The sequence below is a fragment of the Achromobacter sp. JD-1 genome, from assembly GCF_038594925.1.
GTDB lineage: Bacteria > Pseudomonadota > Gammaproteobacteria > Burkholderiales > Burkholderiaceae_B > Achromobacter > Achromobacter spanius_C.
This window is the reverse complement of the sequence record NZ_JBCGCS010000022.1, coordinates 1-106943: the sequence shown is the minus strand read 5'-3', so window position 1 is coordinate 106943 and position 106943 is coordinate 1. Positions and strand designations below refer to the sequence as shown.

The window sequence follows — 106943 nt, the reverse complement described above, 5'->3', positions numbered from 1 at the left end:
CCGGTGCAATTCATGCCCCGGCTAACCCTTGCTCCGATCGTCTATCAACCGATGTCTACTTGACAGGGGTGCTTACGGTTGGAATTTCATCCGTCAATAAAAGCGAACTTTGACATAAATATCTGCGATCCGAAGACGTTGCGTCCGGGAAAGGCGAACTTCTAACTCGCAACAAATCGACCTCCCTCCTACGATCGAACAGGCAAACTTTATCCCTGCTACTCATACCCTGAGGGATAGTCACCTAGGAAGCGATGGAAAGAGCGTGGGAACGCTGTTTATTAGAGGAAAGCCTGAGAGGGAAAGGTGATGCTCAAAAAGAAAATTCTGATGACATACATGTTATTGATTGGCGTCTGTTCGCCCTTGAGCGCAAATGCGTTTGCATCGAATTCAGACGGCACAATAACGCCGGATTGGCAGGTATTTAAAAATACCGTGAGCCACTACAGGATCGCAATTGGCAACAAGGAGAGCATTGAAAATGCAAGAGAAGCTGAGAGCAAGGGAAAGAAAGCCTTTCTGGAAGGGCGACTTGATAAAGCAGATTATCAAGGTTACGGCGACGCAATAGCTTGGCTTCCCAAGCCTGAGTACTTCTTTATCGTTGGAGATATTGCTCTCCGCAATAAATTGTCGCTCCACAGTGACTCACCATACGCCACGCAGGAATACAAGTCTTGCTGGGATAAATATCTTTTCGCTCTTGATGTGAAAGGATCTATTGAATCTAATTTTGAAAGAGGTTTTGGTTTGGTCGAAGAGTTGAATTTGACCGCTACTAGAACCTCAAGAATCTACAAGCAAGCCATGACTAACGCATCGTGCTTTGCGCGATTGACGAGTAAGTATTCAGAAGGAGTAGGTCCGCAGTGCGTGCCTATTGAAGAAGTAAAAACATGCCTCGGAAGTCCGCTCCTCTTCCTGTACCACTAAGGAGAGAATGACGCGCCACCAATGCTTCCACATGCTTGCCCTTGATCGAGCCTGTGCTCATCCGCCGAAACCCCGCTTCACTCAGTTATTGAGCGACCCGGGTCAGCCCGCGCATCCGGTCGGCCTGGGTCGTGTGGCTGCCGTCTTTGTTGCGCCGCCAAGGCGAGACTCCCGAAGGACAAGGGCATGGTGCTCAGAACACCGGTTTTCCTCATATGAGGCGTCCGCCATGCCTGGCAAGCCCACGGCAAGACGCCTCCCCGGCGTCCGCCGCTTCAGCCTGGCCTCAATCGATGACGATGTTCTCCCGCTTTACCACAAGAGAAAGCTGATCGACCTCACGCCCGATACGCGTGGACAACTCCTTCGGATTGCTCATGACGACGCTACCCTGCGCACTCAGTGTGGTATTGGCTGCGGGCTGCTCCATCGCGCGCTTGGACTGCTCGTACAAGGTGTCTACGATCTGGGCAGGCGTACCTGCCGGGGCGAACAGGCCCAGCCAGAAAGTGACATCGATGTTCGGATAGCCTGCCTCGGCCATCGTGGGGATATCCGGCATTTGGGAAATTCGTTGCTTCTGCGTGACCGCCAGGGCTTTCAACTTGCCGGCCGCCACTTGCGGTGCGCTGGCCAGCGTATCGAAAGACGTGTTCACCTCGCCCGCCATGACCGCCATGCTTGCTTGCGCGGCCGACTTGTAAGGGATATGGGTTGCCTTGAACTGGGTGTCATTGCTCAGTCGCGCAAACGCCAGATGGGCCAGGTTGCCTTGGCCTCCCGACCCATAGGTGAGCTCGCCCGGATTCTTCCTGGCGTACGCAACCAGATCCTTGACCGACTCGATGGCGTGCTTCTTGGCCCATTCGGGGTTGACGTTCAGAATGAACGGCGCGTCCAGTACCAGGGCGATGGGCGCGAAATCCTTGGTCTTGTACTGGGAGTTCTTGTAGATCAAGGGGTTGACCGTGATGCTGCTGCTGTTGGTGGCCAGCAGCGTGTAGCCATCCGGCGCCGAACGGGCTACCTCGGCCGCCCCGATCGATCCATTGGCGCCGCCCTTGTTCTCGACGATGACGGGCTGCTTGAGCGTCTTGGACAAAGAATCCGACAGCAGGCGAGCCATCGTGTCCGTGATCGAACCGGCCGGGAACGGCACGATGATCTTGATGGCTTTAGTGGGCCATGCGTTGTCCTGCGCGAACGCGGCAGGTGACCCCAACCCCAATGCCGACGCCACGGCGACATGAGCGGAAGTGATGAGGAAGTTACGGCGGGAATTGGATGTAGTCATTGTTTGTCTCCACGAAAGTTAGATCTTGTGTATTGCATCTTGCTTGCGCGGCTTGTCAGGCCGCCTTCCTGGTTGCGGTATTTCCTATGATTCCGTCTCGTTCCAGTGTCTGTTGCTGATCCACGCTCATGCCCAGCACGCGCGAAAACACATCGCTGTTGTGCTGCCCGAGCGTAGGCGCCGGACGCACCGCCGCGACCGTAGCGGCCGGCTCCCTGAACCAGGGCGTGGTCGCCAGAAATTCGCCGATATAAGGGCGGGACGTTGCCTTGAAAAACTCACGGGCCCTGAGATGCGGGTCATCGAGCACCGTCCAGATCGGCTTGACCTCTCCTGCGCTGATACCGGCCTGCTGCAGTTCGGCCATTGCGCTTTGCGCGGAGCGCGCGCGGGCCCATGCGTTGATCCTGCGGTCTATCTCTGCCTGCCGGGTCCGTCGGCCTGCCGCCGTCTCCAGAGCAGGGTCCAGGGCAAGATCCGCCGCCTGCATGACCGTCAGCAATGCCTGCCATTGCGCATCGCTCGTGATGCTTACCACCACCCAGGCGTCATCGCCCGCGCACTGATAAATCCCCTGCGGGGCATGTAGAGGATGCGCATTGCCGTTGCGGGGCGTGGTCGTGCCGTGCACGGACTGCTCAATGAGGAACGGCGCTGTCATGGGCAGCATGCATTCCACCTGAGACAGGTTGACGTGGCGCCCCTTGCCCAAGCGTTGCTGCACGAACAGCGCCAGCAACGCCGCCGCCCCCCCGTTGAAGCCACCCACCGGATCACCATAAGCGTAGGAGGTCAGCGCCGGTGGGTCCTGCGGGAAACCGGTGTGTTGCGGCAGGCCGCTGGCCTGCTCCAGCGTGCCGCCATAGGCCCTGATCGTGCTCCACTCATTGCCCGACCCGAATGCCGGCATGGATACCATGACCAAGCGCGGATTGACCTGGGACAGCACGGCATAGTCCAGCCCGAGTTTGGGCAACACCTCGGTCGAGTAGTTCTCGATGACGATATCGGCCTTGGCCACCAGATCGAACAGGACCGCACGTCCTTCAGCACGGGTCAGATCAAGCGTGATGCCCAACTTGTTGCGGTTCATCAGCGCAAAGTTCGAGTTCTTTTCGTACAGCTTTTCCTGATAGAACTCATCGGTGTAATGCGTGCCCCGCCACCAGTCCGGATAGCCCGTGCTTTCAACCTTGATGACTTCCGCGCCAAAGTCCGCCAGCGTCCTTGCGGCCAATGGCCCGGCCCATCCCATCGTCAGATCTACCACGCGGATTTTTCGTAAGGGCAGCGCACCCGGCGCAGCCCTGGCCAAGCCGACGGCCGGCGTCAGACTCTGCGCTTCACGGTAGCGGGAGCCATCAGCGTCCAGGAGCGCTGCCCTACCGCCCGGCAAAGGCCCCGCATCGCCCATGGGCAGCGGAACGACCGGCCCCTCGAATTCGGCCGCCCCAACCTTGACGGGAACAAACGCGCCGCGTTCGCGATGCACGCCTTGTTGAAGCAGTTCTGCCATGGTCGGCACGATGACAGCGGGAAATTTCTGTTTGCGCAGCACATCGAACCATTCCTCGGCTGTCCTGGCGCGCAGGCTGGGAATCAGGAACGCATCGATTTCGTCCGCATGGATCATACGGGTCGGCCCGCTGGCAAAACGCGGATCCGCAGCCAGGTCCGGGTGGCCGATGGCGGCGCACAGCGCTGCCCACTGCGGGCCGGTATGGGCGAACAGCCCAATCCAGCCGTGCTTTGTCTCGTAGATGCCGGCGGGATGCGCTGTGCAGAACCGGTTGACACCCAGCCGGGCCAAGGGATGCCGGCCATCCTGCACCATGCCGGCTTCCATCTCCACCAGCGAAAACGCAATCTCATGGATGCTCAGCAGATAACGCCGGCTGCCGTCGGATCGTCCCAGCAAGGCGGCGGTCGCGCTTGAGAATGCCGCGACACCGGCGGCAATGGCGGTCTGAATGTCGTGCGGCAGATGGGGCGGGCCCTGCTTCGCGCCACTGCAATACACCGCGCCGGCCAGGGCGCGGCACACAGCCTCGGTGCCCGCGAAACCACTGTAGGGTCCGGACTCGCCGAACCAGGTCAGACATACCTCGATGGGCGCATTGCCCTGGCCGTCATTCCCATCGCCCGCGTACACGGGGCGCTTCAGAACCTCCAAGCCTTCGTCCAGGGCCCGGGCGTCAAGAATCACATCGCATGTCCGCGCAAGCCCTGACAGCCACGCGGGTTCCGCGCCTGTATTTCCACGAAGGGCCACGCTGCGCTTGTTGGTATTAAGCCAGGCATGCAAGGCGCTTGCGGGCTCGCCATCGGCCTCGTTCAACAGGGGCGGCAGGCGGCGCAGCGTGTCGCCGTCGGGGTCCTCCAGCTTGATGACCTCGGCGCCAAAATCCGCAAAGAGCTTGCCGGCATAAGCCACTGCCGCTCCGCAGCCGATTTCCAGCACGCGCAACCCGGAGAAGGCGAGCCGGCTTTCAGATGTTTGCATAGTCGCAACCTGTTCCAACAGACTTCACCTTGATTACCAGGTATCGACAAAGGCGCGGCGGGCACGGCCGGCACGCACAGATGCCGACGCGATGCCTTGGCGTATCCATGTGCGGGTCTGCGCGGGATCGATGACTGCGTCAATCTCCGTCGTGGACGCGACATTGATGGCGTGCCCGCGCTCGTAAGCGCGAGCCACCAACTGGTCGTAAAGCGCCTGGCGCTCCGGCCCCTCCGGGACGTTCTCGAGTTCCTTCTTGAAGCCCAGCCGGATGGACCCCTCCAGGCCCATGGGGCCGAATTCGCCCGTTGGCCACGACACCGCGCAACTGGCCGAGCGAAAGCCCCCGCCGGCCATGGCCATGGCTCCCAGGCCGTAGCCCTTGCGCAAGGCAATGGCCAAGATAGCGACCCGCAGCTTGGCCGCGACCACGAACATGCGCGACACATGCCGGACTTGCGCCTTGGCCTCTTGCTCCGGCCCGACCATGAATCCCGGTGTATCGATCAACGAAATGATGGGCAGACCGTGGATATCGCAAAGATTCATGAAGCGTGCCGCCTTGTCGGCCGCATCGGCATCGATAGCGCCTCCCAGGTGATGCGGATTGTTGGCGATGATGCCTACAGGCTGCCCTTCCACGCGAGCCAGGGCGGTGTGCATTCCCAGCCCGAACCCCGAGCGCAGCATCAATACACTGCCTACGTCGGCAATGCCTTCGATGACCTTGCGGCTGTCGTAGACACGCAAGCGATTTTCCGGCACCACATGGCGCAGGTGGCGCGGGTCGGGCGCCACCCAGTCCTTGGTGCGGCCCTGGAACATGGACAGATAGTGCTTCGCCGCCACGACGGCCTGCGCCTCGTTGTCGACCAGGATGTCGATGACGCCATTGGCGAACTGCACCGGCGCGGGGCCGACGTCCTCTGGCCGGAAGATGCCCAGGCCTCCGCCTTCGATCATCGCCGGGCCGGCCATGCCGATGTTGGCGCTCTTGTCCGCGATGATGACATCGCAGACCCCCAGAAAGGCGGCGTTGCCCGCGAAACAGCGTCCCGAAACAATGCCCAGCAAAGGCACTTCGCCACTGAGTTCGGCAAGCGCGGCGAACGACGGCTGATACAGCCCGGATACGAACGGAAAATCCACATCGCCCGGCCGACCGCCGCCGCCTTCGGCGAACAACACCATCGGCATTTCGTCGCGGCGGGCACGTTCCACCAACCTGTCGGTCTTGATGTGGTTGCGTTTGCCCTGCGTGCCCGCCAGCACCGTCGCGTCATAGGCCATCACAGCGGTCAGCGACCCGTCGTAGCCGAATGCGTCGCCGTTGACGTTACCGATGCCGGTGACAATGCCGTCCGCGGGCGTGTTGGCGATCAGGTCTTCCTTGCTGCGGCGGCTGGCCTGCGCGGCAATGACCAGTGCGCCAAATTCCACGAACGAGCCTTCATCGCACAGATCGTCCACGTTCTCCCGTGCGGTGCGCTGCCCTCGCGAACGGCGCTTTGCCACGGCCTGCGGGCGCGCGTCATCGTAAAGCGACGCATGGCGGTCGAGCACGGCTTGCAGGTCAGGGCGCACGGCATCCAGATCGATCGCGTCTGTCACGACCTCGTTGTCGACCCCGCTTGATTCCTGTTCCAGCAAGACCAGGATCTCGCCTTCGAGCACATTGCCGCCACTGGCGGCCGGCACCTCGACGACCCTGCCATTGAAATCGGCGACGACGCTGTACTCCATTTTCATCGCTTCGATCACGGCGATGGGTTGGCCCTTGAGCACGAGAGCGCCAGCGCTTACGGACACCTCGACCAGGCGGCCGCTCAACGGCGCGCGCGATGCCGAGAGCCCTTCCGGCACCGCGGCCTGCGGCAGCCTGGCCGCCGACGCGCTGCGCCCCCCCGAATCCCCGATCAGGCTGTCCTTGGCCTGCTGCGCTTGCGCGTACTGCTCGGCCGCTGCAAGCAGTTCCCCAAGGATGGACTCGATGTAGCGCGTATGGTTGCGCTGCGACAGGAAGTCCTCCCGAGCCACAAGCGCCTGCAAAAGATGGATATTCGTGGCTACGCCAGCAATCCGGAACTCGGCCAGGCAGCGGCGCAACCGCCGCACCACGCCCGAGAAATCGTCACTGCCGCTGAACACGATCAGCTTGGCCAGCAGCGTGTCGAACGCTGGGGCGGGCGAGTACCCGCCGTAGGCATGGGTGTCGACGCGCACTTCGGGGCCAGCGGGCGGCTCGAAACGCGCCAGCCTGCCGTGTGCCGGGCGCGCCATGCCCGTGGCATCGGTCGATTCTGCATTGATGCGGACCTGAATGGCATAACCGTTCAGCCCCGGCGGGTTGTTCGGGTCCACGCCCAGTTCGGCCAGGCGCTTTCCCTGCGCGACGCCGATCTGCAAGGTCACCAAATCCACGCCCGTGACCTGCTCGGTAATCGTATGTTCAACCTGCAGCCGGGGATTGGCTTCGATGAATACAAAGTCCGTCTGCACGCCCTGTTCGTTTTCTTCGACCAGAAATTCAAAGGTTCCCAGGCTGCGGTACTCCACCCTGGCCGCCATTTTCTTTGCCGCGGCAAGAATGGCGGCGCGCAGCGTGGCGCTCAGCACCGGGCTGGGCGCGATCTCGACCACTTTCTGAAAGCGGCGCTGCAGCGTGCAATCCCGATCGCCAAGCGCGACCACCGACGCCCCATCGCCGGCAATCTGCACTTCGATATGACGTGCGCGATTGACCAGACGCTCGGCGTACAGCGCGTCCACACCAAAGGCCGACATGGCTTCCGACCGGCAGCGGGCATAGAGCTCGGCGATATCGGCTTTGGACTTGACGACGCGCATCCCGCGTCCGCCGCCTCCGCCAACCGCCTTGATGACGATCCCCACCCCGCCCTGCTCGTCGAAGAACTGTTCGACGTCTGCAAGTGATGCACCGCCCGGCGTGGCGGGCATGACGGGCACGCCGCATTCGCGGGCCAGTTGCAACGCGCGGCCTTTGTCTCCGAACAGAGCCAGGTGATCGGCGTTCGGGCCGATGAACGTGATTCCCGCCGCATCGCAAGCCAGGGCGAAGTCCGCCCTTTCACTCAAGAAGCCATACCCCGGATGGATGGCATCGCAATGCTCGGCCGTGGCTGCGGCCATGATGGCGTCGATATCGATATAAGCCGCCGGACCAGAGCCGGCCAGCGCAACCGAGGTATCCGCAAGAATTCGATGCCTTGAGTTTGAATCGTCCTGGGAATACACCGCGACACTTTCCAAGCCCAGGTCGCGCACGGCGCGTATGACTCGCACGGCGATTTCGCCACGATTGGCAACCAACACTCTCTTCATGGTGATCCTATGTCTCTGCTCTGACTCTTATGCTCAAGTTCTTAAGCTGCTGCCCGTAGTCATTGCATGTTCCTGCCAGACGAGGCGCGCCTGCGGGCAGGCGCCGAAAAGCACTAACATGCAAACGGATACGCGCAATCGCAGCCCAGCTTGATCTGGCGGTTGTCGTTAACTTGGTGAGGATGGTAGGAGTCGTGCCACAGCCGCACAATTCACATTTTTCTCTGACCCCTATAGCCGTTTGGCATGTGTCTCGATAAAAGCAGGCGGAAATGGAACTCAGGCAGTTAAGAACGGTGTTGGCGATCGCGGAAACCGGCAGTCTCACCAAGGCGGCGGAACTGCTGCACGTTGTGCAGCCCGCCCTGTCCCGACAGCTGAAACAGCTGGAAGACGAACTGGGCACTCCGCTTTTCGAGCGCAACCGGCTCGGGATGGTGCTGACCGTGCCAGGCCGCCGGTTTGTCGATCAGGTGCGGGTTTCCCTTAAGGGGCTCAATGAAGCCCGGGCCGACATCGGCGCCGCAAAATCGGAGCTGCTTGGCACGGTGTCCATCGGCATGCTGCCCAGCCTTGCGGCCGCCCTTGCCGGCCCGCTCGTCATCGCGCTGCAGCAGCAGTATCCCAATCTGCGCGTGCGCATCGCCACCGGCTTCTCGGATTTCCTGCAAGAGGGCCTGGAGGCTGGCAAGCTTGATATCTGCCTCATGGGCGACTATCTGCAATCCGAACTTCTGCAGACCTCGCCCGCTTATTCCGAACCCATCTACGTGTTCGGCATGCCGGGATCCGGATTGTCCGAAGACACCCCGATGACGCTCGAGGCCGTCTCCAGAATGCCCATGGTGGTTCCGGAAGCGCGCAGCTTGCGCAACGTGATAGACCGGGCCTGCACCATCCTCGGCGTCAACCTGAATCTGGTTGCCGAGTCGGACAGCACTACGGTCATTCTCGATCTGGTGTTACGCGGCGTCGGCTACACCATCCTGCCAGCCATGCCCATCATGACGATGCTGGCCGAAAAGCGCATCGAAGGCGCTCCCATCATCAGCCCCACGCTGCAACGCACCGTGATCATCGGCACCGCCGTGCTGAACCGCAACCCCCGCCTCGTCAATGTCCTGCATGCCGAGCTGATCCGCCTGCTCGAGCCCTACATCAAACAGTTCGAGAACGTCGGCGTACGCTGGCTGGCTGATTGAGTTCATCTCTCTGCGCGCACCCTCCGCGCGCGAACCCGGCACGCAACGGGCCACGTCCCAGCTATGCTCAATCGCTATGACCCTCGTCAAAATTAGTTAATTGTCCCGAGACGACCCGCCCCCTAACATCATTTCAGCGTCGTGGCATCGCCAGCAGACAAGCCATGCACCCAACGGGTGTGTGTCCCGTCCGCCTGCCGGCCGGCCGCGGCCAACGAATCTTGGGAGGCGAATGTGCAGAATTCCTCTAACAGCACACACACAGCGGGCGACGCGGCAGTCGGCCCGGAGCAGTACTTCCAGCGCATGCTCGAACAAGGGCAGTTCATGATTCAGCGCTGCGAAACAACCGGCCGCGCCGTTTTCTATCCTCGAGCCATCTCCCCTTATGGCGGGGGAAGCTTGCGCTGGGAAGCCGCCAGTGGCGACGGCACTATCTATTCAACCACCGTCGTGCGCCAACGCCCCGAACGGGGTGGGAACTATTGCGTCGTCCTGGTCGACCTTGCAGAAGGACCGCGCCTGATGAGCACCGTTGTCGACATCGATCCGCTTGCGGTGACGATCGGCATGCGAGTCCGTGCAGAAGTGCGCCGCCAATCCTCTGGCGTGCCGCGCGTGGTGTTTGTGCGCGCGGACTGAGCGCGCCTGATGATTGCGCGCGCGGACTATCGCGCGACGCATGCTAATTGGAATGATTTGATGGCTACTAGTACAAGAGGGGCCTCGGCGATTGTCGGGGTCGGCACCACGCCTGGCTGGAACAGCCCCGGGTTCTCGGCGTTGGATCAACTTGGCATCGCCGTTCAGGCGGCGGCGGCCGATGCGGGCATCGGCGTGGACCAGATCGACGGCTTGTTCACGTCCACCCTGACGCATTTCATGCCCGCCCTGTCCGTGGCGGAGTATCTCGGCATCCATCCGACCTACATGGATGGCACCAACATCGGCGGATCCTCATTTCTGGCCCACCTGTTGTCAGCCACGCTTGCCCTGCAAGCCGGGCTGTGCAAAGTGGCCTGCATTTGCTATGGATCGAACCAACTGTCGGCGGGCGGCAAGCTGACCACCCTGACCGAACCCGCCCCCTGGGAGGCGATGTATTCACCCCGCAACCCCATCAGTGGCTACGCCTTGGCTACCGCGCGCCACATGCACCAGTACGGAACCACGCGCGAACAGTTGGCCAGCGTCGCGGTTGCCGCGCGCCAGTGGGCGCAGCGCAATCCTGCCGCGCACGAGCGCGGCCCCCTGAGCATCGCCGAGGTTCTGGATTCCCGGCCCATCTCCGATCCGCTCACGCTGCGGGACTGCTGCCTGGTGACCGACGGCGGCGGAGCGATGATTCTCGTCGCCGCCGAGCGCGTGCCGGAATTTGCCAACACGCCGGCCTATGTTCTGGGTGTCGGCGAGGCCACCACGCATCGCCAGATTTCAAGCATGGAAGACCTCACGGTCACCGGTGCCGTGCAATCCGGCCAACGCGCCTTCGAGATGGCGCGCGTCGCGCCACAAGAGATCGACGTCTTGCAGCTTTATGACGCATTCACCATCAACCCGATTCTGTTTCTTGAGGACCTGGGTTACTGCGCCAAGGGCGAAGGTGGCGCGTTCGTGGCGTCAGGCGTGACCGCGCCCGGTGGCGCACTGCCGGTCAACACCAACGGCGGCGGCCTGTCCTGCAATCACCCTGGCATGTATGGCATTTTCGCGGCCATCGAGGCGGTGCATCAGATCCGCCGCACCGCGGGCGCCAGACAGGTTGACGGCGTCGATCTGGCCCTGGCCCACGGCAATGGCGGCCAGTTGGCCAGCCAAGTCACGGCGATCCTCGGATCGCGCGCCACCCTGTAAACGCTACAACCGCGGACACCATCATGAGCAGCACCACCAGCACGCCAGTCGTCACCTACCATCCCTTCGTGGCCGAGCCTCAATTGCACAAGCTACCGTTTGCGGCCAAGGCCAGGTCCGTCAGCCGGGCGGCGGTGATAGGCGCCGGCACGATGGGCGGCGGCATTGCAATGTGCTTCGCCAACGCCGGCATACCCGTGGTGCTGCTGGAGAAAGACGCCGAGCGCCTCAGCCAGGGCATGGCGCGCATCGAAGAAAACTACGCCAATTCCGCGCGGCGCGGCCGACTCAGCGCAGGCGACGTCGCGCAGCGTCTCGCATGCATACAGGGCAGCACACACTTCGAGGATCTGGCCGACGTGGATCTGGTCATTGAAGCGGTGTTCGAGGAAATCGGGCTCAAACACGAGATATTCAAGACGCTTGATCGGGTCTGCAAGCCCGGCGCCATCCTGGCCTCAAACACCTCTTTCCTGGACATCGACACTATCGCGAGCGCCACCGGGCGGCCCCAGGACGTGGTGGGGATGCACTTTTTCAGTCCTGCCAACGTCATGCAGTTGCTGGAGAACGTGCGCGGCTCCGCCACCTCTGACGACGTGTGCGCCACCGTCATGGAAGTGGGCCGCCGCCTGGGCAAGGTCGCCGTGCTGGTGCGGTCCTGCGACGGATTCGTCGGCAACCGCATGCTGGCGAAGCGCACGCGCGAAAGTCATTTCCTGCTTCAGGAAGGCGCCTCGCCCTTTCAGATCGACCGTGTCCTGCGCGACTTCGGCCTGCCGATGGGGCCGTTCGCCATGGCGGATCTGGCAGGTTTGGACGTGGGCTGGCGCAATCGCCAGAGCCGCCTGCCGAACCTGACGCCGCGCGAGCGCGAGTGCGACATGCTGGACCGCATGGTCGCCGCGGGCCGGCTGGGCCAGAAGACCCAGGGCGGCTTCTACGACTATGACAGTGAGCGCAAGGCCACCCCGTCACCGGCTGCCGAAGCACTGGTCGCCGCACACCGCGCGGCCTCCGGCCGACAAGCGCGGCAGATCTCCGACCAGGAAATTCTGGAGCGCTGCCTGTACTCCATGATCAACGAAGCCGCCTATATCCTGGAAGAGAACATCGTCGAACGCGCCTCCGACATCGACGTCGTCTGGCTCAAAGGTTACGGCTTTCCCGCCTATCGGGGCGGCCCGCTGTGCTACGCGGACCAGGTCGGCCTGCCTGCCATCCTGGCGGGGCTGCGCAAGTACGAAGCCGAGCACGGTTCCCAATACTGGAAGCCGGCCAATCTCATCGTCAAGCTCGCTCAGGAGGGGCGAGGTTTTCTAGATGGACCTGCCTGAAGCCGCGCACACGCAATAAGAGGCAGCGGAGCTAGCAAATACAGAGGTTTTGATAACTACAAAAAACTGGAGACAAGCGTGTCTGACAAGCAACTGCATCGCATCCCCTTGGGCCGCAATCTGGCCGCCATCATCATCTGCGGCAGCAGCGCCCTGCTCGCGCCTGGCGTCGCGGCTGCCGCCGATTGGCCCGACGGCAAACCCATCACCATCGTCGTCCCGTTTTCGCCTGGCGGTTTCACGGACCTGGTTGCGCGCCGCTACGCTCAGGACCTGGGCAATGCGTTGAAGACGACCATCGTGGTTCAGAACAAGCCCGGCGCCAGCGGCCAGATCGGCACAGCGCTCGTCGCGCGCGAGAAGCCGGACGGCTACAACCTGCTTGTCACGGCCACGCAGCACGTGATCTATCCCGGCCTGCAGCCCAACTTGCCCTATGACCCGAAGAAGAGCTTCTCCAACGTGGCCATTCTGGCTTACGCGCCCAACGTCCTGCTGGTTCCCGCCAAATCTCCCCTCTCCAACGCCAAGGAATTCACGGCCTACGCCAACCAACAAGCTGGCGGTCTGGCTTTCGGCTCCAGCAGCGTGGGCGGCTCGGCGCACATGTCCGGCGAACTCTACAAAATGGTCGCCAGCGCCAATCTGCGCCATATCCCCTACAAGGGCGCCGCGCCTGCCGTCACCGACCTGATAGGCGCGCAGATCCCGGCGGCATTCCTGGACGCAACATCGGCAGCCGCGTTCATCCGCTCGGGCGACGTCAAAGCCCTGGCCGTCACCTCAAAAGACCGCCTGCCCAGCTTGCCCGATGTTCCCACCGTCGCCGAATCCGGCTATCCCAGCTATGAGTCGCAGGCCTGGATAGGCCTCTTCGGCCCCGCCGGCATGCCGACATCCATCGTGCAGAAGCTGAACCAGATCGCCATCGACAGCGCCAACACCGAAGCCAACATCAAATGGATCAACGACAACAATGCCACGACGGCCAAGCTTTCGCCGGCACAGGTCACGGGCTTCGTCGACGCCGAGCTCGACAAATGGAAAACCGTCATCGACCAGGCGCACGTCAAGGTCCAATAGCACGGTGAGGCGCTCGCAAACGCGCACCGTCCCGAAACCATCACGGCTCCGGAATATTCTCCCGGAAGATGACCTGTAGCCGCGGCAGATAACTAGGTTCGGGCGCGCCCTTCACGGCCGCCACCAGCAGCTTGACGATCTCGCGCGCCTCGACGCGCGGGTTCTGGTCGATCACGGCGTCCATGGTGCGATCAAGCAACAGGCGGCGCGTGGCTTCGGTGAGGTCGTGGCCCACGAAGACAATGCGATGGGCGGACGCTGCCTTACTTGAGCTAGCCTCGTCTGCCCACGCCTCAGCCGGCCGCGCCTCTTTCAGCGCTCGCGCGATGCCCTGATTGCCGGCGCCGATGTTGTAAATCGCGTGCGGCGGATCTTTACGCAGCAGATCCTGCGTGACGGCAAAGGCGCGGTCGCGGTCGTCGCCGATCTCAAGAATGTGTGCAATGCGCAGGTGCGGAAACTCTTCGCTCAGCAGCGAGCGAAAGCCCATCTCGCGCTCTTCGTGGCCGCGATACGCCAGAGACCCCACGAACACCGCAACCTTGCGCTCGGTGTGCTGTGGCAGAAACCGGCCTAGCAACAGCGCGGCCAGGCGGCCCGCGGCGCGGTTGTCGATGCCCACGTACCCCAGGCGCGCCGAGATCGGAATGTCCGACACCAGGGTGCTTACATGCACGCCGCTGTCGCGCAGCGCCATGATGGCGTCGCGCACTTGGGGATGGTCCAGCCCGACCAGGCCAACGGCCTGCGTCTGCTCGCGCAGCTCGTAGAGCTTTTGCGCGAGCTTGTTGGCGTCGAACCCCTCGATCAGATGCAGGCGGGCCCGCACATCGGGGCGGGTGGCGGCTTCTTCCAGCAAGTGCCGGCCCAACGCGGTCATGAAGCTGTTGGTGCCGGCGGGCAACACGAAATCGACCCGCACATCCTGGCTGGCGGCATCGGCGCCCTGGACGAAGTAGCCAAGGCGATTGGCGATTGCCAGCACGCGGTCGCGCGTCTTGCCGCGCACGCCGTCGCGGTCGTTCAGCACCCGGTCCACGGTGGCGGTGGACATGCCGGCTTCACGGGCAATGAGGGAAATGGTGGGGCGCATGCGGGACCAGCCTCTCAAGACACCATCAGGACGATGGTAGCGAGGCGATCATAACCCATCATTTGCAATCATTCTGGATCAAAAAGGTAAGGTTGCTGCCCTATAAGCGCCATCCACCTTTACCCCTGATTGTTTTGATGTGATTATCGCGGCTCGATAACATCAAACACCGCACGGCAGGATGCCAGGCAGTTGGCAGCGCATACCGAGCCGGCAGGAGGAGCACATGTCGCACCCTACCCTGGTGCCCGACCCGCCCGTTCGGGAACGGCGCTTTCGCATCGGCTGCATCGGCGCCGGCATGATCATGGCCGAGTGCCATCTGGCGGCCTACCAACAGGCCGGCTTCACGGTGGCGGCTATCGCGTCGCGTACGCGCAGCAAAGCGGCCCAGGTCGCCGAACGCTACGGCATCCCGCTAGTGCATGAGAACCCCCTGGCCCTGATCGCCGATCCGCAAATCGAGATCGTGGACATCGCGTATCCGCCCGACCAGCAGCCCGCGCTGATACGCGCCGCCCTGCGCGCCCCGCACGTGCGCGGCGTGCTGGCACAGAAGCCCCTGGCCCTGTCGCTGGACGAAGCCCGCGCCTTGCGCGACGAGGCGCGGGCCACCGGCAAGATCCTGTCGGTAAACCAGAACATGCGCTACGACCAATCGATGCGCACGCTCAAACAACTGCTGGACCAGGGCGTGCTGGGCACGCCGGTGTTCGCGCAGATCGACATGCACGCGATCCCGCACTGGCAGGATTTCTTGCGCGGCTATGACCGGCTGACGCTCTCGAACATGAGCGTGCATCACCTTGATGCCCTGCGTTATCTGTTTGGCGAGCCCACCGAGATCACCAGCATCACCCGCCCCGATCCGCGCACCGAGTTCGCGCACCAGGATGGGCTGGTGAGCACCACGCTGCGCTTTGGCAACGGCCTGCTTGCGCTGTCGCTTGAAGATGTGTGGTCGGGGCCACGGGCCGAGGGATACCCCGATGACCAGCACATCCGCTGGCGCGTGGAAGGCACCGAGGGCGTCGCGCGCGGCACCATCGGCTGGCCCACCGGCGAACCGTCGACCCTTAGCTACGCCTCGCGCGCGGCCCAGGGCCATACCGACGGGCGCTGGGTAACCCCCACGTGGGACACGATGTGGTTTCCGCATGCCTTCATCGGCGTGATGGAGCAGTTGCAGTACGCGCTGGCCAGCGGCACCGAGCCTGCGTTGAGCGTGACCGACAACGTACGCACGATGGCGCTGGTCGAGGCCGCGTATACGTCCATCGCCGAAGGCCGCACAGTACGGCTGCCGGCTGTTGAATAACCAGTCATAAAAACAGACGGAGACAAACATCATGATCCAGACCGGAATCTTCTCGGGCTACTTTCCCTATGAGCTGGAGCGCACCGCCAAGGTGATCCGCTCGCACGGCTTCAACACCGTGCAGCTGGACCTGCATTTCAAGGACATGGAGCTCGGCCCGGGGCAGTTGACCGCGCAGAAATGCACCCAGATCCGCGACACCTTCCGCAACTACAACCTGCCGGTGTCCTGCATCTCGGCCTATACCAATATCGTTCACCCGGATCCCGCCGAACGCCAACGCCGCAACGGTTATCTCAAAGAGATCCTGACGCACGCGCGCCAGCTGGGTTCGCCTTACGTGATCTCGGAAACCGGCACCTTCGCCACCGACAGCGACTGGGTGCATCACCCCAAGAACAAGACCGAGGAAGGCTGGGACCAGTGCCGCGCGGTAATCGCGGAGCTGTCGCAGCATGCCTATGACCATGGCGCAGTGTTCCTGCTTGAGACCTATGTGAACAACGTGGTCGGATCCGTCGAGGAAACGCTGCGCATGTTCGCCGAGGTGGATCACCCCGGCCTTGGCCTCTTGATGGATCCCACGAACTACTTCGAAGCGCACAACATCGACCAGATGGACCGCACGCTCAATCAAGTGTTCGACGCGCTGTCCGACAAAATCTGCATCGCGCATGCCAAGGACGTGAAGCGTTCGGGCGATGACAAGTCGGAAAAGCACAGCGACATTGGTGACGAGGGCGCGGCCGAGAGCCATACCTTCCGTGGCGTGGGCGAGATCGAGCTGCCGGCGCCGGGCCTGGGCGCGCTGAATTACGACCTGTACTTGCAGCGCCTGGCGAAGAAGCACCCCAACATTCCCATCATCATCGAGCACTTGACCGAAGACGACGTGCCGCGCGCCAAGACCTTCCTGGACGAGCGGCTGCGCGCGAACGGCCTGTAGGCCGCCTGCCGCAACACAGGCGCACCGCGAGGCACCCTTCCATCAGGCCCGCGGCGCGCCTGCGAACACGATTCTGAACACCGACACCGGCAAACGCGCACCCGCGCCTTTGCCAGGGAGAACTCATGCCTGACATTTACGGAACCTGGATGACGCGCCGCGACGTGGAGGCGCGCACCGGGCAGCTTGCGCAGTTTGCCGGCGTACGCCTGATGACGCTGGACGACGGGCTGGAGCGCGGTATCCGCATGCTGGAGTTCCGCAGCGGCACGGGCCTGCGTTTTACGGTGCTGGTGGATCGCGCGATGGACGTCGCCGATTGCGAATACCGAGGCTTGGCCATGGGATGGCAGTCGCCGTCGGGCTATCGCCATCCCGGCCTGCATGACTATGAAGGCGAAGGCGGACTGGGCTGGATGCGATCGTTCTCGGGCCTCATGATCACCTGCGGACTGGACCACATTCTGTTCATGTACGACGCACCGGCCGACAACTATGTGTACGGCCCGCGCAAGACCGCCAAGCAGTCCATCCATGGCCGCGTGGGCACCATTCCGGCGCGCCTGACCGGCTACGGCGAACGCTGGGACGGCGATCGCTGCGTGCTGTGGGCCGAGGGAATCGTCAGCCAGGGCACCGTGTTTGGCGAACACCTGGAGCTGCACCGCCGCATCGAGATCGAGGTGGGCACCAACGACATCAAGCTGTCGGATCGCGTGGTGAATCGCGGCTTCTACCGCACGCCGCACATGCTCTGCTATCACATCAACCTGGGCTATCCGGTGCTGGACGCCGACTCGCGCTATCTGGCGCCGATCCGCGATGTGGTGTGGGCCGCGCACGAGCAAACCTACCGCGAGCAGGGCGTGGGCTACCGCCGCATGCCGGCGCCGCAGTTGGGCTTTCATGAGCAGGTGTGGCAGCACGAGATGGCCGCCGCCGACGACGGCAGCGTCCCGGTGGCCCTGGTCAACGACAAGCTGGGCCTGGGCATGCAGGTCAGCACTTTCAAGCATCAATTCCCTTGCCAGTATCAATGGCAGAACCTGCAAGCTGGCCAGTATGCGATGGGCATCGAGCCCTCAACCAACCATGTGCTGGGCCAGGGCGCGGCGCGTGAACGCAACGAGCTCATCTGGCTTGAGCATAGGGAAGAGCGCCGCTACGACACCACGTTCAGCGTGCTGGGCTCGGCCGCCGATATCGCGGCATGCGAAGCACGCATCCGCGCGATCGCGGTGCAGCCCGAGGCCGATTATCCGCCGTTGTCGGGGCGCTTTGCGCCCATCGCGGGGCGCACATGAGCGCGCGCTTCTCTTTGCAAGGCCGCCGCGTGCTTTACACGGGCGCGGCGGGCGGCTTCGGTGTGGACACCACGCTTGCACTGCTGGAAGCAGGCGCCCGCGTCATCGCGCTCGACAACCACGCCGGGCATATCGATCGCTTGCGCAGCACCGTGCCGGCGCGGTTTTGCGACCAGCTTCACGTCCTGCAGGCCGACCTTGCCGACGCCAGCGCGTTGCAGTCGCACCTGGAGCAGTTGACCGCCGAGGGTCCGATTGATGTGGTCATCAACAACGCGGCGATCTACCCCTCGCGCCCGTTCGAGGAATACAGCGACGCAGAACTGGCGCGCGTGCACCGCGTGAACGTGGAGGCGGCGATTCAGATCATCCGCGCGGCGTTGCCCGGCATGCGCGAGCAGCAATGGGGCCGCGTGATCAATATCTCGTCGATCACGCTGTCCGGCGGCTGGGAAAACCTGCTGCCCTACGTGCAATCCAAGGGCGCGATGGTGGGCGCCACGCGCGCCTTCGCCCGCGAATTCGGCAAGTGGGGCATCACCGTCAACGCCATCTCGCCGGGCGCGTTTCCCACCGACGCCGAGAAGATCCATCCCGACCCCGAGGGCTACAACCGCATGGTGCTTGAACGCCAGTCGGTGAAGCGCCGTGGGCACGCAGGCGACATCGCCGCGGCCATCGTTTTCCTTGCCTCGGACGAGGCGGGTTTCATTTCCGGACAGACGCTGGCAGTTGACGGCGGCTGGGTCATGCATTGACGCGCATCGGCGCACGCAGAGGGTAGAAGCATGAGTATTCTTTCTGGCTACAAGGTTCTGGACTGCTCCATCGCCATGGCAGGGCCTTTCGCGGCGCAGCGCCTGGGCGACCTGGGCGCCGACGTGATCAAGATCGAGCCGCCCACCGGCGAATGGCAGCGGCACGCGCCCGCTGGCGGCATCACGGGCAACAAGATCAACGTGTCCTTTCTCTCGCTGAACCGCAACAAGCGCTCGCTCGCGATCGATCTGAAGAGCGCCGGCGGCAAAGAGATCATTCAGAAGCTCGCGGCGCAGGCCGATGTGTTTATCCAGAACTACCGTCCGGGTGTCGCCGGCCGTCTGGGTGTGGACTACGAGACCCTGTCGGCGCTGAACCCGCGCCTGATCTATGTATCGATGTCGGGCTTCGGCGAAGACGGCCCCTATGCCACGCGCCCCGGTCAGGACCTGCTGTTGCAGGCGATGTCGGGCGCCATGCTGTCGTCGGGCCGTGCGGGCGAAGCGCCACGCGCGGCGGGCCAGTATGTGGTCGACGCCGTCACCGCGTATTGCGCCTTCGAAGGCGTGCTGGCCGCGCTGCTGCACCGCGAGCGTACCGGCGAAGGCCAGAAGGTCGAGGTCAACATGCTGGATGCGATCACCACGATCCAGATGCAGGAGCTCTCGGTCTACACCGTGGGGCACAAGCCGCAGGTGCGCAGCGCCGAGCCGCATGCCCACGTGTACATCCGCGCCCCCTATGGCACCTTCGCGACGACCGACGGCTATCTGGCGCTTGCCATGCCCGACATGAAAGTGCTGGCGCGCGTGACCGAAGAGCCGCGCCTGGCGGAGTACACCGACGAGCGCGACGGTTGGGAAAAGCGCGACGAGATCTATGCGCTGGTGCGCGACACCCTCGCAAAGGCCTCGACCGCCGACTGGTTCGCCAAGCTTGATGCCGCCGGCATCTGGTGCAGCCCCGTCTACGGATACGCCGATCTGGTCGACGATCCGCAGATCGCGCACAACGGCACCTTCGTCGAGTATGAACATCCGACCGAAGGCAAGATCAAGACACCGGGCTTTCCGATCCGCTTTTCCAAGACGCCAAGCCAGGTGCTGCGCGGCGCACCGCTTACCGGCCAACACACCGACGAAGTGCTGCGCGATTTTGGCTTCAGCGCCGACGAGATCGCCGCGCATGCGGCCTCGGGCGCGGTGCTGCGTGGAACCTCGGAATGAGCGAACGCGCCCTGCCCTATCGTGGCCTGACCTGGGACCACCCGCGCGGCTTCAATGCCCTGCACGCCGCCACCGCGCACAGGCCGCTGGTGCACTGGGACAAGCAGTCGCTCGAAGGCTTCGAATCGGCGCCCATCGCCGAACTGTGCGCCCGCTATGACCTGGTGGTGCTGGATCACCCGCATCTGGGCGAGGCCCTGGCGCACGATTGCCTGCAAGCGCTAGACACCGTGTTCGCGCCCGACGAGCTGGCGCGGATCGCGCGGGACAGCATCGGGCTGTCGTACGACAGCTATCGCATGGCCGATCGCCAATGGGCGCTGCCGCTGGACGCCGCCACGCAGGTGATGGCCACGCGCGCCGATCGGCTCGACGGCCCCGTGCCGCGCACCTGGCGCGATGTGCTGACGCTGTCGCAACGCAGCGGCGCGGTCGCGCTCAGTTGGGGCGGTCCGCACCCGTTCCTGTCGCTGCTGTCGATCGCGGCCGCCATCGCGCCCGATACCGACCTGCGCCCGCACGGCGCCTGGCACGACGAGGCGACGCTTGCCGACGCGTGCGATGTGCTTAGCGAATTGGCGCGGCGCACGCCCGCGCACGCCCTGGCTTACAACCCGATCGCGCTGCTTGGCCACATGAGCTCGCGCGATGACATCGCGCTATGCCCGCTGGTCTATGGCTATGTGAACTACGCCACCGTAGCGGTGGCGAAACCGCTTACGTTCCGCGACGCGCCCGAGGCCGACGCGGGCAGGCCCGGCTCGATCCTCGGCGGCACCGGCATTGCGATATCCCGACGCTGCATCATGGGGCCGGAGTTGCGCGCGCATCTATTGTGGTTGCTCGCGGCCGATACCCAAAGCCGCTTCATCCCGCAGCATGAAGGACAGCCCAGCCATCGCGGCAGTTGGGCCGATGCGAACGTGAATGCGGCCAGCGGCAACTTCTATGCCAACACGGCCCGCACGCTCGAAGCCGCTTCGATCCGACCGCGACACGATGGCTACATCGCTTTCCAGAGCGAGGCCTCGCAGTTCCTGCGTGACGGCGTCGCCGCCCGCGCGCCCTCTCACTCATTGGCGCGCGGCCTGACTCAGCGCTTCCAGGCCAGCCTGGCCGCCGCCCCCAAGCACACCGCAACCTAAGGATGTCGACGTGAGCGCACTCGTCAATCTCAGTATCGATGGCCATGTCGCCATCATCGAACTCAATCGTCCCGAGAAGCTGAACGCAATGACGCCCGAGATGGCCGACCTGCTGATCGCGGCAGTGGAGCAATGCAACACCGACCCGCAGGTGCGCGCGGTGATTCTGACCGGCGCGGGCCCCAAGGCCTTCTGCGCCGGCTCGGACATTACCGAGCTTGACCGCTACGCCACGCCCTGGGATTTTCGCAATCGGCTCGACTACTGCGACTGCGTGCGCATGTTGAAGAAGCCCACGGTGGCGGCGATCAACGGCTATACCTTCGGCGGTGGCCTCGAGATGGCGTTGGCCTGCGATATCCGCATCGCCTCCGACAACGCGCGCCTGGGCGCACCCGAGATCAAGCTGGGCTGGATCGGCGGCGGCGGCATGACGGCGCAGCTTGTCCATGCGGTCGGCCCAAGCAACGCCGCACTGATGGTGCTGACCGGCGACCCCATCCGCGCCGAGCAGGCGCTGGCCTGGGGCCTGGTAAGCGAGGTGGTGCCGCAGGAGCAGTTGCGCGAACGCGCACAAGCGCTTGCCGCCACCATCGCTTCGCGCGCGCCTATCGCGGCCGAGACGGCACGCGTCAACCTGCGCGCCGCGCTGTCGATGCCGCTAGAGAAGGCCGTGGAATACGAGCGCGATCTGCAAGCGATCTGCTTCGCCACCGCCGACGCCAAGGAAGGCCGGAAGGCATTTGAAGAAAAGCGCGCGCCGAAGTTCGAGCGGCGCTGACGGGTGGGGGGACGCCCCAACAATTGCGCGACGAGTCGGGAGGCAGACCCTTGGCTGCCACCCGACCCTACTTCACCAGCGCGTTCTTGACCAACACGCCATCCTTGATGATCAGCAGAAATTTACGCTCGGCATCGCCGATCAGCGATAAGTCCTGCAACGGGTTGCCGTCGACCAAAATCAGGTCTGCCAGTGCACCTTCTCGAACCTCGCCCAGGTCGCCGCGATACGGATTGCGTGCGCCAGACAATTTAAGCAGTTGCGCATTGCCGCTAGTAGCCATCGTGAGCACTTGTGCGGGCGTGTACCAGCGCCCAAGGCTCGCCAGTATTTTCCCCTGTTGCTCAGCCAACTGGCTTGAAAACAGAATGTCGGTACCAAACGCGGTCTTCAACTGATGCTTGATCGCCAGCTTGTAGGTGCGGTCCGTGCCCGCGAATACCTCCAGTGCTTTTTCCCGCTCGTCGGAACCAGGAGGAAACACATCAGCGAGCGCATCGGGAAACGGCTGCGTGCTTAGCCAAGCGCCCGAGCGGGCGAGCATGGCAGCGGTTTCGTCGTCCATCAAACTGCCGTGCTCGATGCTAAGAACGCCCGCTTTGAGCGCGCGCTGTATCGCCGCCGGCGTGTACGCGTGTACCGATACATAAGTGCCCCAGTCCGTTGCAGCGGCAACTGCCGCGCTTAACTCGGCTTCCGTGAACGTCACCACATCGAGCGGACTGTGTGGCGACGACACGCCTCCCCCTCCGGTCAGCTTGATTTGCGTGGCGCCGCGCATCAACTGTTCGCGGGTACGCAGGCGCACTTCGTCTGGACTGTCGGCAATAGAGCTGTCGCCTACGATGTCATGACGCGACGCAGGCGCCCCCAACGTACGCGGCAGATCGTTCGTACTGCGAAAATCGCCATGGCCGCTGGTGACACTGATCATCGCGCCTGAGGGGTAGATACGCGGCCCCGGAATGACGCCTTGATCAATCGCGGCTTTTAGACCGAACACTGCGCCGCCTAAGTCACGCACGGTCGTGAACCCACGCATCAGCGTCTTTTCAGCTTCAACACCCGCCACCAAGTTCAAGTACCCGGTGTCTTGCGTCAGTGCCACCGCTACCGGCACACCGACGAACATGCTATGCCAGTGCGCATCGATCAACCCAGGCATCAACGTCCGTCCGCCGGCGTCGATGACCTGAGCACCGTCCACGTCAATTTTTTGGCGTGATATCTGCGCAATGACGGAGCCGCGCAGCAGCACATTGCTGGGTTCGGACAGATCCGGCGATATGCCATCAAAGATGCGCGCGTTTTCGATCAGAACCGGGGGGGCGTTCTGACGGGGCGAGGCCAGTGCCGCGGGGGGCGCCGCGGCATTCTCGTGGGACAGCGCGACATGATGGGACGCGAAAAACAGCGTCGCGGCGCACAGCAGAACTGCGGGTTTAACGTCCATAAGAGCTCCTTAGGGGCAGCGAACATGACGGAAACAACGCGGAAACAAGAGCGACGCTGATCTTTCAGACAGATATTCCAGAGTGGCGGATTGGCTGTTGGTGCTCAAGGTAGCGATCCTGCGGATAGTTGACTTTGGTCAATTGGCGCACGCTCTCAAGCACTAAGCTGCCAGAACTTCCCAATGCCATGCGGTACTGGTTGTGGACGTACACGCCATCGGCGCCGCTTTCGTGGAGACCAGTATGACTGCCAAGATGAGAGCCGCCGTATTCGCGGGCCAGGACCGTGTCGAGATACGTGAAAAGCCCATTCCTGACGTGGGGCCCAATGACGCGTTGATGCGGATTACCACCACCACGATCTGCGGAACCGATATTCACATCGTCAAGGGTGAATACCCGGTGAAAGAAGGCCTGACGATCGGTCACGAACCCGTCGGAACCATAGAAAAGCTTGGAACCGCGGTACGAGGCTACACCGAAGGCCAACGCGTGATTGCCGGCGCGATCTGTCCCAGTTTCAACTCCTATGCAGCCCAAGACGGCGCGCCGTCTCAGGACGGCACCTATCTGCTCGCCACGGGCATGTGCGGATGCCACGGGTACCGCGCCACTGCGGGATGGCGATTTGGCAACATGATAGATGGCGCCCAGGCGGAGTACCTGTTGGTGCCGGATGCCGAGGCCAATCTTGCGCCCGTGCCGGATGCGCTGAGCGACGAGCAGGTGCTCATGTGTCCGGACATCATGTCCACGGGTTTTAAAGGCGCCGAGAACGCCAATATTCGAATCGGCGATACGGTGGCGGTGTTTGCGCAGGGGCCGATCGGACTCTGCGCCACGGCCGGCGCCAGGTTGTTGGGCGCCACCACCATCATTGGGGTGGATGGAAACGCGCAGCGGCTGGCGATGGCGCAAGCCTGGGGCGCCGATGTCGTTCTGAATTTTCACGAGTGCGATGTCGTTGAGGAGATCTTGCGACTGACGGGTGGCAAGGGCGTCGACTCCGCGATTGAAGCCCTGGGGCAGCAGAGCACATTCGAATCGGCGTTGCGCGTCCTGAAACCTGGGGGCACCTTGTCCAGCCTGGGCGTCTATTCCAGTGACCTGACGATACCGGTTTCGGCTTTCGCGGCGGGCCTGGGCGATCACAGGATAAATACCGCCCTATGCCCTGGCGGCAAGGAGCGGATGCGACGCCTGATGAATGTTCTGCAATCGGGACGGCTGGATCTGACGAAGATGGTCACGCACCGCTACAGCCTGGACGACATCGCTCAGGCCTACGACTTATTCGCGAATCAGCGAGACAACGTATTGAAAGTGGCCATCCGGCCGTTCTGACAAGTCGGGTGCCTGCCATGCTGTGCTCCAGTGCTTTTGCGCCCGGCGTTGCGGTTCTTTCCGGACGTCGGCGCAAACATCGCGCCATCTTCATGATGGCCTGGCTTTGCCTTGCTGCCTTGGCGCATGGCCAGGGGGCAATGCAACCGGCCGACGTCGCCTCCGCGTATAGCCGGGAGGTTTCCCCAAGACTAGTGTTGCCGGATGCCGAACGTGCTCGTTACGGAGACCTCGCCACCCATGCGCTGGTATCCGCCGGCATCTCCTTATTGGCGCCTCAGTATGTTGTCATCGCCGACCGAAACATCTACGTGCAGGCGGTGTTCGTATATTGGTTGCACCCTGTCGCGCCACCCATGTATATCGACGCATCGCCCGCCTCTACCGGGCGGGTCGGCACGTTCGACCATTTCGAGACGCCGACCGGCGTGTTTCCGCATACCTTGGGTAACCCGGACTACCGCGCCCAAGGTGAAAAAAATGCAAACGGAATCCTCGGCTATGGCCTGAAGGGCATGCGTGTCTACGACTTCGGTTGGCAGGACGCCCGCCAAGGCTGGGGTGAGGAACGCATCGCCACGATGCGTTTGCAAATGCACGCGACCGACCCCTATTCGCTCGAGGCCAAGCTAGGTACGCCACAGTCCAAGGGCTGCATTCGTATCCCGGCCACGCTAAACGAATTTATTGACCGCCTAGGCCTGCTGGATGCCGAGTACGAACTCGCCGCGGCTTTAGGCACCCAGCCCTGGGTATTGCGCGCTAAAAGAACGCCGGCATACGGCGCGGGGCGCTATCTGATTGTCGTCGACACGGACCGTCGCGACCGCCCAGACTGGTCGCCTCGCCCTGTGATCAATCTGAAAAATCCATGACATCCCTGCTACGGCATGACGAGCTGGATCGAAGGCCGGTTTCTTCCACATCATGCGCGTGATGACGGCGCCCCGGCTGGCAGACGCCAGAACGTTGCGTTTTGTCAATTCGTCGCAGGCGGATAAGCCTACGCTTGTTCTACAAGCCTGGTACAGACCAGCGTCAGCGTAGCTTTAATTCTGGAGGTATCCCGTCATGCAGCCCGTCTACGAGCCCTATACGGCACTGTACAAATACGGCCTTGATGTCGCGCTATCGGCGGCATCAAACTATTTTGAATACGTAAAGGAGCTGAGAACCTTGCAGTTGAAGGTCGACAAGGAGATGGTGACCTGGATGCAACAAGCACATACCGAGATCGACGCTGAGCCCTCGATCGCAGGCATATGCGCCCTGCAACAGAAGCACATGACTGATCTGATCGATCGTGAACTGAAGTACTTCAAGGAACTGGAAAGAATCTTCCGGGAGGCTTCGGCATCGACCTCGCAAGCAATACGGAATAGCCGCAATCCTTGGCAGGACCGCTTTTCCCAAATTGCTGAAGACGTTGCCCAGGTTGTCGCTCATGGCAGCACGGCGGAAAAAATCAAAGCCTGATGTGGTCGCACTGCGGCCCAAACCCACCACACCGGCGTGATCATGCCAAAAACCCGTTCGAAGCGGGCTGCCGAGGAGGCATCCGACAATATTTTCAACGCGCTGAACTACAGCAAAGAAGCCCTGCTGGCGAGGCTGACCGGCGGTATTTCACCGGCCGCCACCACGCTTGCCATGCTGGACTGGTGGATCCATCTCCATGCGGCGCCCGGAACGCGGCTAAAGCTCGCCATGCTCTACGCCGATTCGATGGCAAAATTAGGCCAGCATGCGGCGCTATGCGCGACAGGCGGCACATACCCCAGCGCTGATATGCCCGACTCTCCGCGTAGCGCGGCACAGGCGTGGCGGCGTGAACCGTATCAATTCTGGATGCACGCTTTTTCCCTGACACGCCAATGGTGGGAACAGGCGACAAAGCAGGTGCCTGGCGTGGACGCGCACCACGTCGAACTGGTTTCCTTCTGTGCCAGGCAGTGGTGCGATCTCTTCTCGCCGGCGAATTTCCTGCTGTCCAATCCTGAAGCCCTGCAACGCACCGCGGACCAAGGTGGGGCAAATCTTGTCGCCGGATTCAGGAACTTCGTGGCCGACCTGCAAGGGATGACCGGCAACCCCGTCGATAGCGGGGCAGACCGCTTTCAAGTGGGCAAGACCATCGCCATAACACCTGGGGCCGTCGTATTCCGCAACCATCTTCTTGAACTTATCCAGTATGCGCCCACGACGGCCACGGTCCGGCCCGAGCCCATTTTCATTACGCCGGCCTGGATCATGAAGTACTACGTGCTGGACCTGTCTCCTCATAATTCGCTTATCCGTTACCTGGTCGCGCAGGGCTATACCGTCTTCTGCATTTCCTGGCGCAATGTCGGCGCCAAAGATCGCAACCTGTCTTTGGAGGACTACCGCGAATCCGGGTTCATGGCGGCGCTTGATGCTGTCACGCGGGTGGTCCCGGATCAGCGCGTTCATGCTGTTGGCTACTGCCTGGGAGGCACGCTGCTGTCCATCGCCGCGGCCGCCATGGCCGGACAAGGTGACGATCGGCTCGCAACGTTGACCCTGCTGGCGGCGCAAACGGACTTCACCGAGCCTGGCGGCCTGGGCTTATTCATCGGCGAAAGCGAGGTCAATTTTCTGGAAAGCATGATGTGGGCGCAAGGCTACCTGTCCGCGCAGCAGATGGCCGCTGCATTCCAAGCATTGCGGCCGATGGACGAGGCCTGCGGGCGGGCAACCCGCGCTTATTTGTTCGGTGAACGGTCGGCTCCCAATGACTTGGTCGCCTGGAATGCCGATTCCACGCACATGCCATATCGGATGCACTCGGAATACTTGCGAAAACTATTCCTGAACAACGAGCTCGCGGCGGGCCGCTGTCAAGCCGGCGGTCGGGTCATTGCGCTTCGCAATATCAGAACGCCAATATTCTTGCTGGGCACGGACGCCGACCGCATATCCCCCTGGCGCTCCGTCTACAAGGTGCACTATCAGACAGATGCCGACGTCCGCTTCGTACTGACCAGCGGCGGGCACAATGCCGGCGTGGTCAGCGAACCGGGACACATTGGACGCTGGTACAGAACCCGCGACACGCCGGCGAACGGCTTTCGGTGCGGGCCCGACGAATGGCTGCAAGACAGCGCGCTGCACCAGGGTTCATGGTGGCCCGAGTGGAGCGAATGGCTGGCGCAGCGTTCAGGTGCGCCAAGGCCTGCAAAACAAGAACTTGGCGTTGCGGGGAGCGATCAGTCGGCGCTCACGCTTGCGCCCGGGCGATATGTTTTTCAAAGGTAGTCGCCTTACCTGACCCAGGCGCGGGAAGATGCGTGTCGCGAGCCTTGGGCACGCGCATCATTCGATTTTTAGCGTCTTGTTCTGGTTCCCGGCGAGCTTGGGAAGCGTCAGCGTCAGCACGCCGTTATCACACACGGCTTTGGCGGCGGCTTGATCGATGGGACTGGCGAGCGACACGGTACGTTGAACGCGCCCCCAGTATCGTTCCTGTCGGATCACGTTGCCTCCTTCTTTGACTTCATTGTTCTGTTCCTTGTTAGCTGAAATCATTACTGTGTTCCCGTCGATTTCCACCGATATGTCCTTTTTATCGATGCCAGGGATTTCAGCCTTCAACACGTACTTGTCACCGGCCTCGGTAATGTCAATGTCCAGCCTGGGGGATCGTTCATCTGCCTGCGAACGAATCGGTCGCAGGAAGGCCTGGAACACATCAGCAACCGGGTCTGATGAAAACGGACTGTATTGTGTCAAACGGGTCATGTTCGTCTCCATTGCTTCAAGTGGTGAGCGGCTACCCACCCAGATGTCATGATGATCCGAGCGACGGGTTCAATGTTGATCAATGTCAATTGCAAAGCGGGGAGTTTCCATGTTCGATCACATCGGTTTCGGCGTCAGCGACATCAATCAAAGTCGCGACTTTTTCCTGCAAGCGTTAGCACCGCTTGGCGTCGGCCTGGCGATGGAAGGCCCCAATAGCATCGGGCTGGGCAAGAACGGGAAGCCGTCTTTATGGCTATACGCGACCGGTTCCGCCGCGGCGCCATTGCACATTGCCATTGCGGCGGCTACGCGGGCGGACGTGGACGCCTTCTATCAGGCGGCGCTGGCGGCCGGCGGCCGGGACAACGGCGCCCCGGGAATTCGGCCGCATTACCACCCCAACTATTACGCCGCCTTTGTATTCAGCCCAGATGGTCACAACGTGGAAGCCGTCTGTCATCGTTGAGCGGGTTTGAGCGGGTTCGACCTGTTTCTTAAAAGCGGCGTCGAACATGGCGCACTTCCGCTTGGCGCGGTCATATTTTTGTATGATGGGATCACTCTTTCAGCAATCTTCAATACGACAACGCAATGACGACCGAGACCATCGATTTGAATCCTGGCCCCATGACGGACACGCCATCGACGCCGCTGCGGCGTCAAGCCGAAGACGCTCTGCGCAAGACCATTCTCTCTGGCCGTTTCAAGCCCGGTGATCGCCTTAAAGAACGCGAATTGGTTGAACTGCTGAACGTAAGCCGCACGTTGGTTCGTGAAGCGCTACGACAGGTCGAGGCCGAAGGCCTGATCGAGATCGCGCCCAACCGCGGACCGGTGGTGGCGGTGCTGACTTATGAAGAAGCCGAGGATATCTACGAAGTCCGAGGCGTCCTGGAAGCGCAGATCTGCACTGGCTTCGCGCTGCGCGCGCGCAACGAGCACATGCAAGCGCTGGCGGCTACCTTCGACGAACTCGCCAGCGCCGCGCGCGAAGGCGACATTCTGCGCACGGTAGCGCTCAGCGACACCTTCTATGACATCATCGCCGCGGGCTGCGGCAATCGTCTGCTGGGCAGCATGCTGCAGCAACTGCATAACCGCATTGTGCTGCTGCGTCGCACGTCGTTGTCCGAGCCAAGCCGCCTACCCGAGACGTTGCACGAATTGACCCAGATCTTCGAGGCGCTAAAAGCACGCGACGAAGTGGCCGCTGGCAAGGCAGCGCTGCACCACGTACGTCAGGCGTCACGGACGGCATTGCAAGTCCTTCGACGCCGCCAACCCTAGGTACATGCCCTAAATTGTAGTACCGAATCCTCAATACATATATTTTTTGTAGTATTCTTTTTCCGCCAAGCACGTATTTTGGCGGTCTGCGAATACTTCCGCATGCCGCCGCCCTTCCAAGGAGCATTGCGGTCATGAATCGAAGATTGTTCAACTCAGGGCTGTTAGGCCTGCTGGCGGGAAGCACCCTTACACGGACCAGGCTCGCCATGGCGCAGAGCGGCCCGTTGCCTGCCTTGATCACCCTGGTAGTGCCGTTTGCTCCCGGCGGCGGCGCCGACCAGCTGGCCCGCGAATTCGCGCACTTTGCCCAATCGCGCGCACCCGGCACGACCTTCGTCGTCGAAAACAAACCCGGCGCCAACGGCGCCATCGCCGCCCGCCATGTCGCGCGCCAAAAGGCAGACGGCAGCACCCTGTTGCTGGGCACATCCAGCACCCACGTGCTGGGTCCGCTCATCGCCAAGGCGGCTCCGGACCAGATCATCAAAGAGTTCAGCCCGGCCACCCTGCTGGCCACCACGGCCAATGCACTGGCCGTCGCCAGCACCTCGCGTTGGAAGACACTTGATGATTTTCTGAATGACGCCCGTCAGCAGGCGTTGACCTACGGCACCTTTGGCACCGGTTCTTCGGCGCACTTGTACGGCGTGCTGCTGGCGCAATCAACCGGAGCCAAGCTGTCCCATGTGCCCTACAAAGGTTCCGGTCAAGCCGTCACCGACCTCATGGGCGACCATATCAACGCGGTATTCCTCACCAGCAGTGCGCTGGAAGGCTTGGTCCGAGAAGGCAAGATCCGGGTGCTGGGGGTCACCGGCAATGCGCGAACGCACGTGTTCCCCGACATCAAGACTTTTGAGGAACAACAGGTGAAGCAGTTGGCCTTCAGCGGCTGGTTCGGACTGTTTTCACCCGCAGGCACGCCGACGCCCGTTTGTGAAGCGGTTGCCGCGCTTGCGGCCGATCTGGGCAAAGACTCGGCGGTTCGTCAACGCATGGTCGGACAAGGGTATGACTGGGTTGGATCCACGCCGCAAGCGCTACAGGACGCGTTGCGAAGCACCATCGCGGTTTACCAAAAAGTCCTGGCGACCAAACCCGCCGACCTGGGCGCTTAAGGCGGCGCCCAACCTGGCACGACAGGTTGGGCCGCCTACCATCGGGCTACATCATCGTGGCCCGACGCTCAGGACATGCTGCCTCGGCGGTCAGCGGGTCGGCTCAGCCTTAAGAAAGCCACACACAGCCTGAGCGAAAAGCTCGGGTTGGTCATCGTGGATGTAATGCCCGGCATCAGGAATCTCGATCGCGGTGACGCGCGGATTCAGGCCGCACATATGCTGCGCCATCTCAGGTTGCAGGTAGTCCGACCGGCCCCCTCTTACCACCAATGTTTCACAGGCAATTGCCTGTATGCATGCGTCTAGATCCACGCGTCGCGCGGGGTCCGGATTCAAACGCGTGGCGGCGATACCCGCATGATCGTAGCGCCAGGTATAGCCGCCGTCGGCAGTGGCTTTGAGCATGCTCTTCAGGCGCTGATCGCGCGCCGCTTCAGTAACCGTGGGACGCAAGGCGCGCATGAAGGCTGCGGCCTCATCCCAGGAAGCGAAGCAATCCGGAGTGGTGGAAAGCTCCTTGCGGATCCGGGCCGCGCCGGCGCTGGCCTCGAAGGCGCCAGGGCCGGCGTCCTCAACGATCAGCCTGCGCACACGCGCCGGATGCCGCGCCGCAAATATGATTGCGTTGATACCGCCCATCGAGTGGCCCAAGAGGTCGAACTGATGCAGGTCCATTTGGTTCGTGATTGCCTCCAGATCCTTTACATAGGCATCGGCGTAGTAGTTCCGCTCGGGATCCCAATCGGAGCTGCCGCGTCCGCGTTGATCGAAAGCAATCACGCGCACGCCCGGTTGCAAGGCTGCCGCCAGCCGCGAGAAGGTCTCGGCGTAGCCTCGGATGCCATGAAGCATGACGACAGGCCACGCGGTACTGCTACCCCACTCGGTTACGTGAAAGCCCAAGCCGGAAGCGGTCAGCGTATAGTCGCGTCGATCCATTTGCATCCTCCTTCGTGGTGTCAGTAAAGGCCGTTCTGGCCTTGCACATCGGCGGCCAGCAAGCCTCCCAGGCGCGCGTTCAGCCGCCCCCGCGTGGCAAACGCCCAGATCAGTATGACCTCGTCGCGGTTCGGGCCGTCGTTGAACGTGGCCGTAACGGTGTCATAGTGCGATCGCACATATAGCGCATTTTTGTGCGCCAGCGGAATGTCGATGGCTGTGCCAGGCACACCACGCTTACCGGTGGAAGGTACCCACGATTTGGCGCCACCCAACGCTTCGCGCACCGGGTTGGCCGCCGGGTTGGTCAGAAGCGCATTGCCATGCTCGTACTCGCCATCCATGCCCACCAGACATGCCTTGCCATAGCTCTCGATGGCACGGCCCTGCGCGGCCTCGCGAATACGGCGACCAAACTCCTGGCCTAGCTCTGGAGACGGATCAATCCAGGCAGACAAATCTTGAACGTACTTGCCCGCAAAGGGGTTGTAGAGGCAGGCGGCGATGACGAACTTCAGCAATGGCTCGCCATCGGCCGGAGCGCCGGCTTCACCCGCCAGGGCTTCCTCGGTTTGCAGATACCACTTGCGAATGTGAAAAGCGCTGAAATTGGGAGTTTTCATAGGTACGACTTATTCATGGAGAGAGGGAACCTGCACCCTGGATTGCGGATGCGCCTTGATCGGCGCCACGAATGGCGTCCACGCGATTGAGGTGATTTCACTGAATTCGCGCCATTCTTTGAACCAGTTGCGGCCGCCGTCCATAGACCGGAACAGATGGCCATACTTGGTGCCGGCGAACACGAGCGACGGATCAGCGGCATGCATGCCGAAGGCCCAGAAGGTTGAGTTGGGCGGCGTGTGCAAAACCGCCGGCTCCCAATGACGCCCCCGGTCTTCAGACCGGTAGATTTGCGTTCGCTTGCCGGGCGTGCCATCACCGACAGCCACCAGCAGGACGTCTTCTTCGCCTGCCAATGGCTGGATGGTGCGGGTGTAGTACAGGCCCTCGAAGCGATCCGCTGAACTGGCGCCATGCCAGGCGCCCTCGCCGTGGAGAACATTGGTGTAGACCGAATTGACCGTGCAGACCAGGTGTGTGTGCGGTTCCTGGCCAAGCGCCGGCAGGATGCTGATGGCATGAATGTCGCCACTGCTGATTCCATTGCCCGCATTGTCGATGCGCTGCCAGGTTTCGCCGCGGTCGCCGCTCCGCCAAGCACCACCTTCCTCTACGCCGAACCACACCTCGCTGGTGACCGGGTCCACCACGATGGACAGGATTCGCGGCCGGTTGACGCCGGCGCAGAACTCCGGAAGTTCCACCGGCAATGGGACCCACGTTTCACCCCCATCCGCCGAGCGAAAAATGCGCGCGCGTGATGGCGCTCCGGTTCCGGCATAGATCAGCTTGGGGTCGCGCGGGTCGAGCGCCAACGCCCACACGGTCAGTCCATTGGCAGGAGAGTCCAGCCGCCTGAAATGCGCGCCGCCATCGGTGCTCAGGCAAATGCCGGCATCCGCACCAGCGAAAACGCGTGCGGGATCTGAAGGATCCACCTGCAGGCAACGCACAACGCCATCGAATTCAATTGCCTCTCTCAAGCCCAGCCGATGCCAGCTCGCCCCGGCATCCGCACTGCGCAGAATGCCTTGTCCCGCAGTCCCCACCAAGATGGTGCCTTGCATGATGTCCTCCCCTTGCTTTGATCAGAACCCATCCGAACGAGCGTTTCCCCTAGTTGGAAATAAACGCTCCCCACGCCAGAATTGTATGACGATAATTATGTTTATTCCAGTTTTGTATTATCGTTTTTAAGAAAAGACAGTACCTGGCATACGTTTCGTGCATGGACATCGCTGCGGTGACGCTCACGGACACACCAGGCTCCCCCATAAGAGAGGCTGACAATGAAGTTCTATCATGAGGTCCGAGGCTGCTCGCTGGCCGTCGATATCGTGGCTCGCGAACTCGGAATCGCGCTCGACCTGCAATGGGTCGACATGCGTACAAAACAGTTGGGCGACGGCAGCGATTACCTGCTCGTCAATTCGAAAGGCACGGTGCCCACCTTGCAATTGCCGGATGGCCAGTACCTCAGTGAAGGCGCCGTCATCATGCAGTACCTGGCCGACCAACGCGGCGATACCAAGCTATTCGCACCGCCGGGGTCGCTGGCTCGATATCGCATCATGGAGTGGATGAGTTTCATCGCCGCGGACCTGCACAAAGGTGGCTTCATGCCCTTGTTCAAAGCCGTCACGCCACCGGCATACAAGCAGATCGCCCGCCAATACCTGCAAGGCCGTCTGCAATGGGTCAACGACCAGTTGGCTGATCGCGACTTCCTTACGGGGCCTGACTTCACGATTGCGGACGCGCACTGCTACACGATCGCGATGTGGACCCGAGCGCACCAGATCGACACCTCAACATGGCCGCATCTGGAGGCCTATCTGCTTCGCGTAGGCAGTCGCCCGAGCGTACTCGCCGCCGAACAAGCCGCTCGCCAGCAAGGTGAGCGAGAACGAGCTGTTCAACAGGAATGCGGGGCCGCGACCAGCCCCCACTGCCTCATCCTGACTGGAGAATTGACATGAGTATGCTGACTCGATGTGTTTTGCTGTGTGTGGGCGCGCTATGCGCCGTATCAGCCAGTGCCGCTGGCTTTCCCTCTGGACCGGTACATCTGGTCGTCGGGTTCCCGTCTGGCGGTGGCACAGACGGCGCCGCCAGGATCATTGCCGAAAAACTCCCCGCACAACTGGGCCAGCCCACGATTGTTGACAACCGGGCAGGCGCCGGCGGCACGCTGGGTGCGCAGAATGTGGCTCGCGCCGCGGCAGATGGCACGACGCTGTTCTTCGGCACTGGCGCCGAACTGATCATCAATCCGGTCACCCGCAAGACGGCTCCCTACGATGTGCTCAAGAATTTCACGCCCATCGGGGAAGTCGGAAGTGTCAGCTTCGTGCTGGTTGTACCGGCCAGTTCTCCCATCAAGGACGTACCGTCTCTCATTGAGCGTGCGAAAGCCCAGCCGAACCGCTTGAATTTCTCATCGTTCGGCATGGGTTCCACCAATCATATGATTGGTGAACTGTTCCTCTCGCGCACCGGCACGAAGGCCACACACATCCCGTATCAAGGGAGCGCGCCAGCAATGACGGCACTGCTGGCAAACGAGGTCGATTTCACGTTCGAGACGGCAGCTGTCGCCTTACCCCACATCAAATCGGGAAAGTTGCGGGCATTGGCTACGCCGTCGCCCGAGCGCCTACGCGACTTGCCGGATACGCCCACGCTGCGGGAGTTGGGCTACCAAGAGTTGATAGCAGAAGGCTGGATGGGACTGCTCGGCCCCGCCAGTGTGCCTTCGGACGTCGTCGAGCGCCTTAATGCCGCTCTGGTCCACGTCCTGGAGTTGCCGGACGTCCGTGAGCGGCTTACCGCCCGAGGCGTGGAAGTCTCGCCCGGTTCAGCGCGGCAATTCCGTGATCGGCTCGCGGCCGAGCAAAGCAAGTGGCGCCAGGTCGCTCAAAACTCGGGAATATCTCTCGACTGAACGTCCGCGCGGGGCCGACGCGGCGGCAGCGTTCGCCCCTATCGACTGCTGGCCAGGCGGTCAACGTTCACGCCCAGGGCATGGGTCGGCACAGGCCAGCATGGCCGCGCCGATGGTGGTCTTGCCCTTGGCAACCAGCGCCTGACCCGCGGATTCAATATCACGCTTGTCCTTGTTCTGGCTCAGCTTGAGCTTGCCGACGACGCGCGTGATCTCCACTTGAATGCCTACGATGGCCTTCAGCATCGCATCAATGTATTCCGGGGCGCTGTCGGTCATCTTCCACGGTTTCTCCTGCGACGCCTCGTGCGTGCGCGTCAGGCGGGCGACAACGCCACGCACATAGCGTTCGTCGTCCTTGATGGTGACGCGGCCATGCACGTGCACGACCTGGTAGTTCCACGTGGGCACCTGCTTGTGCTGCTCGTGCTTGCTGGGATACCAGTTTGGCGAGATGTAGGCATCCCCGGCCCGGAACACGACCAGCACTTCGCTGCCGTCGGCGACCTCGCGCCACACCGGGTTGTTGCGGGCCACGTGGCCGTGCAAGACGGCGCGCTCGCCCACCTCTAGCTCGAAGGGAAGATGATTGGCGTCCAGGCCCTCCGGGCCCTGGGTCACCAGCATCCCCAGCGGCTGGGCCCGAATCAGGCCGTAGAGGGATTCGGAATCAGAAACGGCAAAGTGCTCGGGTACGTACATGGCGAATGGCCTCTGGGGGTCAAAGATCGAGTAATTGCCACGCATCATGCCCCCAATCTGGCCTAGCAGTAAGATCCAGTTTGCCCGCTTTTCTTTAGACCACTATTGTGCGCACCCCCAAGAGCATCGAACTGCCCGTCCTGTTTCCACTCGACCGCAAGGCAGGCCAGCTCAGCCAGCAACTGGCGCAGCAGTTGCGGCAGTTGATCCGTGCGGGCACGCTGCGCCCGGGCGAGCCGGTGCCCGCCACCCGCCAGTTGGCCGCCGCGCTACAGATCGCGCGCGGCACCGTCGTCGAGGCCTTCGAGCAATTGGTGGCCGAGGGATATCTGGAGTCCAAGGCGGGAAGCAGCACCACCGTATCCGTCACGCTGACCGAGCGGAACCCAAGCCCCGCCGCAAGCCAGCCCGCAGAAGCGGACACCGCGTTTGCGCGCCCCCTGCCAGCCACGGCCGCGCGCTATGCCGGAATTGCGGCCGCCATGGTTCCGCTGCCGGCCGCGCCTTTCGCCATTTCGGTGCCTGCCGGACCGGTCGCGCCGGATGACACCTGGCGCAAGCTGGGCAACCGCATACGCGCCACCCGCGCCGGCGGCCCGTCCGGTTACGCCGACCCTCAGGGCCTGCTTTCCCTGCGCAAGGCCATTGCGGATCACGTCCGAAAATCCCGCTCGGTGGTCTGCACCCCGGACCAGGTCATCGTCACGTCCGGCACGCAGCAAGGGCTGTATCTTGCGTGCCAGGTCTTGCTGGAGGACAGCGATCAGGCCTGGGTGGAAGACCCCGCCTACCTGGGTATCACGTCCATTCTGGAAAGCACGGGGCGACCCGATCGCATTGTCAGGCTGCCGGTGGACGAACAGGGGCTGAAAGTGGAAGACGGCCTGCGCAAGGCGCCGAACGCGCGCGTAGCCTTCGTGACGCCTTCGCACCAATATCCGCTTGGCATGCCGATGAGCATGGCTCGGCGCGAAGCCCTGCTGGCTTGGGCCGCGGCCACAAATGCCTGGGTGGTTGAAGACGACTACGACAGCGAACTTCGCTATGCAGGGCATCCCTTTCCTGCCCTGCAGGGGCTGGATGGCCGCCGGGTCATCTACCTGGGCACCTTCAGCAAGATCCTTTTTCCTTCTCTCAGGCTGGGCTACCTGATTGCGCCATCCGACCTGGTCGCCGCGTTTTGCGGCGCCAGGATTGTGATGGACCGGCACCCGGCCACCGCCGACCAGCATGTGCTTGCCGCCTTCATTGCCGAAGGGCACCTGGACCGGCATATCCGGCGCATCCGGTCCATCTACGCGGACAGCCGGTCGGCGCTTGTCCAGATCCTGCAGGCCCACTTGCCCGCGCGCCTGGCCCGGGTGCAGCCGATTGAACAAGGCGTGCATCTGCTGGTCTGGCTGGACGATGGTCTGGACGATATGGCCATTGCCCGCCTGGCCGCTGAACAAGGCGTTGCCGTGCGCGCCTTGTCTCCCACCTATTCGGATCGCAGCCCCGACAAGCGGCAGGGGCTGATCCTGGGCTTTGGGGGCTACCCGCAAGACAAGATGATTGCCGCCGCCAGCAAGCTTGCCCAGATCATTGAGCAATGCGCTTAGACAGCATGCTGCCGGCCTGGCCGTCAAGCCTTGATCGTGCGTGTTGATCGTGCGTGTTGTTCGCGCGCGCCATGCCGATCGCGGCCCCTCCCAGAGACGCAAATGCATATTAGAATCAATAACTTTTTGTTATTTGCCCAAGCGCTACCTCATGTCTCACCCTCCCAAGGCCAGGAAAGACTGGCTCGCCCATTACGCGGAGATGATCGGCAAATGGCGCGGGCGGGGGCACGAGGATGGCGAAGACGCCATGCACGACACCGTGCTTGGCATGCTGGAAGGCGACGTCGCGGCTATCTATGACCCGCGCGCGTATATGTCCCGCGGCACCTCCAACCGCCTGGTCAGCCGGCATCGTCACGTCAACACGCTGGACATCACGCCGCTGGACGAGGTGCCGGGCGGCGACCATCCCGCCACGCCCCCGGCCGATGATGGCGTGCGGTTTCAGCAACTGGCCGATGAGCTCACCCGTGCGCTGGAAGACCTGCCGCCCAAGTGCCGGCAGGTTTATCTGTGGTGCCGTCTGGAAGGATGGACGCACACCGAAATCGCCCAGGAAATGGGCATCTCGCGCAGCATGGTGGAAAAATACATGACTCGCTCCGTGCGTCACATCAACGATCGGCTGCAACACCATGCCCCTTTCTGACTCCCGCCCCCCTGCCTTGCGCCCTGGCGACGACGCGCTGGAACACCCGCGCGACGCGGCGCATTGGTTTTCGCGCATGCATTCCGGCGAGACCACGGAAGCAGACCAACAGGCATTTGCCGCCTGGTGCAGCGCTGACCCGGCCCACGAACGCGACTATCGCAGGCTGACCGCGCAATGGGATGCGGTGTTGTCCCTGCCTGAAACGCGGCTGCGCGGCCTGATGCAAGCCACGCGGGCTGCGCCCCCACCACCCGCGATGTCGCGGCGGCGCTTCGGCTTGAGAATGGTGGCGGCCTGTGCGCTGCCCGTTGCGGCGGGCCTGCTGGCAGCGCCCTACCTATTCAACTCCGACGAAACGCGGCTGAACTACGCCACCCGCAAGGGCGAACGGCGCCAGGTCACGCTGCCTGACGGTTCCATCCTGCACCTGAACGGCGACACCCGCCTGGCCGCCCGCTTCGGCGCCAACGAACGCCGGGTGGAACTGTCACAGGGCGAGGCCTTCTTTGAAGTGCGGCACGATAGGTCCCGCCCTTTTGTGGTGGAGGGCGGCTTGGGGCAGGTCACCGTGACAGGCACCCGCTTCAACGTGCGGCGTGACAGCGACAGCTTGCAAGTCAGCGTCGAATCCGGTTCCGTGCGGCTGGAATCCGGACCCTGGTGGCGCCACAGTGAACACCGCCTGGGCGCGGGCCAACAGGCCATTGCCTACGCGGACAGCCCGTTAGGCGACGTCACCCAGGTCAATGTCGACAACCTGAGCGCTTGGCAGCGCGGCAAGATCATCTTCAACAACGTGCCGCTGGCCAAGGTCATCAGTGAAATGAACCGCTACCTGATGCAGCCCGCCAGCCTGAACGCGCCCGCGCTAGGGGCCTACCGCATCTCGGGCGTCTTCAGCGTGGACGATCCGCTGGCCATGATCGACGCTCTGCCCGCCATTGCGCCGGTATCGCTGGACCGCTTGCCGGACGGTCGGGTCCGTGTCCTGGCGCGCTGACGATTTGTAACAACTCTATTACAAAATAATAGCGATTCCCATTCCGGTTTCAAGCCAGCTCATGCGTCTAGAGAGGAAGGGGCGGACATATCCACGCCGCCCGCCTACCCCCTTTAGAACCGGCGCGCCCCCAATGGCGTGCCTCTCACCGAGCTACCGATCTTGAATACCGTCTCTGCCCGACCTGCTCTGCGCGTCCCGCCGCGCGTGGTTCTTAGCGCGCTTGCCTTTTCACTGTCGCTTGTCTTTGGCATGGCGCCCGCCGTCCAGGCCCAGGAAGCGCCCGTCAGCGTCAACATTCCCGCGCAGCCTTTGGGCGATGCGTTGTTGCAGCTGGGTTCGCAAACGTCCTTGCAGATCTTTTATTCGCAGGATGTGCTGGCCGGCCAGACCGCGCGCGCCATCTCCGGCAACCTGTCGCCTGAAGATGCCCTGCGTCAACTGCTGCAAGGCACGGGCATCACGTACACCCGCAATGGCAACAACGTGACCTTGTCGCGCACCGAGCCCGTAGGCGGCACGGTGCAACTGGAAGCCGTGACGGTCACCGCCGGCATTCTGGGCGAGCTTGCCCCGCCCTACACGGGCGGGCAGCTTGCCACGGGCGGCAGCCTGGGCCTGTTGGGTTCCGAAGACGTGATGGACTCGCCGTTCAGCACGGTCAACTACACCTCTGAACTGCTGTATGACCAGCAGGCCCGCACCCTGGCCGACGTGGTCGTCAACGACGCCTCGGTCCGCACGCTGACATCGGCGGGCGGCTTTGGGGAAGACTTCCAGATCCGCGGCTTTGCCGTGGGCAGCGGCGACGTCAGCGTCAACGGCCTGTATGGCCTGGTGTCGTCCAGCCGCGTGCCGGTACAGATTCTTGAGCGGGTGGAAGTGCTGAAGGGCCCCGGCGCCTTCATGCGCGGCATTCCGCCCAACGGCAGCATCGGCGGCGCCATCAACGTGGTGACCAAGCGCGCCGACGACGAACCGCTGGCGCGCGCCACGCTGGGCTATGCCAGCAAGGCCAACTTCACCGGCCAGCTTGACCTGGGCCGCCGCTTTGGCGAAGACAATGCCTGGGGCCTGCGCTTCAATGGCGTCAAGCGCGGCGGGGAAGCCACGTTGAAGGACGGCAAGCAGGGCCTGGACATGGGCGCCTTGGGTATCGACTATCGCGGCGCGCGCCTGCGCTGGTCGGCCGACGCCATCCACCAGGAAGACGTGATCGAGAACTTCCGCTCGCAGATCGGCTGGCAGCCCAACGTGACGGAACTGCCCTCGCCGCCGGATGGCGACATCAACTTCTACCCCGGCACCCGCCTGTCGCAACGCGACGGCACCATCATGTCGCGCCTGGAATATGACTTCACCGACAACCTCACCGGCCACATCGCGGCGGGGTATCGCGACGGCAAGGTGCGGCAGATCTTCCCGGTGACCGTCAACACGGCGGGCGCGCGTCAGTCGGTGGACCAGGACGGCAACTTCAACGTCATGACGACGTACTACGACTCGTATTCGAAGACGAGCAGCGGCGACGCCGGCCTGACGGCCCGCTTCAGCACCGGCGGCATCAAGCACCGCCTGGCGCTGGGCGCCACCTACCTGAAGCAAGAGGCGGGTAACGCCTATTCGACCGGATCGGCCATTGTGGCCTCGAATATCTATGATCCGGTGGACATCCCCGACGGCCCCGCCGTGCGCCTCACTCCGCAAAAGGCGTCGGACACCACGCTGACCAGCTTCGCCATTGTCGACACGCTGTCTTTTATCGACGATCGCATTCTGCTGACGGCGGGCGTGCGCCACCAACGGGTTGAAGTCGATAGCTACAACACCACCACGGGCGCGCGCACCAGCGGCTACCGTTCCAGCGCCAACTCGCCCATCGGCGGCATTGTCGTCAAGCCGCTGCAGAACGTATCGGTCTACGCCAACCTGGCCCAAGGCCTGACGCGCGGCACGATCGTGGGCGACACCTACGAAAACCGGGGCGCCGTGCTGGCGCCGTACAAGTCCAAGCAGTACGAAACCGGCGTCAAGGTGGATTGGGATGGCAACATCACCACCACGCTTGCGCTGTTCCAGATTGCGCGCCCGTCCGGCCAGGCCGACGACAACAACGTCTACGGCTACTTTGGCGAACAGCGCAACCGTGGCCTGGAACTGACCGGCTACGGCGAGCTGGTCCCCGGCCTGCGCCTGATGGCAAGCGCGGCGTTCATCAACAGCGAACTCACCAAAACCCCGGGCGGCGTCAATCAGGGCAACCGGCCGGCGGGCGTGCCGGCCAGCACCTACAACCTGGGCCTGGACTGGGACACGCCGTGGGTGCAGGGCCTGAGCTTGAACGGACGCGCCATTCGCACGTCGTCCGTCTATCTCAACAACACCAATACGCTGCGCCTGCCGGGCTACACCCGCTTTGACCTGGGCGCCCGCTACGCCACCACCATCGCCGGCAAGGACGTGGTGTTCCGCGCCAACGTCGAGAACGTGGCGGACAAGAAGTACTGGCTGGCATCCGGCTCGTTCGTGACGAACGCGGCGGGACGTACGTATATGTTGTCGGCCTCGATCAACTATTGATCCCCGGGGGGAGAGGCTGGAAGGGAACAGCCAGGGCGGGAAATCCTAGAGGGAAACCCCTGCGGGAATACCTGATTCAAGGGATGGCCGGCCACGCGCCGCGCCATCACAATCTAGAATCGGGCGATCCTGCCCTCCCTTGCCGCACTTCCCCTTCCCCCTATGCCCTCCTCCACCCTTGCCCCCGAACTCACGCTGCCCGCCCCCGTGCTGCTGGTGGAGGACGAACCGCTGGTGTGCCGGCGGATCGAAGGCCTGTTGCTGCAACTGGGCTATCAGCCCGACGCCTTGGTCTACGCGGGATCACTGGCCGAAGCGCGCGCCTGCCTGGCCATTCAGCCGGTTGCGCTGGCGCTGGTGGACCTGGGCTTGCCCGACGGCAGCGGCATCGACCTGATTGCCGAGATGCACGCCGCCGACCCCGGCCTGGCCATCCTGGTGATCTCGGCCTGGTGCACCGAGGACGCGATCCTGGCGGCCTTGCGCGCCGGCGCCACGGGCTATGTGCTGAAAGAACGCGACGACATCGAAATTGCGCTGTCGTTACGCAGCGTGCTGCGAGGCGGCGCGCCGATTGACCCTTTCGTGGCACGACGCATCATCGACGAGTTGCGGCCCCGGCCCACGGAACAGACCGGCACGGCAAGCGGTGCGATACTTAGCCCCCGCGAAAGCCAGATCCTGCGTCTGGTGGCCGAAGGCCTGGCCAACCGCGAAATCGCCGAACAACTGTTCTTGTCGCGCTACACCGTTGAATGCCATATCAAGCACATCTACCGCAAGCTGGCCGTTTCATCGCGCACGCGGGCGGTACACGCCGCGCGCTCGCGTGGCTTGCTGGACTGAGATGGCTGCTGGCCTGCTGGTGGGTCTTGTGCGCGGCGCCCGCCGTTGCCGGGGATGCTGGCCTGGCCCCGACGCCCAAGACGACCACGGCGTGCGCGGTGCAACTGATGTCCATCACGGCGGCGCGGGCCGCCGCCGACGGCAGCCGGCCTGACGGCGCCGACTGGGTGCCGGTCACGCTGCCCGACGACTGGAACCAGCGTTGGCCCGGCTACAGCGGATCCGTCTGGTATCGCATCGACTGGCAGCGGCCCTGCCCCGGCCCCGTAGCCTTGATGGTGGAGTCCGTGGTGATGGCCGGCGAGTTCTACGTCAACGACGAACTGATCTGGAGCGACCCGCAACTGAGCGAACCGCTATCGCGCAGTTGGAACATGCCGCGCACCTGGCGCCTGCCCGAAGCCATCGTGCACGACGGCGTGAACACGCTATGGGTGCGCGTGGCAGGCGTGGCGCAGCAGACGCCCGGGCTGGGCACGTTGCAATTGGGCGCGCCGCAAGCCATGCAAGCCGCGCAAGAAGCAAGATGGTGGCGCAACCGCTCGCTGTACACGGTGAACCTGGTGGTATCCGCCGTGCTGGGTGGCCTGTTCTTCTGCATCTGGGTGGTGCGGCGTGAGCAGACCCCCTACGGCTGGTATGCCTTGATGTCGCTGTTCTGGGTGCTGTTCATCAGCAATGTGCTGCTGACCAGCCCCTGGCCGCTGCCCGACACCTTGTCGCTGGCGCGCGCCAACGCCATGGCGCTGGTGCTGTACGTCACCTGCTTCTGCCTGTTCACCTGGCGCTTTGGCGAACAATCGCTGCCGCGCATCGAACGCGCGCTGTGGCTACTGAGCGCCGCGCTGCTGGCCATGCTGGCCTTTACGCCCGACAACGCGCTGGCCACGGCGCATGCCATCGGCATGCTGATTCCCGCCGCCATCTTCATCATCAATTGCTTGCAGTTTCCGGTACACGCCTGGCGCACGCGCCGCCCAGAGCACCTGATGCTGGCCGCCTGCCTGCTGGTATTTTTCGTGGTCATCTTGCACGACCTGCTGCTGATGATGAAGGTCATCTCACCCGGCCAGTCCTACACGCCCTACTCCAGCGTGGTGATCACGCTGTGCCTGTCCGCCATTCTGGGCCTGCGCCACGCGCGCAACGTGCGGCAGATAGAGCGCTTCAACCAGGAATTGGCGGACGGCATATTCCAGGCGCGCAGCGAACTGGCCACCACGCTGGAACGCGAACACAGCCTGGCGGTGGCCAATACCCGCCTGCACGAACGCCTGCAGATTGCGCACGACCTGCACGACGGACTCGGTGGTTCGCTGGTGCGGATGATGGCCATGGTGGAACAGGCCGACAAGCCGTTGCAGAGCCAGCAGTTTCTGTCCATGTTGAAGCTGCTGCGCGACGACTTGCGCCAGACCATCGACAGCGGCTCGAGCAGCGGGGTCACGGTCCCGGCCACCCCGCAGGAATGGGCCGCGCCGCTGCGTCATCGCTACGTGCAGGTGTTCGACGAGCTGGGCCTGGATTCCCACTGGCAGTTTCCGCCGCAATGGCGCACGCCGCCCTCTTCCCTGGAATGCCTGGCGCTGACGCGCCTGCTGGAAGAAGCGTTGACCAATGTGGTCAAGCACAGCCGCGCCCGCCGCGTGCAGGTGCAGCTGTTGCAGCCCGATGCCGACCGGCTGGAACTGCGCATTGAAGACGATGGCGTGGGCTTCGATGTGGCGACGGTACGGCAAGCCGGCGTCAGCGTGGGTATGCGCAGCATGCATGCCCGCATCGCGCGAGTGCACGGCGTCTTGGACATCGTGTCCGAGCCCGGCCGCACCGTGCTGACTGCCGTGCTGCCGCGGCGCGCGTCCTAGGCGCAACTGGCTTAGCTTGTTTGGCAGCGGCGCTAAACGCGCGCAATGAGCGTAGCCATGGCTCAGGCATGGAAGTTGCTGCAAGCGGGGCGCAGCTGCGCACTCCGCGCGGCGTCAACCAGCAAGGGTCGCCCACCATGAACGAATCCAAGCCCGCTCCCGCCCCGAATCCGCCGCCCTCCCCGCACGTGGACCGTGCCGAAGTCGGCGCCACCGGACAGCCCGTGGCCGATGGCCCGCCGCAAGGGGACGTGAACCCCGATCCCGCCACCAACTCGGGGTATCCGGCTGGCGGTGAGCAAGCGCCGAAAGGCCGGGACGCTTTCGGCCGGACGCAAAAGCAAGTGCAAGAGCAGGTGAACGAAGCCGCAAAGGCCCGCCCGCCCAATCCGCCTGGCAAACCTGGCCGCTGAAACCCGCCTGGTGCGAATGGGCGCGTCCGGATTCCAAGGCTTCTGGCGAGGAATCTTGAACATTCAAGCTGGACTGGGACGCCTTGCAGCACGTCACATACTCGCGACGCGCTGCCCTCTCGACACGCTTTTTCCGGCTGTATCATCCTAGGCAACGCAGCCCGTCGCCCCAGCCAAGATTCCCATGTCCAACACTCCCTTCGTGCCCGACAACAAACCGGGTGTCGCCATCAGTGATTTGCACTTTCCCGTTGTGGGGCTGGGCGCCTCGGCGGGTGGTATCGAAGCGTTGCGGGAATTCTTTTCAACGCTTCCCGACAACCCGCAGATGGCCTTCGTGGTCATCGTGCATTTATCGCCCGACCACGACAGCGTGCTGGACAAGATTTTGCAGGCCGCCACGCGCATGCCGGTGGTGCAGGTGACCCGCCCGCAGCGCGTTCTGTGCAACCACGTGTACGTGATTCCGCCCGCCGCGATGCTGACCATGAACGACGGCTATCTAAGCGTGAAGGAAGCGCAACCTTCGCAAGGCCAGCGCGCGACCATCGACGAATTCTTCCGCACGCTGGCCGATGTGCACACGACCCGCGCGGTCGGCATCGTGCTGACGGGTGGCGGGTCCGATGGCTCGCTGGGGCTGGCGCGCATCAAGGAGCAAGGCGGGGTCACCTTCGCCCAGCAGCCCGAAGACGCCGCGCACGACGCCATGCCGCGCAGCGCCATCGCCACGGGCATGGTCGACATCATCCTGCCGGTGGCGGCCATGCCCCAGCGGCTCAAGCAGATTGCCGACAATATGTTCGCCATGCACCTTCCGCGCCTGGGCAAGGATGCGGCGCAAGCGGCTGGCGAACCCGTCCACGACACCACCCCTGACAAAGACGACCGCGTGGCCCTGCGCGACATCCTGACGGTGCTGCGCGCCCGCACGGCACACGACTTCCGCCATTACAAGACCGCGACGGTCTTGCGGCGCATTGAACGCCGCATGCAGGTCACGGGTGTGTCCACGCTTCGGGCGTACTGGAAGCTGCTGCAGGACCGGGTGGACGAAACGCCGCTGCTGCTGTCCGACATGCTGATCGGCGTGACCCAGTTCTTTCGCGACAAGGAAGCCTTTTCGTCGCTGGAAAATTTTGTGTTGGCCAAGCTGTTCGAGCGGCATCTGAAGAACCCGGCGAGCCCCATGCGCGCCTGGGTGGCGGGCTGCTCCACGGGCGAAGAAGCGTATTCGCTGGCGGTGCTGCTGAGCGCGCGCGCCGATGCGCTGAAGGTGAATCAGAAGATCCAGGTGTTTGCCACGGACATCGACGAAGCGGCCCTGGCCGTGGGCCGCGTCGGCAGCTACCCAATGGCCATCGACACCGATGTGCCGCGCTCGCTGCTGGAAGGCTATTTCTCACGGCAAGAACACGAATACCGCATCAAGAAGGAAGTGCGCGAGCGCGTGCTGTTCGCGGTGCACAACATCCTGCGCGACCCGCCCTTTTCGAAGCTGGACCTGGTCAGTTGCCGCAACCTGTTGATCTACCTGGATCGCGAGGTGCAGCAAGATGTGCTGAAGATGTTCCACTTTGCGCTCAAACCCGGCGGCTACCTGTTTCTGGGCAGTTCGGAATCGGCCGACGCCTGCCCGCGCCTGTTCCAGGTGGTGGACAAGCGCAACCGCATCTATGTGGCCAAGGAAACGCCGACCCAGCTTCGCAACGCGCCCGCGCTGCCGGCCGCCCATGCCTTCGAACGCCCCAGCGCCGCGCCGGCCAGCACGCCGCGCAACCGGCACAACAAGATTTCTTACGCCGACGTGCATCAGCGCGCGCTGGAGATGTACGCGCCGCCCAGCGTCATCGTGGATTCGGAAAGCGACATCGTGCACATGTCCGAACGCGCGGGCCGCTTCCTGCGCCACGCGGGCGGCGAGCCCTCGCGCAACCTGCCGTCGCTGGTGTACCCCGAACTGCGCATGGAACTGCGCACCGCGATGTTCCAGGCGCTGCATACCCGGAAAAGCGTCGAGGCGCGCCGCGTGAAGATGAAGATCGGCGAACGCCACACCTACGTCAACATGGTGGTGCGGCCGTTCCGCCACGAGGAAACGTCCAACGACTACATGCTGGTGCTGTTCGACGAAGTGGAAGACGTGATGAGCCCCGAAGGCGTGGCGCCCACGGCCGGCGCCACCGCCGTGCTGACCCAGTTGGAAGCCGAATTGCAGGGCACGAAAGACCAGTTGCAGACGACCATCGAACAGTCGGAAACGTCCACCGAAGAATTGAAGGCGTCCAACGAAGAACTGCAGGCCATCAATGAAGAACTGCGCTCGGCCACCGAAGAACTGGAAACGGGCAAGGAAGAATTGCAGTCGGTGAATGAAGAACTGATCACGGTGAATGCGGAACTCAAGGCCAAGGTGGACGAAACCGCCAAGATCAACGACGACCTGCAAAACCTGATTGCGTCCACCGACATCGCCACGCTGTTTGTCGACCGCAAGATGCACATCCAGTGGTTCACGCCGCGCGCGACCGACGTGTTCAACGTCATCACCAGCGACGCCGGCCGGTCCCTGCTGGACATCACGCATCGGCTTGACTACCCGGACATGGCGCGCGATGCGGCCGGCGTGTTTGAATCGCTGCGCGCGGTGGAACGGGAAGTGCGCAGCGACGCCGACCGCTGGTACCTGGCCCGGCTGCTGCCCTACCGCAGCGCCGAACATCGCATCGAAGGCGCGGTGCTGACTTTCATTGACATCACCGACCGGCGCAAGGCGGAAGACCGCGTGCGCCTGGGCGAAGCGCACCTGAAGCTGATGACGGAAAGCGCGCGCGACTTCGGCATCCTGACGCTGGACCACGACGGCGTGATCACCAACTGGAACATCGGCGCCGAGACCATGTTCGGCTACACGCGCGCCGAAGCCGTCGGCAAGTCGTTCGCCATCATCTTCACCGACGCCGACATTCAGGCCGGCCGACCGCAGCTGGAACTGGAACGCGCCAGGCAGATCGGCTATGCGCCCGACGAACGCTGGCATCGGCGCAAGGACGGCGGCCTGATCTTCTGCACGGGCGGCGTCAACCGCATGGACGACCCGACCATACGCGGCTTTGCAAAAATCGTGCGCGACGTCACCGACCTGAAGCTGCGCGATGCCGAACAAGAGTCGCGCCTGGACCGCGCCCGCGCCGACAACGTGCTGAAAGACGAGTTCTTCGCCATGGTGTCGCATGAGCTCAAGCATCCGCTCAACCTGATCCAGCTGAATGCCGAACTGCTGGCGCGCACCCCGGCCGTGCGCAATTCGCCCGCCGCCGCGCGCTCCGCTGATCTGATCCAGCGATCGGTCAAGGGCCAGGCGCGCATCATCGACGACCTGCTGGACCTGTCGCGCGTGCGTACCGGAAAGCTGGCCTTGAACCAGTCTATTTTTGACATCACCGCCATCGCCTCCAATATCCTGGACGTGCTGCGCCCCGTGGCCAGCGCCGCCGGCCTGACGCTGCACAGCGAGTTTGACGCCGGCCAGGCCATCCACCTGAACGCCGATCCGCTGCGGGTCGAGCAGATCATCTGGAACCTGCTGAACAACGGCATCAAGTTCACGCCGCCCGGCGGCACGGTCACGCTGAAACTGGGCGTGGAAGACGCGCGCATGCGGCTGGACGTGATCGACACCGGCCATGGCATTGACCCCAAGTTCCTGGGCAAGGTGTTCGACATGTTCAGCCAGGCGGACGTGCGCCAGCGCAACCTGGCCAGCCCCGGGCTGGGCATCGGCCTGGCGGTCGCCAGCGAACTGGTCAAGGCCCACGGCGGCACCATCCAGGCGCATTCCGATGGCCAGGGCCATGGCGCGCGCTTTACCGTGCGCATGGCGCTGGCACACGCGCAGCAGCAGGAGCAGCAACTGGCCCTGCCCGGCGACAGCCCGCTGAAGGGACTGCGGGTGCTGATCGTGGACGACTCCGAAGACATTCTTCACATCATGCGTGAGCTGCTCGACATGGAAGAGGCCTGCGTGACCGCGGTGGGCAGCGGCCAGGAAGCGCTGGCCGCGATGCAAGCCGCGTCGTTTGACCTGCTGCTGTCCGACATCGGCATGCCCGGCATGGATGGCTATGCGCTGATTCGCGCCATACGCGAAAACCATCCCGACCTGGTCCTGCCCGCCATCGCCCTGACGGGCTTTGGTTCCAAGGACGACATGAACCAGGCGCTGCAAGCGGGCTATACCGCGCACATCAGCAAACCGGTGTCGCTGGACAACCTGTTGGACATCGTGCGGCGGCTGCGCGGCCAGGCGTGACGGCCGGGGGTTCCGCCACGCTATCCCCCCTAGTATTGACACACTATTGCACACGGCCCGCGCTGCGCTCATACTTTTTGCTCACGCCAATCGGGGGAAGCCGAGATGAAAAATGACATCCAGGATCAGGGTGCGCAGGCCGCCCGGAACGGATGGAGCCTGTTTGATTGCCCCTATCTGCGGGCCCACCAGATGCCGGGCCATACCGGCGAACCCATCGCGCAGTGGCGCGCCAAGGTGGCCGCTTGGGAAGCGGGATGGAAAGCCGAAGTGGAAAGCTGGCTGGGCCGCTCGCGCCCGCCCGTCGTCGAGCGCGACAACAGCCACATGGTCCACTGAGGCTTCTGCCTCAACAGGGTCCATTGAGGCTTCTGCCTCAAGCCAGCGCTGCCGCGACCGCCGCGCCAGGCTCACGCCCCCCGGATAGCGCCGCTTTCGATTCAGGCGCGGAAATTGCTGCCACCGCCCCCAAGTGCGGGGCGGGCGCAGGTTCGCCCCCTTCGGAACCTTGAAGGGAGATCTGATCATGGCTGGCAATACCAACTTGCAGGATCAGCAGGCTGCCATTGCGAGTGATCTTGGCGTTCAACCGGATTTTGATTCCGCGGTTGAACTTGAAAGCCGAGTGGCTTTCCTGGAGAAGTATTTATTGGAAACGGGCAAGTCCGGCTACGTGCTGGGCATCAGCGGCGGCGTGGATTCCACGGTGGCGGCACGAATGGCGCAGTTGGCCGCCGAGCGGCTGCGCCTGACAGGGCGGCGTGCGTTTTTCGTGGCGGTGCGCCTGCCCTATGGGCACCAGCATGACGAAGAAGATGCCCGCCGCGCGCTGGACTTCATTCGCGCGGACCATGTGATGGAAGTGGATATCAAGCCCACCGTGGACGCCCAGCGTGAGGCGCTGACGGCGTCGGGCCTGGTCTTCAGCGACAAGGGCGCCGAGGACTTCGTGGCGGGCAACATCAAGGCGCGACAGCGCATGGTGACGCAATACGCGATTGCGGGCGCGATGGACTGTCTGGTGATCGGCACCGACCAGGCAGCGGAAGCCTTGATGGGTTTTTTTACCAAGCATGGCGACGGCGCAGCCGACCTGCTGCCGTTGCGCGGCTTGACCAAGCGCCGGGTGCGCGCGCTGGGCGTGGTGCTGGGCGTGCCCGCCAAACTGATCACCAAGGCACCCACCGCTGACCTGGAATCGCTGCGCCCCGGCCTGCCTGACGAGGTGGCGCTGGGCGTGAACTATGACGAGATCGACGACTTTCTTGAAGGGCGCCCCGTGCGCGAGGACGCGCTGCGAACGGTGCTGGACCAATACCATGCCACCGCGCACAAGCGCCAAGCGCCCGCGGCGCCGAATGGGACGGGGGGCTTGAGGGGGCCCGCAGCGGATTGAGGCTTATTTCATGCCGTGATACTTGCGCCCCATTTCCATCGTGGCGCGGTAAAAGCCTTCCTTGCTGCCGCAGTCATAGCGCACGCCGTCGTACTCGTAGCCGAACACCTTCCGGCCTTGCAGCAGCGAGGCAATGGCGTCGGTCAACTGGATTTCACCGCCCACGCCCGGCTGCGTAGCCTCCAGCGCGTGGAAAATCTGGGGTTCAAGAATGTAGCGGCCCACCACGGCCAGGTCGCTGGGGGCGTCGGCCGGGTCTGGCTTTTCAACAATGCCCGACACCTTCAACACCCCTTGCGAAGCATGCGCGCCGGACACAATGCCGTACTGATTGGTCTGGCTACGCGGCACTTGCTGCACGGCCAGCACGCTACCGTCGAACTCACGCGCCACCGTCATCATCTCGCCGATGACGGGGCTGTCCGCGTCGATCATGTCGTCGGCCAGGAGTACGGCAAACGGCTCGTCGCCCACGATGGCGGCCGCGCACAAGACGGCGTGGCCCAAGCCCAAGGCAGCGGGCTGGCGGGTGTACACGCATTTCACCGTGTCGGGAATCACGTTGCGCACGCTGTCCAGCAACGCGCCCTTGTTCTTCAATTCCAGGTCGCGCTCCAGTTCCGGCACCCGGTCGAAATGGTCTTCGATGGCGCGCTTGTTGCGCCCGGTGACGAAGATCAGTTCCGTGATGCCCGCCGCCACGGCTTCTTCGACGGCATATTGGATCAGTGGCCGGTCCACGATGGGAAGCATTTCTTTCGGCATGGCCTTGGTGGCCGGAAGAAAACGGGTGCCCAGGCCGGCAACAGGAAATACCGCTTTGCGTATGGGATGCATGGTGTGGCTCTTAGAGTGAAGACAACCCGGGACGGATGTCGTGCGTGGCTAGGAGCAAGACACGTGCCCGCCACGACCTGGGTTCTCTATACGCAACGGCTTGGGAACACGAATTGCTTGCGAACTGCGCCAACGAATCCCTATCGCCAACGCTGCCAGGAGGCTTCCATGCCGCAACATCCAAGCGCCGGTTCCCGCAAGTCCCTTCCCGGCCAACCCGAAGTGAATGCGGGCGCGCCTTCGCCCAAGGAGGCCCAGGAATGATCATCGAAGCGTTCGAGCGCCCCGACGGCCTTTGGAGCTTTCGCCGCATTGCAATGCTGGGCGTGCAACAAGATGCCCGCACCTATCCCACGTGCGAGGCGGCGGTCAAGGCGGCCAACGCGCAATACCCACACGAAAGCGTCTCGATCATCAGTTGTCAATCGCAGGAGCAGGAAGGCATCAAACAGGCCGATGCGCGTGACGCCTAGATCCCAATGACCGCCGCTTCCGCAAGCGCCGTCCTATGGGCGGGCTTGTTGCCTGGCTTCGCCATGGCCGGCTAACCGGTATCCGTGTCCGCCAAGGGGCTATCCGTCATTGCGGCCAGGGCGCGCAGTTGCTGGTAGGCCGCCTCCCATTGGCCCACGGCGGCCCGCAGCCGCCCGGTGGCCTCGGCCGACGCGCCGCCCGTCGCGATTTCCTCGCCCGCCAGAATGATGCGTTCGCGCAGCAGGCGCGCGGCGGACCACAGGGCCTCGTCCACCCCGGCCGCGTGCGCGGCATGCAAGGACCGCGACGAGAACGCATGCCCGGTATGGCAGCGGTAGCGCACCGGCAACCCCGTGTCCACCCGCCACACCACGCCCCCGCATTCGGGACAGGTCAGTCCGGCCTGGTGCCCCAGGCGTTCCAGCACGGACGCGGACGACTGGCCGGTTTCCGTCATGCGGGATTCGGCGCGCAGAACTTCCGGTAAGGCGGATGGGGCAGGCGCACGTGGAGCGCTCGTGGTCTTCACCGCGTTCGCCATCGCTTCGCCAATCTGCTGCAAGGGCAGCACCAGCGCCGACGGCACCGCGGCGATGGCGTTGGTGGGCATGTCCTGGGCCACGCTGTCGGCCGGATCTTGCACGATGGCGAACCCGCCGCAAGCGTTCACGGCCTTCAGGCCCGCCGCCCCGTCGTCCAGGTGGCCGGTCAGAACGACACCGACGACGCGCTGCCCGTAATGTTCCGCGGCGGAACGAAACAGCGGGTCCGCGGCGGGCCGCGTGAAGTTCTCTTTTGGCCCACGCGTGAGCACCGTCGCGTCATGCTGCAAGATCAAATGCCTGTCCGGCGGCGCCACGTAGACGACGCCATGCACAAAGGGTTCACCATCAATGGCATGCTGCACGCGCCAACGCGTGCGGCGTTGCAGCAGCGTGGGCAACACGCTGCGGTAGCCGTCCACATGCATGGCCACGAACACGGACGCCGGCAAGGACGGATCCAGATCACCCAGCAGCACTTCCAGGGCGGCCAGGCCACCCGTGGACACGGCCACGACCACCACGTCTCGGTTTTGCATCCCTTACTCCCGTGCGCGGTTACCGTCCGAATTCATTCGTCTTGTGCCCGCCCGAGCCGGCTTTGCCACCAGGGATGCGGCCATCGGGCGCTGGATTGGCGGAAGAACCTTTGACGGTGCCCTGGCCCTGCACCGGCTGCGAGGGCTTGTCGCCCGGGGCCGCTTGCGGGATGGTGGGCGGCGGCCCCGAAGGGTCGCCCCGGGATGGAGCGGGCGCACCGCTATCGGGCGCCGGCCCCTTGGGCGCGGGGGTGCCGGCAGGCGGAAGGCCGCCCTGCCCGGCGGGCCCGGCGGGGCCACCCGCCGCTTGCGCGTAGCTCGCGCTGCTGCAGGCCAGGCCAGCCGCCAATGTCACGGCCCGCAGGAAACCCGCCAAGCCAGGCGATGCATGCCGAGGGTGTCTCATGTTTTTCTCCCAACAACAAGGGGGCGTGCCGCCGAAGCGGCACCGGTGCATGGGGACTCATGCCCCGCTGTGGGCGGCCAAGAGCGCGCCGGCCCAAGAGCGTTCAACTCACGGTTTGCTGCGCGAACCCGCGCCGCGATTGCGCTGGCTTTGCTGATCCTGGCCGCTGCCTATCTGCGTGACGTGACCTTCCTTTTTGGTGCGGTTCTGCTTGTCGCCATGGCTGGTCTGGGCCTCGCGCGGCGTGTCGTCGGAAGCGGGGTTGGGTTTACTGTCTTTGGGCTTCATCGCAATGCTCCCTGGAATGGCTTGAATTGCGGGGTGGGACCGCGAGCTTGAGTTTCCAGCCTGGTCCCGCTTTGTTGCCTTGCCCTTGCAGCAAGCGGCATTCCCGGGGAAAGCGTCACAGCAGGGCCGCGCCATCGACGCAGACGCCGCACGGCAGAAGACAAGGCGCAAACCGGGGACACCGCGGCCCCGGCGCCGGGCCCGCCGCTTACAGGCCGCGCGTGCTGCGCAGCCATTCCTGGTCGGCCGCGTTCGCGTCGCCCAGGCGGTCGATACCGGGGGTTTGCTGGGGGTCCACGCCGGGCATCGGGTTGGGCAACGCATCCGGCGGCCAGCGACCGTTCCGGTCGCGTTCCTGCCCCGGCGCGCGGCGGTCGGGGTTTTCGGCGGGTGATTGCTCGGTCTGGCCAGGGGCGCGCACCGGGGATGAATGATCCTGCTGCTTTTTTGTAGGGGTGCTCATCGCAAACTCCTGATGGGTGATGGTGTGTGACGGAATAGGCGGATACGGCATGAGGAGCAACTGGCGTGCCCGCGCGACCGGCAGGCACGCCAGTTGCTCCGCGCGTCTGACCACCCAGCAGGAGCGCGGCGATGAACGCTATCGAACGAGTTGCGGCTTTCATGCATGAAAACGAACTGACCCTGGTTACCGCGGAGTCATGCACCGCGGGCCTGATCGCGGCCACCCTGGCCGATATACCCGGCGCGGGCAAACTGCTGGATTGCGCCTTCGTGGTGTATTCGGTGCAAGCCAAGCAGCGCTGCCTGGGCGTGCCCCAATCGACTCTGGCCGCGCACAACCTCACCAGCGAGGCGGTCGCGCGCGACATGGCGCTGGGGGCGGCCCGCAAGAGCCCCGCCAACGTTGCCGTGGCCAACACGGGCGTCACGGACGCCACCGACGACCGCATCCCCAGCGGCACGCAGTGCTACGCCTGGGTATTCAAGATCGGCAAGGCCGACGCCCGCCCGATGGTCTACACGGCCACCCGGCGCTTCTCCGGCGACCGCAACCGCATCCGCCAGGCCAGCGCCGAATTCGCGCTGAAAGGCATCATGGAACACTTCCTGGCGCTGCGCGACGCAAGCGGCAGGCCCCGTTGACGGCGCCACGCCATCCGGCCCCAAGATGATTTTGTTCAAAGCAGCTTGATAACGTACAAGCGCCACCGCATAGGCAGCGCTACGCTCAGGGTTTGGCGGCACCGGGGCTACGCCCAAGTCAGCGCCTGTTCCGGCGCCCGCCCCACCTGTGGCACCACCCGGAGTCAACACTCATGAGCACCATCACCACTTCTGACGGCGTGCAGATTTTCTTCAAGGACTGGGGTCCCAAAACCGCCCAGCCCCTGATGTTCCACCACGGCTGGCCCCTGTCCAGCGACGACTGGGACACGCAGATGCTGTACTTCGTCAACAAGGGCTTCCGCGTCATTGCGCACGACCGCCGCGGCCATGGCCGCTCCAGCCAGGTCAGCGAAGGCCACGACATGGACCACTACGCCGCCGACGCCTCGGCCGTGGCGGTACACCTGGACTTGCGCAACGCCGTGCACATTGGCCACTCCACCGGTGGCGGCGAAGTCGCGCGCTACGTGGCCAAGTTCGGCCAGCCGCAGGGCCGCGTCGCCAAGGCCGTGCTGGTCAGCGCCGTGCCGCCGCTGATGGTCAAGACCGAAGGCAACCCGGGTGGCCTGCCCATTGAAGTGTTCGACGGCTTTCGCGACGCGCTGGCCGCCAACCGCACGCAGTTCTTCCTGGATGTCGCCGCTGGCCCCTTTTACGGATTCAACCGTTCGGGCGCAAAGGTGTCGCAAGGCGTGATCAACAACTGGTGGCGCCAAGGCATGGCGGGCAGCGCGCTGGCGCATTACCAGGGCATCAAGGCCTTTTCGGAAACGGATCAGACCGAAGACCTGAAGGCCATCACCGTGCCCACGCTGCTGATGCATGGCGACGACGACCAGATCGTGCCCATTGATGATGCATCGCGCCTGGCCGTGAAGCTGCTGAAGAACGGCACGCTGAAGGTATACGAAGGCTTTCCGCACGGCATGCTGACGACACACGCGGAGGTCATCAATCCCGACCTGCTGGCGTTCATCAAGGGCTGATATCGCCGCCAGAAGACAAGGGGCGAGGCCTAATCGCCCCTTTTTCGGAATATTCCGATACTACGACCCGGCTTTGGCCTATATACTCGCCTATTGCCGACAGCAGATTGGGCGCCAAACGCGCAAAACCTGCACGCTTCGACGCTTGAATCAGCCCCATAGGGCACTCTCCGGGGATCCGGAACCGGCTTTGATGCTGGTCAGCCACCCAGGTGGCGCACCTCCCCGACACGATTCGCCCCATACGCTTCGTTGCGGCACCGCTTGACCCTTCTCTTCCCAAAGCGCTGTCATCTCCTCCATTGCCTCGTCCGCCCAGCCCGAAAGGCCTGCGCCTGGCGAGGCCTTTCGTCCAAGAAGAACCGACATGAACGCCGTGCCGCAAGACAAACTGATTACCGCCCTGGACCACGCCCGCCTGCTGGGCATGATCACGCGCCCCGCCACCGCCGCCACCTTGCCGCGCGATGCCGTGGACGCCGCGCAAGAACTGCTGGATTCGGCGCCCATCATCGCTATCGAGGAAGTTACCCCGGACATCATCACGATGCGCTCGCGGGTGCGCTTGCTGAACGACAAGGGCGATGAAATGGTCGTCACGCTGTGCTATCCGGCCGACGCCAACCTGGCCCAAGGCCAGGTATCGGTGATGTCGCCGCTGGGCTTGAGCCTGATTGGCTCGCGCACGGGCCAGCTTGTCACCTGGACCGCGCCCAACCAGACCGAGCACTCCGCCCGCATCGAAGAAATTCTGTATCAGCCCGAAGCGGCGGGCGACACCACGGCCTGACGCGCCGGGCTGAAGCCCCAGGCTGACGTACCGGCCTGAACCATCCGCTTGACGCCTCGGGCGCCCCGTGCAAACGCACGCGGCGCCCGAGGTTCGTAGCGCGCTAGCGCTAGACGCTACAGATCAAAGAACACGGTTTCGTAGGGCCCCTGCATGTGCACATCAAAGCGGTAGATCACGTCGCCGCCGCGCACGGTCCTGCGCGCCACCAGCGAGTGGCGCCTTGCCGCGGGCACGGAATTCATTACCGCGTCGGCCGCGTTCGCCTCGCCTTCATCGTCGAAGTACACCCGCGTGTAAACATGCAGCAATAGCCCACGCATGGTCACGATCATGTCAATGTGCGGCGCTTCGCCCGGCGCTTGCGGCCCGGGCTTGACCGTATCGAACGTATAGCGGCAGCCGGGGTCCGTGCCGGTGCCGCAGCGGCCAAATCCCAGAAACCCCATGGCCGATGCCTCGTACACATTGCGCGGGCAACGCCCCTGGCCGTCCACCTGCGATATCTCGACCAATGCGTCAGGAATCGGCACGCCGTCGCCGTCCAGCACGCGGCCTTGCAAGCGGATGCGCTGACCGCGCGCCTCGTCGCCCGCCAGCACGGTATCAAACGGCTGATCGAAGTCGTAGCCATATTGCGCTGCCGTCAGGCCAAACGCGAAATACGGCCCCACCGTTTGCGACGGCGTCTGTCCGAAGTTGTCTTGCAGACCCTGCATCATGGTGTCTGTCCTATGAGTGGTGTTCGAAGGGCGTCTGGACCGCGCCGCGTAACACGATGTCGAACTGATATCCCAGCGCGATACCCGCTTGCGTCAGGTCCAGGCTGAAATCCGCCACCAGGCGGCTGCGCGCCTCGGCGGGCGTGCCCAGGTAGACCGGGTCATAGGCAAGCAGCGGGTCGCCCGGAAAGTACATCTGCGTCACCAGCCGGCTGGCAAAGTGGCGGCCGAACAGCGACAGATGAATGTGCTGGGGCCGCCATGCGTTGGGGTGGTTGCCCCAGGGATAGGCGCCAGGCTTGATGGTCACGAATCGGTAGCGGCCGTCGGCATCCGTCAGGCACCGGCCCGCGCCCAGGAAGTTGGGATCCAGCGGCGCGTTGTGCCGGTCTGCCTTGTGCACATAGCGGCCAGCGGCATTGGCCTGCCAGATTTCAATCAGCGTGTGCGGCACGGGTCGGCCCTGATCATCCAGCACGCGCCCGGCCAGCACCATGCGTTCGCCGATGGGTTCGCCATTGCGGCGCGCGTTGCGTGTCAGGTCGTGGTCGCGCTTGCCGACGCACTCGTGGCCATAGACGGGCTGGCGCATTTCGCCCAGCGCCGCCTTCAGGGGCACCAAAGGCAGCATGGGGCTGCGCCGCGCGGTCGATTGATAGGCTTCGCAGCGGTAAGGCGGGTGACTCTGCCAATCGCGCGTGGACAGGATCGCGACGGAATCTTCGGTATTTGCCATGGTCATGTCCCATCCAATTGGTGCGCCCGCCGCTGGCCCGGAAAGTGGCGGCGCACCGACAGCAGGGCAATCAAGGCAAACACCATGACCGTACCCAACAGCGTCAGGTAGCCTTGCGCGCCCCACAGCGTAATGACCAAGGCCCCCACGAAAGCGCTGAGGATGGCGCCCAGGCGGCCGAAAGCCAGCGCGCCCGCCGTGCCGGTGGCACGCACGCCGGTGGAATACACGTAGGCGCACAGCGCATACATGGTGGACTGCACGGCGTTGACGAACAGCCCATGCACGCCAAAGCCGAACACCAGCAACGAGGCACTCTTCCTCACATCCACCAACAGCATCAGGAAGGCGCTACCCAGCGCGCCCACGCAGCAGATGGCAAGCGGCACGCGTGAGCCCCAGCGCGTCATGGCGACCGCGCACACCAAGGCGCCGACCACGCCCCCCAGGTTGTAGGCGGTCAGGCCCGCCCCCGCCACCGACAGCGGCAAGCCTTCCGAACTGAGCATGGTGGGCAGCCAACTGAATGCGCTGTACACCGCCGTCAGGCACATGAAGAACGCCACCCAGATGGCAATGGTGTCGAAACGATAGTTGTTGGCGAACAAGGCCCGCACGCCGCCCTGCTGTTTTGACGTCTGTTTTTCCACGGCCTGCTCGACCGCGTCCGTATAGCGCACGCCTTCCGGCATGGGACGCCCCATGCGACCCAGCAGCTTGCTCAGCTCCTTCCAGCGCTCGGGTCGGCGCGCCAGGAAACGCGGTGATTCCGGCAGTGCGGCCATCAACGCAAACCCCAGCAAGATGGCCAAGGCGCCGCCGATGAAGAACGACGCGCGCCAGCCATACAGCGGCAAAACATGGCCCGAGAAGAAGCCCGCCAGCATGCCGCCCAGGGGCACGCACACGATGGTGGCGGTCACCGCCAGCGTACGTCGGCGCGCCGGTGTGAATTCAGCGGTCATGGTGGTGGAACTGGGCAGCGCGCCGCCGATGCCCAGGCCCGCAATGAAGCGCAACACGGCCACGCTCAGCGCGTCGGGGGCCAGCCCGATCGCGCAGGTGGCCGTGCCGAACACGAAGACGCTGACAATTACCGCCATGCGCCGTCCGTAGCGGTCGGCGAAGAGGCCGGCCGAGGCGCTGCCGATGGCCATTCCGATCAGGCCTGACGCCACCGCGGGCGCGAACGCTTCGCGCGTGATGCCCCATTCCTGGATCATCATGGGAATGGCGAAGCCGATCAATTGACCATCAAAGCCATCCACGACGATCGACAGGGCCGCCAGCATCACCACCCATTTCTGCATGCTCGTGAAGGGGCCGTCGTCCAGCAAGGCGCCCACATCGGCGCTGCCGCGCTGGGATGCCGCTGTGGGTGCCGACGCCGCGTTGTTCGGGGAAGTCCAGGTCATGTCATTTATCTCCGGTAACTTTCGCGCTTCAATCCCAGAGCGGCCCCTCGGGCAGCCCCACATAGTTCTCCGCCAGCGCGGTGCAAGCCGCGCGCGAACGGATCAGGTAATCGAGTTCGGCGTCCTGCAGCTTGCGGGCAAAGGCATCGGCGCCTGGCGCGCGGTGCAGCAACGAGGTCATCCACCATGAAAACCGCTGTGCCCGCCAAACGCGGCGCAGCGCCGTGGCGCTGTAGGTGCAAAGCAGGTCTTCGCCGCCTTGTCGGTAGAACCGCGCGAAGGCGCGCGACAGCAGGCGCGCATCGGACATCGCCAGGTTCAGGCCCTTGGCGCCCGTGGGTGGCACCACATGGGCCGCGTCGCCCGCCAGGAACAGCCGGCCGTGCCGCATCGGTTCGGTCACGCGGCTGCGCATGCCGATCACGGTCTTGTCGAAGATGGCGCCCTCTTTCGGCAGCCAGCCGTCACGGGTGGCCAACCGGGCACGCAGCGTGGACCAGATGCGGTCGTCGGACCAGTCGCCGGCTTGGTCCTGGGGTCGCATTGCAGGTACATGCGCTGCACCTCGCGCGACCGCGTGCTGACCAGCGCAAAACCATCGTCGCCCAAGGCGTAGATCAATTCGTTGGAGGATGGCGGAGCCTTGCACAGCATGCCCAGCCATCCGTAGGGGTAGCGGCGTTCAGCCGTTTGCAGCGCCTGCGGGGCGATGGCGGCGCGGCTGACGCCGTGCGTGCCGTCGCAACCCACGATGAAATCCGCCTGCACGGTTTGGCGCTCGCCGACGGCGCCATTCTGATCGCCGTATCGCACGGTGGGCCGCAACGAGGCCAGGTCGTGCAGGCTGACGTTGGCAACGTCAAAGCGCAAATCGCCGCCCGTGGCCAGCCGCGCATCCACCAGATCCTTGATGACTTCGTGTTGCGCATAGACCATCACGGCGCGGCCGCCAGTCAGTTCAACAAAGTCAATGCGCCGGTCGAGGCCGCCCACGCGCAGCACGGTCCCTTCGTGCCGGAACCCCTCTCGGCGCATCCGGTCGCCCAGGCCAGCTTCGCACATCAGGTCGACCGTGCCCTGCTCCAGCACTCCCGCGCGGATGGTGGCGCAGATGGCGTCGCGGCTGCGGCGTTCCAGCACCACGGATTCAATGCCCTGCAAGTGCAGCAAATGCGACAACATCAGCCCAGCTGGGCCGGCCCCTATGATTGCAACCTGAGTGCGCATGCGCGGCCTCTACTCTTGAAAGCTGCTGGGCGTCGTCCCGTCAGAACGGATAGTCGCGCGCAGTGGTCTGCACCGTGATCCAGCCTTGAGCACCCCGGTATTGCCGCGGCCAGCGGCTTTCCGTTGATCAATAGCGATACCTGCATGGCAGACACGGGCATGATGAGGGTTCCTTGGAATTGCGGCGCGCCGCATGCTCAGGCCACCCGCACTTCAACCAGATTGGGGCTGCCGCTGGCCAAGGCTTCGGCCAGCACCCCACCCAGGCGTGAAGCGTCGGAGACACGCACGCCGGGGCATCCCAGCCCCGTGGCGAGCGCGACGAAGTCGATGCCCGGCAAGTCGGTTCCCATGACCTTGTCTTGCGGGCCAAAACCGAATGCCGGAGCGAAGTCCTGCAGGGCGGCGTAGCGGCGGTTGTTCAAGATGACGAAGGTGATGGGCAGCTTGTGCTGGCTGGCGCTCCAGAGCGCCTGGATCGAATACAGGCTGGAGCCATCGCCAAACAGGCCGATGACACGCCGGCCGGGCTTGGCCAGCGCCACGCCCACGGCCGCGGGCATGCCGTAGCCCAGCCCGCCGCTGTCCATGGTGTAGAAGGTTTCGCTGCGAACGTGGGGCAGATAATCCTGCATGACCGGCCGGGCGCTGGGGGCTTCTTCAACCACGATGTCGGCGGGGTCGCGCAAGATGGCCAGGGTCTGCATCACGAACGCCACCGACATGGGCGACGAGGCCTCGACCGGCGCGCACGATTCGCGCCGCGCCGGCAAAGGCCGCATGCACGGCGCCGGCCGCGCCAGCAGGTCTTGCAGGCAAAGCCGGATGCTGCCTACCGCCGCCAGGCCCGCGGGCGCCCAGGCGGCGGTGTCCGGGTCGTCCGTCAACAGGCAAAGTTCGGCGCCGTCCGGCACATGCGGCCCGGCCCCGTCCACGTGATACGTAAATGCCGGCGCCCCCACAACCAGAATCAGGTCATGGCCCGCCAACCGGCTGACGATGCCTTCCCGCTCGGCGGGCAGGAACCCTGCGAACAGGCGGTGGCGTTCCGGGAAGCTGCAGCGGCCCGACATGGGCGCGGCCCAGACGCGCGCGCCGTGCGATTCGGCCAGCGCCACGATCTCGATCCAGGCGCCATCGCGGTCCACTGCGGGGCCCACCACCAGCACGGGCCGTCGGCAGGCGTCCAGCAAGGCGCCGATACGCCCGATGGCTTCGGGTTGTGGGCGCAGCGCGGTGCTGACGCAGCGCCGGGCAAGCGGTGGCGACAGCGCGTCCCAATCATCGACCGGCACCGATACCAGCACGGGGCCGCGCGGCGGCATCATCGCCAGGTAATAGGCGCGCGCAATGGCCAAGGGCACGTCTTCGGCGCGCGCGGGTTCGGCGCTCCATTTGACGTAAGGCCTGGGCAGATCGGCCGCATGGCTGGATGACAAAAAGGGATCAAACGGCAGAATGCCACGCGCCTGCTGTCCCGCCACCACAACCATGGGCGTGCGGTTCTTGTAGGCCGTGAACAGGTTGCCCATGGCATTGCCCACGCCCGCCGCCGAATGCAGGTTGACCAGGGACGCGTTGCGCGTGGCCTGCGCATAGCCGTCCGCCATGCCCACCACACTGGCTTCCTGCAGGCCCAGCACGTAGCGGAAGTCGTCGGGAAAGCCACGGAACATGGGCAGTTCGGTGGATCCGGGGTTGGCGAACACCGACGTCATGCCAACGCGGCGCATCAGGTCGTAGACGGCGTCTCGGACAGTCAGCGCGGGCGCGGGCAGCGACGCGGCGGCGAGGCCGTCGGCCGCATCAAGCGGGTCCAATAAACCAAAGGCGGATCCGGTCATGGCTCAGGTCCTTGCGGTGGAGTTGTCGGGATGTTGCGGTGAATCGGCAGGGGAGCCGCCGTGTCGTTGCGATGTGCTTGGAATGGGGTTGCGAGGGAGTTGCGACGGGTTTGCGATGTAGGTGCTATGTAGTTGCTGTGTAGTTGCTATTTATTCGATAAGTAGTTGCCGCGCCGCGGACAAAGAGGACGGCAGAGTGTCGCCCCCCCTGGCAGACTTGAGAATTGAAATATCGAGACAAAGTCATTACGCTTTGGCATGCCATTCGATCTTCACCAATTGGCGGCATTCAACGCAGTCGTTGCGGCCGGCAGTCTTGGCCGTGCCGCCGACACCATGCACGTCACGCAGTCCGCGCTAAGCCGCATCGTCCGCCGGCTTGAAATCCACGTTGGCGCGCCCTTGTTCGAACGGCATTCCAAAGGCATGCAACTGACCGACATCGGTCTGGCGCTGTTGCCGCACGCCACCGCGCTGCTGCGCGACGCCGAAGGCGCCAAAGAAGAAATCCGCGCACTGCTGGGCCTGGCCAAGGGCACGATCCGCGTAGGCGCGGTGGGCAGCATCGCCTGCCAGATCCTGCCCACCGCGCTGACCCAGACCTGCCGGCGCTGGCCGATGCTGCAGGTGGAAGTGGTGGAAGGGGTATGGGACCGGCTGGCCAGCGCCTTGCTGTCGCGCGAGATCGATCTGGCGCTGGGCGCCCACACCGACGACAGCGACGAAATCATCTCGGTGCCGGATTGCTGTTGGGAAGACACCAGCTACGTGGTGGCGGCCACCGGCCATCCGCTGCGCGCGCGCCAAGCGCTCAAGCTGGCCGATACCTTGGCGCACAAGTGGGCCATGATGCCGCGCGGCACCGGGCCGTTCGAACACATGAAGGCGCTGTTCACGCGGCATCGGCTGCCCGCGCCCGAAGTCACGGTGGAAACGCGGTCCATCACGGTGCTGAAGAACCTGATCGCGCATTCGGATTTTCTGGGTTGGATGCCCGAACCCATGTACTACGCCGAGCAGCGCGCAGGCCTGCTTGACCGCTTGCCCATTCCGGGCGCGTGCGACACACGCATGCTGACGGCGTTTCGGCGCAGCCACGGCTTGCTGCCGCTGCCGGCCGCCAAGTTGCTGAACGAACTGCGCCGCCTGGCCACCCACCGATCCCAGTGAATGGCCCCCTAGGCTGCCGCGCGCTGCGCCTCCTGCAACTGGCGCCACAGGATCTTTCCCGTGCTGGACTTGGGCAGCGCATCCACGAACTCCACGATGCGCGGCGCCTTGTAGGCCGCCATGCGCGCACGCGCCCACTGGATCACCTCGTCTTCGCGGGTGCGGTCGCGCGCCTCGGGCCGCAGCACCAGCAACGCCTTCACCGTTTCGCCACGGCAGGCGTCCGGCACTCCCACCACGCATGCCTCGTGCACGGCGGGATGTTCATACAGGGCGTTTTCCACTTCCGCTGGCCAGACCTTGTAGCCCGACGCATTGATCATGCGCTTGAGCCGATCCGTGATGAAGAAATAGCCGTCTTCGTCCATCCGCCCCAGGTCGCCGGTACGAAAGTAGCGTTCGCCGTCCAGCATGAAGAACGCGTCCTCGTCGGCGGCCGGGTTGTTCCAATAGCCCAGCATGAGCTGGGCCCCGCGGGTTGCCAGTTCGCCCACTTCACCGGGCGGCAGCGCCTGCAAGGTGGCCGGGTCCACCACTCGGGTGTCGACACCGAAAGTCGGCACGCCGATGCACTGGCGCTTGTTGCGGTGCATGGGGTTGCAGTGCAGGAACGAGGCGGTTTCGGTCAGGCCGTAGGCCTCGTTGAAGATGATGCCGTAGCGCTCGGCCAGCATTGCCGCCACCGCCTCGGGCATGGGCGCGCCGCCCCCGCACAACAAGGCCAGGCGCGACAGGTCGAACGCTTCAAGCTCCGCTTGCGCGAAAAAGTCGACCACCATCGCGGGCGGCGCGGCCCAGACGCTGACGTGATGCCGCGCCATCAACTGCGCGGCCACCTGGCGGTCCCAGCGCGGCAGCAGCACGACCGTGGCGCCCAGCAGTATGGGCAGGTTCATGCAGTTCTGCATGCCCAGCAAATGGAACAGCGGCGCCACGCCCATGATGACCGCCTCAGAGGTCAGGCCGCGCCATAGTTGCGACCCCGTCACCGCCGCGCCCAGCGTGCCGTGCGTATGGCGGCACCCCTTGGGGCGGCCCGTGGTGCCTGACGTGTAGGGCAACAGGCACAGGTCCTGGGCGCGGCTTTGGTGCGGCGCGGGCGTGGCATTGACGGCCAGCGCGCCGTACCACGGTACCGAACCGGCCACAGCGCCCGACGCAGCGGCGTTGTGGCGCGGCGCGGCGACCCAATCTGGCGGCGTCACGCGGCAATTTCCATCCCCCGCGCCCAGATAGTCGGAATAGGTGTGGACGATGATGCGGTCCAGGCGCCCGTCCTCGGCAAAGCCCGCCAGCCGTGGCGCCAGCTCCTGGGCGGCAAAGGCCAGTCGCGCGCCGCTGTCTTGCAGGTAATGCGCCAGCTCGTCTTCCGTGCTCATCGCGTTCACCGGCACCACCACCGCGTCGGCGCGCAGCACCGCGTAGTAGGCAATGATGAATTGCGGACAGTTCTGGCTCAGCAGCAGCACGCGGTCGCCTGCCTTGACGCCCGCGCCATGCTGCAAGTAGCCGGCCATGGCGTCGACCTCGCGCTTCAGGCGCGCGTAGTCCAGCACCATGTCGTAGAACACGATGGCGGGCTTGTCGGGATAGCGCGTGGCCGCGGCCTCCAGGTTGAAATACAGGCTGGACCGAGGCTGGCTGATATGCGTGGGCAGCCCCTTCGGCCAAAACTGCAAATGCGCTTGCTGCATCCCTGTCTCCGGTTCCCGCCGGGTGCCGCCCGCCCTAGGCGGTCATGCCCCGCGCGATGATTTCTTTCATGATTTCGTTTGACCCGCCATAGATCTTTCCCACGCGCGCATCCGCATACATGCGCGCGATGGGCGTTTCCAGCATGTAGCCGTAGCCGCCGTGCAATTGCAGGCATTCATCGATGACCTGGCAATTCATCTGCGTGGTCCACCACTTGGCCATGGCGGCGGTGGAGAGGTCCAGCGTGCCCTGCAACTGCCGCGCAATGCAGTCGTCGACAAAGCGCGCCGCGATGGTGGCCACCGTTTCGCATTCGGCCAGCTTGAAGCGCGTGTTCTGCAGCTGGATCAACGGCTGGCCGAAGACCTGGCGCGTGGTCGTGTAGGCCAGCGTGTCGTCGATGGCGCGGCGCATCGTGGCCACCGCGCCCACCGCGATCAGCAAGCGTTCACGCGGCAGTTGCTGCATCAGTTGCGCAAAGCCGCGCCCTGGCTCTTCGCCCAGCAGGTTGCCGACAGGCACGCGCACGTCGTCGAAAAACAGTTCGGTGGTGTCCAGGCTTTTCTGGCCCAGCTTTTCAAGCAGCTTGCCGCGCCGAAAGCCCGGCAGGTCCTGCGTTTCCACCATGATCAGCGAGACCCCGCGCGACCCGGCCGCGGGGTCCGTCTTGGCCACCACGCAGATCAGGTCGGCATGCAAGCCGTTCGTGATGAAGGTCTTGGATCCGTTGATGACGTAGGCGTCGCCGTCGCGCACGGCCGTGGTGCGCACGCTTTTCAGGTCGGACCCCGCGCCAGGCTCGCTCATGGCGATGGCGCCGACCCGTTCGCCCGTGGCCATCTTGGGCAGCCAACGCTGCTTTTGCCGCTCGGTGCCGTAGTTAAGGATGTAGTGCGCCAGGATGGCGCTATGCACGTTGTTGCTGAAGCCGTAGACCATGGCGCGCGCCTGCTCGGCGGCCACGATGGCCTCGTGCGCGAAGCTGCCGCCCGCGCCGCCATAGGCCTCGGGCATGCTGACGCATAGCAGCCCCAGGCGGCCCGCCTTGTGCCAGACCTCGCGATCAGCGTGTTGCTGCTTGCGCCACTTTTCCTCGTCGGGCGCGAATTCGTTTTCGAACAGGCGGCGGGTGGAGTCCTGGAACAGCGTCAGGTCGGCATCCATCCAACCCGGGCTGGGCGTGTTGATCGGGGTATCCATCGGGGCTTTCATCTTCGGGGTCAAGGACGGCCGCCGCCCACGACCAGCACCTGTCCGCTGACGTAGTTGGATTCGGGCAGGCAGAACAGGTACACGGCGCCCGCCGCTTCGGCGGGCGTGCCCGCGCGGCCAAGCGGAATCAGGCTTTCCGCGTTCTTCAGCACCTGCGGGTTCACGCCCACCTTGATCTGCCGCCCTTCGATGTCCAGCATGGCGTCGCCATCGGCGGCCGCTTCGGTCAGGCGCGTCTTGATCAGGCCGAACGCGACGCTGTTCACGTTGACTTTGTAGCGCCCCCATTCCTTGGCCATGGCGCGCGTCAAGCCATTGATGCCGGCCTTGGCAGCCGCGTAGTTGGCCTGCCCCGCGTTGCCCACCACGCCGGAGGTGGACGATATGTTCACTACCTTGCGGAATACTTCGCGCCCTGCGGCGGCTTCGGCCTTGGCCGCTTCGCGGATGAAACCAGACGCGGCGCGCAAAATGCGGAATGGGGCCGACAGATGCACGGCCAGGATCTCGTCCCATTGCTCGTCGGTCATTTTCTGGATGACGTTGTCCCAGGTGTAGCCGGCGTTGTTCACAATGATGTCCAGCCCACCATAGGTGTCGATGGCCGTGCCCACGAAGCGCTCGGCAAAACCGGAGGCGGTGACGCTGCCTACGCACGCCTGCGCCAGCCCGCCCGCCTGACGGATCAGGTTGACCGTCTCGTTGGCGGGTTCAGGATCCAGGTCATTGACCACGACTTTTGCGCCTTCGCGCGCCAGCTTCAACGCGATTTCCTGCCCAATACCGCGCCCGGACCCAGACACCAGCGCGACCTTGCCATTTAACGTACCCATCGTTTTTGTCTCCTGTTTCATGCGGCCTGGTAGAGCGTGACGACGCAAGCGCCGCCCAGCCCCAGGTTGTGCTGCAAGGCCAGCCGCGCGCCTTCCACCTGCCGCAAGTCGGCCTGGCCGCGCAATTGCCAGACCAGCTCGGCGCATTGCGCCAGACCCGTGGCGCCCAGCGGATGCCCTTTGGACAGCAGCCCGCCCGACGGATTCGTCACCACGCGCCCACCATAGGTGTTGTCGCCATCCAGAATGAATTGTTCGGCGCTGCCTTCGGGCGTCAGGCGCAGCCCTTCGTAGCTGATCAGCTCGTTGGCCGTGAAGCAGTCGTGCAGTTCCACCACGTCGAGGTCGACGGGGTCCACGCCCGCGGCCTCGTAAACCTGGTCGGCGGCGGCGCGCGTCATGTCATAGCCGACCAGGCGGCGCATGTCGCCCGAGTTGAAGGTGGACGACGTATCGGTGGTCATGGCCTGCGCCGCGATGCTGACGCCGGGGTTCAAGCCATGCCGGCGCGCAAAGGCGTCCGAACACAGGATGGCGGCGGCCGCGCCGCAGGTGGGCGGGCAGCACTGCAAGCGCGTCAGGGGTTCGAAGATCATGGGTGCGTCCATCACGTCGGCCAGCGTGACGGTCTGGCGAAAGACGGCGTACGGGTTGCGGGCCGCGTGCTGGCGCGCCTTGACCGAGATGCGCGCGAAGGTGTCGGCGCGCATGTCGTGCTGTTTCATGTAGTGGCGCGCGGCGCCGCCAAAGAACTGCGCGGCGCGCGGCTTGCTGGTGTCATAGCCTTGCGTATCGGCCATCGCGGCGATGAACTCGGCCAGCGGCGACGGGCGGTCTTCGTACACGCTTTTCAACGCTCCGGGCACCATCTGTTCAAAGCCCACGGCCAGCGCGCATTCGACCGCGCCGCTTTCCACCGCCTGGCGCGCCAGGAACAGCGCCGACGAGCCGCTGGCGCAGTTGTTGTTGACGTTGAAGACGGGAATGCCGGTCAAGCCCACGCCATACACCACCGCCTGGCCCGCCGTGGAGTCGCCATAGACGTAGCCCGCGTAGGCCTGCTGCACGGCGTCATACGGCACGCCCGCGTCTTGCAGGGCTGCCCGCGCGGCGCGCATGCCCATCACGGAATACGGCTCGCTTGCGCCGGGTTTGCTGAAGGGGATCATGCCGACGCCGGCCACCCACACTTTTCTGTTCATGCCTGTTTCTCCTGGAGCGCGGCGCGCACACGCTTGCGGGCACCCCGCCCTGCAAGCGCTTGCGCACCCCCATTGCCTAGCCCATAGCTTCCCGCCGGGCACGTCACGCGGCAATGGCCGCAGGCATCAAATGGATTGGCGGAAAGTGTCAGCCTCAGGTGTCGCGCGGCTGGGGCCGGGGCCACGCGTCAGTTGGTTGCGGCGATACTCGCCCGGCGACACGCCGGTCCATTTCTTGAATGCGCGATGAAATGTGCTGGGTTCCGAAAAGCCCAGGCGCTCAGCGATTTCCATCAAGGACACGTCGTGCCGCCCCAGGTATTCAATGGCGGCGTCGCGCCGCAAGTCATCCTTCAGCACCTGGAAGCCCTGGCCTTCGTCGCGCAGATGCCGCCTGAGCGTTTGCGGCGTCATCGACAACTGTGCGCTGACCTGCGCCAGGGACGGCAGTTCGGCGGACAAGTCATGGCGCAGCAGGCGGCGGATGCGGTCGGTCAAGGTGGCGCGGTCTTGGTACTTCACCAGCAGGTCAAACGGGGCATTGGCCAAAAAGGCATGCAGCGCCTGGGCGTCCTGCACCACGGGCAAGGCCAGCCAGCGCGATTCCAGCCACAGGCCCGTAACGGCTTGCCCATAGCGCACCGGCGCGTGAAAGACCCGTTGCGCGTCGGCGCTGCGCGTGCCCGCGTTGTAGTCCACGCCCAGGATGGGGATGCGGCGGCCCGCCAGCCAATTGGCCACGCCCAGGGTGAAGAACAGGAAAGTGCGTTCGCCATACCACGGCGTGCAGCCGGGTTCGCCCCGCGCGTCCAGCACGATGCGCGCCGTGCCGCCGCTGACGCAAAGCCGCGCAGTGAAGTCGCGCAGCACGCCGTGGTAATAGCGAAACGCCACGCGCAACGCCTGGCCCACCGTGCTTTCCTGCACGGCCAGGCGGCAGGCCTGAGCGAAGGCGCCCAGCGGCACGGGGCGCTGTCCCAGGCCCAGGAAATCGTCGCGCGTGGCGCGCCGCAACATCCGCAGAATCTGCGCGAACTGCGCCTGCGACACGCGCGCCATCGGCGCCTGCAACAAGGTGGGCGGCACATCCGCGCGCCGCAACACGCGGTCAACGTCCACGCCGCGCGTGCGGGCGCCTTGCAGGATCTGGGCGATGTGCCCCACGGCAATGGTGTGATGCGTCATGGCGGATTCCTACAGCTGGGGCGTGAACCGACTGCGTCGATGGTAGCGAAAGGCATGCGGGCAAGGAACGCCCGGCGTGAGCATTCCCGCCAAGCGGAATCAGCGATTTCGCCATTGGTTCGCTGCAAAGCCCCGCCTAGACTGGCTTTTGCCTTTGGCCAGCCGCCTCTTCGTATTTACCGGAGTCCCTCTTTGGATACGCCGAACACCGCTCCGCTTGCGGGCATCAGAGTCCTGGACCTGTCGCGCTTGCTGCCCGGCCCGCTGGGCGCGCAGTACCTGGCCGACCTGGGCGCGGACGTGATCAAGATCGAAGACACGCAGGCGGGCGATTACGCGCCCCCCGCACTGCGCGCCGTGTGCAACCGCAACAAGCGCGGCCTGCGGCTGAACCTGAAAGACCCCGATGGCCAGGCCGCGCTGGCGGCGCTGGCGCGGCAGGCCGACGTGGTGATCGAGAGCTTTCGCCCCGGCGTGGCCGCGCGCCTCAAGGCGGACTACCCCACCCTGTCGCAACACAACCCACGCCTGGTGTATTGCAGCATCACCGGCTATGGGCAGGACGGCCCGCTGCGCGATGCCGCGGGCCACGACCTGAATTATTCGGCCTACGCGGGCGTGGCCGACCAGATGGGATGCGGACCGGATCAGCCGGCGCTGTCCAACCTGCCGGTGGCGGACATTCTGGGCGGCTCGCTGACGGCGGTAATGGGCATACTGGCGGCGCTGGTGGACGCACAACGCACGGGCCAGGGACGCTATGTGGACATCGCCATCACCGACGGCCTGCTGGCCGCCGCGGTCGTGCCGCTGGCCACGCTGAATGCGCAAGGCGACACCTGCCCGGCAGGCGCCGATACGCTCTCGGGCGCGCTGGCCTGCTACGGCCAGTACCGCGCGCAAGACGGACGCTACCTGGCGGTGGCGGCGCTGGAACCAAAATTCTGGGACACGCTGTGCCGGCGAATCGAACGGCCAGACCTGCTGCCGCTGCACCGCGATGGCAACACCGAACGACAAGCCTGGCTGCGCTCAGAACTGCAAGCGCTGTTCGCCGCGCGGCCGCTGGCGCATTGGCTGGACTTGCTGGATGGCGCGGACTGCTGCGTGTCGCCCGTGCTGAAGCTGTCTGAAAGCCTGGCGCATCCGCAGTTCACCGCGCGCGGCATGGTGCATGCGTCGCGGCACCCGGCCTGCTGGCCAGCCGCGCACGTCGCCAGCCCGGTGAAGATGTCCGGCTTTCAGTTCGCCATCCACCGCCAGGCGCCGTTGCCGGGCGAACACACCGCCCAGGTCCTGCGCGAAGCCGGCTATGACGACGCCGCCATCGCCAGCCTGGCGCAGCGTGGCATCGCGCTGTAAGGCCTTGGCCCGCCCCCTCTTGCCGTACCCATAACAAGCCTGTGCCCATCACAATCAGGACGGAGACAACCATGACGGATCACCCTTGCAGCATTGCCTTGCCCCGACGCCGCAGCCTGCTCAAGTTGGGGCTTGGGTTGGGCCTCACCCTGCCGGCCGCGCTGGCGCTCAGCCCCGCCGCGCGCGCCGCCACGTTTCCCGCGCGGCCCATCACTTTGATCGTGCCCTTTCCCGCTGGCGGCGCGACCGATACACAAATGCGCGCGCTGGCCGTGGCGGCCTCGCGCGAGTTGGGCCAAAGTGTCGTCATCGCCAACCGACCGGGCGCGGGCGGCACGCTGGGGCCAGCCGCCATGGCGCACAGCGCCGCGCCGGATGGCTACACGGTATCGGTGGTGGTGGGCACGCTGTTTCGTTACCCGTTCCTGCAGCAGGTAAATTACGACCCCGTCCAGGACTTCACTTACATCGCCTGCATGACGGCGTATTCCTACGGCATTGTGGTGCGCCAGGACGCGCCCTGGAAAACGCTGGACGAACTGATCGCCGATGCGCGCGCTCATCCCCAGAAAATCAGCTACGGCGCCACGGGCGCGGGCGGGTCGGGCCGCATCGCCATCGAACGCCTGTCCAGGCTGACCGGCACGACATTCAATTTCATTCCGTACAAGGGCGCGGCGGAAGAAACCACGGCGCTGTTGGGCGGCCACATCCAGATGGTGGCGGACGCGGGCTGGGGCCCGATGATCGACACCGGGCGGGCGCGCCTGTTGGCCATCATCGGCGATGCGCGCGCCAAGCGCGTGCCCGAGGTGCCCACCATGACCGAACTGGGTTACCCCATCGTGGCGACCAACCCCGTGGGCATTGCCGGCCCCAAGGGCATGGACCCGAAGACGGTGGCCGTGTTGCAAAGGGCTTTTCATCGCGCCTCGCGCGACCCCGAGTACAACCGTGCCCTGGAAACGGCGGACCAGCCGCACATGCTGATGGACAGCGCCGCGTATACGGAATTCGCCGTCAAGCAGGTGGCGGAGGAAAAGCGCTTTGTGGCCGAGCTAGGCCTGAAAACGCAATAGCGCGCGGCGTTGCGGTGCGGCTGCACGCCGCACCCTGCGCTGCCGCGTGCCTGCCTTAGCGGCCCGCGGCCTTGGCGCTGATGCCGTTGGCCACGCCCATGTCCACCTTGGGCACGTCGCGGATCAGCACCCGCACGTCGTCGCCCGAGATGTCGATACTGGTGCAGACGGCCTGGTTCAGGGCGGCGATGAGCGCGGCCTTCTTGGCTTCGTCGCGCCCTTCGATCAGCGCGACGTCCACGCGCACCATGCGCTTGCCGATCTCGCCCGCCACGATCACGTTTTCGGCGGGCACCTCCTGCAAGACGATGCGCACGCTGGGCAGCGGCGCGGCAATGCTCTCGACCACCGCGTTGGACGCGGCCGTAAGCAAGGCGGCCTTCTGGGCGGCCGAGTGGCCTTGCAGGATCTGGACGTTCAAAATGGGCATGGGGCTTTCCGATGATTCGAATGGGGAACGCCGGGCCAACTGACCGGCCAGCCATCATAAAACGACTTTGCCCGCGTGCAAGCGATTGCACGCGGGCAAAGTTCAAATGCCGGACGCGGTGAAAAACCGGGCGCGCCATGCGTGGCGCGCCGCCGCGATCAGGCCGCTTCGCCCCGATGCTCGGGGGCGGGCTGGCCTTCAAGTTCGGCGGTGGCCGGTTCCGCCTGCGCGGTTTCCGTCAAGGCTGGGGTCACCAGTTCCACGACCTTCTTGCGCGACAGCATGCCCAGGAACTCGTCGTCCTCGCCCGTGACGGCCACCGGCTGGTCGCTATGCACCAACTGCGCCAGCACTTCGCCCAGGCCTGCCGTGGCGGGCACCGATGCCAGGTCTTCGACGAAGCGCGACACGTCGCGCACACCTTCCTGGATGGCCTGCTCAGCCGCCTTCGCGGTCAACACGCCGGCCAGGCGTTTGCCGTCCAGCACCGGCGCGTATTCGTAGTCCATGGCGCGCATGCGGTCCAGCGCGTGCGCCGGACGCGAACGCATCGTCAGGGTCAGGCGCGCCGGGTTGACGGCGTGCGTGGCATTCAGGACCTTGGTGCGGTTCACGTCTTGCAGGAACGACTGCACGTAGTCGTTGGCCGGGTTCAGCAGAATGTCTTCCGGCGTGCCTTCCTGCACCAGTTCGCCGTCCTTCAGGATGGCGATGCGGTTGCCCAGGCGCAGCGCTTCGTCCAGATCATGCGTGATGAACACGATGGTCTTGTTCAGCTTGGCCTGCAATTGCAGCAACTGGTCTTGCATTTCGCGGCGGATAAGCGGGTCCAGCGCCGAGAACGCTTCATCCATCAGCAGGATTTCGGCATCGGTGGCCAGCGCGCGCGCCAAGCCCACGCGCTGCTGCATGCCGCCAGACAGTTGATGCGGATACTGGTTTTCGAAACCAGCCAGGCCCACTTGTTCCAGCCAGTCCTGCGCCCGCTTTTCGCGTTCGGCGCGGCCCACGCCCTGCACGGTCAGGCCGTAGGCGGCGTTGTCCAGCACGGTGCGGTGCGGAAACAGGCCAAAGCGCTGGAACACCATGCTCATCTTCTTTTGACGGAAGACTTCAAGGTCGCGCTTGTTCAGGCTGACGACATCCACGCCATCGACCAGAATGTGGCCGGCGCTGGGTTCGATCAGGCGGTTGAAATGGCGGATCAAGGTCGACTTGCCCGAGCCCGACAAACCCATGATGACGTAGATGCTGCCTTCTTCAATCGACAGGCTGATGTCGCGCAGGCCCAGCGTGTGGCCACTTTCAGCCAGCAGCTGTTCCTTGCTCATGCCGCCCTGGGCGGCTTCCAGCCACTTCTTCGGGTGCGATCCAAAGACCTTGTAGATGTTCTTGACTTCGATCTTGCTCATCGCTGGCCTCCCATGCGCATGCGCTGTCCATACGATTGCGTGATCCGGTCGAACAGCACGGCCAGCACCACGATACCCAGGCCCGCCAACAGGCCACGCCCCACTTCCAGGCGGTTGATGCCCAGCAACACTTCATAGCCCAGGCCGCGCGCGCCGATCATCGACGCGATCACCACCATGGACAGCGCCATCATCGTGGTCTGGTTGATGCCCGCCATGATGTTGGGCAGCGCCAGCGGCAACTGCACGCCAAAGAGCTGCTGGCGCGGGTTGGCGCCAAAGGCGCGCGACGCTTCCAGCACTTCGCGGTCAACCAGGCGGATGCCCAGGTCGGTCAGGCGGATCAGCGGCGGCACGGCGTAGATCACGGTGGCGATGATGGCGGGAATCTTGCCCAGGCCAAACAGCATCACGACCGGAATCAGGTACACGAAGCTAGGCATGGTCTGCATCACGTCCAGCACCGGCAGCATGATGGAACGCAGCCAGTTCACGCGGGCCATCAGCACGCCCAGCGGAATGCCGATGATCACCGACAGGCCGGCGGCCATGATCATCAGCGCCAGGGTCTGCATGCCGGCGTCCCACAGGCCCAGCACGCCAATCATGCACAGCAGCGCGCCCATGGCCAGGCTCAGGCCGATGCGGCGGCTGACGCCCCAGGCGATCGCGACGGTAACAGCCACCACGGCCCACCAGGGCGAACTGCGCAGCAATTGCTCCAGCCACACCAGGGCGTGGAGAACCGGCTGAGACAGGGTCTCTAGCGTGTCGGCGTAATTGGTGACCAGGTGATCGACGAAGCCGTCGATTGCCGCCCTGACCTGACGGGCGGGAATAATTTCAGGAAACATAGTTTCGACTCCATTCTTGGGCGCTTCCGGCGGCAGTGGCCACCACGCATTCCGGATTCCGGATGGGCATGCGGCCAGCGGGCTTTCTCGACGAAAGCAGGCTGCATGCGGTGCAACGCCTGTTGCTGGCGGCCGGGCGCAAGCGCCCTGCCAGCGGCCATCTCAGGGGAAAAAACCCTAGGCCTGAGTCCGCCATGGGGCTTTTTCCCTTAAGGGCATTTTCTCTTCTCTTAAGGACTTTTTCCCTGAAGGACTTTCCCTGAAGGATTTTTCTCTTCAGCGGGCCCGGCTCACCAACGCGAGTGGCAAACCGGGCCGGCCCGCGCCATGACAGCGCGAGGCCAACTCCTGCGACGTTACAGCGCGCTTTGAACGCGGCTGGCGACGTCGGCGGGAACCCACTTGGTCCAGACGTCGGACTTGTTCTTCAGGAACCACTTGGCCACGGCGCTGGAATCATCGCCAGACTCTTCCATGTGGGCCAGGGTTTCATTGATGACCGGCAGCGGCACCGAGACCTTGGACAGGAACGCGGTCAGCGTCGGCGCTTCTTCCGAGAACTTGGTGTTCACGGCGGTGAAGACGGGGTTGTCGGGGTAGGCGCTGGGCTGCGGGTTGGCGCACTTGGTCGACGTCAGGCACTTGTGCTTTTCGGCGTCATAGGGCGGCATTTCCAGCTTGACCAGGTCCATGGCGCCAACCAGCGGCGTGGGCGACCAGTAGTAGAAGACCACGTCCTGCTAACGCTTGTAGGCCGACATCAATGCGGCTTTCTGCGCGGCGCCCGTGCCAGGCGAATACAGCGTGTAGGTGTCGCCCAGCTTCAAGGCATGGAACAGGTTGTTGCTGGTGACTTCGCAACCCCAGCCCGCCGGGCAGCCATAGAAACGGCCCTTGTTGGGTTCTTCGGGGTCCTTGAACTTGTCCTTGAACTTCGGCAGGTCGGCTGCCGACTTCAGCTCGGGCAGGCGTTCCGCCGTGTAGCGCGGGATGTACCAGCCTTCGGCGCCCATGTAGAGATCACCGATGCGCTTGACCTTGCCGGTCTTTTGCGCGCGATCCCAGGGGTCGGCCACGCTGTTGAGCCAGATCTCGGTATTGATATCCAGGTCACCGCGCTCAAGCGCGGCCAGGGCGGGCAGGGTTTCCGTCGGCAGGGTTTCGGTCTTGCAACCGTAGCCCTTTTCCATGATGAAACGTTCGACATCAACCAGAACCAGGTTGGATTCCCAGTTCATGGCGCCGAAATTGACCGGGCGCTTGATTTCGCATTCAGGGGCGTCGGCGGCTTGGGCCGCTCCGGCAAATGCAAACAGGACGGCCGCGGCGGCCAGGGTCTTGACAGGGGTAAAACGCATTGGCTTTTTGCCTCCATAGGTTCAAGGACACACGCCAGGGCTGACCTGGAAGTGCCGTGGAGCTAAGGGGGTTGTGCGGAAGACGGGCAGAACCGCCAATACAAACCGACACTAGCGACAAGAGGAACCGCAAGGGCGCGGTGTCTTGCAAGACAGGAGTTTCAAAAAAGGTGATTCTTGAAAACCCACAGAAATTGAACAAACTGAACGAAGAAGGCAGCATCTTAAACGAAATTACTGCGCCACCCAAGCCCAAGGCTGAATAAAACCGATACATTCGGTCCGAAAAACCCTGGGGATTACCCTGAAATATCTGAATGGAACGGGCGATTTTCCCTAGGGAGAATTGGTTTCAAATAGATGATTCATTTAGTAAACATTTTTAGCGTATTTGTACATTCTGGCTGTTTCAAAGCGGCCTGAATGCAGCAAGCGGTCGAATCCAGGGCAGATTACCCGCGATTCATTCAGCTTATATTCATAAGTTATTCAGCTTTCGTTCAGAAAAGGCCTTAACTGCGCCCGCCTTGCGAGCCCTTCGCATACATGTAATCGCGCCGCCAGGGGTAAGACAGATCGGACGGATTATCCAGTTCGTCCCCCCGCCCCACCGCGGGCGTCTGGCCCAGAACCTGATGCAGGGCAATCCAGCCGTGCTCGAACGCCATGGCGCAGCCCGCCAGGTACAGGCGGTAGGCGCGCAAGGACCGCGCGCCCTGCTCACCGCTCAGTATTTGCGCCGCTTCGGGCAGGCGGGCCTCCAGCGCATCGCTCCAGGCCCACAGCGTGCGCGCGTAATGCGGCCGCAGGTTTTCAACGTCCACCTCTTCCAGCCCGCCGTTGGTCATGGCTTGCATGACCACGCTGATATGCGTTAATTCACCGCCGGGGAAGATGTATTTTTCGATGAATTCGCCCATGCCATTACCCAGCTCGCCGTTGTAGACGCCGGCAGCGGTAATGCCGTGGTTCATGATCAGCCCGCCCGGCCTGAGCAAGCGGCGCAGCTTGGCGAAGTAGCCTTCCAACTGGGCGCGGCCCACATGCTCGAACATGCCCACCGATGCAATCTTGTCGTAGGGCATGGACTCGTCCAGCTTGCGGTAATCCAGCAGTTCCATGCGAACCCGGCCGGCCAGACCCTTTTCCTGGATCAACCTCGTCACATGCGCGTGCTGGTTGCGCGACAGCGTGATGCCGGTGGCGTCCACGCCATAGTGCTCGGCGGCCCATAGCAGCAGGCCGCCCCAGCCCGCGCCCACATCCAGGAAGCGCTCGCCAGCACGCAGGCGCAGCTTGCGGCAGATGAGGTCAAGCTTGGCTTCCTGGGCTTCTGCCAGCGTCATGTCCGGCGTGCGGAAATACGCGCAGGAATAGACACGGCGCGGGTCCAGCCACAGCGCATAGAAATCATCGGACAGGTCGTAGTGGAATTCGATCTGCTTGGCGTCCCGCTCGATGGAATGGCGCCACACCGACATCACGCGGCGCACCAGTTCGGTCAGCCATCCGCCTTGCGCCGCCTCTACGGGCGACCCCGGCAACAGCGCCGATGCCGCCGCCATGACGTCGCGCATATTGCCTTCGATATTGATGCGCCCTTCCACGTAGTCCTGCCCCAGCACGCCCACGGCGCCTTCGGCCAAATGGGCGAGCGCCCCCTTGTCATGCGTGACGAAGCGCACGCGCGGGTCGGGCGGCCCCAGCACCGCGCCATCAGGCAGAACCAGTTGGACCGGCACCGGCAGGCCTTCAAGTTTGCGTTCCACGACAGACAACAAAGGATTCACGGCTTCTCCTCTGAACATGACCGGGTCGTCGGCGACTTTATCGGATAATTCCCGACACTTCGCTGTCAGGCGGACCGTGATAAAGTCGCTGGCTTGGCGCGCGACTGGCGGGTAACCGTTGGCGCGCCCTGTCCCCTGCGTTTTACCGCGACCACCATGTCCCCATCATCTGTTTCCCGTAGCGGCCTGCCCGGCTGGCTTATCCTCATGGGCGCGCTGACCGCGATCGGCCCGTTCGCCATCGACATGTACCTGCCCGCGTTCCCGACCATCGCGGCAAACCTGGGCGTGCCGCGCGGCGATGTCGAACGCACGCTGGCCGCCTACCTGATCGGCCTGGCGCTGGCGCAGGTGTTCTACGGGCCGATGGCCGACCGCTTCGGCCGCAAGCCGCCGCTGATGGTGGGGCTGGCGCTCTTCATGGTGGCGTCCCTGGGTTGCGCGCTGTCCAGTTCCGTCGAAGCGCTGACCGGCTGGCGCGTGGTGCAGGCCATGGGTGGGGCGGCGGGCATCGTGATCCCACGCGCAGTCATCCGCGACCACTACGAAACGCACGAGGCAGCGCGCGCCATGTCGCTGCTGATGCTGATCATGGGCCTGGCCCCGATCCTGGCGCCGTTGGCGGGCGGGCAATTGCTGGCCATTGCCTCGTGGCGCAGCCTGTTCTGGATCATGCTGGCTGGCGGCGCGATGCTGATGTTCGCGGTGGCCAAGATCATGAAGGAATCCCTGGCGCCCGAGCGCGTCGTGCCGCTGCGCTGGAGCACCATCCTGCGCAACTACCGCGACCTGTTCGCGCATCGCGGCTTCATGGCGCACAGCCTGGCGGGTGGATTTGGCCAGGCCGGCATGTTCGCCTACATCATTGGTTCACCGCGCGTGTTCATCGAACTCTATGGCGTGCCGCCCCAGTATTACGGCCTGCTGTTCGGCACCAACGCGCTGTCGCTCATCATCTGCTCGCAAATCAGCGCCCGCCTGTTGCGCACCTATACACCCCGCCAGTTGCAGCACAAGGCGCTGATCTCGCTGGCCACGGCCAGCCTGGTTGCGGTAGCCCTGACATTGGCCGGCTGGATGACGCTGCCTCTCTTGATGGTGTGCTTGATTGGCTACATGGGCAGCCAGGGCTTTGTGAACCCGAATTCGGCGGCGCTTGCGTTGTCGGAACAGGGCAAGCGCCTGGGGGCGGCGTCGGCATTATTGGGGACGCTGCAACTATCCTGCGGCGCGCTGGCCGGATTCGCAGTCAGCGCCTGGCAAACGGACAGCGCCTTGCCCCTGACCACCACGCTGGCGGCCTGCGCCTGCCTGTCCTGGGTTTCTGGGCGTGTCGCGCAAACGCACACCGCGCAAGCTTGACCGCTTGATCTGCCAGCAATTTTCGTATTAGAATCTCGGTCTTCACATGAAGTTTCCCGTGCGGGACTACTATGCTTTGTAGTTCAGCACTCTGACCCCAACCGCGCATTTCGGTATTTTGGTGCATGCCTTGGTACATACCTTGGTAGACCTCAGTACACGGCGGATGGCAGGCAGCGGGTATAAGCACGGGGCAGGTTTCACTTGCCCCTCATCCACTAAGACTGGGTGGCCGGCAACGCAGCGCAATACAACGCGCACCAATGCGAACTACACAGCCCGGCGGCTAAAACCCTGTCTACCTCCCCCAAGCGATGCGCGACAAGAACGACATAAAGAGGTGCATCCATGGCACGCGTATGCCAAGTGACCGGCAAAGGCCCGATGGTGGGCAACAATGTTTCGCACGCGAACAACAAGACCAAGCGTCGCTTCCTGCCGAACCTGCAATCGCGCCGGTTCTGGGTTGAAAGCGAAAACCGCTGGGTTCGCCTGCGTGTTTCGGCTAAGGCCATCCGCACGATCGACAAGAACGGCATCGAAGCCGTGCTGGCCGAAATGCGTGCCCGCGGCGAAATGGCCTAATCGGCCTCCCCGCCAATCTACATACTAGGAGCACGACATGGCCAAAGGTATCCGCGAAAAGATCAAGCTCGAGTCGACTGCCGGCACGGGTCATTTCTACACGACCACCAAGAACAAGCGCAACATGCCCGAGAAGATGCTGATCAAGAAATTTGATCCGGTCGCTCGCAAGCACGTGGACTACAAGGAAACCAAGCTGAAGTAATTCAGCCGGTTTCCGGTGAGTCGAAAAAGGCCCTGCCGCAACGCAGGGCCTTTTTCATTGCAGGATCATAAAAGAGCATGTTTCAATTGGCCGCTACCGGCTGCGCGCCGCGCGCCTGGCCCCGCTTGAAACCCCTACGCCTGCGATACCGCCATGCTCCCCTCCTGCCTTACCTTGCTGCGCCGCGCACTTGCGCCCGCACTCCTGGCCCTGGCGCTGACGCCCGTCGGCGCTGCCGTCGCCAAGGACAAGCAACCGCCAATACGCATTGGCGAGATCAACAGCTACAAGGCCATACCCGCCTTTCTGGGGCCGTATAAGAAAGGCTGGCAGTTGGCGGTGGAACAGGTCAACGCCGAAGGCGGCGTGCTGGGCAGGAAGCTGGAAGTCATCTCACGCGATGACAACGGCAACCCGGGCGATTCGGTGCGCGCCGCGCAAGAGCTGATTGCCCGCGAAAAAGTGGAACTGCTGTTCGGCGGCTTCCTCTCCAACACCGGCTTGGCGCTGACCGACTTCGCCAAGCAGCAGAAAGTGTTCTTCCTGGCCGCCGAGCCGCTGACCGACAAGATCACCTGGCAAGAGGGCAACCGCTACACCTACCGCCTGCGCCCTTCCACCTGGATGCACGTGGCGGCGCTGGCGCCCAAGGCGCTGGCCTTGCGCAAGAAGCGCTGGGCCATCGTCTACCCCAATTACGAATACGGGCAATCCGCCGTGGCCACCTTCAAGGCCATGATGAAGTCGTTCCAGTCCGACGTGGAATTCGTGGCGGAACAAGCGGTGCCGCTGGGCAAGGTGGATGCCGGCGCGGTGGTGCAGGCCCTGGCCGACGCCAAGCCCGACGCCATCTTCAACGTGCTGTTCGCCGCCGACCTGACCCGCTTCGTGCGCGAAGGCAACACCCGTGGACTGTTCGAGAACATGCCCGTGGTGTCCGTGCTGTCGGGCGAACCGGAATACCTGGAACCGCTGGGCGCCGACACCCCCACGGGCTGGATCGTGACCGGCTACCCCTGGTATGCCATCGACACGCCCGCCAACACCGCCTTCGTCGAGGCCTACAAGAAGCGCTACAACGAAACGCCTAAAGTGGGGTCAGTGGTGGGCTATGCGTCGCTGATGTCCATCGCCCAAGGCCTGAAGGCCGCCGGCGCAGTGGACACCGAGAAGCTGGTGGACGCCTTTGCCGGCCTGAAGGTGGACACGCCCTACGGCCAGATCCAATACCGCAAGATCGACCATCAATCGACGATGGGCGTCTACGTGGGCGTGACGGCCCTGGAAGACGGCAAGGGCATCATGAAAGACTTCGCTTATATCGACGGCGCCCGCCTGCAGCCGCCCGATGAGCAAGTGCGCAAGATGCGTCCCGCGCACTGATGAGCCTGTCGGGGCTGCTGTCGCAGCTGCTTAACGGCCTGGCGGACGCCAGCGCCTTGTTCCTGGTGTCCGCGGGCCTGTCGCTGATATTCGGCGTGACCCGCGTGGTGAACTTCGCCCACGGCTCGTTCTACATGCTGGGCGTCTACCTGGCCTGGACATTCACCACCTGGTTCGGCGACGGCCCCGCGTATTGGGCCGGCCTGTTGCTGGCCGCGCTGGTGACCGGCCTGATCGGCGCCGCGGCCGAATGGCTGGTGCTCAAGCGCCTGTACCGGGCGCCTGAATTGTTCCAGTTACTGGCCACGTTTGCGCTGGTGCTCATCATCGGCGATGCGGCGCTGGCCATCTGGGGCCCCGAGGATCTGTTCGCCGCGCGCGCCCCCGGCCTGTCCGGCGCGGTCCAGATCCTGGGCCGCCGCTTTCCGCAGTACGACCTGCTGTTGATCGCCGCCGGCCCCATCGTGCTGGGCCTGTTGTGGCTGCTCTTGATGCGTACGCGCTGGGGCCGTTTGCTGCGCGCCGCCGCGGAAAACCGCAGCATGCTGGCCGCGCTGGGCGTGAACCAGGCCTGGCTGTTCACCTCCGCTTTTACCTTGGGCGCCTTCCTGGCCGGGCTGGGCGGCGCGCTTGCCGCCCCGCGTGTCCCCGCCACCCTGGGGCTGGACCTGGAGATCATCGCCAGCGCGTTCGTGGTGGTGGTGGTGGGCGGCCTGGGGTCGATACCCGGCGCCTTTCTGGCCGCGCTGCTGATCTGCTGCGTCAAAGCCGTGTTCGTTTTCCTGGGGCAGGTGCACATCGGCCCCTGGGTGTTCAACCTGTCGAAACTGACCTTGCTGGCCGAGTTTGCCGTGATGGCGGTAGTGCTGGTGGTGCGCCCTTGGGGCTTGCTGGGCAAGCCGCCTGCCCCCAGCGCCCACGCCAGTGCGCCCGAACGCCCCATTGCGCCCGCCGGCCGTCGGCTGCGGCTTGCCTATGGCCTGTTGCTGCTTCTGCTGGCGCTGGTGCCCGTCGCAACCTTGCAGTGGCCGTACCTGGGCATCTTGATGACCGAGATCCTCATTGCCGCCCTGTTCGCGGCCAGCCTGCACTTTTTGACCGGCCTGGCGGGCATGACCTCTTTTGGCCACGCCGCGTGGTTTGGCTTGGGCGCCTATGGCGCCGCGCTGCTGCTCAAGCTGGCGGCCGTTCCCATGGAGGCCGCCCTGCTGCTGGGCCCCTTTGCCGCCGCGTTCGGCGCGCTGCTGTTCGGCTGGTTCTGCGTGCGCCTGTCCGGCGTGTACCTGGCCATGCTGACGCTGGCCGTTGCGCAAATACTGTGGGCGCTTGCCTATCAGTGGGATGACGTCACGGGCGGCAGCAATGGCCTGATCGGGCTGTGGCCCGCGCCATGGCTGACGCAAGGCCCCTGGTTCTATTACGTGACGCTGGCCGTGTGCGCGGCCGGCATCGCCTGGCTGCGCCGTCTGGCTTTTTCACCACTGGGTTATGCGCTGCGCGGCGTGCGCGATTCGCCCTTGCGCGCCGAGGCGCTGGGCGTGGAGACCCGGCGCGTACAGTGGGCAGGCTTCGTCGCGGCGTCCTTCGCGGCGGGCATGGCGGGGTCGCTCTATGCGTTTTCCAAAGGCAGCATCGCCCCCGACGTGATGGCGGTGAGCCGCTCGGTGGACGGGCTGGTGATGGTCTTGCTGGGCGGCTTGCAGACGCTGGCGGGGCCGTTGGTGGGCGCGGCCGCCTACACCTGGCTGCAAGACGCCGCCGCGCGCAGTACCGAGTACTGGCACGCCGTGCTGGGCCTGGCCATCCTGGCGCTGGTCATGGTCTTTCCGGACGGCTTGGCGGGCGCCGCGGCGCGGCTACGCGGGAGGCGTGCATGACGTCCACCGGCGCCCTGCTGCAAGTGGAAGGCTTGCGCAAATCCTTCGGCGGCATCGACGCGCTGGCCGGCGTGTCCTTCACGCTTGAAGCCGGCCGGATGCTGGCCTTGATTGGCCCGAATGGCGCGGGCAAGTCCACCTGCTTCAACGTGCTGGGCGGCCAGCTACGGCCGGACGCTGGCTCCGTAAGGTTGGACGGCCGCGAACTGGTGGGCCTGTCGGCCGGCAAGATCTGCCGGCTGGGCGTGGGCCGCACTTTTCAGACCGCCGCCACGTTCCGGTCGATGACAGTGCGCGAAAACGTGCAGACCGCCCTGCTGGCGCGCGACCGCCTGCTGTTTCGCCCCTGGCGCCGCGCGGACCAACACGCGGCCGACGAAGCCATGGACTTGTTGTCGCAAGTGCAAATGGCCGACAAGGCCGAGTCGCCCTGCGGCACCTTGGCCTATGGCGACGTCAAGCGGGTTGAGCTTGCCATGGCGCTGGCTCACCAACCGCGTCTGCTGTTGATGGACGAACCCACAGCCGGCATGGCCACCAACGAAAGGCACGCGCTGATGCGGCTGACGCGTCAACTGGCCGACACTCAGCGCATCGCGGTGCTGTTCACCGAACACAGCCTGGACGTGGTGTTCAAGCACGCCGACCACATCGCGGTACTGGTGCGCGGCGCGCTGCTGGCCGAAGGCGCCCCCGCCGTCATCGCGGCGGACGAACGAGTGCGCGCGGCCTACCTGGGCACCGAAGCGCCCTGAAACCCGGCGCGGCAATCCGGCTTGAACTCGGGCTTCAACTCGAGCTTCAACCCGTGCTTTGACCCGTGCCGCTTGACCCGTGCGGATCAACCTCGTCCTGCGCATTGGGCGCTTGGCATTCCCAGAAAATCCTGGCCTGGCAGCCAGCGCATATATCGCGGTCCAGCCGGGCGTAGATCGAGCGCAGGGCCGTTGCCTTGTCGGGGTAGATATGGTCGGCGCCCAGCCGATCCAGAAAGCCCGTGCGCCGCCACATGTCCAGCACTTCAGGCCGGGGGCGGTGGAAATACAGGTCGCCTCCCATCGCACGCCGCGCCGCAAGCTCGTCTTCCCAGACCTGCGCGCCGGCCAGGTCAATGAAGTTCATGCTCTTGGCCATCACCAGCAGGTGGCGCGGCGCATCGGGTGCGGCACGCAGCTCGTGCAAACGTTGCGCCACATGGGCCGCCGCCCCAAAGTAGATAGAGCCTTCCATGCGCAACAGCTTCAGTTGCGGGCATTCGGGCAAAGCGTCTGGCTGATGCGCAAGTACGACGAAACGCCGATCCGGGCCACGCGAATCAAACCCCATCGTGCGCATCGCCGGGCGCGAAGTGCGATGCAGATACGCCATCAGCGACAGCACGGTGCCCAGCAGAATCGCCACTTCCATGCGAATGGTGACGGTAGCGGCCAGCGTGGCGGCGGCAATCGCGCATTCGCCGCGCTGCATGCCGATCAGTTGCCGCCAACGCGGAATATCCAGCAGCGTCCAGGCCACCAGCAACAGCAGCCCGGAAATGGCGGCGTTCGGAATCATGGCCAGCAAGGGGGCCGACAAGGCCACCAACACCACCAGCAGCACGGCGGAAAAAACCGCCGCCAGGGGCGTTCTGGCGCCCGCTTCGAAATTGGGAATGGACCGGTTCAACGACCCGCACGACAAGTAGCAGGAAAAGAAGCCGCCCACGATGTTCGACAGCCCCTGGCCCACGAATTCGCGATTGGCGTCGATGCGCTGACCTGATCGGGTAGCCACCGCCTTGGCGATGGAAATGGATTGCGCCAGCGCCACGATGGTCAGCGCGAACGCCAGGCTGAGCAGGTCAGGCAAGGCGCGCCAATCCACGCTCGGGACATGAAACGGCGGCCACGGTTGCGCGATGGCGCCCACCACCGACACCGGATCCCCGCCGTGCCTGGCGACCCACGAATTGAATGCCGCGGCCGCCAGCGCACCGGCCACCAGACCAAACAGCATGTAGGGCTTGCGCTTGTCCAGCCGGCGCGTCAGCAAGGCCACGCCCAAGGTCACAAGCGTCACCATCACCGCGCCCGGGTGTATCTGGTCCAGATGCGTGCCCACGCTGACCAGCAAGGCGCCCGCGCCATGAGAGTCCGGCGACGGCACGCCCAGGCCGTCCTTCAAGGCATGCACCGCGATCAGAATGGCCGCGCCGCTGGTAAAGCCAAACAGGGCCGACGGTGAAATGAAGTGCGCCAGCGAACCCAGGCGCAGCGTGCCCACCAGCCACTGCATCAGGCCAACCAACACCGTGACCGCCAGCGCCAGCTCGATGTAGCCAGGGCTACCGGCCACCGCCAAGGGCGTCAGCACTGCGAACAAGGCCAGCGAATTGGCATTGGTGGGGCCCGACATGACATGGCGACTGGACCCGAACAGCGCCGCGACAATACAGGGGATGATGGCGGAATACAGGCCGTATTCGGCGGGCAGCCCGGCCAGCGTGGCAAAGGCCACGCCTTGCGGCAGCACCAGCAGCGCGCCCAACAGCCCGGCGGACAAATCCGCGCGCAAGGTCACGCGGCTGACGTCGTCCACCCACGAACCGAATAGGCGGCTCGCCAGTTTGCTTGCCCCACCCGTCATCTTGTCGCCCGCTCCCTCTTGTTGCCCGCGCCGTCTTCTCGTCGGCGGCTTGATGTGTGGAAAGCCGTCTAGCGTAATCCCTCGCGGTGGCGCACGCAACGCAAACGGGCTGCGGACGGCTCAGGCCGCCCCGCCGCCGCGCCGCGCGCGCATGGCGTGCCCGATGGCCATCAACACGTCGTCGGACACCAGGCGCGCCGCCATGGGCAAGAGTTCGTCTTCTTCACGCTGGATGTGGGCGGCATAGGCCTGCGTGAATGCCTGGACCTGCTCGGGCGGCAAGCTCGCCGGCCGGCCGGCCGCCACCTGGGCCAGGGTCTGGCGCAATGGCGCCCACAAGCGTTCCAAGCGGCGATGCTCGTCCATCAGGCCCTGCACCAGCGCGTGCAGGCAGCCCGCGTCCGACCCCGCCATGGATTCGATCAAGGCAGGAAACAGGTCTTCTTCTTCGTCTTCATGATGATGCGCGGCCGCGGTCTCGAAATAACGGGACACGCTGGCGGCGGCGGTTTGCGCGGCCTCGTCGCTGCCATGCCGCGGAAGATGCGCGGCCAGCCGCGTCAGCGTGGCGCACTGACGCGCGATGCGCCCGTGACAGGCCGATAACAGCGCCAGCGGATCATCCGCCCCCGGCGCGGGCGCCGGACCACCAGGAAAGCTCACAGCCATCGCACACCTCCCAAGCATGCCCCTTAACCGGAATGGCCACGCCACCACATTCGGACCGAATCCCAGGCGCGCCCCGCGAATCCCGCTTCGGCCACGGGTTCCAGCGCCACCACCGGAAACTGCATCGCCGGCTTGCCGTCCACCATCACGCGCAAGGCCCCCACCGTTTGCTGGGCCGCGATGGGCGCCACCAGCGGCTGCTGCGGCGTCCACACGGGTTCGACCTTGGCGCCAGCCGGCACGGTCACATAGGCATCCCGCGCGAAGCCTGCCTTCAAGCTGTCGCTTGCGCCTTTCCAGACTTCGGGCGTGGCCACCTCCTGGCCGCGCGCGTACAGCTTGATGGTATTGAAACCCTGGAATCCCCACTCCAGCAACTGCCGGCTTTCCTGCGTGCGCAGCTTGTCGGACGCCGTGCCCACCACCACCGTGATCAAGCGCCGCTGGTCGGCGCCATTGGGTCGGCGCGCGCTGGCAATGATGCAATAGCCGGCGGACTCGGTATGCCCCGTCTTCAACCCGTCCACGCTGGGGTCCAGCCACAGCAGACGGTTGCGGTTGGGCTGCGTGATCTTGTTGAACGTGAACTGCTTGGCCGAATCGTAGGTCTTGTACAACTGCGGGAAATCGCGGATGAAGCGCGTGGCCAGAATGGACAGGTCGCTGGCCGTGGAATAGGTGCCCGGGTCGGGCAAGCCATGCGGGCTGGCAAAGTGCGTGGCGTGCAGGCCCAGCCTTGCCGCCGTGTCGTTCATGCGCGCGACGAAGGCTTCCACGCTGCCAGAAACGGCTTCCGCCAAGGCAATGGCCGCGTCGTTGCCGGACTGGATCATCAAGCCGCGCAGCAAGTCATCCACCGTCACTTTCGAGCCAGGCTCCAGGAACATCTTCGAGCTGCCCGCGGGCACTTTCCAGGCCCGCGTCGAAATAAGCACCGTTTGGTCCGGCGTCAATTCCTTCTTGTTCAATGCCTCGAACACCACGTAGGCCGTCATGATCTTGGTCAGCGATGCCGGTTCAATCCGGGTGGCGGCCGCGTGCGACGCGATCACCTGTCCGCTGGTCTCATCCAGCAACAGCCAGGCCTTGGCCGACAACACCGGTTCGGGCATCGATTGCGCCATCGCGCTGGACAGGCATGCGGTTGCGACGAGCAAGCTCGCCGCCAGTTTCTTCATCAGCATAGGGGTACGTTGCATTCCTGCATTCTGGTTTTTCGCACGCAATTGGAACACGGCGGGCGGCATTGGTTCAGCGTCGCGCCGCGCTGCAAATACAGGGCTTTCCGACACGGCATTTCCGGCGGAACCCTTGCAGCAAGCACTTTTCTGCGTCAAAACAACAAACAGGGGCTTAAATCCCGGCGAAAAGCCGCTTAAACGACGCGTCTTCCGCTATCATCGGGCGCGTGGCGTTCAATGCCGATACCCGGCGCGCGCTGCCTCATGTCCTCAACTACGGATTTTGACCATGGCCACGAAAGCAAAAGCTCCTGCCAAGAAAGTCACCAAGCCCGCCGTCAAGGCGCCCGCAAAGAAGGCAACCGCCGCCAAGACTGCTGTGAAGCCCGCAGCAAAGAAGGTCGTCGCCGCCAAGAAGGTCGCTGCTGCACCCAAGGCCATCAAGGCTGCCCTGAACAAGACCCAACTGGTCGCTTACATCGTTGAGCAATCCGGCGTTGAAGCCAAGGCCGTCAAGGCCGTTCTGGCCAGCCTGGAAACCTCGGTGCTGGGTTCCGTGGACAAGAAGGGCGTCGGCGAATTCACGCTGCCCGGCCTGTTCAAGGTTGCCGTGCAGAAGGTTCCCGCCAAGGCCAAGCGCTTCGGCAAGGACCCGTTCACTGGCGTTGAGCGCTGGTTCCCCGCCAAGCCGGCTTCGGTCAAGGTGAAGGTTCGCCCGCTCAAGAAGCTGAAGGACGCCGCGCAGTAATTCGCGCGACCATCCGGTCAAGCCGGAAAGGCCCGCCTCGAAAGAGGCGGGCCTTTCTTTTTTTGCCGACCATTTTGCGTGACTCCGAATCGGCGGTTAGAATTTATCTTAACGTTAAGAAACTTCATATCAAAGTATTACGCCATGCCTACGACTGACCTTGTCGATCTGGTGATCTCGCAATGGAGCACGGAATGTCCCACGCAGGACTTTGCCTCCATGGCGGTCATCACCCGCGTATTTCGCTTGAACGCCTTTGCCACCCGCAACGTGAATCGCAGCTTTCGCCGCCACAACCTGCACCAGGGCGAATTCGATGTGCTGGCCACGCTTTACCGCACCGGCGCGCCGCACGCCATGAATCCGCAGAAGCTGGTTGACGCGCTGCTGCTTACCTCGGGCGCCATGACCAACCGGCTGGACCGCCTGGAGCAAGCCGGCCTGCTGGTGCGCAACCCCAACCCGGACGACCGCCGCGGCATCATCGTGTCGCTCACCGCGGAAGGCCTGCGCGTGATCAAGCTGGTGCTGAAGGACTATTTGAAGGACCTGGGCGAACTGCTCGACCCACTATCCCCCACGGAACGCAAGCAACTGGCCGGGCTGTTGAAAAAACTGCTGCTCAAACATGATCAGGAAACTCCGGGAGGCATCGGCGCCTGACACGCAGTACCCATCCGGCCGATTCGATTTCGCCGCCTGCCTTACCCGCCAGACTCTTACCCGCCCGACTCGCCTTACCTCTTATGACTTCCGCTTCCGCCCCCACCCCGATGCCGGTGCTGACCGCGCCCATCATCCTGTTGATGTCCGTGGCTACCGGCCTGGCCGTCGCCAGCAACTACTACGCGCAGCCTCTGTTGCACACGATCGGCCAGCAATTCGGGCTGTCAAACGCGGCGGCCGGCGCCATCGTCACCACCGCTCAACTCAGCTATGCGCTGGGGTTGATGCTGCTGGTGCCATTGGGCGACCTGTTCGAACGCCGCGGCCTGATTGTGCTGATGACGCTATTGTCCGCAGGCGGGCTGCTGATTTCGTCCTTTGCCAACAACATCATCGTGCTGCTGGTGGGCACCGCGCTGACGGGCCTGCTGTCCGTCGTCGCCCAGATTCTGGTGCCGTTCGCGGCGACCCTGGCCGCGCCGCATGAGCGAGGCAAGGCCGTGGGCACCGTCATGAGCGGCCTGTTGCTGGGTATTTTGCTGGCCCGCACCGTTGCCGGCGCGTTGGCCGACCTGGGCAGTTGGCGCACGGTGTACTGGGTGGCCGCCATCCTGATGCTGATCATGTCCGCCGTTCTTTGGCGCGTGCTGCCCCGCTATCAGAGTCCGACGTCGATGAGCTACCCCCGCCTGCTGGGTTCGATCCTGCGCATGTTCGTCGAAGAGCCGCTGTTTCGCGCCCGATCGCTGCTGGGCTTTCTGTTGTTCGCCGCGTTCAGCATGCTGTGGACGCCGCTGACCTTCCTGCTCGCCAGCCCCCCTTATGCGTTCAGCAATACCACCATCGGCCTGTTCGGGTTGGCGGGAGCGGCGGGCGCCTATGCCGCCAACCGGTTTGGCCGGCTGGCCGACCAGGGCCTGGGCAACCTGGCTACCCGAGTCGGGCTGCTGTTGTTGCTGGGTTCCTGGGGGCTGTTGGCGTTTGGCCAGATGTCGATGCTGGCGCTGCTGGCGGGCATCGTGGTGCAGGACCTGGCGATCCAGGGTGTCCATGTCACCAATAGCAGTTCGCTGTATCGCCTGCGCCCCGAAGCCCGCAGCCGCCTGACCGCCGGCTACATGACCAGCTACTTCCTCGGCGGCGCCTCCGGTTCACTGGTATCGTCCTGGCTTTACGCCCATTTCGGCTGGCCCGGCGTGGTCATCGCGGGCGCTGTTCTGGGCGTGGTTACATTGGCCTATGGCGCCTTGGCGCCCAGTGCGCGCATCCCCGAAACAGCCCCGCCCCCGCGCCGCGTCTAGCACCTCCTATAATCAGGGGTTTTGACCGCCACCGCGTCAGGCCGCCCCCGCGTCCACGCGGCGGGGCGGCTCACCCTTTTTTGCCACCGTGCCCGAGCCCATGCAGGAACGTTACCTCCCCACTACCGTCGAAGCGGCCGCCCAACAAGACTGGCAGGCCCGCGACGCCTATCTGGTCCATGAACACGCGAAGAACGCCGACGGCTCCGAAAAGCCGAAGTTCTACGCCTGCTCGATGCTGCCTTACCCCAGCGGCAAGCTGCACATGGGCCACGTGCGCAACTACACCATCAACGACATGATGGCGCGCCAGTTGCGCATGCGTGGCTATAACGTCCTGATGCCCATGGGCTGGGACGCCTTCGGCATGCCGGCGGAAAACGCCGCCATCAAGTCCAAGGTGCCGCCGGCCAAATGGACCTACGACAACATCGCCTACATGAAGAAGCAGATGAAGGCGATGGGTCTGGCAATCGACTGGACGCGCGAAATGTGCGCCTGCGATCCCCAGTACTACAAGTGGAACCAGTGGCTGTTCCTGAAAATGCTGGAAAAAGGCGTGGCCTACCGCAAGACCCAGGTTGTGAACTGGGACCCGGTCGACCAGACCGTGCTGGCCAACGAACAGGTCATCGACGGCCGTGGCTGGCGGTCGGGCGCGCTGGTTGAAAAGCGCGAGATTCCTGGCTACTACCTGCGCATCACCGACTACGCCGACGAGCTGCTGGGCGCCGTCCAGAACGATCTGCCCGGCTGGCCCGAGCGCGTGCGCCTGATGCAGGAAAACTGGATCGGCAAGTCCGAGGGCCTGCGTTTCGCCTTCCCGCACAAGATCGCCGGCCAGGACGGCCAACTGATCCAGGACGGCAAGCTGTATGTCTTCACCACCCGCGCCGACACGATCATGGGCGTGACCTTCTGCGCCGTGGCGCCGGAACACCCGTTGGCCACGCACGCCGCGCGCAACAACCCCGAGCTGGCCGCCTTCATCGAACAGTGCAAGCTGGGCGGCACGACCGAGGCCGAGATGGCCACGCGCGAAAAGGAAGGCATGCGCACGGGCCTGACCGTCACGCACCCGATCACGGGCGCGGACGTCGAGGTCTGGGTGGGCAACTACGTGCTGATGACCTACGGCGACGGCGCCGTCATGGGCGTGCCCGCGCACGACGAACGCGATTTCGCCTTCGCCAAGAAATACGACCTGCCCATCGCGCAGGTCGTGGACGTGGCCGGCAAGGAATACTCCACCGCCGCCTGGCAGGAATGGTATGGCGACAAGCAGTCGGGCCGCACCATCAACTCCGGCAAATACGACGGCCTGTCGCACAAAGAAGCCGTGGACGCCATCGCCACCGACCTGGGCGCGCAAGGCCTGGGCGAAAAGCAGACCACCTGGCGCCTGCGCGACTGGGGCATCTCGCGCCAGCGCTACTGGGGCACCCCGATCCCGATCATCCACTGCGCCGACTGCGGCCCGGTGCCGGTTCCCGAAAAAGACCTGCCCGTTGTCCTGCCCGACGACCTGATCCCCGACGGCAGCGGCAACCCGCTGGCCAAGAACGAAGCCTTCCTGTCCTGCGCCTGCCCCAACTGCGGCAAGCCCGCGCGCCGTGAAACGGACACGATGGATACCTTCGTGGATTCGTCCTGGTACTTCATGCGCTACACCTCGCCGGGCAACGACAACGCCATGGTCGACGCGCGCAATGATTACTGGATGCCGATGGACCAGTACATCGGCGGCATCGAGCACGCCGTGCTGCACCTGCTGTACGCGCGCTTCTGGACCAAGGTCATGCGCGACATGGGCCTGCTCAATTTTGACGAGCCCTTCACCAAGCTGCTGTGCCAGGGCATGGTGCTGAACCACATCTATTCGCGCAAGACGGCCCAGGGCGGTATTGAATATTTCTGGCCTGAAGATGTTGAAAACGTCTACGACGAGCGTGGCGCCATCACCGGCGCCAAGCTGAAGTCGGACGGTTCGGCCATTACGTATGGCGGCGTGGGCACGATGTCCAAGTCCAAGAACAACGGCGTCGACCCGCAATCGCTGATCGACACGCTGGGCGCCGACACGGCTCGCCTGTTCGTCATGTTCGCCAGCCCGCCCGAGCAGACCCTTGAATGGTCGGATTCCGGCGTGGAAGGCTCCAACCGCTTCCTGCGCCGCCTGTGGTCCATCAGCTACGCGCGCCGCGACGCCGTGGCCCGTGGCCTGGCCAATGGCGCCGACTGGTCGCAAGCCACCGCCGCCGTCAAGGATCTGCGCCGCGAGGTCTACACGCTGCTCAAGCAGGCCGACTACGACTACCAGCGCATCCAGTACAACACCGTCGTGTCCGCCTGCATGAAGATGCTGAACGCCATCGACGACGCCAAGCTGCCCGAAGATGCCGCCGCCGATGCCGCTTATGCCGAAACGCTGGGCGTGCTGCTGCGCGTGCTGTACCCGGTGGTGCCGCACATCACCTGGCATCTGTGGCAAGACCTGGGCTACGCAAAAGAGCTGGGCGACCTGCTGGACGCACCGTGGCCGCATGTGGACGAAGCCGCCCTGATCGCGGACGAAATCGAGCTGATGCTCCAGGTCAACGGCAAGCTGCGCGGCTCCATCCGCGTGGCCGCCGGCGCCGCCAAGGAAGACATCGAAAAACTCGCAGCCAGCCAGGAAGAGGTTTCCCGCTTCCTGGAAGGCCGTCCGCCCAAGCGCGTCATCGTGGTGCCGGGCAAACTGGTCAACGTCGTAGGCTGATGAGGTCAAGCATGTACACCGCCGGGCAACTCTCGCACTCCCCCCGCCAATCCTGGCTGCTGCGCGGCGCCTGCCTGGCGCTGTTCATGCTGCTCTCCGCTTGCGGCTTCGCGCTACGCGGCGTCACCCCGATGCCGTTCGACACGATGTACATCGGCATGCCGGACAACACCCAGTTCGGCGCCGACGTGCGCCGCGCGCTGCGCGCGGCGTCGCCGAACACCAAGCTGGTGGATACGCCCCAGGAAGCTCAGGCCATCCTGCAACAGGTGAGCGATACCCGCACGCTGCGTGAAGTGTCCTTGAACGCACAAGGCCGGGTCGAGGAATACGAACTGGGCATCAACTACACGTTCCGCCTGATCGATAACCAGGGCCGCGCGCTGATCTCGGACACCACCTTGTCCATCTACCGCGAAATGCCGTATGACGACCAGGTCGTGCAGGCCAAGCAAGGCCAGATCGAAACCTTGTACAAAGCTATGCAGCGCGACCTGGTGTCGCGCCTGCTGCGCCGCTTGACCGCCCCCGACGTGCATCGCGCCTACGAAGAGGCGGCTGAGCGCGGCGAAAACGGCGAGATCCCGCTGTTCGACCCGAACGCTCCGCAGCAAAGAAGAACGCCCACGCCTTGGCAAACGCCGTCCACCACGGACCCGGCGATCCTGCGCTAGGCCATGGCACAGTCTCTGGACGCGGACCGGCTTGCCGAACATCTGCAGCGGCCCGGCAACCGGCTGGCCCCGCTGTATACGGTGTCGGGCGACGAGCCGTTGCTGGTGACGGAAGCGGTCGACACCTTGCGCGCGTCGGCGCGCAACGCGGGCTATACCGAACGGCTTTCCATGGTGATGGATGCCCGCAGCGACTGGAGCAGCGTTCTAGCCGCCACCCAGAGCGTGTCGTTGTTCGGCGACCGCCGCATCCTTGAAATCAAGATTCCCACCGGCAAGCCTGGCAAGTCAGGCGCCGACACCTTGACCAAGCTGGCCGAGCAAGCAGAAAAGCAGGCCGATGCCGACACGCTGATCCTGATTGCGCTGCCCCGGTTGGACAAAGCCACCCGAGAAAGCCGCTGGGTGCAGGCGCTTGCCCGTGCCGGCATGATGGTGGACATCGCCAATATCGAACGCGGCAGGCTGCCTGCCTGGGTCGGCATGCGGCTGGCCCGCCAGAACCAGCGTGCAGACGGCGCCACCCTGCAATGGATGGCCGACAAGGTCGAAGGCAACCTGCTGGCCGCCCACCAGGAAATCCAGAAGCTGGGCCTGCTGTACCCGGAAGGCCAATTGGCGGCGGAAGACGTGGAACGCGCGGTGCTGAACGTGGCGCGCTACGACGTTTTCGGCCTGCGTGACGCCATGCTGGCCGGCGACATTGCGCGCACCATCCGCATGATCGATGGCCTGCGCGCCGAAGGCGAAGCCCTGCCGCTGGTGTTGTGGGCAGTGGGCGAAGAAATCCGCCTGCTGGCCCGCGTGGCCGAAGCGCGCGCGCTGGGCCAGGACGTCAATGGCCTGATGCGCAGGCTGCGCATCTTCGGCGCGCATGAACGCCTGGCGCTGCAGGCGCTGAACCGGGTGCAGCCCGGTGTCTGGCCTGCCGCGGTTCAACACGCCCATGATGTCGACCGCCTGATCAAGGGCCTGTCGGTTGCCGGCCGGCTATCGGACCCCTGGGAAGAAATGACCCGCCTGGCCCTGCGTGTCGCGGCCGCCGGCGGACGACCGTGAAGGCGGCAGCGCCGCCAACCTTCGCCTTGCTGTCCCTTTCGCCTTCCGCCTCTGGCTTTGCCCTTCTTGCTTTGCTCCCGATGTCCGGCCTCGCGGCCGGAGATACACTGAATCCCCTGGACCCCTGGCTTTCAGGTGGCCGCCACACCGCCGCCCGAAGCTGCCCCCAAACACTCCATGATTGACGCCGCCATGTCCTCGTCCTCCATCGAACACGCCATGCTTACCTTGGGCGAAAACGCCCGGCGCGCCTCGCGCGCCATGATGCGCGCCAATAGCGCCGCGAAGAACAAGGCGCTGCTGGCAATGGCTGACGCCCTGGCCGCCAGCCACGACGAGCTGAAAGCCGCCAACGAAAAAGACGTGTCCGCCGCCCGCGCCAACGGCCTGGAACCGGCCCTGCTCGACCGCCTGACGCTGTCGGACAAAACGCTTGCCCACATGGCCGAAGGCTTGCGCCAGATCGCCGCCCTGCCCGACCCCATCGGCAGCATCACCGCCACCACCGTGCGCCCCAACGGCATGCGCGTGGCCCAGATGCGCGTGCCGCTGGGCGTCATCGGCATCATTTACGAATCGCGGCCCAACGTCACGATCGACGCGGCGGCGCTGTGCCTGAAATCGGGCAATGCCGCCATCCTGCGCGGCGGCAGCGAAGCGCTGCACTCGAACATTGCCTTGGGCCGCGTGGTCCAGACCGGCCTGGCAGCTGCCGGCTTGCCGCCGCAAGCCGTGCAGGTCGTGACCACCGCCGACCGCGCTGCCGTTGGCAAGCTGATCACCATGACCGAGCATATCGACGTGATCGTGCCGCGCGGCGGCAAGGGCCTGATCGCGCGCCTGTCGCAAGAAGCCCGCGTGCCCCTGATCAAGCATCTGGACGGCAACTGCCACGTCTACATCGACGCGGCAGCCGACCCGGACAAGGCGCACACCATCGCGTTCAACGCCAAAACCTACCGCTATGGCATCTGCGGCGCCATGGAAACGCTGTTGGTCGACGCGGTTGCGGCCGTTTCCATTTTGCCGACGCTTGCGGCGGCCTTGATCGAACACGGCGTGGAGCTGCGCGGCTGCCCGCGCACGCTGGCCTTGCTGCCCCACATTACGCCGGCCACCGAAGCCGACTGGGGCACCGAATACCTGGGCCCCATCCTGGCGGTACGCATCGTGGACACGCTGGACGACGCCATCGAGCACATCGCACGCTGGGGCTCGGGCCACACCGACGCCATCGTCACCGAAGACTTGTCGGCCGCGCAACGCTTCCAGCGGGAAGTGGATTCCAGTTCGGTCTATGTCAACCTGCCGACCTGCTTCGCGGACGGCTTCGAATATGGGCTGGGCGCAGAAATCGGTATCTCCACCAACCGCCTGCACGCGCGTGGCCCCGTGGGCCTGGAAGGCTTGACCACGCTAAAGTGGGTACTGAACGGCGAAGGTCAGGTGCGCGGCTAAGCCCCACGGGGCGCGCTCCCCGCCGCGCACGCCAGGGCTGACGCAGCCCTGAACACGCGGCGGCGCCAAGCCTTCTACAATACGGCCTGCATTTTCTGCTCTGCCTTCTTATCATCCCAACGCGGTGCGCCGCGCAATCTTGAGATCCCCCATGCATTCACCTGTCATGGCCATGGCCTTCAGCCTATTCGTGCTTTGCTTCATCACTTGCACGCTCAGCGGCATCGTCTTGTTCTTCTTCAAGTGCAAAGAAATCAACGCCACGCTGAAGCATCCGTACTTGCAGCATCGCCCATGGAAGCAGTACCCGCTGTCGATCCAGGCCGCCATCATGCTGGACTATTTTTTTCGGCTGATGTTTCCCGGCACGCGCTTCTGGCTGATCGGCAACGCCAACGACTTGCTGGGCCACGTCGATCCCAAAAAAACGCCGCTGTCGCTGAAGTGGCCCATTGTCGGTTTCTGGGGTTCGTGCTGGCTCGGGCTGATTGCAATGATCGTCCTGTGGATCATGCTGTTCCTGGGAAGCTGATCCCATGCAGATCCGCATTGAAGACTATCCCGGCAGCGAGCAAGCCGCCCGCATCCTGATCGCGGCGCGCGACGCCGGTGTGGCGGGCCCACGCTTGCCCGCCGACTGCCGGCCACAATCGCTGGCACAGGCCTTTGCCGTTCAGCAGCGCACCGCGCACTGGCTGCAAGCCACGCGGCAGGATCGCATTGCGGCCTGGAAGAGCGCGCTGCCGTCGCCAGAAAAAACCGTGGTGGCGCCCATTTATGCATCCGGCACTGCCTACACCGACGCGGGCCCGATTGCCACGCGCACGGACGTTGTGCGGGTAGAACCCGAAATTGCGTTTGAGCTTGCCCACGACCTGCCCGCCCGCGACACCCCTTACACCGACGCCGAGATAGATGCCGCCGTGGGCAGCGCCCGCTTGGCGCTTGAAGTGCTGGGCTGCCGCTACGCGGCGCCGGAACACGCCAGCCTGCCTGAATTGCTTGCCGACCATATGTTCAATGACGGCCTGGTGCTGGGCCCCCGCCTAGCCTCGCCGGATGCCGCCCCGGCCAGCATGACACTGACCTTGTCGATCAACGGCCGCGAGGTCGAGCAACACCCCGGCCTCCATCCCAACGACCATCCCAAGGCCGGGCTGTACTGGCTGGCCAACTTCCTGCGTGAACAAGGCCTGGGCCTGTCCGCCGGCCAGCACGTCATCACCGGTTCTTACGCCGGATTCCTGGACGTGCCCGCGCATCAGGACATCGAACTGGTCTACGGCGATCTGGGCGTCTTGCGCGTGCGCTTTGGCAGGTAGCGGATAGGCGCGCGGCGCCAGCAAGCCTTGCCGCGCCGCCCCATCCGCACAGGGCAGGCCCCTGGTGACTCAGCGTGAAACGGGGTCGGCGATGGTGACGGGGTCGCCGCCCGCTTCGATGATTTCGCCAGCGGCCAGGCACAAGTCTTCGCGATAGCGGCCCGCCACGATCTGCACGCCGACCGGGCTTGGACCCACGCTGCTCATGGCTTGACCCATTGCCACCGACAAGCCAGGCAAGCCCATGAAGGGCACGCCGATCTGCGTCATTTGAGCGCGCCACACGCGGGCGTACGCGGCGTCTCCTTGTAAATCAAGCTTGTCCGGAAACGGCAGTTCAGCCGATACCGGCAACAGCAGGATGGGGTAGTCGGCCAGGAACACTTCCCACATGCGGGTCAACGTTGCCCGGCGCGTCAACACGGCGGAAAAATTATTCAGATTGGCGTCAGCCGCCTTGTCGCGCTGGCCGCGCAACGCGACCAACGCCCCTTGGTCGCCCTCTTTTTCCGCGGCTGCCACCATGGCGTCATAGCCGTCAGCCATCCACATCCGCACCTGAAGGTCGGCCGCTTCCTGCATGGGAGGCACCGCCTCCAGCGTATCCACCGTCCAGCCGGCTTCGGTCAGGCGACGCGCGGCCTCCTGTAATGCCTTGACGACCGCGGGTTCGGTGTCCATGCCATCAGGGTTCAGGCACAGCGCGGCCCGGCGCGGCACGTCCGGCCCCACCAGCGGAGCCGGCACCCACCACGGGTCGCGCGGGTCGGGGGCGGCCAGCACGGCAAGCCCCAGGCGCACGTCGGCAATGGTGCGGCCCAAGGGTCCGGACACCGCCGTCAGTTGTCCGCCGATGGAGCGTTCGGGCAGCGCCGCGTTGTAAGCCGCCACGCGGCCAAGAGACGGACGCAAGCCGTGCACGCCGCAGGCGTAGGCCGGGTAGCGGATGGACCCGGCAATGTCGGTGCCATGAGCCAGGTGGCCGATGCCCGCCGCCACCGCCGACGCCGCGCCGCCCGACGAGCCTCCCGGCGTCAGTGCCGCATTGCGCGGGTTGTGGGTATCGCCATGCAGCGCATTGCCGGTGAACCAGCGCAGGGAAAACGCCGGGGTGTTGGTGCGCCCCAGGATGACGGCGCCAGCCCGCAAGAGGTTGTCGACGACAGGGCTGTTCGTGGCGGCGATCAGGTCTTTTTGCAGATTCACGCCATTGGTGGTGGCATGGCCCGCCTGATCGACGTTGACCTTGACGGTAACGGGTACCCCCGCCAGCACGCCGGGATCTTCGCCGCGCGCAAGCTGCGCATCCACGTCGGAAGCCCGCGCCATGACCTCGTCAGGACGGTGGTCCACGACGGCGTTCAGCGCGGGGTTCACGGCATTGAGCCGGTCCAGTGCACTTTGCGCGGCCTCGACGGCGGACACGTCACGGTTACGGATGCGGGAGGCAAGCTCAACCGCGGACAAACGCCAAAGTTCGGACACGCGTCACTCCTGAGATCGTGGTTATTTCGGGCCAAGCAAACCTTAGCGCCAGTCGCGCCCGTCCACAAGCCACCGCTTACCACTGGCGTGCCGCTATTTGTCCTCTTCGAACACCTCGACAATCGCGTCCGCCACGGCTCGCACGCGCGCGGTGCGGTTCAGGTCGCCATGCATCACCAGCCACAAATCGTAAGGCTCGCTGCGGTTGGGCCAGATGCGCACCAGGTCGGGATAATCCGGCGCCATGTGCGTGGGCAATTCACCGATACCCAGCCCCGCCGCCACCGCCGCGATGATCATCAGCCCCGAATTCAGTTCGATGGCGATACGGCCGTTGCCCGTGGGTTCACCGCAAAACGTATCGGACCATCCCGGCAGCACCGCCTGCTGGTAGGTCACCAGCGTATGGCCGGCGAACGCCGTGCCCGGCCGGGGTTCGCCATGCGCGGCAAGGTAGGCGCGCGACGCATATAGCCCCACTTCCTTGCGGGCCAGATGGCGCTGGATCAGGTCGGGATTGTCCGGCTTGATGTTGCGGATGGCCAAGTCCGCCTCGCGGCGTGTCAGGTTGCTGATCTGGATGGATGCCGACAGCGCCACTCTTATGTCGGGATGCTGGGCATGCAACCGGCGCACGGCCTCCATGACGAAGTAGCTGGCCACCGTTTCGGATGCGGCCACGCGCACCACCCCGGACAAGCGGTGATCCAGCCCCTGCATCTGCCGCTGCAACTGGTCGGCCGCCTGCTCCATGCGTTGCGCGGCCGCAAAAGCCAGTTCGCCCGCCGCCGTGGGCACATACCCGGTCGGCGTGCGCAGGAACAACCGCGCGTCCAACGAGGCTTCCAGCGCGGCCAGACGCCGTCCCGCCGTTGCCTGGTCAATCTGCAACAAGGCCGCCGCCCCGCGCAGCGTACCAACCCGATAAATAGCCAGGAATATTCTGGCGTTGTCCCAATCCATCGCACCCGCCCCTGTGGTCCATGCCGAATATCGTGATGCATTTTCGCATCACAACAAAGCAATTATTCGGCTTTTTTGCACCAGCGAAAAGCCCTAAGCTGCCTTCCTCAATATGCCGCAATCGTCACCCCTCATGACCACCGCCTGCCCGCAAGCCCCCTGCCCCACCGCCGCCAGCCCGCAAGTCCCGCGCCCCACCGTTGACGGCAAGCCCCTGACGGGCTGGCTGCCGCTTGTCACCCTGGCCATCGGCTTTGTCATGGCGATGCTGGACGTTACGGTGGTCAATGTTGCGCTGCCCAGCATCGCCTTGCAGTTCGTCGTCCCGCTGACTGACCTGGTCTGGATTGTGGACGGCTATACGCTGACCTTTGCCGCCTTGCTGCTGGTGGCCGGCGCGCTGGCCGACCGATACGGCGCCAAAACCATCTATCTGGCCGGGCTGGCCGTGTTCACCCTGGCCTCCTTGCTATGCGGCCTGGCGCCAAACGCCAACACGCTGATCGCCGCGCGCATGCTGCAGGGCCTGGGCGCCGCCTTGTTCATGCCAAGTTCACTGAGCTTGCTCACACACGCCTATGAAGACGAACAGGTGCGCACCCGCATGCTTGCCGCCTGGTCCGCCATCGTGGCGGTGGCGGGTGCGGCCGGCCCCTTGATGGGCGGCGTCCTGATCCACCAATTCGGCTGGCGCGGCATTTTCCTCATCAACATCCCGCTTGGCCTGGTGGGCCTGTGGCTTGCCCGCCGGCGCATCCAGAGCGCGCCACGCCGGCCCCGCGCGCTGAACCCCTTGAGCCACCTGCTGGGCGTGATTGCGCTGTCCTCACTTTGCTTCGTGCTGATCCAGGGCAACGCTTATGGCTGGACATCCGCCCGCATTGCCGGCGTCGCCGCGCTGTGCGCCGTGGCGCTTGTACTGCTGGTGCGGCGCGAACGCCGCCACGTCGAGCCCATCCTGCCGCGAGCCCTGTTCACCACTGCGCATTTCGCCGCCGCCAATGGCGTGGGGTTTCTGATCAATCTGGCCGCCTACGGCCAACTGTTTCTGCTTAGCCTGTTCCTGCAACACGCCCGGGGAACCGACGCACTTCAAACCGGCATCCAGTTGGTGCCGATGCTGGCGGTGTTCTCGATCGGCAATATGATTTCGGCGCGCGTTTCCGCCCGCTGGACCGTGTCGGCCTCGCTGTTGGGCGGCTTGTCGCTGGCGGCGGCCATGAGCGCCGCCGGCATCGTCGTGTTCTCGCCCCACATGGCGTATTGGCCGTTTGCGGTTGTGGTGGCGCTGGCCAACCTGGGCGTGGGAATCGCCGTGCCCGCGATGACCAGCGTCGTCATGCAGGTTTCAGGCAAGCACCATGCCAATAGCGCGGCGGCGGCGTTGAACGCCAACCGCCAGTCCGGCGCCTTGGTGGGCGTGGCCGTAATGGGCACCATCCTGCATGCCTTGCCCGATTGGAATGCAAGCCTGTCCCTGGCTTATTGCATGATCGCGGCCAGCTACGTGGGCGCGGTTGTGTTGGTCTGGCGGCACCTGCGCAGCACGCACAATATGTGACCGGTGGTATGCAGGCGCCCGGCGTTTGCTTCACAATGTGGCCGAACCCTAGACCCAGGAGAGCCGCATGTCCCACACCGCCGCGCCGCAACCGTCCATCCGCCGTATCGCCATCGTTGGCGCGGGCACGATCGGCGCCAGTTGGGCGGCGCTGTTCCTGGCGCGCGGCATGGAAGTGGTGGTCAGCGACCCCGCCGCCGATGCCGAAGCGCAAACACGGGCCCGAGTACAAGCCGCGTGGCCGGTGCTGCTTGAATTGGGACACGTCACCGAAGGTGCCTCGCCCCAGGCTTTGCGATTCGAGCCGGATCTGGCCCAGGCGCTGGCCAACGTGGACTTTGTGCAGGAAAACGCGCCCGAACGCGAAGACTTCAAGATCGACCTCTTCGCGCGCATGGATGCGATGCTGCCTTCCCATGTCATCGTGGCATCCAGTTCGTCGGGCCTCATCATGAGCAGGCTGCAATCCCGTTGCCAGCATCCCGAGCGCTTTGTCATCGGCCACCCCTTCAACCCGCCGCATCTGATTCCGCTGGTGGAAGTGGTGGGCGGCGACAAAACCTCGGCTGACGTCATCGACCGAAGCATTGCGTTCTACAAGGCCATGGGCAAGCATCCCATTCGCCTGAACAAGGAAGTGCCGGGGCATATCGCCAACCGGCTGCAAGCCGCCATCTGGCGTGAAGCCATCCACCTTGCCGCGGAAAACGTGGCCAGCGTCGCGGATATCGATGCGGCCGTCTCGCAGGGCCCGGGCCTGCGCTGGGCATTGTTTGGTCCGCATATGACCTTTAATCTGGGCGGTGGCGCGGGCGGCCTTGCGCATTTCATGCACCATCTTCTGGGCCCCGTGCAAACCTGGTGGGACGACCTGGGCGCACCCGAGGTCACGCCAGCGCTGCAGCGCAAACTGATCGACGGCGTCAACGCCGAGGCCGGGCACCGCAGCATTGCCGATCTCGTGGAAACGCGCGACGCCCAGCTCACCGCGCTGATCAAGGCCCTGCGCCGATAAGCCCAAGCGCCTTCTTTCAAGGAGTTTATTGAATGACCGAAGTCACCCATGAACCCGGCCAATCCCGTTTCACCGCCACGGTCGATGGCGTGCTGTGTGTGCTGGACTACCAGTTGCAAGGCGACGCCATGGTTATTGTTCACACAGGCGTCCCAAGCCCGGTCGGTGGACGCGGCATCGCCGCGGAATTGACCAAAGTCGCACTGGAAACCGCGCAGGCCAAAGGCTGGAAAGTGCGCCCGGCGTGCTCGTATGCCGAGGTCTACATGCGCCGCCACCCCGAATACAACGACCTGCGGGCCTGATTCCCGTCTTCTGGCACGCCGTGACAAAGAAATCCGCACCCTCTCCCGAAACCGCGCCCTGCCCCTGCGGAGGCGTAATCTATTCCCGTTGCTGCGGCCGTTGGCACGACGGCCCGCTGGCCATGCAGGCGCCCACCGCCGAAGCGCTCATGCGATCGCGCTACAGCGCTTTCGTGCTCGACAAGCTACCCTATCTTTTGGCCAGCTGGCATCCCACCACCCGGCCCGCCACGCTGGAACCCAATCCGCCTGACCTGAAATGGCTAGGGCTATCCATCAAACAAGCGCGCGACCAGGACGCCGACCACGCTACCGTGGAATTTGTCGCACGCAGTCGCCAAGCCGGACGTGCGCATCGCCTGCACGAAGTCAGCCGCTTCGTGCGTGAAAGTGGGCAGTGGTACTACGTGGACGGCGATCTGAACTGAACGCCCGCAAGGATCAGGCAGCGAACGAAGTCTGCGTATCGGCCTCCACGGCCTGGCTTACCGCCGCCACCAATTGCCGCTCAATATCACCAGGCGTGCTCTGGTTGCTGACGATCGCCAGTTCGGTCGGGGGAACCGCAGCGAACCCATCCTCGGCGCCCAACACATCGTGCGACGCCAATTGGGCAAATGCGGGCAGCAGGCTCACGCCCAGCCCCGCCGCCACAGCCGCCTGCACCCCGGCCAGGCTATGGCTGTGGTAGGCGGCATGCCAGGATCGGCCCGCAGTTTCCAAGGCATAGATCATGCGCTTGCGATAAATGCAGCCCTGCGGAAACATCACCAGCGGCACCGTGGCAACGCCCCTCAGATGCTCTTTGTTGCCCACCCAGACCAAGCGCTCCGGCCAGGCGGCCAGACAAGGGCCATCGCCCGGCTCGCGCTTGATCAAGGCCACGTCCAGATCCCCTGCCCCCAAGCGCCCGCGCAAGTCGGCGCTCATGCCGCTGGCCGTTTCCAGGCGTACCTCGGGATGGCTGGCCGCAAACCCCACCAACAGAGCCGTCAGCCGGACCACGTCGAAATCCTCTGGGATACCCAGGCGCAGCACGCGCAACGCGCGTGGCGCCGTCAACGCCAGTTCTGCCTCGTCGGCCATTGCCAGCAGGCGACGAGCGTAAGCCAACATCAGTTCGCCGTCCTCGGTCGCGACCACGTTGCCGCCCGCGCGGTCCCGCAGCAATAGCGTCTTGCCCATGGTCTGCTCAAGCTTGCGCACCTGCTGGCTGACCGTCGACTGGGTACGATGCACGCGGCTTGCCGCGCGCGTAAAGCTGCCTTCATCGGCAACGCATACCAACGTACGTAAGAGTTCCAGATCGAGCATGGAGTTTGATAGTTGAAGATCAACTAAGTGGAGTCTGATTATTAATTTTACGACTTTGCGGCGTGAGTTCTAAGCTGCTTATTCAAGCCTCTAACTGCCCACTCATCTCGATAAGGACACCGCAATGCCGCTGAACCAACTTCCCCGCCCGCAGTGGCTCACCTTTGACTGCTACGGCACCCTCATCCAGTGGGACGAGGGCCTGCACGCCGCGGTCAGCCGCATCCTCGCCTCCAATCCGCAAGAACGCGCTTTGCCCACTCCGGCGAATTTTCTGAATATCTACGACCAGCACGAGCATCGCCTGGAACGCACGCCGCCTCATCGCAACTTTGCGGATATCGCCCGCGAGGCGCTGCGCCTGACCATGCAGGAGCTTGGGCTGACCTACCGTCCGGAAGACGCCAACATGCTGATAGACAGTATCTCGGCCATGCCTCCTTTTCCCGAAGTCGTGGACACATTGTCCGTGCTGAAACAGGCGGGCTTTCGGCTATGCATCATCTCGAACACAGACGATCAGATCATTGCGGGCAACGTCGCCCAGTTGGGCGGACATATTGATCGCGTCATCACCGCGGAACAAGCTGGCGCCTATAAACCGTCTGGCAAGATTTTCGCCCATGCTTACAACAGCCTGGGCGTGACGGCGGACGACGTGGTGCATATTTGCGCCAGTCCGCATCTGGACCATGCCGCCGCGCGCGACATTGGATTCCGATGCGTCTGGATCGACCGTGGTACAGGTCGTCAACGCTTGCCGGACTATCTTCCGGACGCTACCGTACCGACGTTGGACCGCGTGCCCGATCTGTTCCGGAACGCCGGTTGGCTATGACACGCCGTGATGGCCTGTGGCAGTCGATGCCGATCGCCCAATACCGAGCGTGCGATACCGGCGCTACCGGCCGTCCGCTACCGGCCGTCTTTTCCTCTTGCCCAATAACCGAACCTTAGATTGAAGGTAAACATGAACCAAGATCCCCATTTTGCCGACGCACTCTTTCACGCTGAACCCGTGGCAGCGCTCCGAGCTGATCTGGCACTGGCGCTACGCGCGGCGGCGGCCCACGGTTTGGGTGAGGGGGTCTGCAACCATTTCAGCGTGGCATTGCCTGGCGACCCGGACCATTTCCTGCTGAATCCGCGTGGTCTCATGTGGAGCGAAGTCCAAGCCGATGACATCGTATTGATCGACGCCCAAGGCAACAAACTTGCGGGCCGGCACGCCGTCGAGCCCACGGCCATGTTCATCCACGCCGCCATTCACCGTATTGCGGGTAAAACCTGTGTCTTGCACACGCACATGCCCTACGCCACGGCGCTAACGCTCACTTCCGATCGTGGTCTGGACACCACCCTCTCGCAGAACGCCATGCGTTTCCATGGCCGTCTGGCCATCGACGAAAACTACAACGGGCTGGCGTTGGACGTCAGCGAAGGCGAACGCATCGCGCATGCCATGCAGGGCGCCGACATCGTATTTCTTGCCAATCACGGAGTCGTGGTGTGCGGAGAACGCTTGGACTACGCCTACGACGATCTCTTTTTCCTGGAACGCGCCTGTGCGGCACAGGTGTTGGCCCAATCGACCGGCCGTGCGCTCAAGCCGGTAAACGCCGGCCTGGCCGCCAAAGTCGCAGCGCAGATCCAAGGCGAACGCCTGCAATCGGAGTTGTTCTTCCAAGCGCTGCGCCGCCAATTGCCTTAGCGTCAGATTTTAATTTTTTGAGCGCGCATCAAACAAAAACGCCTCGCGGCATCAGCCGCGAGGCGTTTTTCAATTCATCAGTGCTGCAAAGATAAAATCTACAGGCAGAACATAAAAACATAACCCTAAAAACAAAACCCCACAGGATCACCTGTGGGGTTTTGCGCAATAAAAGCCTGACGATGACCTACTTTCACAGACGTCCGTCCACTATCATCGGCGCGAA

General features: G+C 64.2%; 94 protein-coding genes and 2 pseudogenes. 60 read left to right on the top strand and 36 right to left on the bottom strand.

Going from position 1 to position 106943, the window contains the following annotated elements:
- Nucleotides 1–309 precede the first annotated feature (309 nt).
- Nucleotides 310–936, top strand: coding sequence for a hypothetical protein (locus tag WBR68_RS25940; protein WP_230695650.1), 627 nt, complete (start codon nt 310–312; stop codon nt 934–936).
- A gap of 286 nt (nt 937–1222) precedes the next feature.
- Here the strand turns inward: WBR68_RS25940 and WBR68_RS25935 are convergent, their stop codons facing one another.
- Genes WBR68_RS25935 through WBR68_RS25925 form a run of 3 tightly spaced genes read right to left on the bottom strand, consistent with a single transcriptional unit; the run spans nt 1223 to nt 8075 of the window.
- A complete protein-coding gene (locus WBR68_RS25935) occupies nt 1223–2230 on the bottom strand; it encodes a Bug family tripartite tricarboxylate transporter substrate binding protein (protein ID WP_230695649.1) in 1008 nt (335 codons plus the stop codon).
- A gap of 55 nt (nt 2231–2285) precedes the next feature.
- The gene (locus WBR68_RS25930) at nt 2286–4733 is read right to left on the bottom strand and encodes a CaiB/BaiF CoA-transferase family protein (protein ID WP_230695648.1); all 2448 of its coding nucleotides are present in this window, start codon (nt 4731–4733) and stop codon (nt 2286–2288) included.
- A gap of 33 nt (nt 4734–4766) precedes the next feature.
- Entirely contained in the window at nt 4767–8075 is a 3309-nt protein-coding gene (locus WBR68_RS25925; RefSeq protein WP_230695647.1) for an acetyl-CoA carboxylase family protein, read from the bottom strand.
- Between the two features lie 272 nt (nt 8076–8347).
- Between WBR68_RS25925 and WBR68_RS25920 the strand changes: the two genes are divergently transcribed.
- The 5 genes from WBR68_RS25920 (at nt 8348) to WBR68_RS25900 (ending at nt 13551) form a co-directional block, all read left to right on the top strand.
- A complete protein-coding gene (locus tag WBR68_RS25920; RefSeq protein WP_230695646.1) occupies nt 8348–9277 on the top strand; it encodes a LysR family transcriptional regulator in 930 nt (309 codons plus the stop codon).
- 234 nt (nt 9278–9511) lie between these two features.
- Nucleotides 9512–9919 (top strand): Zn-ribbon domain-containing OB-fold protein, encoded by a 408-nt coding sequence (locus WBR68_RS25915; RefSeq protein ID WP_230695645.1) that lies wholly within the window; start codon nt 9512–9514, stop codon nt 9917–9919.
- Nucleotides 9920–9979: 60 nt separating this feature from the next.
- Complete coding sequence (locus WBR68_RS25910; RefSeq protein WP_230695644.1) at nt 9980–11131, top strand: acetyl-CoA acetyltransferase; 1152 nt, start codon at nt 9980–9982, stop codon at nt 11129–11131.
- Between the two features lie 23 nt (nt 11132–11154).
- The gene (locus WBR68_RS25905; RefSeq protein WP_230695643.1) at nt 11155–12468 is read left to right on the top strand and encodes a 3-hydroxyacyl-CoA dehydrogenase; all 1314 of its coding nucleotides are present in this window, start codon (nt 11155–11157) and stop codon (nt 12466–12468) included.
- Nucleotides 12469–12546: 78 nt separating this feature from the next.
- Entirely contained in the window at nt 12547–13551 is a 1005-nt protein-coding gene (locus WBR68_RS25900) for a Bug family tripartite tricarboxylate transporter substrate binding protein (protein ID WP_230695642.1), read from the top strand.
- Between the two features lie 40 nt (nt 13552–13591).
- On the opposite strand, the gene WBR68_RS25895 is transcribed toward WBR68_RS25900, so the two are convergent.
- On the bottom strand, nt 13592–14644 hold the full coding sequence (locus WBR68_RS25895; RefSeq protein ID WP_230695641.1) for a LacI family DNA-binding transcriptional regulator: 1053 nt from the start codon (nt 14642–14644) through the stop codon (nt 13592–13594).
- A gap of 226 nt (nt 14645–14870) precedes the next feature.
- Here WBR68_RS25895 and WBR68_RS25890 point away from each other — a divergent pair, with 226 nt between their 5' ends.
- From WBR68_RS25890 to WBR68_RS25860, 7 genes are all read left to right on the top strand, one after another.
- Nucleotides 14871–15962: a Gfo/Idh/MocA family protein gene (locus WBR68_RS25890; RefSeq protein WP_230695640.1), complete on the top strand. Its 1092-nt coding sequence runs from the start codon at nt 14871–14873 to the stop codon at nt 15960–15962.
- A gap of 31 nt (nt 15963–15993) precedes the next feature.
- Nucleotides 15994–16908 (top strand): sugar phosphate isomerase/epimerase family protein, encoded by a 915-nt coding sequence (locus WBR68_RS25885; protein ID WP_050447788.1) that lies wholly within the window; start codon nt 15994–15996, stop codon nt 16906–16908.
- A gap of 125 nt (nt 16909–17033) precedes the next feature.
- Complete coding sequence (locus tag WBR68_RS25880) at nt 17034–18212, top strand: aldose 1-epimerase family protein (protein WP_230695639.1); 1179 nt, start codon at nt 17034–17036, stop codon at nt 18210–18212.
- The gene (locus tag WBR68_RS25875) at nt 18209–18970 is read left to right on the top strand and encodes an SDR family NAD(P)-dependent oxidoreductase (protein WP_230695638.1); all 762 of its coding nucleotides are present in this window, start codon (nt 18209–18211) and stop codon (nt 18968–18970) included. Before WBR68_RS25880 ends, WBR68_RS25875 begins: the two co-directional genes overlap by 4 nt.
- 30 nt (nt 18971–19000) lie before the next feature.
- Nucleotides 19001–20197 carry a CaiB/BaiF CoA transferase family protein gene (locus WBR68_RS25870; RefSeq protein ID WP_230695637.1) on the top strand — a complete coding sequence of 399 codons (1197 nt, stop codon included), beginning with the start codon at nt 19001–19003 and terminating at the stop codon, nt 20195–20197.
- A complete protein-coding gene (locus WBR68_RS25865; protein WP_127185356.1) occupies nt 20194–21342 on the top strand; it encodes a carbohydrate ABC transporter substrate-binding protein in 1149 nt (382 codons plus the stop codon). Before WBR68_RS25870 ends, WBR68_RS25865 begins: the two co-directional genes overlap by 4 nt.
- A gap of 10 nt (nt 21343–21352) precedes the next feature.
- Complete coding sequence (locus tag WBR68_RS25860) at nt 21353–22123, top strand: enoyl-CoA hydratase/isomerase family protein (protein WP_127185357.1); 771 nt, start codon at nt 21353–21355, stop codon at nt 22121–22123.
- A 67-nt stretch (nt 22124–22190) separates the two neighbouring features.
- Here the strand turns inward: WBR68_RS25860 and WBR68_RS25855 are convergent, their stop codons facing one another.
- Nucleotides 22191–23576: a metal-dependent hydrolase family protein gene (locus tag WBR68_RS25855; protein ID WP_230695636.1), complete on the bottom strand. Its 1386-nt coding sequence runs from the start codon at nt 23574–23576 to the stop codon at nt 22191–22193.
- Between the two features lie 244 nt (nt 23577–23820).
- On the opposite strand from WBR68_RS25855, the gene WBR68_RS25850 reads away from it, so the two are divergent.
- The 4 genes from WBR68_RS25850 (at nt 23821) to WBR68_RS25835 (ending at nt 28197) form a co-directional block, all read left to right on the top strand.
- Nucleotides 23821–24921 carry an NAD(P)-dependent alcohol dehydrogenase gene (locus tag WBR68_RS25850; RefSeq protein ID WP_050447780.1) on the top strand — a complete coding sequence of 367 codons (1101 nt, stop codon included), beginning with the start codon at nt 23821–23823 and terminating at the stop codon, nt 24919–24921.
- A 17-nt stretch (nt 24922–24938) separates the two neighbouring features.
- Nucleotides 24939–25796: a L,D-transpeptidase gene (locus tag WBR68_RS25845; protein ID WP_230695635.1), complete on the top strand. Its 858-nt coding sequence runs from the start codon at nt 24939–24941 to the stop codon at nt 25794–25796.
- Between the two features lie 196 nt (nt 25797–25992).
- A complete protein-coding gene (locus WBR68_RS25840) occupies nt 25993–26397 on the top strand; it encodes a hypothetical protein (protein WP_230695634.1) in 405 nt (134 codons plus the stop codon).
- Nucleotides 26398–26439: 42 nt separating this feature from the next.
- The gene (locus WBR68_RS25835) at nt 26440–28197 is read left to right on the top strand and encodes a PHA/PHB synthase family protein (protein ID WP_230695633.1); all 1758 of its coding nucleotides are present in this window, start codon (nt 26440–26442) and stop codon (nt 28195–28197) included.
- 57 nt (nt 28198–28254) lie between these two features.
- Here WBR68_RS25835 and WBR68_RS25830 read toward each other — a convergent pair whose 3' ends face one another.
- Entirely contained in the window at nt 28255–28680 is a 426-nt protein-coding gene (locus WBR68_RS25830) for an Hsp20/alpha crystallin family protein (RefSeq protein WP_050447776.1), read from the bottom strand.
- Nucleotides 28681–28789: 109 nt separating this feature from the next.
- Between WBR68_RS25830 and WBR68_RS25825 the strand changes: the two genes are divergently transcribed.
- From WBR68_RS25825 to WBR68_RS25815, 3 genes are all read left to right on the top strand, one after another.
- On the top strand, nt 28790–29149 hold the full coding sequence (locus WBR68_RS25825) for a VOC family protein (RefSeq protein ID WP_050447775.1): 360 nt from the start codon (nt 28790–28792) through the stop codon (nt 29147–29149).
- A gap of 125 nt (nt 29150–29274) precedes the next feature.
- Nucleotides 29275–29970 (top strand): GntR family transcriptional regulator, encoded by a 696-nt coding sequence (locus WBR68_RS25820; RefSeq protein WP_050447774.1) that lies wholly within the window; start codon nt 29275–29277, stop codon nt 29968–29970.
- Between the two features lie 134 nt (nt 29971–30104).
- The gene (locus tag WBR68_RS25815; RefSeq protein ID WP_230695632.1) at nt 30105–31091 is read left to right on the top strand and encodes a tripartite tricarboxylate transporter substrate binding protein; all 987 of its coding nucleotides are present in this window, start codon (nt 30105–30107) and stop codon (nt 31089–31091) included.
- Nucleotides 31092–31181: 90 nt separating this feature from the next.
- On the opposite strand, the gene WBR68_RS25810 is transcribed toward WBR68_RS25815, so the two are convergent.
- The 3 genes from WBR68_RS25810 to WBR68_RS25800 are packed head-to-tail and all read right to left on the bottom strand — an operon-like array spanning nt 31182 to nt 33724.
- Nucleotides 31182–32033: an alpha/beta fold hydrolase gene (locus WBR68_RS25810; protein ID WP_050447772.1), complete on the bottom strand. Its 852-nt coding sequence runs from the start codon at nt 32031–32033 to the stop codon at nt 31182–31184.
- Between the two features lie 20 nt (nt 32034–32053).
- Nucleotides 32054–32656, bottom strand: a complete 603-nt coding sequence (locus WBR68_RS25805; RefSeq protein ID WP_127185362.1) for an amino acid synthesis family protein — start codon at nt 32654–32656, stop codon at nt 32054–32056.
- Between the two features lie 9 nt (nt 32657–32665).
- Complete coding sequence (locus WBR68_RS25800) at nt 32666–33724, bottom strand: WD40/YVTN/BNR-like repeat-containing protein (protein ID WP_050447769.1); 1059 nt, start codon at nt 33722–33724, stop codon at nt 32666–32668.
- Nucleotides 33725–33946: 222 nt separating this feature from the next.
- On the opposite strand from WBR68_RS25800, the gene gstA reads away from it, so the two are divergent.
- Nucleotides 33947–34636 (top strand): glutathione transferase GstA, encoded by a 690-nt coding sequence (gstA, locus tag WBR68_RS25795; RefSeq protein WP_230695631.1) that lies wholly within the window; start codon nt 33947–33949, stop codon nt 34634–34636.
- Nucleotides 34633–35601 carry a Bug family tripartite tricarboxylate transporter substrate binding protein gene (locus WBR68_RS25790; RefSeq protein WP_230695630.1) on the top strand — a complete coding sequence of 323 codons (969 nt, stop codon included), beginning with the start codon at nt 34633–34635 and terminating at the stop codon, nt 35599–35601. Before gstA ends, WBR68_RS25790 begins: the two co-directional genes overlap by 4 nt.
- 60 nt (nt 35602–35661) lie before the next feature.
- Here WBR68_RS25790 and WBR68_RS25785 read toward each other — a convergent pair whose 3' ends face one another.
- Nucleotides 35662–36303: an FMN-binding negative transcriptional regulator gene (locus WBR68_RS25785; RefSeq protein WP_050447765.1), complete on the bottom strand. Its 642-nt coding sequence runs from the start codon at nt 36301–36303 to the stop codon at nt 35662–35664.
- Between the two features lie 104 nt (nt 36304–36407).
- Here WBR68_RS25785 and pdxR point away from each other — a divergent pair, with 104 nt between their 5' ends.
- The 10 genes from pdxR (at nt 36408) to nadE (ending at nt 50971) form a co-directional block, all read left to right on the top strand.
- The gene (pdxR, locus tag WBR68_RS25780; RefSeq protein ID WP_230695655.1) at nt 36408–37904 is read left to right on the top strand and encodes a MocR-like pyridoxine biosynthesis transcription factor PdxR; all 1497 of its coding nucleotides are present in this window, start codon (nt 36408–36410) and stop codon (nt 37902–37904) included.
- 151 nt (nt 37905–38055) lie between these two features.
- Nucleotides 38056–38556 carry an RNA polymerase sigma factor gene (locus tag WBR68_RS25775; protein ID WP_083447429.1) on the top strand — a complete coding sequence of 167 codons (501 nt, stop codon included), beginning with the start codon at nt 38056–38058 and terminating at the stop codon, nt 38554–38556.
- The gene (locus WBR68_RS25770) at nt 38543–39559 is read left to right on the top strand and encodes a FecR family protein (RefSeq protein ID WP_230695629.1); all 1017 of its coding nucleotides are present in this window, start codon (nt 38543–38545) and stop codon (nt 39557–39559) included. Before WBR68_RS25775 ends, WBR68_RS25770 begins: the two co-directional genes overlap by 14 nt.
- A gap of 162 nt (nt 39560–39721) precedes the next feature.
- On the top strand, nt 39722–42139 hold the full coding sequence (locus WBR68_RS25765; RefSeq protein ID WP_230695628.1) for a TonB-dependent receptor: 2418 nt from the start codon (nt 39722–39724) through the stop codon (nt 42137–42139).
- A gap of 162 nt (nt 42140–42301) precedes the next feature.
- Nucleotides 42302–42985, top strand: coding sequence for a LuxR C-terminal-related transcriptional regulator (locus tag WBR68_RS25760; RefSeq protein ID WP_050447760.1), 684 nt, complete (start codon nt 42302–42304; stop codon nt 42983–42985).
- A 107-nt stretch (nt 42986–43092) separates the two neighbouring features.
- Nucleotides 43093–44850 (top strand): sensor histidine kinase, encoded by a 1758-nt coding sequence (locus WBR68_RS25755; protein WP_230695654.1) that lies wholly within the window; start codon nt 43093–43095, stop codon nt 44848–44850.
- A 68-nt stretch (nt 44851–44918) separates the two neighbouring features.
- Nucleotides 44919–45263 (top strand): hypothetical protein, encoded by a 345-nt coding sequence (locus WBR68_RS25750; protein ID WP_127185369.1) that lies wholly within the window; start codon nt 44919–44921, stop codon nt 45261–45263.
- Between the two features lie 184 nt (nt 45264–45447).
- Nucleotides 45448–49575, top strand: a complete 4128-nt coding sequence (locus tag WBR68_RS25745) for a CheR family methyltransferase (RefSeq protein ID WP_230695627.1) — start codon at nt 45448–45450, stop codon at nt 49573–49575.
- 105 nt (nt 49576–49680) lie between these two features.
- Nucleotides 49681–49914 carry a CrpP-related protein gene (locus WBR68_RS25740; protein ID WP_230695626.1) on the top strand — a complete coding sequence of 78 codons (234 nt, stop codon included), beginning with the start codon at nt 49681–49683 and terminating at the stop codon, nt 49912–49914.
- Between the two features lie 187 nt (nt 49915–50101).
- On the top strand, nt 50102–50971 hold the full coding sequence (gene nadE / locus WBR68_RS25735; protein WP_230695625.1) for an ammonia-dependent NAD(+) synthetase: 870 nt from the start codon (nt 50102–50104) through the stop codon (nt 50969–50971).
- Between the two features lie 3 nt (nt 50972–50974).
- Here nadE and galU read toward each other — a convergent pair whose 3' ends face one another.
- The gene (gene galU, locus WBR68_RS25730) at nt 50975–51808 is read right to left on the bottom strand and encodes a UTP--glucose-1-phosphate uridylyltransferase GalU (protein ID WP_230695624.1); all 834 of its coding nucleotides are present in this window, start codon (nt 51806–51808) and stop codon (nt 50975–50977) included.
- A gap of 260 nt (nt 51809–52068) precedes the next feature.
- On the opposite strand from galU, the gene WBR68_RS25725 reads away from it, so the two are divergent.
- A complete protein-coding gene (locus WBR68_RS25725) occupies nt 52069–52281 on the top strand; it encodes a hypothetical protein (RefSeq protein ID WP_050447753.1) in 213 nt (70 codons plus the stop codon).
- Nucleotides 52282–52352: 71 nt separating this feature from the next.
- Here WBR68_RS25725 and WBR68_RS25720 read toward each other — a convergent pair whose 3' ends face one another.
- The 4 genes from WBR68_RS25720 to WBR68_RS25705 form a co-directional block, all read right to left on the bottom strand.
- Nucleotides 52353–53363, bottom strand: a complete 1011-nt coding sequence (locus WBR68_RS25720; RefSeq protein WP_230695623.1) for a chemotaxis protein CheB — start codon at nt 53361–53363, stop codon at nt 52353–52355.
- 19 nt (nt 53364–53382) lie between these two features.
- Nucleotides 53383–53769, bottom strand: a complete 387-nt coding sequence (locus WBR68_RS25715) for a hypothetical protein (RefSeq protein ID WP_230695622.1) — start codon at nt 53767–53769, stop codon at nt 53383–53385.
- A gap of 108 nt (nt 53770–53877) precedes the next feature.
- Entirely contained in the window at nt 53878–54057 is a 180-nt protein-coding gene (locus WBR68_RS25710) for a hypothetical protein (protein ID WP_050447750.1), read from the bottom strand.
- Between the two features lie 208 nt (nt 54058–54265).
- Nucleotides 54266–54520, bottom strand: coding sequence for a hypothetical protein (locus WBR68_RS25705; RefSeq protein ID WP_050447748.1), 255 nt, complete (start codon nt 54518–54520; stop codon nt 54266–54268).
- A gap of 131 nt (nt 54521–54651) precedes the next feature.
- Between WBR68_RS25705 and WBR68_RS25700 the strand changes: the two genes are divergently transcribed.
- From WBR68_RS25700 to WBR68_RS25690, 3 genes are all read left to right on the top strand, one after another.
- Nucleotides 54652–55164 carry a CinA family protein gene (locus WBR68_RS25700; RefSeq protein ID WP_050447747.1) on the top strand — a complete coding sequence of 171 codons (513 nt, stop codon included), beginning with the start codon at nt 54652–54654 and terminating at the stop codon, nt 55162–55164.
- Nucleotides 55165–55337: 173 nt separating this feature from the next.
- Nucleotides 55338–56174, top strand: a complete 837-nt coding sequence (locus WBR68_RS25695; protein WP_230695621.1) for an alpha/beta fold hydrolase — start codon at nt 55338–55340, stop codon at nt 56172–56174.
- Nucleotides 56175–56541: 367 nt separating this feature from the next.
- Nucleotides 56542–56964, top strand: coding sequence for a GreA/GreB family elongation factor (locus WBR68_RS25690; RefSeq protein ID WP_050447745.1), 423 nt, complete (start codon nt 56542–56544; stop codon nt 56962–56964).
- 116 nt (nt 56965–57080) lie between these two features.
- Here WBR68_RS25690 and pcaG read toward each other — a convergent pair whose 3' ends face one another.
- The 5 genes and pseudogenes from pcaG to mdlC form a co-directional block, all read right to left on the bottom strand.
- Nucleotides 57081–57686, bottom strand: coding sequence for a protocatechuate 3,4-dioxygenase subunit alpha (gene pcaG / locus WBR68_RS25685; RefSeq protein WP_050447744.1), 606 nt, complete (start codon nt 57684–57686; stop codon nt 57081–57083).
- 10 nt (nt 57687–57696) lie between these two features.
- Nucleotides 57697–58422, bottom strand: a complete 726-nt coding sequence (gene pcaH / locus WBR68_RS25680) for a protocatechuate 3,4-dioxygenase subunit beta (RefSeq protein WP_164741281.1) — start codon at nt 58420–58422, stop codon at nt 57697–57699.
- A gap of 2 nt (nt 58423–58424) precedes the next feature.
- Nucleotides 58425–59837, bottom strand: coding sequence for an MFS transporter (locus WBR68_RS25675; protein WP_230695620.1), 1413 nt, complete (start codon nt 59835–59837; stop codon nt 58425–58427).
- A gap of 28 nt (nt 59838–59865) precedes the next feature.
- A pseudogene (locus WBR68_RS25670) lies at nt 59866–61064 on the bottom strand (4-hydroxybenzoate 3-monooxygenase).
- 197 nt (nt 61065–61261) lie between these two features.
- Nucleotides 61262–62908, bottom strand: a complete 1647-nt coding sequence (gene mdlC / locus WBR68_RS25665; protein WP_255696277.1) for a benzoylformate decarboxylase — start codon at nt 62906–62908, stop codon at nt 61262–61264.
- 258 nt (nt 62909–63166) lie between these two features.
- Between mdlC and WBR68_RS25660 the strand changes: the two genes are divergently transcribed.
- Nucleotides 63167–64078 (top strand): LysR family transcriptional regulator, encoded by a 912-nt coding sequence (locus WBR68_RS25660; RefSeq protein WP_230695619.1) that lies wholly within the window; start codon nt 63167–63169, stop codon nt 64076–64078.
- A gap of 8 nt (nt 64079–64086) precedes the next feature.
- Here WBR68_RS25660 and WBR68_RS25655 read toward each other — a convergent pair whose 3' ends face one another.
- The 5 genes from WBR68_RS25655 to WBR68_RS25635 form a co-directional block, all read right to left on the bottom strand.
- Nucleotides 64087–65772, bottom strand: a complete 1686-nt coding sequence (locus WBR68_RS25655; RefSeq protein ID WP_230695618.1) for a long-chain-fatty-acid--CoA ligase — start codon at nt 65770–65772, stop codon at nt 64087–64089.
- A gap of 34 nt (nt 65773–65806) precedes the next feature.
- A complete protein-coding gene (locus tag WBR68_RS25650) occupies nt 65807–66973 on the bottom strand; it encodes an acyl-CoA dehydrogenase family protein (protein ID WP_157055433.1) in 1167 nt (388 codons plus the stop codon).
- 20 nt (nt 66974–66993) lie between these two features.
- Nucleotides 66994–67818 (bottom strand): SDR family NAD(P)-dependent oxidoreductase, encoded by an 825-nt coding sequence (locus tag WBR68_RS25645; protein WP_230695617.1) that lies wholly within the window; start codon nt 67816–67818, stop codon nt 66994–66996.
- Between the two features lie 17 nt (nt 67819–67835).
- Nucleotides 67836–69020, bottom strand: coding sequence for a lipid-transfer protein (locus tag WBR68_RS25640; RefSeq protein WP_050447733.1), 1185 nt, complete (start codon nt 69018–69020; stop codon nt 67836–67838).
- Nucleotides 69021–69146: 126 nt separating this feature from the next.
- On the bottom strand, nt 69147–70205 hold the full coding sequence (locus WBR68_RS25635) for an AraC family transcriptional regulator (RefSeq protein ID WP_230695616.1): 1059 nt from the start codon (nt 70203–70205) through the stop codon (nt 69147–69149).
- 192 nt (nt 70206–70397) lie between these two features.
- Between WBR68_RS25635 and WBR68_RS25630 the strand changes: the two genes are divergently transcribed.
- Together WBR68_RS25630 and WBR68_RS25625 are read left to right on the top strand one after the other, a co-directional pair.
- The gene (locus tag WBR68_RS25630) at nt 70398–71567 is read left to right on the top strand and encodes a CaiB/BaiF CoA transferase family protein (protein WP_050447732.1); all 1170 of its coding nucleotides are present in this window, start codon (nt 70398–70400) and stop codon (nt 71565–71567) included.
- Between the two features lie 71 nt (nt 71568–71638).
- Nucleotides 71639–72646 carry a tripartite tricarboxylate transporter substrate binding protein gene (locus WBR68_RS25625; protein ID WP_127185388.1) on the top strand — a complete coding sequence of 336 codons (1008 nt, stop codon included), beginning with the start codon at nt 71639–71641 and terminating at the stop codon, nt 72644–72646.
- 55 nt (nt 72647–72701) lie between these two features.
- Here WBR68_RS25625 and WBR68_RS25620 read toward each other — a convergent pair whose 3' ends face one another.
- From WBR68_RS25620 to WBR68_RS25600, 5 genes and pseudogenes are all read right to left on the bottom strand, one after another.
- Entirely contained in the window at nt 72702–73076 is a 375-nt protein-coding gene (locus tag WBR68_RS25620) for a tautomerase family protein (RefSeq protein WP_100856958.1), read from the bottom strand.
- 158 nt (nt 73077–73234) lie between these two features.
- Nucleotides 73235–74488 carry a quaternary amine ABC transporter ATP-binding protein gene (locus WBR68_RS25615; RefSeq protein WP_050447728.1) on the bottom strand — a complete coding sequence of 418 codons (1254 nt, stop codon included), beginning with the start codon at nt 74486–74488 and terminating at the stop codon, nt 73235–73237.
- Nucleotides 74485–75342, bottom strand: coding sequence for an ABC transporter permease (locus WBR68_RS25610; RefSeq protein ID WP_050447727.1), 858 nt, complete (start codon nt 75340–75342; stop codon nt 74485–74487). Before WBR68_RS25610 ends, WBR68_RS25615 begins: the two co-directional genes overlap by 4 nt.
- A gap of 356 nt (nt 75343–75698) precedes the next feature.
- Nucleotides 75699–76700: pseudogene (locus WBR68_RS25605) on the bottom strand (ABC transporter substrate-binding protein).
- A gap of 512 nt (nt 76701–77212) precedes the next feature.
- Entirely contained in the window at nt 77213–78490 is a 1278-nt protein-coding gene (locus WBR68_RS25600) for a class I SAM-dependent methyltransferase (RefSeq protein WP_230695615.1), read from the bottom strand.
- A gap of 207 nt (nt 78491–78697) precedes the next feature.
- Between WBR68_RS25600 and WBR68_RS25595 the strand changes: the two genes are divergently transcribed.
- The 6 genes from WBR68_RS25595 to WBR68_RS25570 all read left to right on the top strand — a co-directional run bounded on the left by WBR68_RS25595 (nt 78698) and on the right by WBR68_RS25570 (nt 84657).
- Nucleotides 78698–79852 carry a Bcr/CflA family multidrug efflux MFS transporter gene (locus tag WBR68_RS25595; protein WP_230695652.1) on the top strand — a complete coding sequence of 385 codons (1155 nt, stop codon included), beginning with the start codon at nt 78698–78700 and terminating at the stop codon, nt 79850–79852.
- A 348-nt stretch (nt 79853–80200) separates the two neighbouring features.
- Nucleotides 80201–80437, top strand: coding sequence for a 50S ribosomal protein L28 (rpmB, locus tag WBR68_RS25590; RefSeq protein ID WP_050447723.1), 237 nt, complete (start codon nt 80201–80203; stop codon nt 80435–80437).
- 37 nt (nt 80438–80474) lie between these two features.
- On the top strand, nt 80475–80642 hold the full coding sequence (gene rpmG / locus WBR68_RS25585; protein WP_003810296.1) for a 50S ribosomal protein L33: 168 nt from the start codon (nt 80475–80477) through the stop codon (nt 80640–80642).
- A gap of 153 nt (nt 80643–80795) precedes the next feature.
- Nucleotides 80796–82025 (top strand): ABC transporter substrate-binding protein, encoded by a 1230-nt coding sequence (locus tag WBR68_RS25580; RefSeq protein ID WP_083447420.1) that lies wholly within the window; start codon nt 80796–80798, stop codon nt 82023–82025.
- Complete coding sequence (locus WBR68_RS25575) at nt 82025–83902, top strand: ABC transporter permease (RefSeq protein WP_230695614.1); 1878 nt, start codon at nt 82025–82027, stop codon at nt 83900–83902. The genes WBR68_RS25580 and WBR68_RS25575 overlap by 1 nt, the downstream gene beginning before the upstream one ends.
- The gene (locus WBR68_RS25570) at nt 83899–84657 is read left to right on the top strand and encodes an ABC transporter ATP-binding protein (protein ID WP_230695613.1); all 759 of its coding nucleotides are present in this window, start codon (nt 83899–83901) and stop codon (nt 84655–84657) included. Before WBR68_RS25575 ends, WBR68_RS25570 begins: the two co-directional genes overlap by 4 nt.
- Before the next feature lie 46 nt (nt 84658–84703).
- Here WBR68_RS25570 and WBR68_RS25565 read toward each other — a convergent pair whose 3' ends face one another.
- The 3 genes from WBR68_RS25565 to WBR68_RS25555 form a co-directional block, all read right to left on the bottom strand.
- The gene (locus WBR68_RS25565; RefSeq protein ID WP_230695612.1) at nt 84704–86527 is read right to left on the bottom strand and encodes a SulP family inorganic anion transporter; all 1824 of its coding nucleotides are present in this window, start codon (nt 86525–86527) and stop codon (nt 84704–84706) included.
- A gap of 120 nt (nt 86528–86647) precedes the next feature.
- Nucleotides 86648–87196: a hemerythrin domain-containing protein gene (locus WBR68_RS25560; RefSeq protein ID WP_230695611.1), complete on the bottom strand. Its 549-nt coding sequence runs from the start codon at nt 87194–87196 to the stop codon at nt 86648–86650.
- Nucleotides 87197–87219: 23 nt separating this feature from the next.
- A complete protein-coding gene (locus tag WBR68_RS25555) occupies nt 87220–88380 on the bottom strand; it encodes a D-alanyl-D-alanine carboxypeptidase family protein (RefSeq protein WP_230695651.1) in 1161 nt (386 codons plus the stop codon).
- 286 nt (nt 88381–88666) lie between these two features.
- Between WBR68_RS25555 and WBR68_RS25550 the strand changes: the two genes are divergently transcribed.
- The 9 genes from WBR68_RS25550 (at nt 88667) to WBR68_RS25510 (ending at nt 98363) form a co-directional block, all read left to right on the top strand.
- Nucleotides 88667–89125 carry an HU family DNA-binding protein gene (locus tag WBR68_RS25550; RefSeq protein WP_230695610.1) on the top strand — a complete coding sequence of 153 codons (459 nt, stop codon included), beginning with the start codon at nt 88667–88669 and terminating at the stop codon, nt 89123–89125.
- 144 nt (nt 89126–89269) lie between these two features.
- On the top strand, nt 89270–89788 hold the full coding sequence (locus WBR68_RS25545; protein WP_230695609.1) for a MarR family winged helix-turn-helix transcriptional regulator: 519 nt from the start codon (nt 89270–89272) through the stop codon (nt 89786–89788).
- A gap of 83 nt (nt 89789–89871) precedes the next feature.
- Nucleotides 89872–91092, top strand: a complete 1221-nt coding sequence (locus tag WBR68_RS25540) for an MFS transporter (RefSeq protein ID WP_050447714.1) — start codon at nt 89872–89874, stop codon at nt 91090–91092.
- Between the two features lie 100 nt (nt 91093–91192).
- Nucleotides 91193–93850: a leucine--tRNA ligase gene (leuS, locus tag WBR68_RS25535; protein WP_127185393.1), complete on the top strand. Its 2658-nt coding sequence runs from the start codon at nt 91193–91195 to the stop codon at nt 93848–93850.
- 11 nt (nt 93851–93861) lie between these two features.
- Nucleotides 93862–94524 (top strand): LPS-assembly lipoprotein LptE, encoded by a 663-nt coding sequence (locus WBR68_RS25530; RefSeq protein ID WP_050447711.1) that lies wholly within the window; start codon nt 93862–93864, stop codon nt 94522–94524.
- A gap of 3 nt (nt 94525–94527) precedes the next feature.
- A complete protein-coding gene (holA, locus tag WBR68_RS25525; protein ID WP_050447709.1) occupies nt 94528–95583 on the top strand; it encodes a DNA polymerase III subunit delta in 1056 nt (351 codons plus the stop codon).
- 177 nt (nt 95584–95760) lie between these two features.
- Entirely contained in the window at nt 95761–97041 is a 1281-nt protein-coding gene (locus WBR68_RS25520) for a glutamate-5-semialdehyde dehydrogenase (RefSeq protein WP_370641279.1), read from the top strand.
- Between the two features lie 151 nt (nt 97042–97192).
- Nucleotides 97193–97573 carry a hypothetical protein gene (locus WBR68_RS25515; RefSeq protein WP_198158181.1) on the top strand — a complete coding sequence of 127 codons (381 nt, stop codon included), beginning with the start codon at nt 97193–97195 and terminating at the stop codon, nt 97571–97573.
- 4 nt (nt 97574–97577) lie between these two features.
- Nucleotides 97578–98363 (top strand): 2-keto-4-pentenoate hydratase, encoded by a 786-nt coding sequence (locus tag WBR68_RS25510; RefSeq protein ID WP_230695607.1) that lies wholly within the window; start codon nt 97578–97580, stop codon nt 98361–98363.
- 69 nt (nt 98364–98432) lie between these two features.
- Here the strand turns inward: WBR68_RS25510 and WBR68_RS25505 are convergent, their stop codons facing one another.
- Nucleotides 98433–99848, bottom strand: coding sequence for an amidase family protein (locus WBR68_RS25505; RefSeq protein WP_230695606.1), 1416 nt, complete (start codon nt 99846–99848; stop codon nt 98433–98435).
- A 93-nt stretch (nt 99849–99941) separates the two neighbouring features.
- Nucleotides 99942–100811, bottom strand: coding sequence for a LysR family transcriptional regulator (locus tag WBR68_RS25500; RefSeq protein ID WP_050447703.1), 870 nt, complete (start codon nt 100809–100811; stop codon nt 99942–99944).
- A 133-nt stretch (nt 100812–100944) separates the two neighbouring features.
- Here WBR68_RS25500 and WBR68_RS25495 point away from each other — a divergent pair, with 133 nt between their 5' ends.
- From WBR68_RS25495 to WBR68_RS25480, 4 genes are all read left to right on the top strand, one after another.
- The gene (locus WBR68_RS25495; RefSeq protein WP_230695605.1) at nt 100945–102372 is read left to right on the top strand and encodes an MFS transporter; all 1428 of its coding nucleotides are present in this window, start codon (nt 100945–100947) and stop codon (nt 102370–102372) included.
- A 67-nt stretch (nt 102373–102439) separates the two neighbouring features.
- Nucleotides 102440–103387, top strand: coding sequence for a 3-hydroxyacyl-CoA dehydrogenase NAD-binding domain-containing protein (locus tag WBR68_RS25490; RefSeq protein WP_230695604.1), 948 nt, complete (start codon nt 102440–102442; stop codon nt 103385–103387).
- Nucleotides 103388–103419: 32 nt separating this feature from the next.
- Entirely contained in the window at nt 103420–103692 is a 273-nt protein-coding gene (locus WBR68_RS25485; RefSeq protein WP_230695603.1) for a GNAT family N-acetyltransferase, read from the top strand.
- A gap of 20 nt (nt 103693–103712) precedes the next feature.
- Nucleotides 103713–104120: a YchJ family protein gene (locus WBR68_RS25480; protein ID WP_198158180.1), complete on the top strand. Its 408-nt coding sequence runs from the start codon at nt 103713–103715 to the stop codon at nt 104118–104120.
- A 13-nt stretch (nt 104121–104133) separates the two neighbouring features.
- On the opposite strand, the gene WBR68_RS25475 is transcribed toward WBR68_RS25480, so the two are convergent.
- Complete coding sequence (locus WBR68_RS25475) at nt 104134–105006, bottom strand: LysR substrate-binding domain-containing protein (protein ID WP_230695602.1); 873 nt, start codon at nt 105004–105006, stop codon at nt 104134–104136.
- Between the two features lie 124 nt (nt 105007–105130).
- On the opposite strand from WBR68_RS25475, the gene WBR68_RS25470 reads away from it, so the two are divergent.
- On the top strand, nt 105131–105844 hold the full coding sequence (locus tag WBR68_RS25470) for a haloacid dehalogenase type II (protein WP_230695601.1): 714 nt from the start codon (nt 105131–105133) through the stop codon (nt 105842–105844).
- Between the two features lie 132 nt (nt 105845–105976).
- Entirely contained in the window at nt 105977–106717 is a 741-nt protein-coding gene (locus WBR68_RS25465; RefSeq protein WP_050447696.1) for an aldolase, read from the top strand.
- The last annotated feature ends 226 nt before the right edge of the window (nt 106718–106943 follow it).

Bases quoted from the DNA above. Each gene is read 5' to 3' on its own strand.
- WBR68_RS25940 (WP_230695650.1), top strand. From the start codon at position 310: ATGCTCAAAAAGAAAATTCTGATGACATACATGTTATTGATTGGCGTC.
- WBR68_RS25935 (WP_230695649.1), bottom strand. From the start codon at position 2,230: ATGACTACATCCAATTCCCGCCGTAACTTCCTCATCACTTCCGCTCAT.
- WBR68_RS25930 (WP_230695648.1), bottom strand. From the start codon at position 4,733: ATGCAAACATCTGAAAGCCGGCTCGCCTTCTCCGGGTTGCGCGTGCTG.
- WBR68_RS25925 (WP_230695647.1), bottom strand. From the start codon at position 8,075: ATGAAGAGAGTGTTGGTTGCCAATCGTGGCGAAATCGCCGTGCGAGTC.
- WBR68_RS25920 (WP_230695646.1), top strand. From the start codon at position 8,348: ATGGAACTCAGGCAGTTAAGAACGGTGTTGGCGATCGCGGAAACCGGC.
- WBR68_RS25910 (WP_230695644.1), top strand. From the start codon at position 9,980: ATGGCTACTAGTACAAGAGGGGCCTCGGCGATTGTCGGGGTCGGCACC.
- WBR68_RS25905 (WP_230695643.1), top strand. From the start codon at position 11,155: ATGAGCAGCACCACCAGCACGCCAGTCGTCACCTACCATCCCTTCGTG.
- WBR68_RS25895 (WP_230695641.1), bottom strand. From the start codon at position 14,644: ATGCGCCCCACCATTTCCCTCATTGCCCGTGAAGCCGGCATGTCCACC.
- WBR68_RS25890 (WP_230695640.1), top strand. From the start codon at position 14,871: ATGTCGCACCCTACCCTGGTGCCCGACCCGCCCGTTCGGGAACGGCGC.
- WBR68_RS25885 (WP_050447788.1), top strand. From the start codon at position 15,994: ATGATCCAGACCGGAATCTTCTCGGGCTACTTTCCCTATGAGCTGGAG.
- WBR68_RS25880 (WP_230695639.1), top strand. From the start codon at position 17,034: ATGCCTGACATTTACGGAACCTGGATGACGCGCCGCGACGTGGAGGCG.
- WBR68_RS25875 (WP_230695638.1), top strand. From the start codon at position 18,209: ATGAGCGCGCGCTTCTCTTTGCAAGGCCGCCGCGTGCTTTACACGGGC.
- WBR68_RS25870 (WP_230695637.1), top strand. From the start codon at position 19,001: ATGAGTATTCTTTCTGGCTACAAGGTTCTGGACTGCTCCATCGCCATG.
- WBR68_RS25865 (WP_127185356.1), top strand. From the start codon at position 20,194: ATGAGCGAACGCGCCCTGCCCTATCGTGGCCTGACCTGGGACCACCCG.
- WBR68_RS25855 (WP_230695636.1), bottom strand. From the start codon at position 23,576: ATGGACGTTAAACCCGCAGTTCTGCTGTGCGCCGCGACGCTGTTTTTC.
- WBR68_RS25850 (WP_050447780.1), top strand. From the start codon at position 23,821: ATGACTGCCAAGATGAGAGCCGCCGTATTCGCGGGCCAGGACCGTGTC.
- WBR68_RS25845 (WP_230695635.1), top strand. From the start codon at position 24,939: ATGCTGTGCTCCAGTGCTTTTGCGCCCGGCGTTGCGGTTCTTTCCGGA.
- WBR68_RS25840 (WP_230695634.1), top strand. From the start codon at position 25,993: ATGCAGCCCGTCTACGAGCCCTATACGGCACTGTACAAATACGGCCTT.
- WBR68_RS25835 (WP_230695633.1), top strand. From the start codon at position 26,440: ATGCCAAAAACCCGTTCGAAGCGGGCTGCCGAGGAGGCATCCGACAAT.
- WBR68_RS25830 (WP_050447776.1), bottom strand. From the start codon at position 28,680: ATGACCCGTTTGACACAATACAGTCCGTTTTCATCAGACCCGGTTGCT.
- WBR68_RS25825 (WP_050447775.1), top strand. From the start codon at position 28,790: ATGTTCGATCACATCGGTTTCGGCGTCAGCGACATCAATCAAAGTCGC.
- WBR68_RS25820 (WP_050447774.1), top strand. From the start codon at position 29,275: ATGACGACCGAGACCATCGATTTGAATCCTGGCCCCATGACGGACACG.
- WBR68_RS25815 (WP_230695632.1), top strand. From the start codon at position 30,105: ATGAATCGAAGATTGTTCAACTCAGGGCTGTTAGGCCTGCTGGCGGGA.
- WBR68_RS25810 (WP_050447772.1), bottom strand. From the start codon at position 32,033: ATGGATCGACGCGACTATACGCTGACCGCTTCCGGCTTGGGCTTTCAC.
- WBR68_RS25805 (WP_127185362.1), bottom strand. From the start codon at position 32,656: ATGAAAACTCCCAATTTCAGCGCTTTTCACATTCGCAAGTGGTATCTG.
- WBR68_RS25800 (WP_050447769.1), bottom strand. From the start codon at position 33,724: ATGCAAGGCACCATCTTGGTGGGGACTGCGGGACAAGGCATTCTGCGC.
- gstA (WP_230695631.1), top strand. From the start codon at position 33,947: ATGAAGTTCTATCATGAGGTCCGAGGCTGCTCGCTGGCCGTCGATATC.
- WBR68_RS25790 (WP_230695630.1), top strand. From the start codon at position 34,633: ATGAGTATGCTGACTCGATGTGTTTTGCTGTGTGTGGGCGCGCTATGC.
- WBR68_RS25785 (WP_050447765.1), bottom strand. From the start codon at position 36,303: ATGTACGTACCCGAGCACTTTGCCGTTTCTGATTCCGAATCCCTCTAC.
- WBR68_RS25775 (WP_083447429.1), top strand. From the start codon at position 38,056: ATGTCTCACCCTCCCAAGGCCAGGAAAGACTGGCTCGCCCATTACGCG.
- WBR68_RS25770 (WP_230695629.1), top strand. From the start codon at position 38,543: ATGCCCCTTTCTGACTCCCGCCCCCCTGCCTTGCGCCCTGGCGACGAC.
- WBR68_RS25760 (WP_050447760.1), top strand. From the start codon at position 42,302: ATGCCCTCCTCCACCCTTGCCCCCGAACTCACGCTGCCCGCCCCCGTG.
- WBR68_RS25755 (WP_230695654.1), top strand. From the start codon at position 43,093: ATGTCCATCACGGCGGCGCGGGCCGCCGCCGACGGCAGCCGGCCTGAC.
- WBR68_RS25750 (WP_127185369.1), top strand. From the start codon at position 44,919: ATGGAAGTTGCTGCAAGCGGGGCGCAGCTGCGCACTCCGCGCGGCGTC.
- WBR68_RS25745 (WP_230695627.1), top strand. From the start codon at position 45,448: ATGTCCAACACTCCCTTCGTGCCCGACAACAAACCGGGTGTCGCCATC.
- WBR68_RS25740 (WP_230695626.1), top strand. From the start codon at position 49,681: ATGAAAAATGACATCCAGGATCAGGGTGCGCAGGCCGCCCGGAACGGA.
- nadE (WP_230695625.1), top strand. From the start codon at position 50,102: ATGGCTGGCAATACCAACTTGCAGGATCAGCAGGCTGCCATTGCGAGT.
- galU (WP_230695624.1), bottom strand. From the start codon at position 51,808: ATGCATCCCATACGCAAAGCGGTATTTCCTGTTGCCGGCCTGGGCACC.
- WBR68_RS25725 (WP_050447753.1), top strand. From the start codon at position 52,069: ATGATCATCGAAGCGTTCGAGCGCCCCGACGGCCTTTGGAGCTTTCGC.
- WBR68_RS25720 (WP_230695623.1), bottom strand. From the start codon at position 53,363: ATGCAAAACCGAGACGTGGTGGTCGTGGCCGTGTCCACGGGTGGCCTG.
- WBR68_RS25715 (WP_230695622.1), bottom strand. From the start codon at position 53,769: ATGAGACACCCTCGGCATGCATCGCCTGGCTTGGCGGGTTTCCTGCGG.
- WBR68_RS25710 (WP_050447750.1), bottom strand. From the start codon at position 54,057: ATGAAGCCCAAAGACAGTAAACCCAACCCCGCTTCCGACGACACGCCG.
- WBR68_RS25705 (WP_050447748.1), bottom strand. From the start codon at position 54,520: ATGAGCACCCCTACAAAAAAGCAGCAGGATCATTCATCCCCGGTGCGC.
- WBR68_RS25700 (WP_050447747.1), top strand. From the start codon at position 54,652: ATGAACGCTATCGAACGAGTTGCGGCTTTCATGCATGAAAACGAACTG.
- WBR68_RS25695 (WP_230695621.1), top strand. From the start codon at position 55,338: ATGAGCACCATCACCACTTCTGACGGCGTGCAGATTTTCTTCAAGGAC.
- WBR68_RS25690 (WP_050447745.1), top strand. From the start codon at position 56,542: ATGAACGCCGTGCCGCAAGACAAACTGATTACCGCCCTGGACCACGCC.
- pcaG (WP_050447744.1), bottom strand. From the start codon at position 57,686: ATGATGCAGGGTCTGCAAGACAACTTCGGACAGACGCCGTCGCAAACG.
- pcaH (WP_164741281.1), bottom strand. From the start codon at position 58,422: ATGGCAAATACCGAAGATTCCGTCGCGATCCTGTCCACGCGCGATTGG.
- WBR68_RS25675 (WP_230695620.1), bottom strand. From the start codon at position 59,837: ATGACCTGGACTTCCCCGAACAACGCGGCGTCGGCACCCACAGCGGCA.
- mdlC (WP_255696277.1), bottom strand. From the start codon at position 62,908: ATGACCGGATCCGCCTTTGGTTTATTGGACCCGCTTGATGCGGCCGAC.
- WBR68_RS25660 (WP_230695619.1), top strand. From the start codon at position 63,167: ATGCCATTCGATCTTCACCAATTGGCGGCATTCAACGCAGTCGTTGCG.
- WBR68_RS25655 (WP_230695618.1), bottom strand. From the start codon at position 65,772: ATGCAGCAAGCGCATTTGCAGTTTTGGCCGAAGGGGCTGCCCACGCAT.
- WBR68_RS25650 (WP_157055433.1), bottom strand. From the start codon at position 66,973: ATGGATACCCCGATCAACACGCCCAGCCCGGGTTGGATGGATGCCGAC.
- WBR68_RS25645 (WP_230695617.1), bottom strand. From the start codon at position 67,818: ATGGGTACGTTAAATGGCAAGGTCGCGCTGGTGTCTGGGTCCGGGCGC.
- WBR68_RS25640 (WP_050447733.1), bottom strand. From the start codon at position 69,020: ATGAACAGAAAAGTGTGGGTGGCCGGCGTCGGCATGATCCCCTTCAGC.
- WBR68_RS25635 (WP_230695616.1), bottom strand. From the start codon at position 70,205: ATGACGCATCACACCATTGCCGTGGGGCACATCGCCCAGATCCTGCAA.
- WBR68_RS25625 (WP_127185388.1), top strand. From the start codon at position 71,639: ATGACGGATCACCCTTGCAGCATTGCCTTGCCCCGACGCCGCAGCCTG.
- WBR68_RS25620 (WP_100856958.1), bottom strand. From the start codon at position 73,076: ATGCCCATTTTGAACGTCCAGATCCTGCAAGGCCACTCGGCCGCCCAG.
- WBR68_RS25615 (WP_050447728.1), bottom strand. From the start codon at position 74,488: ATGAGCAAGATCGAAGTCAAGAACATCTACAAGGTCTTTGGATCGCAC.
- WBR68_RS25610 (WP_050447727.1), bottom strand. From the start codon at position 75,342: ATGTTTCCTGAAATTATTCCCGCCCGTCAGGTCAGGGCGGCAATCGAC.
- WBR68_RS25595 (WP_230695652.1), top strand. From the start codon at position 78,698: ATGGGCGCGCTGACCGCGATCGGCCCGTTCGCCATCGACATGTACCTG.
- rpmB (WP_050447723.1), top strand. From the start codon at position 80,201: ATGGCACGCGTATGCCAAGTGACCGGCAAAGGCCCGATGGTGGGCAAC.
- rpmG (WP_003810296.1), top strand. From the start codon at position 80,475: ATGGCCAAAGGTATCCGCGAAAAGATCAAGCTCGAGTCGACTGCCGGC.
- WBR68_RS25580 (WP_083447420.1), top strand. From the start codon at position 80,796: ATGCTCCCCTCCTGCCTTACCTTGCTGCGCCGCGCACTTGCGCCCGCA.
- WBR68_RS25575 (WP_230695614.1), top strand. From the start codon at position 82,025: ATGAGCCTGTCGGGGCTGCTGTCGCAGCTGCTTAACGGCCTGGCGGAC.
- WBR68_RS25570 (WP_230695613.1), top strand. From the start codon at position 83,899: ATGACGTCCACCGGCGCCCTGCTGCAAGTGGAAGGCTTGCGCAAATCC.
- WBR68_RS25565 (WP_230695612.1), bottom strand. From the start codon at position 86,527: ATGACGGGTGGGGCAAGCAAACTGGCGAGCCGCCTATTCGGTTCGTGG.
- WBR68_RS25560 (WP_230695611.1), bottom strand. From the start codon at position 87,196: ATGGCTGTGAGCTTTCCTGGTGGTCCGGCGCCCGCGCCGGGGGCGGAT.
- WBR68_RS25555 (WP_230695651.1), bottom strand. From the start codon at position 88,380: ATGCTGATGAAGAAACTGGCGGCGAGCTTGCTCGTCGCAACCGCATGC.
- WBR68_RS25550 (WP_230695610.1), top strand. From the start codon at position 88,667: ATGGCCACGAAAGCAAAAGCTCCTGCCAAGAAAGTCACCAAGCCCGCC.
- WBR68_RS25545 (WP_230695609.1), top strand. From the start codon at position 89,270: ATGCCTACGACTGACCTTGTCGATCTGGTGATCTCGCAATGGAGCACG.
- WBR68_RS25540 (WP_050447714.1), top strand. From the start codon at position 89,872: ATGACTTCCGCTTCCGCCCCCACCCCGATGCCGGTGCTGACCGCGCCC.
- leuS (WP_127185393.1), top strand. From the start codon at position 91,193: ATGCAGGAACGTTACCTCCCCACTACCGTCGAAGCGGCCGCCCAACAA.
- WBR68_RS25530 (WP_050447711.1), top strand. From the start codon at position 93,862: ATGTACACCGCCGGGCAACTCTCGCACTCCCCCCGCCAATCCTGGCTG.
- holA (WP_050447709.1), top strand. From the start codon at position 94,528: ATGGCACAGTCTCTGGACGCGGACCGGCTTGCCGAACATCTGCAGCGG.
- WBR68_RS25520 (WP_370641279.1), top strand. From the start codon at position 95,761: ATGATTGACGCCGCCATGTCCTCGTCCTCCATCGAACACGCCATGCTT.
- WBR68_RS25515 (WP_198158181.1), top strand. From the start codon at position 97,193: ATGCATTCACCTGTCATGGCCATGGCCTTCAGCCTATTCGTGCTTTGC.
- WBR68_RS25510 (WP_230695607.1), top strand. From the start codon at position 97,578: ATGCAGATCCGCATTGAAGACTATCCCGGCAGCGAGCAAGCCGCCCGC.
- WBR68_RS25500 (WP_050447703.1), bottom strand. From the start codon at position 100,811: ATGGATTGGGACAACGCCAGAATATTCCTGGCTATTTATCGGGTTGGT.
- WBR68_RS25495 (WP_230695605.1), top strand. From the start codon at position 100,945: ATGACCACCGCCTGCCCGCAAGCCCCCTGCCCCACCGCCGCCAGCCCG.
- WBR68_RS25490 (WP_230695604.1), top strand. From the start codon at position 102,440: ATGTCCCACACCGCCGCGCCGCAACCGTCCATCCGCCGTATCGCCATC.
- WBR68_RS25485 (WP_230695603.1), top strand. From the start codon at position 103,420: ATGACCGAAGTCACCCATGAACCCGGCCAATCCCGTTTCACCGCCACG.
- WBR68_RS25475 (WP_230695602.1), bottom strand. From the start codon at position 105,006: ATGCTCGATCTGGAACTCTTACGTACGTTGGTATGCGTTGCCGATGAA.
- WBR68_RS25470 (WP_230695601.1), top strand. From the start codon at position 105,131: ATGCCGCTGAACCAACTTCCCCGCCCGCAGTGGCTCACCTTTGACTGC.
- WBR68_RS25465 (WP_050447696.1), top strand. From the start codon at position 105,977: ATGAACCAAGATCCCCATTTTGCCGACGCACTCTTTCACGCTGAACCC.